Source organism: Streptomyces sp. NPDC014861 (assembly GCF_043081625.1).
Taxonomy (GTDB): domain Bacteria; phylum Actinomycetota; class Actinomycetes; order Streptomycetales; family Streptomycetaceae; genus Streptomyces.
This window is the reverse complement of sequence record NZ_JBIBWV010000004.1, coordinates 78997-192457: the sequence shown is the minus strand read 5'-3', so window position 1 is coordinate 192457 and position 113461 is coordinate 78997. Positions and strand designations below refer to the sequence as shown.

At 73.7% G+C, this 113461-nt stretch carries 100 protein-coding genes (1 of these 100 cut by a window edge); 61 read left to right on the top strand and 39 right to left on the bottom strand.

Annotation, left to right across the window (positions count from 1 at the left end; translation table 11 throughout):
• The 3 genes from ACF1BN_RS10395 to ACF1BN_RS10385 all read left to right on the top strand — a co-directional run.
• Positions 1 to 1231, top strand: partial view of a lytic transglycosylase gene (locus tag ACF1BN_RS10395; protein WP_392331178.1) — the 3' portion only. Its footprint begins 680 nt before the window's first position; only the last 1231 of its 1911 coding nucleotides appear in the window; its start codon lies beyond the left edge, outside the window; its stop codon occupies positions 1229 to 1231.
• Positions 1232 to 1425: 194 nt separating this feature from the next.
• Complete coding sequence (locus tag ACF1BN_RS10390) at positions 1426 to 1566, top strand: SPW_0924 family protein (RefSeq protein WP_392331177.1); 141 nt, start codon at positions 1426 to 1428, stop codon at positions 1564 to 1566.
• A 9-nt stretch (positions 1567 to 1575) separates the two neighbouring features.
• On the top strand, positions 1576 to 2571 hold the full coding sequence (locus tag ACF1BN_RS10385; protein ID WP_392331176.1) for a DUF3068 domain-containing protein: 996 nt from the start codon (positions 1576 to 1578) through the stop codon (positions 2569 to 2571).
• Here ACF1BN_RS10385 and hrpB read toward each other — a convergent pair.
• Together hrpB and ACF1BN_RS10375 are read right to left on the bottom strand one after the other, a co-directional pair.
• A complete protein-coding gene (gene hrpB, locus ACF1BN_RS10380; protein WP_392331175.1) occupies positions 2555 to 5113 on the bottom strand; it encodes an ATP-dependent helicase HrpB in 2559 nt (852 codons plus the stop codon). The two genes, ACF1BN_RS10385 and hrpB, sit on opposite strands and share 17 nt — an antisense overlap.
• 77 nt (positions 5114 to 5190) lie before the next feature.
• Positions 5191 to 6030 carry a class I SAM-dependent methyltransferase gene (locus ACF1BN_RS10375; protein ID WP_392331174.1) on the bottom strand — a complete coding sequence of 280 codons (840 nt, stop codon included), beginning with the start codon at positions 6028 to 6030 and terminating at the stop codon, positions 5191 to 5193.
• A gap of 344 nt (positions 6031 to 6374) precedes the next feature.
• Between ACF1BN_RS10375 and rpsA the strand changes: the two genes are divergently transcribed.
• The 4 genes from rpsA (at position 6375) to ACF1BN_RS10355 (ending at position 10068) form a co-directional block, all read left to right on the top strand.
• Positions 6375 to 7880, top strand: coding sequence for a 30S ribosomal protein S1 (gene rpsA / locus ACF1BN_RS10370; protein ID WP_392331173.1), 1506 nt, complete (start codon positions 6375 to 6377; stop codon positions 7878 to 7880).
• A 188-nt stretch (positions 7881 to 8068) separates the two neighbouring features.
• Positions 8069 to 9007: a PAC2 family protein gene (locus tag ACF1BN_RS10365; RefSeq protein ID WP_392331172.1), complete on the top strand. Its 939-nt coding sequence runs from the start codon at positions 8069 to 8071 to the stop codon at positions 9005 to 9007.
• Between the two features lie 31 nt (positions 9008 to 9038).
• Positions 9039 to 9644, top strand: a complete 606-nt coding sequence (coaE, locus tag ACF1BN_RS10360) for a dephospho-CoA kinase (RefSeq protein ID WP_392331171.1) — start codon at positions 9039 to 9041, stop codon at positions 9642 to 9644.
• Positions 9645 to 9699: 55 nt separating this feature from the next.
• Entirely contained in the window at positions 9700 to 10068 is a 369-nt protein-coding gene (locus ACF1BN_RS10355) for a tetratricopeptide repeat protein (protein ID WP_392331170.1), read from the top strand.
• A gap of 25 nt (positions 10069 to 10093) precedes the next feature.
• Here the strand turns inward: ACF1BN_RS10355 and ACF1BN_RS10350 are convergent, their stop codons facing one another.
• Positions 10094 to 10459 carry a DUF6343 family protein gene (locus ACF1BN_RS10350; protein ID WP_392331169.1) on the bottom strand — a complete coding sequence of 122 codons (366 nt, stop codon included), beginning with the start codon at positions 10457 to 10459 and terminating at the stop codon, positions 10094 to 10096.
• Positions 10460 to 10544: 85 nt separating this feature from the next.
• Positions 10545 to 10877 carry a hypothetical protein gene (locus ACF1BN_RS10345; RefSeq protein WP_392331168.1) on the bottom strand — a complete coding sequence of 111 codons (333 nt, stop codon included), beginning with the start codon at positions 10875 to 10877 and terminating at the stop codon, positions 10545 to 10547.
• A gap of 232 nt (positions 10878 to 11109) precedes the next feature.
• Between ACF1BN_RS10345 and ACF1BN_RS10340 the strand changes: the two genes are divergently transcribed.
• The 3 genes from ACF1BN_RS10340 to ACF1BN_RS10330 all read left to right on the top strand — a co-directional run bounded on the left by ACF1BN_RS10340 (position 11110) and on the right by ACF1BN_RS10330 (position 16180).
• Complete coding sequence (locus tag ACF1BN_RS10340; RefSeq protein WP_392331167.1) at positions 11110 to 13950, top strand: SNF2-related protein; 2841 nt, start codon at positions 11110 to 11112, stop codon at positions 13948 to 13950.
• Positions 13947 to 15227 carry an SWIM zinc finger family protein gene (locus tag ACF1BN_RS10335; RefSeq protein ID WP_392331166.1) on the top strand — a complete coding sequence of 427 codons (1281 nt, stop codon included), beginning with the start codon at positions 13947 to 13949 and terminating at the stop codon, positions 15225 to 15227. Before ACF1BN_RS10340 ends, ACF1BN_RS10335 begins: the two co-directional genes overlap by 4 nt.
• A gap of 137 nt (positions 15228 to 15364) precedes the next feature.
• On the top strand, positions 15365 to 16180 hold the full coding sequence (locus tag ACF1BN_RS10330) for a chaplin (RefSeq protein WP_392331165.1): 816 nt from the start codon (positions 15365 to 15367) through the stop codon (positions 16178 to 16180).
• 46 nt (positions 16181 to 16226) lie between these two features.
• Here ACF1BN_RS10330 and ACF1BN_RS10325 read toward each other — a convergent pair whose 3' ends face one another.
• The 3 genes from ACF1BN_RS10325 to ACF1BN_RS10315 all read right to left on the bottom strand — a co-directional run bounded on the left by ACF1BN_RS10325 (position 16227) and on the right by ACF1BN_RS10315 (position 18309).
• Positions 16227 to 16970, bottom strand: coding sequence for a DUF2293 domain-containing protein (locus ACF1BN_RS10325; RefSeq protein ID WP_392331164.1), 744 nt, complete (start codon positions 16968 to 16970; stop codon positions 16227 to 16229).
• A gap of 183 nt (positions 16971 to 17153) precedes the next feature.
• Positions 17154 to 17531, bottom strand: a complete 378-nt coding sequence (locus tag ACF1BN_RS10320; protein WP_392331163.1) for a MerR family transcriptional regulator — start codon at positions 17529 to 17531, stop codon at positions 17154 to 17156.
• Positions 17532 to 17544: 13 nt separating this feature from the next.
• The gene (locus ACF1BN_RS10315; RefSeq protein WP_392331162.1) at positions 17545 to 18309 is read right to left on the bottom strand and encodes an SDR family NAD(P)-dependent oxidoreductase; all 765 of its coding nucleotides are present in this window, start codon (positions 18307 to 18309) and stop codon (positions 17545 to 17547) included.
• Positions 18310 to 18380: 71 nt separating this feature from the next.
• Here ACF1BN_RS10315 and ACF1BN_RS10310 point away from each other — a divergent pair, with 71 nt between their 5' ends.
• On the top strand, positions 18381 to 19028 hold the full coding sequence (locus tag ACF1BN_RS10310; protein ID WP_392331161.1) for a uridine kinase: 648 nt from the start codon (positions 18381 to 18383) through the stop codon (positions 19026 to 19028).
• Here the strand turns inward: ACF1BN_RS10310 and ACF1BN_RS10305 are convergent.
• Entirely contained in the window at positions 19020 to 20021 is a 1002-nt protein-coding gene (locus ACF1BN_RS10305) for a carbohydrate kinase family protein (RefSeq protein ID WP_392331160.1), read from the bottom strand. The two genes, ACF1BN_RS10310 and ACF1BN_RS10305, sit on opposite strands and share 9 nt — an antisense overlap.
• Positions 19969 to 20889: a pseudouridine-5'-phosphate glycosidase gene (locus tag ACF1BN_RS10300; RefSeq protein ID WP_392331159.1), complete on the bottom strand. Its 921-nt coding sequence runs from the start codon at positions 20887 to 20889 to the stop codon at positions 19969 to 19971. Before ACF1BN_RS10300 ends, ACF1BN_RS10305 begins: the two co-directional genes overlap by 53 nt.
• Before the next feature lie 287 nt (positions 20890 to 21176).
• On the opposite strand from ACF1BN_RS10300, the gene ACF1BN_RS10295 reads away from it, so the two are divergent.
• The gene (locus ACF1BN_RS10295; RefSeq protein ID WP_392331158.1) at positions 21177 to 21536 is read left to right on the top strand and encodes a cupin domain-containing protein; all 360 of its coding nucleotides are present in this window, start codon (positions 21177 to 21179) and stop codon (positions 21534 to 21536) included.
• A 63-nt stretch (positions 21537 to 21599) separates the two neighbouring features.
• On the opposite strand, the gene ACF1BN_RS10290 is transcribed toward ACF1BN_RS10295, so the two are convergent.
• Together ACF1BN_RS10290 and ACF1BN_RS10285 are read right to left on the bottom strand one after the other, a co-directional pair.
• Positions 21600 to 22898, bottom strand: coding sequence for an MFS transporter (locus ACF1BN_RS10290; RefSeq protein ID WP_392331157.1), 1299 nt, complete (start codon positions 22896 to 22898; stop codon positions 21600 to 21602).
• A 198-nt stretch (positions 22899 to 23096) separates the two neighbouring features.
• Complete coding sequence (locus ACF1BN_RS10285) at positions 23097 to 23651, bottom strand: methylated-DNA--[protein]-cysteine S-methyltransferase (RefSeq protein WP_392331156.1); 555 nt, start codon at positions 23649 to 23651, stop codon at positions 23097 to 23099.
• A gap of 291 nt (positions 23652 to 23942) precedes the next feature.
• Between ACF1BN_RS10285 and ACF1BN_RS10280 the strand changes: the two genes are divergently transcribed.
• The 5 genes from ACF1BN_RS10280 (at position 23943) to ACF1BN_RS10260 (ending at position 31039) form a co-directional block, all read left to right on the top strand.
• A complete protein-coding gene (locus ACF1BN_RS10280; RefSeq protein ID WP_392331155.1) occupies positions 23943 to 24842 on the top strand; it encodes an MHYT domain-containing protein in 900 nt (299 codons plus the stop codon).
• A 61-nt stretch (positions 24843 to 24903) separates the two neighbouring features.
• Positions 24904 to 27051 (top strand): excinuclease ABC subunit UvrB, encoded by a 2148-nt coding sequence (gene uvrB / locus ACF1BN_RS10275; RefSeq protein WP_392331154.1) that lies wholly within the window; start codon positions 24904 to 24906, stop codon positions 27049 to 27051.
• A gap of 108 nt (positions 27052 to 27159) precedes the next feature.
• Positions 27160 to 27738 carry a TerD family protein gene (locus ACF1BN_RS10270; RefSeq protein WP_392331153.1) on the top strand — a complete coding sequence of 193 codons (579 nt, stop codon included), beginning with the start codon at positions 27160 to 27162 and terminating at the stop codon, positions 27736 to 27738.
• A gap of 132 nt (positions 27739 to 27870) precedes the next feature.
• The gene (locus tag ACF1BN_RS10265; protein ID WP_392331152.1) at positions 27871 to 29766 is read left to right on the top strand and encodes a TerD family protein; all 1896 of its coding nucleotides are present in this window, start codon (positions 27871 to 27873) and stop codon (positions 29764 to 29766) included.
• Positions 29767 to 30010: 244 nt separating this feature from the next.
• Positions 30011 to 31039, top strand: a complete 1029-nt coding sequence (locus ACF1BN_RS10260; protein ID WP_392331151.1) for a TerC family protein — start codon at positions 30011 to 30013, stop codon at positions 31037 to 31039.
• An 85-nt stretch (positions 31040 to 31124) separates the two neighbouring features.
• Here the strand turns inward: ACF1BN_RS10260 and ACF1BN_RS10255 are convergent, their stop codons facing one another.
• From ACF1BN_RS10255 to ACF1BN_RS10245, 3 genes are all read right to left on the bottom strand, one after another.
• Positions 31125 to 32411 carry an MFS transporter gene (locus tag ACF1BN_RS10255; RefSeq protein ID WP_392331454.1) on the bottom strand — a complete coding sequence of 429 codons (1287 nt, stop codon included), beginning with the start codon at positions 32409 to 32411 and terminating at the stop codon, positions 31125 to 31127.
• Between the two features lie 140 nt (positions 32412 to 32551).
• Positions 32552 to 33208: an MBL fold metallo-hydrolase gene (locus tag ACF1BN_RS10250; RefSeq protein ID WP_392331150.1), complete on the bottom strand. Its 657-nt coding sequence runs from the start codon at positions 33206 to 33208 to the stop codon at positions 32552 to 32554.
• A 119-nt stretch (positions 33209 to 33327) separates the two neighbouring features.
• A complete protein-coding gene (locus ACF1BN_RS10245; protein WP_392331149.1) occupies positions 33328 to 34017 on the bottom strand; it encodes a maleylpyruvate isomerase family mycothiol-dependent enzyme in 690 nt (229 codons plus the stop codon).
• Between the two features lie 209 nt (positions 34018 to 34226).
• Between ACF1BN_RS10245 and uvrA the strand changes: the two genes are divergently transcribed.
• Positions 34227 to 37289 (top strand): excinuclease ABC subunit UvrA, encoded by a 3063-nt coding sequence (uvrA, locus tag ACF1BN_RS10240; protein ID WP_392331148.1) that lies wholly within the window; start codon positions 34227 to 34229, stop codon positions 37287 to 37289.
• 285 nt (positions 37290 to 37574) lie between these two features.
• A complete protein-coding gene (locus ACF1BN_RS10235; RefSeq protein WP_392331147.1) occupies positions 37575 to 38012 on the top strand; it encodes a Rieske (2Fe-2S) protein in 438 nt (145 codons plus the stop codon).
• Between the two features lie 15 nt (positions 38013 to 38027).
• Here ACF1BN_RS10235 and ACF1BN_RS10230 read toward each other — a convergent pair whose 3' ends face one another.
• Positions 38028 to 38957 (bottom strand): hypothetical protein, encoded by a 930-nt coding sequence (locus tag ACF1BN_RS10230; RefSeq protein WP_392331146.1) that lies wholly within the window; start codon positions 38955 to 38957, stop codon positions 38028 to 38030.
• A 245-nt stretch (positions 38958 to 39202) separates the two neighbouring features.
• Between ACF1BN_RS10230 and ACF1BN_RS10225 the strand changes: the two genes are divergently transcribed.
• The 15 genes from ACF1BN_RS10225 (at position 39203) to ACF1BN_RS10155 (ending at position 57018) form a co-directional block, all read left to right on the top strand.
• On the top strand, positions 39203 to 39835 hold the full coding sequence (locus tag ACF1BN_RS10225; RefSeq protein ID WP_392331145.1) for a papain-like cysteine protease family protein: 633 nt from the start codon (positions 39203 to 39205) through the stop codon (positions 39833 to 39835).
• 2 nt (positions 39836 to 39837) lie between these two features.
• On the top strand, positions 39838 to 40689 hold the full coding sequence (locus ACF1BN_RS10220) for a hypothetical protein (protein ID WP_392331144.1): 852 nt from the start codon (positions 39838 to 39840) through the stop codon (positions 40687 to 40689).
• 155 nt (positions 40690 to 40844) lie between these two features.
• Entirely contained in the window at positions 40845 to 42827 is a 1983-nt protein-coding gene (gene uvrC / locus ACF1BN_RS10215; RefSeq protein ID WP_392331143.1) for an excinuclease ABC subunit UvrC, read from the top strand.
• The gene (rapZ, locus tag ACF1BN_RS10210) at positions 42824 to 43858 is read left to right on the top strand and encodes an RNase adapter RapZ (RefSeq protein ID WP_392331142.1); all 1035 of its coding nucleotides are present in this window, start codon (positions 42824 to 42826) and stop codon (positions 43856 to 43858) included. Before uvrC ends, rapZ begins: the two co-directional genes overlap by 4 nt.
• Positions 43855 to 44895, top strand: coding sequence for a uridine diphosphate-N-acetylglucosamine-binding protein YvcK (yvcK, locus tag ACF1BN_RS10205; RefSeq protein WP_392331141.1), 1041 nt, complete (start codon positions 43855 to 43857; stop codon positions 44893 to 44895). Before rapZ ends, yvcK begins: the two co-directional genes overlap by 4 nt.
• Complete coding sequence (gene whiA / locus ACF1BN_RS10200; protein WP_030746080.1) at positions 44886 to 45875, top strand: DNA-binding protein WhiA; 990 nt, start codon at positions 44886 to 44888, stop codon at positions 45873 to 45875. The genes yvcK and whiA overlap by 10 nt, the downstream gene beginning before the upstream one ends.
• 221 nt (positions 45876 to 46096) lie before the next feature.
• On the top strand, positions 46097 to 49051 hold the full coding sequence (locus tag ACF1BN_RS10195; protein WP_392331140.1) for a M14 family zinc carboxypeptidase: 2955 nt from the start codon (positions 46097 to 46099) through the stop codon (positions 49049 to 49051).
• 222 nt (positions 49052 to 49273) lie between these two features.
• Complete coding sequence (gene gap, locus ACF1BN_RS10190; RefSeq protein WP_392331139.1) at positions 49274 to 50284, top strand: type I glyceraldehyde-3-phosphate dehydrogenase; 1011 nt, start codon at positions 49274 to 49276, stop codon at positions 50282 to 50284.
• A 116-nt stretch (positions 50285 to 50400) separates the two neighbouring features.
• Complete coding sequence (locus tag ACF1BN_RS10185; RefSeq protein WP_392331138.1) at positions 50401 to 51612, top strand: phosphoglycerate kinase; 1212 nt, start codon at positions 50401 to 50403, stop codon at positions 51610 to 51612.
• Between the two features lie 7 nt (positions 51613 to 51619).
• On the top strand, positions 51620 to 52396 hold the full coding sequence (tpiA, locus tag ACF1BN_RS10180) for a triose-phosphate isomerase (protein ID WP_392331137.1): 777 nt from the start codon (positions 51620 to 51622) through the stop codon (positions 52394 to 52396).
• A 107-nt stretch (positions 52397 to 52503) separates the two neighbouring features.
• Entirely contained in the window at positions 52504 to 52734 is a 231-nt protein-coding gene (secG, locus tag ACF1BN_RS10175) for a preprotein translocase subunit SecG (RefSeq protein ID WP_017238647.1), read from the top strand.
• A 77-nt stretch (positions 52735 to 52811) separates the two neighbouring features.
• The gene (locus ACF1BN_RS10170; RefSeq protein WP_003957010.1) at positions 52812 to 53147 is read left to right on the top strand and encodes an RNA polymerase-binding protein RbpA; all 336 of its coding nucleotides are present in this window, start codon (positions 52812 to 52814) and stop codon (positions 53145 to 53147) included.
• A 155-nt stretch (positions 53148 to 53302) separates the two neighbouring features.
• Positions 53303 to 54967 (top strand): glucose-6-phosphate isomerase, encoded by a 1665-nt coding sequence (gene pgi / locus ACF1BN_RS10165; protein ID WP_392331136.1) that lies wholly within the window; start codon positions 53303 to 53305, stop codon positions 54965 to 54967.
• Positions 54968 to 54970: 3 nt separating this feature from the next.
• A complete protein-coding gene (locus ACF1BN_RS10160) occupies positions 54971 to 55471 on the top strand; it encodes a PH domain-containing protein (RefSeq protein WP_392331135.1) in 501 nt (166 codons plus the stop codon).
• On the top strand, positions 55468 to 57018 hold the full coding sequence (locus ACF1BN_RS10155) for a PH domain-containing protein (RefSeq protein ID WP_392331134.1): 1551 nt from the start codon (positions 55468 to 55470) through the stop codon (positions 57016 to 57018). Before ACF1BN_RS10160 ends, ACF1BN_RS10155 begins: the two co-directional genes overlap by 4 nt.
• Positions 57019 to 57057: 39 nt before the next feature.
• Here the strand turns inward: ACF1BN_RS10155 and pgl are convergent, their stop codons facing one another.
• The 5 genes from pgl to tkt are packed head-to-tail and all read right to left on the bottom strand — an operon-like array spanning position 57058 to position 63696.
• On the bottom strand, positions 57058 to 57834 hold the full coding sequence (gene pgl, locus ACF1BN_RS10150; RefSeq protein ID WP_392331133.1) for a 6-phosphogluconolactonase: 777 nt from the start codon (positions 57832 to 57834) through the stop codon (positions 57058 to 57060).
• Entirely contained in the window at positions 57831 to 58913 is a 1083-nt protein-coding gene (gene opcA / locus ACF1BN_RS10145) for a glucose-6-phosphate dehydrogenase assembly protein OpcA (protein ID WP_392331132.1), read from the bottom strand. Before opcA ends, pgl begins: the two co-directional genes overlap by 4 nt.
• Positions 58910 to 60442, bottom strand: a complete 1533-nt coding sequence (zwf, locus tag ACF1BN_RS10140) for a glucose-6-phosphate dehydrogenase (protein WP_376596003.1) — start codon at positions 60440 to 60442, stop codon at positions 58910 to 58912. The genes opcA and zwf overlap by 4 nt, the downstream gene beginning before the upstream one ends.
• 5 nt (positions 60443 to 60447) lie before the next feature.
• Complete coding sequence (tal, locus tag ACF1BN_RS10135) at positions 60448 to 61572, bottom strand: transaldolase (RefSeq protein WP_392331131.1); 1125 nt, start codon at positions 61570 to 61572, stop codon at positions 60448 to 60450.
• Between the two features lie 36 nt (positions 61573 to 61608).
• Positions 61609 to 63696, bottom strand: coding sequence for a transketolase (tkt, locus tag ACF1BN_RS10130; protein WP_392331130.1), 2088 nt, complete (start codon positions 63694 to 63696; stop codon positions 61609 to 61611).
• 342 nt (positions 63697 to 64038) lie between these two features.
• On the opposite strand from tkt, the gene ACF1BN_RS10125 reads away from it, so the two are divergent.
• From ACF1BN_RS10125 to ACF1BN_RS10115, 3 genes are all read left to right on the top strand, one after another.
• Complete coding sequence (locus ACF1BN_RS10125) at positions 64039 to 64992, top strand: heme o synthase (RefSeq protein WP_392331129.1); 954 nt, start codon at positions 64039 to 64041, stop codon at positions 64990 to 64992.
• An 89-nt stretch (positions 64993 to 65081) separates the two neighbouring features.
• Positions 65082 to 65426 (top strand): hypothetical protein, encoded by a 345-nt coding sequence (locus tag ACF1BN_RS10120; protein WP_392331128.1) that lies wholly within the window; start codon positions 65082 to 65084, stop codon positions 65424 to 65426.
• A 272-nt stretch (positions 65427 to 65698) separates the two neighbouring features.
• Positions 65699 to 66778, top strand: a complete 1080-nt coding sequence (locus ACF1BN_RS10115) for an amidohydrolase family protein (RefSeq protein WP_392331127.1) — start codon at positions 65699 to 65701, stop codon at positions 66776 to 66778.
• A 26-nt stretch (positions 66779 to 66804) separates the two neighbouring features.
• Here ACF1BN_RS10115 and ACF1BN_RS10110 read toward each other — a convergent pair whose 3' ends face one another.
• The 3 genes from ACF1BN_RS10110 to ACF1BN_RS10100 all read right to left on the bottom strand — a co-directional run bounded on the left by ACF1BN_RS10110 (position 66805) and on the right by ACF1BN_RS10100 (position 69668).
• Positions 66805 to 67794, bottom strand: coding sequence for a heme A synthase (locus tag ACF1BN_RS10110; protein WP_392331126.1), 990 nt, complete (start codon positions 67792 to 67794; stop codon positions 66805 to 66807).
• Positions 67795 to 67846: 52 nt separating this feature from the next.
• Positions 67847 to 68611 (bottom strand): ABC transporter permease, encoded by a 765-nt coding sequence (locus tag ACF1BN_RS10105; protein ID WP_392331125.1) that lies wholly within the window; start codon positions 68609 to 68611, stop codon positions 67847 to 67849.
• Positions 68612 to 68723: 112 nt separating this feature from the next.
• Positions 68724 to 69668 (bottom strand): ABC transporter ATP-binding protein, encoded by a 945-nt coding sequence (locus ACF1BN_RS10100; RefSeq protein ID WP_392331124.1) that lies wholly within the window; start codon positions 69666 to 69668, stop codon positions 68724 to 68726.
• Positions 69669 to 69838: 170 nt separating this feature from the next.
• Between ACF1BN_RS10100 and ACF1BN_RS10095 the strand changes: the two genes are divergently transcribed.
• From ACF1BN_RS10095 to ACF1BN_RS10060, 8 genes are all read left to right on the top strand, one after another.
• A complete protein-coding gene (locus tag ACF1BN_RS10095) occupies positions 69839 to 70576 on the top strand; it encodes a helix-turn-helix transcriptional regulator (RefSeq protein ID WP_392331123.1) in 738 nt (245 codons plus the stop codon).
• Entirely contained in the window at positions 70573 to 71988 is a 1416-nt protein-coding gene (gene sufB / locus ACF1BN_RS10090) for a Fe-S cluster assembly protein SufB (RefSeq protein WP_189850670.1), read from the top strand. The genes ACF1BN_RS10095 and sufB overlap by 4 nt, the downstream gene beginning before the upstream one ends.
• A 68-nt stretch (positions 71989 to 72056) precedes the next feature.
• Entirely contained in the window at positions 72057 to 73238 is a 1182-nt protein-coding gene (gene sufD / locus ACF1BN_RS10085) for a Fe-S cluster assembly protein SufD (protein WP_360312841.1), read from the top strand.
• Complete coding sequence (locus tag ACF1BN_RS10080) at positions 73238 to 73555, top strand: bifunctional 3-phenylpropionate/cinnamic acid dioxygenase ferredoxin subunit (RefSeq protein WP_030322524.1); 318 nt, start codon at positions 73238 to 73240, stop codon at positions 73553 to 73555. Before sufD ends, ACF1BN_RS10080 begins: the two co-directional genes overlap by 1 nt.
• A gap of 7 nt (positions 73556 to 73562) precedes the next feature.
• On the top strand, positions 73563 to 74327 hold the full coding sequence (gene sufC, locus ACF1BN_RS10075) for a Fe-S cluster assembly ATPase SufC (RefSeq protein WP_030492832.1): 765 nt from the start codon (positions 73563 to 73565) through the stop codon (positions 74325 to 74327).
• Complete coding sequence (locus ACF1BN_RS10070) at positions 74324 to 75592, top strand: cysteine desulfurase (protein WP_043219406.1); 1269 nt, start codon at positions 74324 to 74326, stop codon at positions 75590 to 75592. Before sufC ends, ACF1BN_RS10070 begins: the two co-directional genes overlap by 4 nt.
• A 12-nt stretch (positions 75593 to 75604) precedes the next feature.
• Positions 75605 to 76078, top strand: a complete 474-nt coding sequence (gene sufU / locus ACF1BN_RS10065; RefSeq protein ID WP_376595994.1) for a Fe-S cluster assembly sulfur transfer protein SufU — start codon at positions 75605 to 75607, stop codon at positions 76076 to 76078.
• Positions 76075 to 76413: a metal-sulfur cluster assembly factor gene (locus ACF1BN_RS10060; protein WP_376595993.1), complete on the top strand. Its 339-nt coding sequence runs from the start codon at positions 76075 to 76077 to the stop codon at positions 76411 to 76413. The genes sufU and ACF1BN_RS10060 overlap by 4 nt, the downstream gene beginning before the upstream one ends.
• A 58-nt stretch (positions 76414 to 76471) precedes the next feature.
• On the opposite strand, the gene ACF1BN_RS10055 is transcribed toward ACF1BN_RS10060, so the two are convergent.
• Positions 76472 to 77530 (bottom strand): oxidoreductase, encoded by a 1059-nt coding sequence (locus ACF1BN_RS10055; protein ID WP_392331122.1) that lies wholly within the window; start codon positions 77528 to 77530, stop codon positions 76472 to 76474.
• Between the two features lie 62 nt (positions 77531 to 77592).
• Between ACF1BN_RS10055 and ACF1BN_RS10050 the strand changes: the two genes are divergently transcribed.
• The 4 genes from ACF1BN_RS10050 (at position 77593) to ACF1BN_RS10035 (ending at position 80090) form a co-directional block, all read left to right on the top strand.
• Positions 77593 to 77913, top strand: a complete 321-nt coding sequence (locus ACF1BN_RS10050; protein ID WP_392331121.1) for a DMT family transporter — start codon at positions 77593 to 77595, stop codon at positions 77911 to 77913.
• The gene (locus ACF1BN_RS10045) at positions 77913 to 78509 is read left to right on the top strand and encodes a TetR/AcrR family transcriptional regulator (RefSeq protein ID WP_392331120.1); all 597 of its coding nucleotides are present in this window, start codon (positions 77913 to 77915) and stop codon (positions 78507 to 78509) included. The genes ACF1BN_RS10050 and ACF1BN_RS10045 overlap by 1 nt, the downstream gene beginning before the upstream one ends.
• Positions 78510 to 78553: 44 nt before the next feature.
• Positions 78554 to 79540: a 2,3,4,5-tetrahydropyridine-2,6-dicarboxylate N-succinyltransferase gene (gene dapD, locus ACF1BN_RS10040; RefSeq protein ID WP_392331119.1), complete on the top strand. Its 987-nt coding sequence runs from the start codon at positions 78554 to 78556 to the stop codon at positions 79538 to 79540.
• A gap of 331 nt (positions 79541 to 79871) precedes the next feature.
• Positions 79872 to 80090, top strand: a complete 219-nt coding sequence (locus ACF1BN_RS10035; RefSeq protein WP_392331118.1) for a hypothetical protein — start codon at positions 79872 to 79874, stop codon at positions 80088 to 80090.
• On the opposite strand, the gene dapA is transcribed toward ACF1BN_RS10035, so the two are convergent.
• Positions 80082 to 80963 (bottom strand): 4-hydroxy-tetrahydrodipicolinate synthase, encoded by an 882-nt coding sequence (gene dapA / locus ACF1BN_RS10030; protein ID WP_392331117.1) that lies wholly within the window; start codon positions 80961 to 80963, stop codon positions 80082 to 80084. The genes ACF1BN_RS10035 and dapA overlap by 9 nt on opposite strands.
• Before the next feature lie 37 nt (positions 80964 to 81000).
• Complete coding sequence (locus ACF1BN_RS10025) at positions 81001 to 81492, bottom strand: GNAT family N-acetyltransferase (protein ID WP_392331116.1); 492 nt, start codon at positions 81490 to 81492, stop codon at positions 81001 to 81003.
• A 93-nt stretch (positions 81493 to 81585) separates the two neighbouring features.
• Between ACF1BN_RS10025 and ACF1BN_RS10020 the strand changes: the two genes are divergently transcribed.
• Positions 81586 to 82299: an antibiotic biosynthesis monooxygenase gene (locus ACF1BN_RS10020; RefSeq protein WP_392331115.1), complete on the top strand. Its 714-nt coding sequence runs from the start codon at positions 81586 to 81588 to the stop codon at positions 82297 to 82299.
• A gap of 14 nt (positions 82300 to 82313) precedes the next feature.
• On the opposite strand, the gene ACF1BN_RS10015 is transcribed toward ACF1BN_RS10020, so the two are convergent.
• Positions 82314 to 84152: an endonuclease/exonuclease/phosphatase family protein gene (locus ACF1BN_RS10015; protein ID WP_392331114.1), complete on the bottom strand. Its 1839-nt coding sequence runs from the start codon at positions 84150 to 84152 to the stop codon at positions 82314 to 82316.
• A 240-nt stretch (positions 84153 to 84392) separates the two neighbouring features.
• Here ACF1BN_RS10015 and ACF1BN_RS10010 point away from each other — a divergent pair, with 240 nt between their 5' ends.
• The 4 genes from ACF1BN_RS10010 (at position 84393) to ACF1BN_RS09995 (ending at position 89335) form a co-directional block, all read left to right on the top strand.
• Positions 84393 to 85841 (top strand): hypothetical protein, encoded by a 1449-nt coding sequence (locus ACF1BN_RS10010; RefSeq protein WP_392331113.1) that lies wholly within the window; start codon positions 84393 to 84395, stop codon positions 85839 to 85841.
• A 147-nt stretch (positions 85842 to 85988) separates the two neighbouring features.
• The gene (locus ACF1BN_RS10005; protein ID WP_392331112.1) at positions 85989 to 87440 is read left to right on the top strand and encodes an alkaline phosphatase PhoX; all 1452 of its coding nucleotides are present in this window, start codon (positions 85989 to 85991) and stop codon (positions 87438 to 87440) included.
• A 112-nt stretch (positions 87441 to 87552) separates the two neighbouring features.
• Positions 87553 to 88248, top strand: coding sequence for a GntR family transcriptional regulator (locus ACF1BN_RS10000; protein WP_392331111.1), 696 nt, complete (start codon positions 87553 to 87555; stop codon positions 88246 to 88248).
• Positions 88249 to 88315: 67 nt separating this feature from the next.
• Positions 88316 to 89335, top strand: coding sequence for a 1-aminocyclopropane-1-carboxylate deaminase (locus ACF1BN_RS09995; RefSeq protein WP_392331110.1), 1020 nt, complete (start codon positions 88316 to 88318; stop codon positions 89333 to 89335).
• 21 nt (positions 89336 to 89356) lie between these two features.
• Here ACF1BN_RS09995 and ACF1BN_RS09990 read toward each other — a convergent pair whose 3' ends face one another.
• Both ACF1BN_RS09990 and ACF1BN_RS09985 read right to left on the bottom strand, forming a co-directional pair.
• The gene (locus ACF1BN_RS09990; RefSeq protein ID WP_392331109.1) at positions 89357 to 90607 is read right to left on the bottom strand and encodes a TerD family protein; all 1251 of its coding nucleotides are present in this window, start codon (positions 90605 to 90607) and stop codon (positions 89357 to 89359) included.
• Positions 90608 to 90643: 36 nt separating this feature from the next.
• Positions 90644 to 90883, bottom strand: coding sequence for a hypothetical protein (locus ACF1BN_RS09985; RefSeq protein ID WP_392331108.1), 240 nt, complete (start codon positions 90881 to 90883; stop codon positions 90644 to 90646).
• A 55-nt stretch (positions 90884 to 90938) separates the two neighbouring features.
• On the opposite strand from ACF1BN_RS09985, the gene ACF1BN_RS09980 reads away from it, so the two are divergent.
• The gene (locus ACF1BN_RS09980) at positions 90939 to 91913 is read left to right on the top strand and encodes an AraC family transcriptional regulator (RefSeq protein WP_392331107.1); all 975 of its coding nucleotides are present in this window, start codon (positions 90939 to 90941) and stop codon (positions 91911 to 91913) included.
• A gap of 273 nt (positions 91914 to 92186) precedes the next feature.
• Here the strand turns inward: ACF1BN_RS09980 and ACF1BN_RS09975 are convergent, their stop codons facing one another.
• Positions 92187 to 93020 carry an NAD-dependent epimerase/dehydratase family protein gene (locus ACF1BN_RS09975; protein WP_392331106.1) on the bottom strand — a complete coding sequence of 278 codons (834 nt, stop codon included), beginning with the start codon at positions 93018 to 93020 and terminating at the stop codon, positions 92187 to 92189.
• A 194-nt stretch (positions 93021 to 93214) separates the two neighbouring features.
• On the opposite strand from ACF1BN_RS09975, the gene ACF1BN_RS09970 reads away from it, so the two are divergent.
• On the top strand, positions 93215 to 94402 hold the full coding sequence (locus ACF1BN_RS09970; RefSeq protein WP_392331105.1) for a hypothetical protein: 1188 nt from the start codon (positions 93215 to 93217) through the stop codon (positions 94400 to 94402).
• A 13-nt stretch (positions 94403 to 94415) separates the two neighbouring features.
• Here the strand turns inward: ACF1BN_RS09970 and ACF1BN_RS09965 are convergent, their stop codons facing one another.
• From ACF1BN_RS09965 to ACF1BN_RS09935, 7 genes are all read right to left on the bottom strand, one after another.
• Positions 94416 to 95651 (bottom strand): amidohydrolase, encoded by a 1236-nt coding sequence (locus ACF1BN_RS09965; RefSeq protein WP_392331104.1) that lies wholly within the window; start codon positions 95649 to 95651, stop codon positions 94416 to 94418.
• Between the two features lie 49 nt (positions 95652 to 95700).
• Positions 95701 to 98487 (bottom strand): SpoIIE family protein phosphatase, encoded by a 2787-nt coding sequence (locus tag ACF1BN_RS09960; protein ID WP_392331103.1) that lies wholly within the window; start codon positions 98485 to 98487, stop codon positions 95701 to 95703.
• Positions 98484 to 100598, bottom strand: coding sequence for a SpoIIE family protein phosphatase (locus tag ACF1BN_RS09955; RefSeq protein ID WP_392331102.1), 2115 nt, complete (start codon positions 100596 to 100598; stop codon positions 98484 to 98486). Before ACF1BN_RS09955 ends, ACF1BN_RS09960 begins: the two co-directional genes overlap by 4 nt.
• 259 nt (positions 100599 to 100857) lie before the next feature.
• Entirely contained in the window at positions 100858 to 102051 is a 1194-nt protein-coding gene (locus ACF1BN_RS09950) for an MFS transporter (protein WP_392331101.1), read from the bottom strand.
• Positions 102052 to 102099: 48 nt separating this feature from the next.
• Positions 102100 to 102522: a hypothetical protein gene (locus ACF1BN_RS09945; RefSeq protein WP_392331100.1), complete on the bottom strand. Its 423-nt coding sequence runs from the start codon at positions 102520 to 102522 to the stop codon at positions 102100 to 102102.
• 122 nt (positions 102523 to 102644) lie between these two features.
• Positions 102645 to 104093 carry a peptidoglycan D,D-transpeptidase FtsI family protein gene (locus ACF1BN_RS09940; protein ID WP_392331099.1) on the bottom strand — a complete coding sequence of 483 codons (1449 nt, stop codon included), beginning with the start codon at positions 104091 to 104093 and terminating at the stop codon, positions 102645 to 102647.
• 143 nt (positions 104094 to 104236) lie between these two features.
• Positions 104237 to 105007, bottom strand: a complete 771-nt coding sequence (locus ACF1BN_RS09935; protein WP_392331098.1) for an IclR family transcriptional regulator — start codon at positions 105005 to 105007, stop codon at positions 104237 to 104239.
• A 163-nt stretch (positions 105008 to 105170) separates the two neighbouring features.
• Between ACF1BN_RS09935 and ACF1BN_RS09930 the strand changes: the two genes are divergently transcribed.
• Positions 105171 to 106664 (top strand): aldehyde dehydrogenase (NADP(+)), encoded by a 1494-nt coding sequence (locus ACF1BN_RS09930; RefSeq protein ID WP_392331097.1) that lies wholly within the window; start codon positions 105171 to 105173, stop codon positions 106662 to 106664.
• Between the two features lie 137 nt (positions 106665 to 106801).
• Here ACF1BN_RS09930 and ACF1BN_RS09925 read toward each other — a convergent pair whose 3' ends face one another.
• On the bottom strand, positions 106802 to 107806 hold the full coding sequence (locus tag ACF1BN_RS09925; RefSeq protein ID WP_392331096.1) for a zinc-dependent alcohol dehydrogenase family protein: 1005 nt from the start codon (positions 107804 to 107806) through the stop codon (positions 106802 to 106804).
• 100 nt (positions 107807 to 107906) lie between these two features.
• Between ACF1BN_RS09925 and ACF1BN_RS09920 the strand changes: the two genes are divergently transcribed.
• Positions 107907 to 108866 carry an AraC family transcriptional regulator gene (locus tag ACF1BN_RS09920; RefSeq protein WP_392331095.1) on the top strand — a complete coding sequence of 320 codons (960 nt, stop codon included), beginning with the start codon at positions 107907 to 107909 and terminating at the stop codon, positions 108864 to 108866.
• Here the strand turns inward: ACF1BN_RS09920 and ACF1BN_RS09915 are convergent.
• Complete coding sequence (locus ACF1BN_RS09915; RefSeq protein ID WP_392331094.1) at positions 108817 to 110190, bottom strand: MFS transporter; 1374 nt, start codon at positions 110188 to 110190, stop codon at positions 108817 to 108819. The two genes, ACF1BN_RS09920 and ACF1BN_RS09915, sit on opposite strands and share 50 nt — an antisense overlap.
• Positions 110191 to 110260: 70 nt before the next feature.
• Between ACF1BN_RS09915 and ACF1BN_RS09910 the strand changes: the two genes are divergently transcribed.
• The 3 genes from ACF1BN_RS09910 to ACF1BN_RS09900 all read left to right on the top strand — a co-directional run bounded on the left by ACF1BN_RS09910 (position 110261) and on the right by ACF1BN_RS09900 (position 113336).
• Complete coding sequence (locus ACF1BN_RS09910) at positions 110261 to 111331, top strand: GlxA family transcriptional regulator (RefSeq protein ID WP_392331093.1); 1071 nt, start codon at positions 110261 to 110263, stop codon at positions 111329 to 111331.
• Positions 111332 to 111446: 115 nt separating this feature from the next.
• Positions 111447 to 112163 (top strand): DsbA family oxidoreductase, encoded by a 717-nt coding sequence (locus tag ACF1BN_RS09905; RefSeq protein ID WP_392331092.1) that lies wholly within the window; start codon positions 111447 to 111449, stop codon positions 112161 to 112163.
• A 114-nt stretch (positions 112164 to 112277) separates the two neighbouring features.
• The gene (locus ACF1BN_RS09900; RefSeq protein WP_392331091.1) at positions 112278 to 113336 is read left to right on the top strand and encodes an aminotransferase class V-fold PLP-dependent enzyme; all 1059 of its coding nucleotides are present in this window, start codon (positions 112278 to 112280) and stop codon (positions 113334 to 113336) included.
• Positions 113337 to 113461 lie beyond the last annotated feature (125 nt).

The window sequence follows — 113461 nt, the reverse complement described above, 5'->3', positions numbered from 1 at the left end:
CCTGTGCGCCGGGGGCCGGAACCTCGCCATCAAGGCCGACCTCGACCGGGCGGTCCTCAGCTACAACCGCTCCACGGAGTACCTGACCACCGTCCTCTCCTGGTTCGAGTACTACGGGCGCGGCGCCCACACCGTCCCGGACGGCACCGGGGTGCTCCCGGTCGACCGCAGCGACGACCGGCCCCTTCCGTCGGAGACGACCCGCCCGACGACGCCCGCCTCGCCGAACCCGCCGGCCCCCGGCATCACTCCGCCGGCGGACAGGCCGACGCAGAAGCCCGCCGAGCCGCGCCCGACCCAGCCGCCGAAGCCGAGCGATCCGGCGAAGCCGACGAAGCCGTCGAAGCCGGCCGATCCGACGAAGCCGCCGACCACGGATCCGACGACCCGGCCGCCGGCCAAGCCCGTCGAGGTCCCCGCGACCGTCAGGGTCGCCCACCTCAGGGCCGGTACGGCGGTGCTGACCGCGGTCACCGAGAGTCCCTTCGCCGAAGCCGCCACGGTCACCGCCGTGGACGCCTCGGGCCGTCCGGTCGCCGGCGTCAGCGTCCGCTTCGCGCTCCCCGGCACCACCGACGCCCGCTTCCCCGCCGGCGCCACCACGGTCACCGTCACCTCGGACGCCAAGGGCGTCGCCAAGGCCCCCGCCCTCCGCGCAGGCGAGAAGGCGGAGCCCTTCACCATCCGCGCCACGGTCCCGGGCCGCTCCCTGCCGGCCGCCGAACTGAAGGCGACCGTCGAGGTCCGCAAGGCCGACGCCCTCGCCCGCGTCGGCGACACCGCCCTGACCGCCGAGACCGGCGCCGGCTACGCGCCGGTCACGGTCGAGGCCCGCCGCGGCGCCACGCTCGCCGCCGGCGTCAGCGTCACCGCGGTCGTCACCGACTCCGCCGACTCCACGCAGCAGAGCGCCGACGGCCCCTCCTTCGGCAAGGACGCCGCGGGCAACCCCGTCCGCACCAAGGTCCTGAAGACCGACGCCCAGGGCCGGCTGTCGATCAAGGACCTGGTGGCGGGCGCGAAGGGCGGCGACTACGTCCTCTGGCTCACCGCGCCCGGCGGCGGCACGGTGAAGCTGAAGCTCACCGTCACCGCCCCGGCCCCCACCACGCCGCCCGCCACCCCGGACCCGACCACGGACCCGAGCACGGCGCCGACGACCGACCCGTCGCCGACCGCCTCCGGCTCCGCGTCCGCCTCGACCACCGCGAGCCCGACCCCCACCGGCTGACCTGCCCCGCCCCGGCCGGCCTGCCCCGCCCCGGCCGGACCCGCCTCCACCGCGCCGCCCCCGCCGTCCCTCCCGGGACGCCGGGGGCGGCGCGCGTTTCGGTCCGCCCCGCCGCGAGCTGTTCTCATCTCACGGTCGCGTTGCTACGGTGCCTCCGCCCTGACGACCCATCAGATCACTGCCGGGAGGCCGACATGCGCGCCCTGGTCGCCGCAGCCATCGGACTCGTACCCGTCCTGCTCCTCGTCCTGCTCCTCTCCGTGGTCGACCTGCCGCCCGACGGCCCCACCTCGCCGAAACCCCTGCTCACCGCCGACCCCGGCCCGAAGAAGTAGGGAGCCCCCGTGCGCCGCCGAGCCAGCCTCGTCCTCCTCTCCTTCGCGGTGTTCCTCGCCGCCATGGCCCCCACCCTGCGCTGGTACGCCTTCCCCCGGCTGGCCAAGATCCCGCCGAACCAGTACCAGGAGGTCGTCCTGGAGGCCCGCCCCGCGACCCTCCTCGACTACGGGACCCTCAAGGCCCGCGAGGTCGAGAAGATCACGATCGTCCAGACCCTCAAGGGCAACGTGGAGGAGTCGAAGCGGATCGAGGCGGGCACCGACCGCGACGTCGTCGTCTGGGACGGCCTCTCCTACGTCATGGGGCCCGACGGCAAGATGGTGTCCAAGATCCCCGAGCGGTACGTCTTCGACGCCCACACCCAGGACCCCGTCAACGTGCCCGGCGAGATGGTCGACGGCGACCCGGTCACGCGCGAGGGCATCGAGTTCAAGTGGCCCTTCCTCACCGAGAAGCGCGACTACCTCTACTTCGACGCCCAGACCCGCACCTCGTCCCCCATCCACTACGTGGGGACCCGCACCTTCCGCGGCCTGGAGGTCTACTACTACGAGCAGACCATCCCCTGGACCGAGGTGCCCATGCCCAAGACCATGCCGGTCGAGGGCATCACCCCCGAGGTCATCGCGAGCATGGGCCTCACGCGCTGGTACACCACCAAGCGGATGTTCTGGGTCGAGCCCGTCACCGGGGCCCCCGTCAACGGCGAGGAGATCCACAAGGAGGAGCTCCGCGGCGCCAAGGCCCTGACCGGCTCCGACACCGTCACCGTCTTCGCCGGCCACGTGAAGATGCGCGAGGACTACGTCGTCGACACCGTCGAGCTGGTCTCCGCCAACCGCACCACCGTCCTCCTCCTCGTCTCCCGGCTGCCGTGGACCTTCGCCGTCCTCGCCCTCCTCCTGCTCGCCCTCGCGCTCTGGCTGGAGTCCCGGTCCCGCCGGCCCGTCCCCGCCTCCACCCCGAAGGCCGTCCCCGAGGCCGTCACCCCTCCCGTCTGAGCCGCGCGCTCGTGTGCCGGGTCGGCGCCGCGGCCGACGGATCCTCCGGCCACGGGTGCTTCGGGTACCGCCCCCGCAGCTCGGCCCGCACCGCCCGGTAGCCGTCCCGCCAGAACGAGGCCAGATCGGCGGTGACGGCCGCCGGACGCCCGGCGGGGGAGAGCAGGTGCACCAGCACCGGCACCCCCGCCACCGTCGGTGTCCGCGCGAGACCGAACATCTCCTGGAGCTTCACGGCCAGCACCGGCCGCCCCTCCCCGTACGCCACCCGGATCCGCGAACCGCTCGGCACCTCGATCCGCTCCGGCGCCAGCTCGTCGAGCCGCCCCGCCTCGCCCGACGCCCACGGCAGCAGCCGCCGCAACGCCTCACCGGCGTCGATCCGCCCCAGGTCCGCCCGCCGCCTCGCCCGCGACAGCTCCGGCTCCAGCCACTCCTCCGCCCGCTCCACCAGCGCCTCCTCCGTCACCTCCGGCCACGCCCCGCCGACCGCCCCGCGCAGGAACGCCAGCCGCTCACGCAGCTCCACCGCCTCCCGCCCCCACCGCAGCAGCCCCGTCCCCTCCTTCCGCAGGCCGTCGAGCAGCGCCTCCCGCACCAGCGCCGGATCCGCCCCCGCCCCCAGCGGGCGCACCGCCAGCTCCACCGCCCCCAGCCGCTCCACGGACCGCGCGACCACGTCGCCGTCCTCCCAGCGCACCTCCTCGCCCGCGCGCAGCAGATGCCCCGCCGCCCGCCGCGCAACGGCCTCGTCCACCACCGCCGCCAGGCGCACCCGCGCCGTCGCGTCCCGCGCCGTCCGGTCCGCCACCGCCACCGCCAGCCACGGCGCCGACCGCAGCCCCGACCCCTCCGCGAGCCGCGCCCCGCTCCCGGACACCATCAGGTGCCCGCCCTGCTCCCGGGCCCGCGCCACCCGCTCGGGGAACGCCAGCGCCGTCACCACCCCCGCCACCCGGTCGTCCCCGCCCCCGGCGGCCGCACCTGCATCCGCCCCCGCCCCCGCCGAGGCCGCCGCCCGCTCCAGCCGCCGCACCTCCGCCCGCCAGCGCGCCCCGTACGCGTCCCCGCCCCGGCGGGCCTCGCGCCAGGCGCCCGCAAGATCGTCCCCGTACTGCCGCGGCGGCTCCTCGCTCAGCAGCGCCACCACCTCCGCCGCCCGTCGCGTCCCCACCTCGGCCGCCCCGTCCAGCAGCGCCCGGCCGAGCCGCGGATGCAGACCGAGCCGGGCCATCCGCGCGCCCCGCCCGGTCGCCCTCCCGGCCTCGTCCACCGCGCCGATCGCCTCCAGCACCGAGCGGGCCGCCGCCAGCGCCCCGGCCGGCGGCGGGTCGAGCAGCGCCAGCCCCTCCGCCGTCGGATCGCCCCAGCACGCGGCCCGCAGCGCGAAGTCGGCCAGGTCCGCGATCCGGATCTCCGGCGCCGGGAACCGCGCCCGACCGCCCTCCTCCGCCTCCGACCAGCACCGGTACACCGTGCCCGGCGCCTCACGCCCCGACCGCCCCGCCCGCTGCGTCGCCGCCGCGGCCGACACCGGCACCGTCGCCAGCGACCCGAGACCGCGCGCGTGATCCATCCGCGGCTCCCGCGCCAGCCCCGCGTCCACCACGACCCGCACCCCGGGCACGGTGAGGCTCGACTCCGCCACCGATGTGGACAGCACCACCCGTCGCCGCCCACCCGGCCCCGCGCCCCGCAGCACCGCGTCCTGCACCTCCGCCGGAGCCCGCCCGTGCAGCTGGAGCACCTCCGCGTCCACCCCGTCGAGGAGCCCGGCCGTCCGCGCGATCTCCCCGGTGCCGGGCAGGAAGCAGAGGACGTCCCCCTCGTGCCGCGCCAGCGCCTCCCGGACCGTCCCCGCCACGTGCCGCAGCAGCGCGGGATCCACCCAGGTGCCGTGCGCCGGCCGGATCCCCGCGGGCGGTGGCGCGTGGCGCACCGCGAACCCGTGCCCCTCGCCCTCGCTCCGCACCACCGGCGCCTGCCCATCGCCCTCCTGCGAGGTCAGCAGCCGCGCCCACGCCTCCGCGTCGCTGGTCGCCGAGGCCGCGACGAGCCCCAGCTCCGGCCGCAGCGCGGCCCGTACGTCGACCAGGAACGCGAGGGCCGTGTCGGCGTCCAGATGCCGCTCGTGACACTCGTCGAGCAGCACCACGTCCACCCCCGCGAGCTCCGGGTCCCGCTGGAGCCGCTGGAGCAGGATGCCCGTCGTCACCACCTCGACCCGGGTCGAGGGACCGGCCCGCCGCTCCCCGCGCACCGCGAAGCCGACCGCGCCGGTCGCCCCGCCGACCTCCTGGCCCAGCAGCCACGCCATCCGCGCCGCCGCCGCCCGCACCGCCATCCGGCGCGGCTCGGCCACCAGCACTCGCCGCTGTGGTCCGTCGCCCACGAGCCCCGCGAGCGCCAGCGGCACCAGCGTGGTCTTGCCGGTGCCGGGCGGCGCGTGCAGCACCGCCGTGCCGCGCTCGGCGAGGACGGCCAGCAGCTCGGGGACGGCATGGCGGACGGGAAGCGGATCGAGTGCGTCGTGTCGGATCACGCACTCAGTCTCGTACGCGGAAGGAAAAGGGCGGGCCGCGTCATCCACAGGCCCGCCCATTAATAGGAAGAACGCGATCAGTCCTCGCGTACGCACAGGAAGATCGCCGTGCCCGGGATCAGGTTCCCCCGCAGCGGCGACCAGCCTCCCCACTCCTGGCTGTTCCACGCCGGCCACTCCGGCTCGACCAGGTCCACCAGCCGGAAACCGCCGGCCACCACGTCCCGCACCCGGTCGCCCAGCGTCCGGTGGTGCTCCACGTACACCGCCCGCCCCGCCTCGTCCTGCTCGACATAGGGGGTGCGGTCGAAGTACGAGGCGGCGACGGAGAGGCCCTCCGGCCCCGGCTCGTCGGGGAACGCCCAGCGGATCGGATGCGTCACCGAGAACACCCAGCGCCCGCCCGGTCGCAGCACCCGCCGCACCTCGCGGAAGACCCGCACCGGATCGGCCACGAAGGGCACCGCCCCGTAGGCGGAGCACGCCAGGTCGAAGGAGCCGTCGCGGAACGGCAGCGCCCCCGCGTCCGCCTCCACCAGCGGCACCTCGCCGCCGATCCGCAGCGCGTGCTGGAGCTGCCGGTGGGAGAGGTCGAGCGCCACCGGCCGGGCGCCCCGCGCCGCGAGCCACCGCGAGCACTGCGCCGCGCCCGCGCCGATCTCCAGGACGTCGAGCCCCTTCAGCTCCTCCGCCGGCCCCAGCAGTCCGGCCTCGGCCTCGTCCAGGCCCTCGGGACCCCACACGAACCGGTCGTCGCCGAGGAAGGCGCCGTGGTCGGTCTGGTACTCGTCGGCGTTCCGGTCCCACCATCCCCGGCTGGCCCGGCTGCTCTCCGCGTCCCCGGCGTCACGCCGGGTCGCCTCGGCGTCCTCCTCGTCCGAGGAGAGGGGATCTTCGTGTTCGTACTCTTGGTTCATCTCGCCCGCCGATGTAGTTTGCGCACAGGTGCCGCCCCTGGCGGCCCCCGCCGATGAGGCGCGGAGGGACACGATTCGTGCCGGGTTCGCGTGCTTCTGTCCCGGGTGCGCGCTTCGCGCATTGACCCTGTCCGGCCGCCCCCGTATGCTAAAGGTTGCGCTGCGGGCCTGCGCGCCTCAGACGGAGCAGGCCGCGCTCGCACCTGTTGCAGTCCCCTCGGTTTACGGGGCGCCTCCGGTCTTCGGAAGGCGCTTCATCAGCTGTCTGGCTTCTTCAGTGCGATACGGGCTCTCGGCGTAGCAGTACCTACGACTTTCTGTCCGTAACCGGAGCCCTTTCCCACATGACGAGCAGCACCGAGACCACCGCCACCACCCCGCAGGTTGCGGTCAACGACATCGGTAACGAGGAAGCCTTCCTCGCCGCGATCGACGAGACGATCAAGTACTTCAACGACGGCGACATCGTCGACGGCGTCATCGTGAAGGTCGACCGGGACGAGGTCCTGCTCGACATCGGTTACAAGACCGAAGGTGTTATCCCGAGCCGCGAGCTCTCGATCAAGCACGACGTCGACCCCAACGAGGTCGTCAAGGTCGGCGACGAGATCGAGGCCCTGGTTCTCCAGAAGGAGGACAAGGAAGGCCGCCTGATCCTCTCGAAGAAGCGTGCCCAGTACGAGCGCGCCTGGGGCACCATCGAGAAGATCAAGGAAGAGGACGGCATCGTCACCGGTACCGTCATCGAGGTCGTCAAGGGTGGTCTCATCCTCGACATCGGCCTCCGCGGCTTCCTCCCGGCCTCCCTGGTCGAGATGCGCCGTGTCCGCGACCTCCAGCCCTACGTGGGCAAGGAGCTCGAGGCGAAGATCATCGAGCTGGACAAGAACCGCAACAACGTGGTCCTGTCCCGCCGTGCCTGGCTGGAGCAGACCCAGTCCGAGGTCCGCCAGACCTTCCTCACGACCCTCCAGAAGGGTCAGGTCCGCTCCGGCGTCGTCTCCTCGATCGTCAACTTCGGTGCCTTCGTGGACCTGGGTGGCGTCGACGGTCTCGTCCACGTCTCCGAGCTGTCCTGGAAGCACATCGACCACCCCTCCGAGGTCGTCGAGGTCGGCCAGGAGGTCACCGTCGAGGTTCTCGACGTGGACATGGACCGCGAGCGTGTCTCCCTGTCGCTGAAGGCGACGCAGGAGGACCCGTGGCAGCAGTTCGCCCGCACGCACCAGATCGGCCAGGTCGTTCCCGGCAAGGTCACCAAGCTGGTTCCGTTCGGCGCGTTCGTCCGCGTGGACGAGGGCATCGAGGGTCTGGTCCACATCTCCGAGCTGGCCGAGCGCCACGTGGAGATCCCGGAGCAGGTCGTCCAGGTCAACGACGAGATCTTCGTCAAGGTCATCGACATCGACCTCGAGCGTCGCCGGATCTCGCTGTCCCTGAAGCAGGCCAACGAGTCCTTCGGTGCCGACCCGGCGTCGGTCGAGTTCGACCCGACCCTGTACGGCATGGCCGCGTCCTACGACGACCAGGGCAACTACATCTACCCCGAGGGCTTCGACCCCGAGACCAACGACTGGCTCGAGGGCTACGAGACCCAGCGCGAGGCGTGGGAGGCCCAGTACGCCGAGGCGCAGACGCGCTTCGAGCAGCACCAGGCCCAGGTCATCAAGTCCCGCGAGGCCGACGAGGCCGCCGCTGCCGAGGGCGCTGCCGCCCCGGCCGCCGGCAACGCCGGTGCGGGCATCTCGGGTGGCTCCTACTCCTCGGAGTCGGACGACAGCGCCGGCGCCCTGGCGTCGGACGAGGCCCTCGCCGCCCTCCGCGAGAAGCTCGCCGGCGGCCAGAGCTGAACAGGCTCACCGCTGAGCGGCGCTAGTCGCTAGCAGTACACCGGGGCCCGCTCCCTCCCGGGGGAGCGGGCCCCGGTCGCGTGTCCGGCCCCTGACCCGCGAGCCGGAGCCCTCCCGAACCTCCCCGTTCGGGAATGACCATGCGCCCAGGGGTGTTCCTCCTGAAGACGCGAGGAGGAGCGGTAACCGTGCTTGATCCCCAGGATTTGTACGAGTGGGACGCCAAGGGACTGGCCGTGGTCGACCTGGCCCTGGCCCAGGAGTCGACCGGACTGGTCATGCTGTACCACTTCGACGGCTACATCGACGCGGGGGAGGCCGGCGAGCAGATCGTCGAGGGAGTCCTCGACACCCTGCCGAACCAGGTCGTCGCCCGCTTCGACCACGACCGGCTGGTGGACTACCGCGCCCGGCGCCCCCTGCTGACCTTCAAGCGCGACCGCTGGGCCGGGTACGAGACGCCGACCATCGAGGTCCGCCTCGTGCAGGACGCCACCGGCGCCCCCTTCCTCGTCCTCTCGGGCCCCGAGCCGGACGTCGAGTGGGAGCGGTTCGCCGCCGCCGTCGCCCAGATCGTCGAACGGCTCGGCGTACGGCTCGCGGTCAACTTCCACGGCATCCCCATGGGCGTCCCGCACACCCGGCCCGTCGGCCTCACCCCGCACGGCAACCGCACCGACCTCATGCCCGGCCACCGCAGCCCCTTCGACGAGGCCCAGGTGCCCGGCAGCGCGGAGTCCCTCATCGAGTTCCGGCTCACCGAGGCGGGCTTCGACACCCTGGGCGTCGCCGCCCACGTCCCGCACTACGTGGCCCGCTCCCCCTACCCGGACGCGGCGCTCACCGCCCTGGAGGCCGTCACCGCCGCCACCGGGCTCGTCCTCCCGGGCGTCGCCCACACGCTGCGCACCGAGGCCCGCCGCACCCAGACCGAGATCGACCGCCAGGTCGGTCAGGGCGACGAGGAGCTGGTCGCCCTGGTCCAGGGCCTTGAGCACCAGTACGACGCGATGGCCGGCGCGGAGACCCGCGGCAGCCTGGTCGCCGAGCCCGTCGACCTGCCGTCCGCCGACGAGCTGGGCCGCGAGTTCGAGCGCTTCCTCGCCGAACGGGAGGGCGACTCCTAGCCCGGCGAGGCCTGGCCCTATGCTGCCGCCCATGCTGAAGGTGGGTCTGACCGGCGGAATCGGCGCCGGCAAGAGTGAGGTGTCGCGGCTGCTCGTCTCGTACGGGGCCGTACTGATCGACGCGGACCGGATCGCCCGCGAGGTCGTCGAACCCGGCACGCCGGGGCTCGCGGCCGTCGTGGACGCCTTCGGTGAGGGCGTCCTCACCGGCGACGGGGCGCTGGACCGGCCGAAGCTCGGCTCCATCGTCTTCGCCGACCCCGAGCGGCTGGCCGCGCTCAACGCGATCGTCCACCCGCTCGTCGGGTCCCGGTCGGCAGAGCTGGAGCGCGCTGCGGGCCCCGGGGACGTGGTGATCCACGACGTACCCCTGCTCACCGAGAACGGCCTCGCGCCCCTCTACGACCTCGTGGTCGTCGTGGACGCCTCGCCCGGGACCCAGCTCGACCGCCTCGTACGGCTCCGGGGCATGACCGAGGAGGAGGCCAGGGCCCGTATGGCCGCCCAGGCCACCCGCGCGGCCCGCCGGGAGATCGCCGACCTCCTGATCGACAACGACGGACCGCTCGACGCGCTGGAACCGCAGGTGCGGAAGGTCTGGGACGAACTGGCGCGACGCGCCGCGGAAACGGCCTAGCCCAGGGACACCCTGTCCGGTGTTCCGGCCCCGGAACGTGGGAAGGATGCTATTCATGGCCGAGAGAAATCCGGAGACGCACGTCATCGACTTCCGTGCCGCGGAGCAACTGCTGGCCGCACGGGACCCGCGTGGTGCCGTGAAACTGCTGGACTCGGTCATCGCCGACCACCCGGAGAACACCGCGGCCCGGCTCCTGCGGGCCCGGGCCTTCTTCGCCGCCGCCCAGCTGCGCCCCGCGCAGCTGGAGTTCGAGCTGGTCCTGGAGCGCGAGCCGGACAACGCCTTCGCCCACTTCGCGCTCGCCCGCACCTTCCAGCGCTCCGGTCAGGAGTCCCGGGCCACCCGGCACTTCCGGCTGGCCGCCGCGCTCGACCCCCGGCCCGAGTACGTCGAGGCCGCCGGTTTCGGCACCGAGGACTGACCGCCGGAGACCCGTCCTCGGCGGCTCAGCGGTCCCGCCCGTCGTCCTCGGGCTTCCGGGGCCACCCGGTGTCGTCCCCCGGCCCCGGAGGCCGTCCGCCGCGGTCGGCCTCGAAGGGGCTCCGCGGTCGTCCGTCGCCGTGGTCCGGCTCGTACGGCGGGACGTCCCGGCCCGGCTGCCAGTGCGGGCCCTGGCGCAGACGGCGCAGGACCGTCGTCATGTCCGCGGCGACGATCACGAGCAGCACCCCGCAGGCCACCGCCCAGCCGGGACGGCCGACCAGCACGAAGGCCACCGTGCCGAACACCGCCCACACCATCCCCCAGGCACTCAGCCAGAACCGCAGCCGCAGCGCGCTGCGCGCGGTGGCCGGCTCGCTACCGGTACGCATGACGGTGCCTTCTCCCGTCGGATCCCTCGGGCACTTCCAGCATGGACCCGTCCGGGGGCGAACGGAACGGCGCCGGCCCCGCGGCTCAGTGCACCAGGGAGTAGCTGCGCCAGGGCAGGGTGCCCGGGACGATGGAGTCGGCGCTGTTGGTGGGCAGGTAGATCGGCTCCTCGCCCCGGCAGTGCGGGGTCCGGTAGAGGATCAGGTCGATCAGCGTGCCGTTCTCCACCCGGGTCGCGCCCAGCGGGAGCCGGTGGCAGCCCTTCACCGGCGGGCTCATCACCCGCACCACCTTCTCCCCGCGCGTCTCGTACGTCACGGGGCCGACGGCGGTGCGGCCGAGGCCCGAGCAGCCCGCGACCGTGAGCGTGAGCAGCACGGCCCCGGTGGTGGTCGTGAGACGCCGGCGAACGGACATGGCGGAACCCCTTCGGTCGGGCGAGCGAGGCGGTCGGCGGCAGCCCCGGCGGCGTGAAAAGCCCTGGTCGTCGCCACCCTCCCGCCCCCGGAGGCCGCTGTCATCCGCTGTTGGGCCGGTCGGGGGACTCCGAGGTGCGGTCGTTGTCGTACCCCGCCCGTAAGGTCGTGGGTATCCGGCGTGGAAGCTCCCCGCCGGCCCGGCGGACCCGGGGGGAAGGGAGGGCTGCACCGTGACGGAGCGCTGGGTGGCCCGTGCCGCCGTCTTCCTGCCCGCCGCGCTTCCCCGCGACGGCCGGGTCGCCCTCTGGGCCCCGGACGGGGCGGCGCTGCCCGCGCCCGACGGCCTCGCCGGGGCGGAGTCCACCCGTGTCACCGTCGCCCGCAGGCACGGCTCCGGTGCCCGGGGCCGGGAGGTCCCGGCGGTCACCCTGCCCGTGGCGACCGCCCTGCCGCTGCTCGTCGCCGCCCGGCACAGCCCCGCCGCCCACCCCGCCACCGCCTGCTGGGGCGCGGCCGCCCTGCACGCCCTGCACCTGGTGTCCCGCGGCCGGCTGCTGCCCGGCCTCACCGCCGACGACCTGGACGCCTGGCGGGCCGGACCGCTCGACGCCGAGGACATCGCCCATCTGCGGGCCGTCGCCGCCGCCATGCCGTACGAGGCGCACGCGGTGCCCGTCGCCGGGTCGGGGCCGCTGGGTCTGCCCGATCCGGAGGCGCTGGTGCGGGCCTTCCTGGACGCGGTCGCCGACACCCTGCCGCGTACCCCCGCCGCCGTGCACGCGGTCGGCGCGCCCTTCGCGTCCGCCGCCCCGCAGCATCTGCCCGGGGCCCGCGCGTGGGCCGCCGAGGCCGCCGCGGGCATGGACGCCGGCGTGCGGATCTCGCTCCGCCTCGACCTCTCCGCCGCCGAGCTCTTCGACACCGCCGACGAGGCGGAGGGGGGCGCCGAGCGGCGCGCCGCGGCCGCCGTCCTCCAGGTGCACAGCCTCGTCGACCCGACCCTGGTCATCGACGCCGCGGCCCTGTGGGCGGGGGAGGGCGAGCACTTCGGCCCCCGCGCCCGCATCGACGCCCTCCTCGCGCTGCGCCGCGCCGCCCGGATCTGGCCACCGCTCGGCCGGCTCCTGGACCGGGACGCTCCCGACGTCCTCGCCGTCACCGAGTCCGAGCTGTACGAGCTGCTGGGCCCCGCCGCGGCCCGGCTCGCCGACGCCGGTGTGGCCCTGCACTGGCCGCGCGACCTCGCGCGCTCGCTCAGCGCCTCCGCCGTCGTCCGCCCGGCCCGCTCCGCCCCGGGCTCCGCCACCGACGGCACCAGCTTCTTCGACTCCACCGAACTGCTCCGCTTCGACTGGCAGCTCGCCCTGGACGGCGACCCGCTCACCCAGGGCGAGATGGACCTGCTGGCCGAGGCCCACCGGCCCGTCGTCCGGCTGCGCGACCGCTGGGTCGTCGTCGACCCCGACCTCGTCCGCAAGGCACGCAAGCGCGAACTGGGCCTGCTGGAGCCGGTGGACGCCCTCGCCGCCGCCCTCACCGGCAGCGCCGAGGTGGACGGCGAGACCGTCCCCGCCGTACCCGTCGGAGCCCTCGCCGTCCTGCGCGACCGGCTCCTCGCCGGCCCCGAGGCCGCCGCGCCCCCGCCGGGACTCACCGCCACCCTGCGGGACTACCAGCTCCGCGGTCTCGCCTGGCTGGACCTGATGACCTCGCTCGGGCTGGGCGGCTGCCTCGCCGACGACATGGGCCTCGGGAAGACCGTCACGGTCCTCGCCCTCCACCTGCGCCGGGCCCGCCGCGAGCCCACCCTCGTGGTCTGTCCCGCCTCGCTCCTGGGCAACTGGCAGCGGGAGGCGGCCAGATTCGCCCCCGACGTCCCCGTCCGCCGCTTCCACGGCACCGCGCGCGACCTCGGCGGTCTCGACGGCGGGATCGTCCTCACCACCTACGGCACCCTGCGCACCCGGGCCGCCCAACTCGCCGAGCGCACCTGGGGCATGGTCGTCGCCGACGAGGCGCAGCACGTGAAGAACCCCTTCTCCGCGACCGCCAGGGCGCTCCGCACCGTCCCCGCGCCCGCCCGGGTCGCCCTCACCGGCACGCCCGTGGAGAACAACCTCTCCGAGCTGTGGGCCATCCTCGACTGGACCACGCCCGGACTCCTCGGCCCGCTCAAGGCGTTCCGCGCCCGCCACGCCCGCGCCGCGGAGAACCACGAGGAGCTGGAGAACGAGGAGGCGGTGGAGCGGCTCGCCCGGCTCGTCCGCCCCTTCCTGCTGCGCCGCCGCAAGTCGGACCCGGGCATCGTCCCCGAGCTGCCGCCCAAGACGGAGTCCGACCACCCGGTGCCGCTCACCCGTGAGCAGGCCTCGCTGTACGAGGCGGTGGTCCGCGAGACCCTGGGGCTGATCGAGGCCGCGGAGGGGATGGCCCGGCGCGGTCTGGTGATGAAGCTGCTCACCTCGCTCAAGCAGATCTGCAACCACCCCGCCCAGTACCTCAAGGAGGAGGCCCAGGGCCGTGGCACCGCCCGTCTCGCGGGGCGTTCCGGCAAGCTCGCGCTCCTCGACGAACTCCTCGACACGATCCTGGCCGAGGACGGCTCCGTCCTCGTCTTCACCCAGTACGTGGCGATGGCCCGGCTCCTCGCCGACCACCTCGCCGCGCGGGGCATCGCCTGCCAACTCCTCCACGGCGGGACGCCCGTGGCCGAGCGGGAGCGGATGGTCGACCGCTTCCAGGCGGGCGAGGTGCCCGTCTTCCTGCTCTCGCTCAAGGCCGCCGGCACCGGCCTCAACCTCACCCGCGCCGGCCATGTCGTCCACTACGACCGCTGGTGGAACCCGGCGGTCGAGGACCAGGCCACCGACCGCGCCTACCGGATCGGCCAGACCCAGCCCGTGCAGGTCCACCGGCTCGTCACGGAGGGCACCGTCGAGGACCGCATCGCCGAACTGCTGCGCGCCAAGAAGGCGCTCGCCGACGCCGTCCTGGGCTCCGGCGAGGCCGCCTTCACCGAACTCACCGACCGCGAACTGGCCGATCTGGTCTCCCTGAGGAGGTCCGCGTGAACCGGCCCGGAGCCCGGACCGCCCGCCCGGCGCGCGGGGCGGGCCCCCGCCACGACGACCGCCGCCGCACCTTCCCGGCCGTCCCGCCCCGCGGTGCCTCCGACGGGAGCTTCGCCGCCACCTGGTGGGGCAACGCCTGGGTGGCCGCCCTGGAGCGCACCGCGCTCGATCAGGCCCGCCTCGGGCGCGGCCGGGCCTACGCGGAGCGCGGCAAGGTCGACGCGATCACCGTCACTCCCGGCCGGGTGGTCGCCTATGTGCACGGCAGCCGGATCCGCCCGTACCGCACGGAGATCCGGATGCGGACCCTGGGGGACGACGGCTGGGAGCTGTTCCTGGACCGGGCGGCCGCCCGGCCCGAGCACATGGCCGCCCTCCTCGACAAGGAGGTCCCGCACGCCTTGGAGGCCGTCGAGGGACTGCTGCCCGCCCCCGGCGACCTGCTGCCCGACTGCTCCTGCCCCGACGACGGCTTTCCCTGCAAGCACGCCGCCGCCCTCTGCTACCAGGCGGCCCGCCTCCTCGACGAGGACCCCTTCGTCCTCTTCCTGATGCGCGGCCGCGGCGAGGGGGAGCTCCTCGCCGAGCTCTCCCGGCGCAACGCGGTCCGGTCCGCCGCCGAGTCCGGCGCGACCGCGCCGGTGCTGCCCGCCGTGCCCGCCCGGGAGGTACTGGCCGCCACCGGGTCCGTGCCCCCGCTGCCCCCGCCGCTGCCGCTCCCGGACCGGCCCGGCCGTCCCGCGGTCTTCCCGCCGGATCCGCACGCCCCCGACCCGCTCGCGCTGGACCTGCTGGCCGGCGAGGCCGCCGCCCGCGCCCACGCGTTCCTCGCCACCGGACACGATCCGGTCGCCGGCCTCACCCCGTGGCAGGACGCGGTCCGGCTCGCCGCCGCCCACCCCGGCTCCGGGCTCACCGCCTCGACCCGCGCGCTCTACCGGGACCTGGCCGACGCGCTCGACCGGACGCCCACCGACCTCGCCCGGGCCGTCGCCGCCTGGCGCCAGGGCGGTGCGGCGGGGCTCGCGGTCCTGGAGGAGCCCTGGGACCCGCCCGCCGGTCCGTTCGACCGGGCCGGGCCCGCCCTCGCCGCCGCCGACTTCCCGGCGTTCCGGCCCTGGCGCAACCGGCTCTCCACCTCCTCGCTCCAACTCCGGCTGGGCCAGGACGGCCTGTGGTATCCGTACGAATCGGACCGCGACCGCGAGGACTGGTGGCCGCGCGGGATCCCCGACGCCGACCCGGTCGGCGCCCTCACCGAACTCCTGGGCCGCTGAAGGACGTCGGTGCGATCACTCGAACGGCGCCTCCCTCGTAGGAGTGAATCCCGTCGGCGGCCGGATCCGGCAATCGCGTTCGTCGCGTTTATTCCGGTACGGGCACTTGCCCGTGCAACTCCGGAAGGCAGGAAGCCATGAGGCAGATGCGCCGAAGTGGTCTGGCCACACTGATGGTCACGGGTGGTGCGCTCGCGCTGTCGGCGGGCGCCGCCCACGCGGACTCCGGTGCCGAGGGCGCCGCGGTCGGCTCGCCGGGAGTCATCTCCGGCAACACGATCCAGCTCCCGGTCCACGTGCCGGTCAACCTCTGCGGGAACACCGTCAACGTGATCGGGCTGCTCAACCCGGCCGCGGGCAACTCGTGCGCCAACACCTCGGCCCCGGCCGGGGAGTCCCGGGACGGCGGCCCCGGCCGCACCCACAAGGACGAGGCCATGACCCCCCGCGGCGGCGAGCAGACCGACACGCGTGGCGGCGGCTCCTCCGACGGCGGCGCGGTCAACGGCGGCGGCGCCACCGCCGAGAGCCACACCGAGGGCTCCCCGGGCGTGCTGTCCGGGAACGGCATCCAGCTCCCGATCGACCTGCCGGTCAACGTGGTCGGCAACTCGGTCAACGTGGTCGGCGTCGGCAACCCGGCCGTCGGGAACACCGGGGTCAACGCCCCGAGCACCCCCGAGGAGCCGCAGGTCGAGATCCCGACCCCGCGCCCGGAGACCCCGGTGCGCAACGTGCCGCCGAAGCCGGTCGCCGAGCAGGAGAAGCCGGAAGCCCCCGCCCCTGCCCCCGCTCCCGCCCCGGCCCCCGCGCCGCAGGGCGAGACCCGCACCGTGGCCCTGGCCGCGACCGGCAGCGAGAGCGTCGGCTACGCCGCCGCGGGCAGCGCCGCGCTCCTCCTCGGCGGCGCGCTGATGTACCGCCGCGCCCGCCGCGCGGCCGACCAGGTCTGACCCCGGACCTTCCCCGCCGGGGCCGGCTCCGCTGACGTCCGAGCCGTCAGCGGTCGGCCCGGCCCGGCGTCCCCTCCGCGCCCGTCGTGCCCGTCACGCCGGGCGCGTCCGCGTGCCCGCGCGCTCCGGTCCGCGGCGGGCGCCAGGACCGGAGCACCGTCTCGATCGCCGGGGCGACCGCGGTGCGGGCCCGGTGACGGGGGAGCCCGCTCATCAGCAACGAGTCGTACGGGGTGTCCAGGTGGCGTACGGAGGCGCGGACCGCGGCGGTCACGGCGCCCCGGTCGAGGGCGCGCCCGGCGGCCGTCCTGCCCACCCGGCCGCTGCCCTTCGCGGAGGCGTGGCCGGCGATCTCGGCCGCCCGCTCCGGCGGCATCGCGGGGAAGAGCCGCAGGATCTCCGCCCGCAGCGCCTCGGTGATCCCGGCGTCCCGCGCCGCGCGCCGCTCCGCGTCCCTGGCCCGCCGTCGGGCCCGCGCCTCGGCGTCGGCGAGGCAGGCGGCCTCGGCCTGGGCGAGGGCCGCCTCCTCGACGAGCAGCCCCTGCCGTTCGTAACGGGTGCGGCGCCGGTTGTGGCGCACCACCACCGCCCACAGGGCGCTGTGCTCGCGGGCGCGCCGGGTGAGCGCGGTGTCGCCCCGGCGCAGGAAGACCAGGTGGCCGAGGTCGGCGCAGTCCAGGCAGACCGGCCGGGCGTACTCGACGATCATGCGTTCCAGCGGGCCGCGCCGGCACTCCGAGCAGCGGCGGCGGCGCAGCGGCTCGACGACGACGGGGGCGACGAGGTCCATGGCCGCGGCCCTCAGCGGAGTCCGGTCCCGGCGGCGCCCGCGCGGGCACCGCACGTGGCGGTCGGTCTCCTGCTCGGCCGCCCGCTGGCGGGCGGGCCCGCCACCCCTGTCGGTGTCACGTCCATGACCGGTCGTCCCTCCCGAGGCCGTGCCGACCGTCCGATGATCCTTCGGACCGTCAGATCATGGCACTCCGGGGGCGGTCGCGTCACTGCCGGACCGGTCGGCGAGCGCCGCCGCCAGCCGCTCGCGGGCCGCCGTCTGCGCGGCGATCCGCGCGTCGAGCACCGCGAGCCGCTCGCGGGCGATCTCCAGGCCGCGGGCGGAGGGGCGCACCGACGGCAGATCGCCGTCGAGGCAGCTGCGGAAGGCCGACACGTCGTCGAGGGTGAGACCGGCGTCGAGGAGGTACCGGATGTTGGCGACGCGGACGACCGCGCCCTCCTCGTACAGGCGGTAGCCGTTGGCCGCGCGCTCCGAGGCGATCAGCCCCGCCTGCTCGTAGTGGCGCAGGGAGCGCGCCGACACGCCCGTCCTGCGGGCCAGTTCACCGATGCGCACCCGTCCAGTCGTATCACGCGACCAGCGCGCCCCCGTCGACGGGGAGCACCGTCCCGGTGCAGAAGGAGGCGTCGGGCGCGGCGAGGGCGGTGACCGCCCAGGCGACCTCCTCGGGCCGGCCGACCCGTCCGAGCGGGGTGTGCGCGACCTGCCAGTCCCGTACCGCCCGCCGCTGCTCCGGCGTCAGGCCCATGTGGTCGGCGATCGGCGTCTCGATCGCGCCGGGGGCGACCGCCACCACCCGGATCCCGGCGGGCGCGAGTTCGACCGCCCAGCAGCGGGTGAGGGTCTCCAGGGCGCTCTTGGTGGCCGGATAGACCGAGCTGCTGGGCCAGCCGCGCTGTCCGATCGTCGTGGTCACGTTCACGACCACGCCCCGGGAGGCGCGCAGAGCGGGCACGGCGGCCTGGGTGAGCAGCACGGGGGCGAGCAGATTGGTCTCCAGGAGGGGAGCGATCACCTCCCGGTCGAGGGTGCCGAGAGGGCCGCCGCCGGCGATCCCCGCGTTGTTGACCAGGACGTCGAGGCGGCCGTGGGTCGCGAGGACGTCCTGGACGATCTTCTCGGGGGAGCCCTCGGCGGTGAGATCGGCGGGGTACGGGCGGATCGCAGCGGGGGCCTCCGCGGCGGTCTCCCGCAGGGGCTCGGCCCGGCGGCCGACGGCGACGACGGTCGCGCCCTGCCGGGCGAAGGCCCGTGCGGTGGCCCGGCCGATGCCGGTGCCCGCGCCGGTGACGAGGACGACCCTGGGGGAGGCGGTGGTGCCGGTGGTGTTCATGGAGCCGATGGTGGAACCGTGACACCAGTGGCAAGGTCAAGTCCGCGGGTCCGCCGGGCAGAATGGGTGGGATGCGATACGAGGCGATCACCTGGGGCCGGATGGCCGGGCGGCTGGCGAGGCACGTGGACCGGCTGGCGCCCGGCGACGGCGGTGACCGGCTGAAGGTCGCCGTCGACGGGGCCCCGGCCGCCGGGGGCGAGGAGCTGGCCGGACTGCTCGCGGAACAGCTCCAGGACCGGGGGCGCCCGGTGCGCGTCGTCGGGACCGGGGGCTTCCTGCGGCCCGCGTCGCTGCGGTACGAGCACGGGAAGCGGGACCCCGACGCGTACCTCGACGGCTGGACCGACACCGGAGCGCTCTGGCGGGAGGTGTTCACCCCGCTGGAACCCGGCGGCGACGGGCGGATCCTGCCCGATCTGTGGGACCCGGTGAAGGACCGGGCGACCCGCACCCCCTATGTGACGCTGCCGCCCGGTGGTGTCCTGGTGGTGCACGGGCCGTTCCTCCTCGGGCACTGGTTCCCCTTCGACCTGCGCGTCCATCTGCGCCTGTCGCCGGCCGCGCTGGCCCGGCGCGCCGAGGAGTCCTGGACGCTGCCCGCCTTCGCCCGGTACGAGGCGGAGACCGACCCGGCCGGGAGCGCCGACGTCGTCGTCCGCGCCGACGATCCCCGGCACCCGGCCTGGACCGGGCTCGGGGCGCTCGACTCAGACTGACGGCGGCCGGCCGCCGACCAGGGTCACCGCCTCGGCTCCCGCCGCGCACCCCGCCGCGGCCGCTTCCGCCGGGTCCGCGCCCGCCAGCCGGGCGGCGAGGAACGCCCCCGTGAACGCGTCCCCGGCGCCCGTCGAGTCCACCCGCCGCGCGGGCGCCACCGGCGGGGCCGTCACCCGCGCGGTCACCAGCCCCTCCTCGGCGACCAGCGCGCCGGCCGCGCCCAGCGTCACCACGACCCGCGGTATGCGGCGGCTCAGCTCCCGGGCCGCCGCCTCCGCGTCGGCCGCGCCGGTGAGCAGCCGGGCCTCGTCGGCGTTGGGCAGGAGCAGGGAGACGCCGTCCACGGCGGCGAGGAACCGCTCGGGGCCCAGCTCGGCCAGGAAGCCCGCGGACGCCGGGTCCACGCTCACCGGTGTCCCGGCGGCCCGGGCGTCCCGCAGGGCGAGGAGGGCGGCCGCCCGGCTCGGCGGGGCGAAGAACAGGTAGCCGGAGAGGTGCAGCGCCGCCACGCCGTCCAGCAGCCCGGCCGACCAGTCCGCGGGGCAGAGGCGCAGCACGGCCCCGCCGTCCGTCAGGAAGGTGCGCTCCGCCGCCGCGTCGACCAGGGCGATCACCGTGCCCGTCGGGGCCTCCGGGTCGGGCACGAGGAGCGGCCGGACGCCCGCCTCGACCAGCGCCCGCTCGTGCCAGTCGGCCGAGTCCGTGCCGACCCGGGCGAGGAGTCGCACCTCGGGGTGGCCCGAGCGGGCCGCCCAGCAGGCGGCGTTGGCCCCCGCCCCGCCCGGCAGGGTGCGGATGGCCGCCGCCGTGTCCGTCGCCGGTGCGAGCGGGGCCCGGTGCCGGGCCACCACGTCCGTGACGACGTCCCCGACGACCAGCAGCGCTCCGGTCCGGTTCACCGGCCCGGCTCCCCGCGCCCCCGCGTCCTGGTCCGCCCCCTCACCGCTCGTCCGCGGCGTACGCCCCCGCGATCCGCGCCGCGAGCCGGACATTGCCCCGCACCGCCGCCAGGTTGGCCTCCAGGGAGGCGCCGTCCGTGTGCGTGGTCAGGTACTCCAGGAGGAAGGGTGTCACCGCCTGCCCGGTGATCCCCTTCTCCCGCAGTTCGGCGAGGCCCCCGGCGAGCACCCGGTCGTGCAGCTCCGGGTCCAGCTGCTCGGCCTCCGGCACCGGATTGGCCACGACCAGGGCCGCCCAGGGCCGGCCCAGCGCCTCCCGGGCCCTTATGACGGCGGCGACCTCCTCCGGGCTGCGCAGCGTCCAGTCGACGGGCTCCCCGGAGGAGCAGAGGTAGAAGCCGGGGAAGGTCTCGGTGCCGTATCCGGCGACCGTCACGCCCAGGGTCTCCAGCCGCTGGAGGGTGGCCGGCACGTCGAGGATCGACTTCACGCCCGCGCACACCACGGTGATGCCCACCTCGGCGAGCAGCCGCAGGTCGGCGGACTCGTCCTGGGTCTCGCGCCACTCGCGGTGCACCCCGCCGAGGCCGCCGGTGGCGAAGACGCGTATGCCCGCGCCGTCGGCGAGCCGGGCCGTCGCCGAGACCGTCGTCGCCCCGGAGGCGCCGGTGGCGAGCGCGGGCGCCAGATCCCGGTGGCCGAGCTTGCGCACCGAGGGGTCCTCCGCGATCCGGGTCAGCCCCGCCCGGTCGAGACCGATCCGCGCGACCCCGTCGAGCACGGCGATCGTCGCGGGCACGGCGCCGAGGTCCCGCACCGACTCCTCCAGCTCGACCGCCACCGCCAGGTTCCGCGGGCGCGGGAGGCCGTGGGCGATGATCGTCGATTCGAGGGCGACGACGGGCCGGCCCTCGCGGAGCGCGTCCCGTACCTCTTCGGACACCAGTGTGGTCGTGGTCATGGTCCATTTCTGGCGCGCCGGTCCGCCCCGCAAACACCCCTGGCGATCTCCCGCCACCCCCCTTTCGTACGAGGGTGCGAGTGGGGTACGGATTCGGTTTCCGGGCGTCCGACGGGCGGGGCCGATCCGCGCCGCACCCCGCCGGAGCGGCGGCCAAGGCCCTCCTGCGGAATCCGTCGCCGTCGGCGCATGAGAGGAACGTGCCTGGTCAGGGCGGTGAACGGAGGGAAGTGTTCCGCGGTCCCGCCGTCACGCGGCGCCCCGTGACCCGGCTACAGTCACCGCCCATGACGACACACGACCTCCCCTCCTTCGCCGTCCACATCCCCGACGCCGAGCTCGAAGCCGAGCCGCTCGACCCCGGTCAGATCGTGTCCGGAACCCCCGAGGTGACCGGCAAGGTGCTGTGGGAGTCCGCAGACGGCAAGCAGCTGCGCGGGATCTGGCAGATCACCCCCGGCGTCGTGACCGACACCGAGGCCAACGAGCTGTTCGTCGTCGTCAGCGGCCGGGCCACCGTCGCCGTCGAGGGCGGCGCCACGCTGGAGATCGGGCCCGGCGACGCCTGCGTCCTGCGCGAGGGCGACCGGACCACCTGGACCGTCCACGAGACGCTGCGCAAGGCGTACCACATCACCCTGCCCTGACCGGGGCGACCTCACCCCGCCCTGACCCGGGTACGCGGATCATGCCTGCCCCGGGCACGCGGATCAGGCCCTGCGGAGCACGCCCCGCAGGGCCAGGGCGGCCATCGGCAGCAGCAGGGCGGCGGCGAGGGCGTTGAGCGGCCCGTAGCCCACCTGGGAGACGACCACCCCGGCCGCCAGGCCGCCGAGGCCGGCCGCCGTGTTCATCACCGTGTCCGACAGGCCCTGGACGGCCGCGCGCGCCGCCTGCGGCACCGCGTCCGTCAGCAGCGCCGAGCCCGACACCAGCCCGGCCGACCAGCCGAGCCCCAGGACGAACAGACCGGCCGCGACCCGGGTGTGGCTCGCGCCCGCCGTGCCCGCGAGCAGGGCCGCGACCCCGAGGAGCCCGACCGCCAGGCCGATCACCGCGAGCCGGCCGAGCCGGTCGGCGAGCCATCCCATCACGGGCGAGAACGCGTACATGCCCGCGATGTGCACGCTGATGACGAGCCCGATCAGCTCGATACCGGCGCCGTGGTGGGTGAGCGCCACCGGTGTCATCGACATGATCGACACCATCACGGCGTGCGAGGCGGCCACCGTGACCAGCGCGATCCGCGCCTGCGGCGACTCCCGGACCGCGCGCAGCCCGGCCCGCAGCGACCGGTTCTCCGGAAGGTCGGCAGCGCCCTCGTCGTCGGCGGCCAGCGCCCGCGCCGTCAGCAGCGGGTCGGGCCGCAGCAGCACCGCCACCACCAGCGCCGACACCACGAACACCACGGCGGCCCACAGGAACGGCCCCGCCGCCACGGGTATGCCGAGGCCCGAGACGCTGCGCCCGGCCGGCGCCGCGATGTTCGGGCCGAGGACGGCGCCGATCGTGGTGGCCCACACCACCGTCGAGATGGCCCGCCCGCGCCGGTCCGGCTCCGCCAGGTCCGCGGCGGCGAACCGGGCCGCGAGATTGGCCGAGGAACCCGCGCCGAAGCCCACGAGTCCGATGAGCAGCACCGGGAAGCTGCCGACGACCGCGCCGAGCACCGCGACCCCCGCCCCGAGCGCGCCCAGCAGATACGCGAGCACCAGACCGGCCCGTCGCCCTCGCCGCGCCATCAGCGCCGCCAGCGGCATCGCGAGCAGCGCGGGCCCGGCGACCGTCGCCGTCGAGGCGAGCCCGGCCAGCGCGTCCGTACCGCTCACCTCGGTGGCGAGGACGGCGGCCAGTGCGACGCCGGTGGCGATCCCGAGGCCCCCGAGGATCTGGGTGGCGACCAGCACCGCCTGGACGCGGCGGCGCAGCTGCGGCAGGGCGGCGGGGGAGACGGCGGAGGCCGTCCCTCCGAGCGCGGGGGTGTCAGGGGCGTCGGGCGTTTTGGTCACTACCGGAGTGTGCCAGCCCCGGCATCCGAGGGGAACGCCCGGGGACGGGACCCTGGCGATCGGAGGAGGCCCGGAGAGGCCCCCGACAGCCGGGCCCGCCCAGCGCCCTGTGCCCGCCCCGCGCCCCGTAGCCCCAAGCCCGCCCCGTACCCCTGGGCCCGCCCGTACCCCCGCCCCGTACCCCCGCGCCCCCGCCCCTCAGAACAGCGGTTCCGGCAGCACCCCTTCGAGGGCCAGCAGTCTGCGCTTCGTCTCCAGGCCGCCGCCGAAGCCGCCGAGACCGCCCCCGCTCTCCACCACGCGGTGGCACGGCACCACGACCGGCAGCGGATTGGCGCCCATCGCCGCGCCCACGGCCTGAGCCGCCTCCGGCTGCCCCGCGCGCCGGGCCAGGTCCCCGTACCCGACCAGCGTCCCGTACGGGACGCCGTCGGCGAGTTCGCGCAGCACCCGGCGGTTGAAGCCGGTCGTCAGCGACCAGTCCAGCGGGAGGTCGAACGCGCGCAGCGCGCCCGCGAAGTACCGGTCCAGCTGCCGCAGCGGCTCCGCGAGCCGCCCCGTGGCGGACTCGACGACCGTCGCGCCCAGCTGCTGGGCCAGCCGCCCCGGCATCCGCTCCCGGCGCCCCTCGCCCGCGTGGAACTCGACCCGCACCAGCCCCCGCCCGGTGGCCGCCAGGAAGAGCGGGCCGACACCGCTCCCCACGACCGCCCATTCGACGGTCAGGTCCCGCGGTCCGTCCTCGATGTCCATGCCCTCACCGTACGGCCCGGCACCGACAGCCCCGGCCCCCGCGCGGGCGTGCACCCCGCTCACGGCGCCGCCGACGGCGCCCTCCGGCCAGAACGGCGGATCGGCGGCGATCCGGCGGCGCGACCGTCCCTGGAGGTCACGGACCGGTCTCGCTCAGGTCTCACGACCGGAAAATCCCCGGTCAGGTGCCCGCGAGCCCTCTCACGGGCCATAATCTCGCCCCGGTAGTACTACCCAGCGGTACCGACTGTTTTCGGACGTCCATGCGCCAGGGGTGGGAGGCACACGCTCATGCAGGGCACGGTCGACGGATTCAGCTACGGGATCGTCACGCCGGTGGCGGCCTTTCTCATGGCCTGCCTCGGCGGTGCCCTCGGGCTGAGATGCACGACCCGCTCGCTGCGCCACCAGGACTCCTTCAAGGCCGGCTGGCTCGCCCTCGGCTCCACCTCCATCGGCACCGGCATCTGGACCATGCACTTCATCGCCATGATGGGCTTCTCGGTCCAGCGGACGCCGATCGACTACGACCGGCCGATCACCTTCGCCAGTCTCGCCGTCGCCGTCGTCATGGTCGGTATCGGCATCTTCATCGTCGGCTACCGGGGCGCCACCGCGCTCACCCTCGTCACCGGCGGCACCATCACCGGCCTCGGCGTCGCCACCATGCACTACCTGGGCATGGCCGGGATGCGGCTGCCGGGCCGGATCGAGTACGACACCCTCACCGTCGCCCTCTCCGTGGTCATCGCCGTCGTCGCCGCCACCACCGCCCTCTGGGCGGCGGTATCCGTCCACGGCTTCCTCGCCAGCCTCGGGGCCAGCCTCGTCATGGGCGTCGCCGTCAGCGGCATGCACTACACGGCCATGGCGGCCGTCAGCGTCCACCTGCACGACACCACGGTCGCCGCCGGCACGGGCCCCGTCACCGGGTCGCTGCTGCTGCCGATGCTGATCGGCCCCGCCGTCTTCCTGATCCTCGCCGCCGTCGTGGTCATGTTCGACCCGCTGCTCGTCATGGGCGACCCCGACTGGCAGCGGAACCCCGTCCGCTCCGTGCACCGCCCCGGCGTCCCGGCCCCCCGGTACGTCCCCTCCCACGGCGCCCCCGCCGACTGGACCGCCCGCCCCGCCGGACGCGGCTCCCGCCGCTCCGCCCCGCGCGGCGGACACCGCTCCCAGGACTGGTGACGGAGGGCCGCCGCGCGGCGATCACCCCCCGACTGTCGGTGGCGGGTCGTACGGTGGTGGCATGCGGCCCGTTTCCAAGATCGAACGTTCGGTGGCGCCCTTCGAGGTCGTCTCCTCCTACCAGCCGAGCGGCGACCAGCCGGCGGCCATCGCCGAGCTGGACCGGCGCGTCCGCGCCGGCGAGAAGGACGTCGTCCTGCTCGGCGCCACCGGCACCGGCAAGTCGGCCACCACGGCCTGGATGATCGAGAAGCTCCAGCGCCCCACCCTGGTGATGGCGCCGAACAAGACCCTGGCCGCCCAGCTGGCGAACGAGTTCCGCGAGCTCCTGCCGAACAACGCCGTCGAGTACTTCGTCTCGTACTACGACTACTACCAGCCCGAGGCGTACGTCCCCCAGTCGGACACCTACATCGAGAAGGACTCCTCGATCAACGAGGAGGTCGAGCGGCTGCGCCACTCCGCCACCAACTCCCTGCTCACCCGCAGGGACGTGGTCGTGGTCGCCTCCGTCTCCTGCATCTACGGCCTCGGCACCCCGCAGGAGTACGTGGACCGCATGGTCCCGCTCAAGGTCGGCGAGGAGATCGACCGCGACCAGCTGCTCCGCCGCTTCGTCGACATCCAGTACACGCGCAACGACCTCGCCTTCACCCGGGGCACCTTCCGGGTCCGCGGCGACACCATCGAGATCTTCCCCGTGTACGAGGAGCTCGCCGTCCGCATCGAGATGTTCGGCGACGAGATCGAGGCGCTCTCCACCCTCCACCCGCTGACCGGCGAGATCATCAGCGACGACCAGCAGCTGTACGTCTTCCCCGCCAGCCACTACGTCGCCGGCCCCGAGCGCATGGAGCGGGCCGTCAACGACATCGAGCGCGAGCTCGACCAGCGCCTGAAGGAGCTGGAGAAGCAGGGCAAGATGCTGGAGGCCCAGCGGCTCCGCATGCGCACCACCTACGACATCGAGATGATGCGCCAGATCGGCTCCTGCTCCGGCATCGAGAACTACTCGATGCACTTCGACGGCCGCGAGCCCGGCTCCCCGCCCAACACCCTCCTCGACTACTTCCCGGAGGACTTCCTCCTCGTCATCGACGAGTCGCATGTCACCGTGCCGCAGATCGGCGCCATGTACGAGGGCGACGCCTCCCGCAAGCGGACCCTCGTCGACCACGGCTTCAGGCTCCCCTCGGCCCTCGACAACCGGCCGCTGAAGTGGGAGGAGTTCCAGGGGCGGATCGGCCAGACCGTCTACCTCTCCGCCACCCCCGGCACCTACGAGCTGTCCCGCTCCGACGGCTTCGTCGAGCAGATCATCCGCCCCACCGGCCTTGTCGACCCCGAGGTCGTCGTCAAGCCCACCGAGGGCCAGATCGACGACCTGGTCCACGAGATCCGGGTCCGCACCGAGCGGGACGAGCGGGTCCTCGTCACCACCCTCACCAAGAAGATGGCCGAGGACCTCACCGACTACTTCCTGGAGCTGGGCATCCAGGTCCGCTACCTCCACAGCGACGTCGACACCCTGCGCCGCATCGAGCTGCTGCGCGAACTGCGCGCCGGCGAGTACGACGTCCTCGTCGGCATCAACCTGCTCCGCGAGGGCCTCGACCTGCCCGAGGTCTCCCTCGTCGCCATCCTCGACGCCGACAAGCAGGGCTTCCTGCGCTCCGGGACCTCCCTCATCCAGACCATCGGCCGCGCCGCGCGGAACGTGTCGGGCCAGGTCCACATGTACGCCGACACCATCACCCCGGCGATGGCGCAGGCCATCGACGAGACCAACCGGCGCCGGGAGAAGCAGGTCGCCTACAACACGGAGCACGGGATCGACCCCCAGCCGCTCCGCAAGAAGATCAACGACATCGTCGCCACCATCGCGCGCGAGGAGGTCGACACCGAGCAACTGCTCGGCACCGGCTACCGGCAGGCCAAGGACGGCAAGGGCGCCAAGTCCCCGGTCCCCTCGCTCGCGGCGCACGGTCCGAAGGCGGGCAAGGCCGGAAAGGCGGCCGCCAAGGCCGGCTCGACGCTGGAGCTCGGCGACCGCCCCGCCGCCGAACTGGCCGGGGTCATCGAGGAGATGACGGAGCGGATGCGCGCCGCCGCCGCCGAGCTGCAGTTCGAGGTGGCCGCCAGGCTGCGCGACGAGGTCGCCGAACTGAAGAAGGAACTGCGCCAGATGAAGGAGGCGGGACTGGCGTGAACGGAGACGGCCCGGTGTGTTGCAAGACCGACACAAAACCGGGCCGCACCCGGCACGCTGTCAGTGCCCCTGCGTAGGGTGCTGCCACAACGACGAGAGGGGCAGCGCGTGACGGTCAACATGACCAAGGGGCAGGCCATCAGCCTGGAGAAGCAGGGCGGGGGCAGCCTCACCCAGGTACGGATGGGGCTCGGCTGGCAGGCCGCGCCGCGCCGGGGGCTCTTCGGTTCGCGCACCCGCGAGATCGACCTGGACGCCTCCGCCGTGCTCTTCGCCGAGAAGCAGCCGGTGGACGTGGTCTTCTTCCGTCACCTGGTCAGCGACGACGGCTCCGTCCGGCACACCGGTGACAACCTCGTGGGCGGTGTGGGCCAGGGCGGCGACGACGAGGCCATCCTCGTCGACCTCCAGCGGATCCCCGTCCACATCGACCAGATCGTCTTCACGGTGAACTCCTTCACCGGGCAGACCTTCCAGGAGGTGCAGAACGCCTTCTGCCGGCTCGTCGACGAGACGACCGGCCAGGAGCTCGCCCGCTACACCCTGGACGGCGGCGGCCAGTACACCGCGCAGATCATGGCGAAGGTGCACCGGGCCGGCGCCGGCTGGCAGATGACCGCCCTGGGCAGCCCGGCCAACGGCCGCACCTTCCAGGACCTGATGCCGTCGATCCTGCCGCACCTGTAGGGCGGACCGGCGGGCCCGGCACAGGGCCCGCCGCCGCGGCACCACCGCACCGCAGCTCCCGACGGGCACCGGCCCGCCGGGAGCTGTCCCGCATGACCGACCGAGAAATGCGCCGAGGGGAACAGAGTCGAGATGACGGCCGAGCTGGTCCGGGGGCAGAACCACCCCCTGCCCGACACCCGACTCGAACTCCGGGTGTCCGCGGGACACCCGGTCGTCGCCGGGGCCACCCTCGGCGACGAGCGGGGGCAGGTCCCCGGACCCGAGTGGATCGCCCACCCCGGCGCCCCGGTACGGCACGGGGTCGAGGTGCCCGCCGCGGCCGCCGCCGAACACCGCGTCGCCGTGGACCTGGCGGCCCTCCCGGACACCGTCCACCGGATCTCCCTGCTTCTCGCCCTGCCGCAGGGCGCGGGCGGCCCGGCCCGCTTCGGCACCGCCGCCGCACCCTTCGTGTGCGTCGCCGACCCGGCGGGCGCCGCCGTCGCCACCTACACCATCACCGGCCTCGACCGGGAGTCCGCCGTCGTCGCCGTGGAGCTGTACCGACGCCAGGGCGTCTGGAAGGTCCGCGCCGTCGGGCAGGGGTACGAGGGCGGGCTCGCCGACCTCCTCGCCGACCAGGGCGCCCCGGCCGCCGCCGACCTCGCCGCCGCCGTCCTGGCCGCCGTCGCTCCCGCCGTCGCCCCGGCGCAGGCCCTCCCCGAGACCGCCGCGGCCGACGTCGCCGTCACCGCGGCGACTCCCCCCTCCGGCTCCGCCTCCGAAGCCGCCGCCTCCACCACCATCAGCTACACCCACCCGAGCCGCCGGCCGGCCCCCGGACCCGCCGCGCCCGCCGCCTCCGGCCCCGGCGCCGTACCGCCTCCGCCGACCGTGCCGGCGCAGTCCCGCCCGGCGCCCGTCGCCGGGGACGCCACCGGCTGGACCATGGACGAACGGCTCTACAACCAGGTGTGGGGCATGTTCGAGGACATGGCCAGGACCGTCGCCGCCTACCGCAGCGCCCGCGACTTCGCCGACCACCGCCTCGACCGCGCGATCGACCAGGTCCTCGCCGACCCGAGCACCCGCGTCGGAGGAGCCGGCGACGCCGCCCGGGCCGAGGCCCGGGCCACGCACGAGGAGCTGATGAGCCGGGCCCAGGAGGTCCTCGACCGGGACCTCGCACAGCTCACCGCCGAGTCCGAGGTCGTCGAGCCCGCCCTGCCCGCCGCCTACGCCCGCTGGGACAACCCCGTCTGGCACGCCTACCGGACCCCGGAGGAGCCGCCCATGGCGGTCCGTCTCGGCGACCTCCACCTCCCCGAGCGGACCGGCCTGCGGATCCCCTTCCTCGTCCGCCTCCCGCTGGAGCGCGGGCTCTGGGTGGACTCGGGGCCCGGCCGCACCTCGGCGGCCGGACTGCTCGACGACACCGAACTGCGCCGGCTCGCCCTGGACAGCGCCGTCGCGCACACCGCCAGGCTGCTCGCCGCCCACCCCGCCGGCAGCCTCACCGTCCATGTCCTCGATCCCGCCGGCAGCGGGGCCGCGGCCTTCGCCCCGCTGGTCGAGACCGGCGTCCTGGCCGATCCCCCGGCCCGCGGAGCGGCCGGGGTCACCGCCGTCCTCGCCCAGCTCACCGAGCGGGTGGACCTGCTGCAGATGGCGGTACGCGGCGACGCGTCCGAGGACCTGCCGCCCGGCTTCGACCTGTCGCGCCGGCTGCTCGTCGTGCACGACTTCCCGCACGGCTTCGACGAGCGGGCCGTCACCCGGCTCCGCTACCTCGCCGACGAGGGGCCCTCCGTCGGCGTCCACCTGCTGATGGTCGCGGACCGGTCGGACGCCGACGCGTACGGCCCGGTGCTCGACCCGCTGTGGCGCTCGCTGCTCCGGCTCACTCCCGTGCCCGACGACCACCTCGCCGATCCCTGGGTGGGCCACGCCTGGACGTACGAGCCGCCGACGGTCCCGCCGGGCAGCGCGGTGCTCTGGCAGGTCCTCGGGCAGGTCGCGGAGGCCCGCCGGAGAAGCCTGGGCTGACCTGCGTTCTTGGGGCCCGCTTTACCTTTTTCTTTACCTTCTCTTGGGTCTTCGGGTACTCTCTTCCCAGCGGAGGGGAGTACTCCCCATGCGCGGCGTACCCGTCAATACGGACGGATCAAGGACATCCGGTCCCGGGGCGTCGGCCCGGCGGTCGCGTGAGCGGCCCCGGGTGGAAGAGACCTCCGGCAGCGACGACGCTGATCAGTAGCCGTACGAAGCCGGAGGCGCAGTGGACGTTTCTATGACCATCTGGGTGCTGACCATTCTTGGTCTGTGTGCCCTGATCGCGGTCGACTTCTTCATCGGGCGCAAGCCCCATGACGTGTCGGTCAAGGAAGCCGGGATCTGGACCGTCGTCTGGATCGTGCTCGCCGTGCTCTTCGGCGTCGGTGTCACGATCTGGGGCGGCGGACAGGCGGGCGGCGAGTTCTTCGCGGGCTTCATCACGGAGAAGTCGCTCAGCGTGGACAACCTCTTCGTGTTCATCCTGATCATGGCGAAGTTCGCCGTGCCGTCCCATCTGCAGCAGCGGGTCCTGCTCTTCGGCGTGCTCATCGCCCTGGTCCTGCGGGCGATCTTCATCGCGGCCGGTGCCGCGATCATCGCGAGCTTCTCGTGGGTCTTCTACATCTTCGGCGCCTTCCTCATCTACACCGCCTGGAAGCTCGTCAAGGAGGCCATGTCCGACGAGGACGAGGACGACTGGAACGAGAACCGCCTGCTGAAGTCCATCGAGAAGAAGTTCGGCGTCGCGGACCGCTACCACGGCACCAAGCTCTTCGTCGTGCAGCACGGCAAGAAGGTCATGACGCCGCTCTTCGTCGTCATGCTGGCCATCGGCATGACCGACGTGCTGTTCGCGATGGACTCGATCCCCGCGATCTTCGGCCTGACCCAGGACCCGTACATCGTCTTCACGGCCAACGCCTTCGCCCTGATGGGCCTGCGCCAGCTGTACTTCCTCATCGGCGGTCTGCTGAAGAAGCTGGTCCACCTCAGCTACGGCCTGTCGGTGATCCTCGGCTTCATCGGCGTGAAGCTGGTCCTGCACGCCCTGCACGAGTCCGGTGTGCACGTGCCGGAGATCTCCATCCCGGTCTCCCTCGGGGTCATCCTGGGCGTCCTGGTCATCACCACGATCACCAGCCTGATCGCCTCCAAGAAGCAGTCCGAGAAGGCCGCCCTGGAGGCGGCCGAGAAGGACGCGGCGACGGACGGTGCTCCGGACGCGACGAAGGACGACGCGGGGAAGACCGGCGTCGACGCCTGACCCTCCCGCACGAACGGCGACGGCCGGCCCGGGCATCCCGCCCGGGCCGGCCGTCGCCGTTCGCGTACCCCCGCGCCCGCAGGCCCTAGACGGGCACCTTCTCGGGCGTCCGGGCGGGGCTGCGCTCCGGGAGCGTCTCCGGCAGGAGGGCGAAGCAGCCGAGGCTCACCAGGGCCACCACCGTCAGGTAGGCGGCCACGCCCCAGGGAGGGCCGTCGCCGCCCTCGGAGAGCGTGGTGGCCACGATCGGCGTCAGCGCCCCGCCGAGCACGCCCGCGAGGTTGTAGCCCACCGCCGCGCCCGTGCAGCGCACCCGGGGCTCGTACAGCTCCGGCAGGTACGCGGCGACCACCGAGAACATCGTGATGAAGGCCAGCAGCGCCCCCAGGAAGCCCAGGAACATCAGCAGCGGCCGTCCGGTGTGCAGCAGCGCCACCAGCGGGAACATCCACAGCGCGGCCGCCGCGCAGCCGGCCAGGCAGAGCGGCCGGCGGCCCCAGCGGTCGCCCAGCAGTGCCAGGAACGGCGTGACGGCGCCCTTCACCGCCACCGCCGCCATCACGCAGACCAGCATCACCGCACTGCTCACCCCGAGCCGCTCGGTGCCGTACGCCAGGGCCCAGGTGGAGACCGTGTAGAAGATCGCGTACCCCACGGCGAGGGCCCCGGCGGTCAGCAGGACGAGCCGCCAGTGGTCGCGCGCCACCTCGGCGAGCGGGGCGCTCGCCCGCCGCCCGGACGCGGACAGCTCCTCGAACTGCGGGGTCTCGGCGAGCGAGGAGCGCAGCAGCAGCCCGGCGGCGGCGAGCAGGCCCGCCGCCCAGAACGGCACCCGCCAGCCCCAGGAGCGGAAGTCGGCGTCGCTCAGTCCCGCGGTGAGCGCCAGCATCACGCCGTTCGCGAGGAGGAAGCCGACCGCGGGGCCGATCTGCGGGAAGCTCGCCCACAGCGCCCGGCGGTGCGGCGGGGCGTGCTCGGCGGTCAGCAGGACGGCCCCGCCCCACTCGCCGCCGAGCCCGAGTCCCTGGAGGAAGCGGAGCACGAGCAGCAGCAGCGGAGCGGCGACGCCGATCGTGTCGTACGTGGGGACGCAGCCGACGGCGACCGTGGCGCAGCCGGTCAGCAGCAGGGAGGCGAGGAGCACGGGCCGGCGCCCGTGCCGGTCCCCGATGTGCCCGAAGAGGACCGAGCCCATGGGGCGGGAGAGGAAGCCGACGGCGAAGGTGCCGAAGGCGGCGAGGGTCCCGGCGAGCGGGGAGAAGGTCGGGAAGAAGAGCGGCCCGAGGACGAGGGCGGCGGCCGTCCCGTAGACGAAGAAGTCGAAGAACTCGATGGCGGTGCCGACGAGGGACGCGGCGGCGAGCCGGGGCATCGAGGGGGTGGGACGGGCCGCCGGGGGCGACGGAGCGTGACTGGGGTGCATGTGCCGCCAACTACCCGGCCACCGTCACGGTTACGGGGGCGTACGGGAGCGCCCCCGGCGGTACCGGGGGCGCTTCGGCGCCGGGCGGCTCACCAGCCGCGCTCGCGCCACTCCGGGAGGTGCGGGCGCTCGTCACCGAGCGTGGTGTCCTTGCCGTGGCCGGGATAGACCCAGGTCTCGTCCGGCAGCGCGGCGAAGAACTTGGTCTCGACGTCGTGCAGCAGGCTCGCGAAGGAGTCCGGGCCCTGCCAGGTCTTGCCGACCCCGCCGGGGAAGAGGCAGTCGCCGGGGAAGAGGTGCGGATGGCCGTGCGGGTCGTCGTAGATCAGCGCGATCGAGCCGGGGGTGTGGCCGACGATGTGGCGGGCGGTGAGCTCCACCTCGCCCACGCGGATCGTGTCGCCGTCCTCCACCAGGACGTCGGTGGCGATCGGGATGCCCTCGGCGTCGTACGCGCCCGCGTACGTGGTGGCGCCGGTGGCGGCGACCACCTCGCCCAGGGCCTGCCAGTGGTCGCCGTGCCGGTGGGTGGTGACGACGGAGGCGATGCCGTCGTCACCGATCAGCGTGAGCAGGGTCGCCGCCTCGGCGGCGGCGTCGATCAGCAGCTGCTGACCGGTGGCCCGGCAGCGCAGCAGGTACGCGTTGTTCTCCATCGGGCCGACCGCGACCTTGGAGATCATCAGGTCCTTGAGCTCGTGGACGTCGGCCGGACCGCCCACCCTCACCGCTCCGCTGTAGGTCATGGGCTCAGCCTAGCTCCGCCCGCCGACCGCGGTCCCGGGGAGGCGGCCGGGGCGGCCCCTTCCGGACTCCGTCGCCCTCCGGGGCCGCATCCTCCGGATCCCGTCGCCCCCGGGGCGGCCTAGAGCGGCGGGAGCTGGGGGAGCGGGCCGCCCTCGGTCTTGAGCGCCGAGCCGTCGCGGCGGCCGGCGAGCCAGCCGAGGAGCTCGGGTGCGGATCCGGAGACGCCCACGGAGGCGCCCTCGGCCCCGCCGCCGGTCGTCCACATCCGCCCGTCGTCGGCGCGGAGGCCCGTGGAGGGGACGGACGGGTGCCCGGCGAACCGCTCGGCGAGGAAGTCGATCTCACGCTGGACGAACTCCTCGGGGAGGTCCTCCAGCTCGTAGCCGCAGTCGAGGTCCACGTGGTGCAGGGCGACCTCCACCCAGCGGCGGAAGGGGATCCGGGAGGCGCTGTCGGTGACGCCGTTGCGCAGCTCGACGGTGCGGCTCCAGTCGGGGACGGCGGCCGCGGCGGCGCGGAAGCCCTCGGCCGTCCCGCGGAGGTCGGCGAGCTGGGCGTCGAGGGGGCGGGGGGCGTCGCGCTCGATGTCCGCCTCGCGCGTCTCGGCGCTCGCGTACATGGGCCGGCCCTCGAGGACGTTCACCAGGGCGTCGGCGTTCCGGGCCAGGTGGGCGAGGACGTGGCCACGCGTCCAGCCGGGAAGCCGTGACGGCTCGGCGACGCGGGCGTTGTCCCAGGAGGCGGCTTCGGTCAGCAGTCGCTCGGTCGCTTCGCGCAGGGAGGCGAGGTCGCGCTCGTGGTCGATCATGGCGCCGACCCTAGCGCCGACCACTCGATCGGGTGAAGCAGGCAGGCGAAGCCCGGAAATCGAATGTACGTGCTATAGGGTCGGTGACGGCAACCGACGACCGAGGAAGCATCCGGCATCCTTGGTTGTTGAGTGCTTCGGGTGCTCGGGCGGAACAGCCCAGGCGCACCCGCTCTCCATCCGCTCTCTCAAGAAAGGTGCGGACCGGCGTGGCCGACCGTCTCATCGTCCGTGGCGCGCGCGAGCACAACCTCAAGAACGTCTCGCTCGACCTCCCCCGTGACTCCCTCATCGTCTTCACCGGGCTCTCGGGATCGGGCAAGTCCTCCCTCGCGTTCGACACGATCTTCGCCGAGGGGCAGCGCCGGTACGTCGAGTCGCTCTCCTCGTACGCCCGGCAGTTCCTCGGCCAGATGGACAAGCCGGACGTGGACTTCATCGAGGGCCTCTCGCCCGCGGTCTCCATCGACCAGAAGTCGACCTCGCGCAACCCGCGCTCCACGGTCGGCACCATCACCGAGGTCTACGACTACCTCCGCCTGCTCTTCGCCCGCATCGGCAAGCCGCACTGTCCCGAGTGCCGCCGGCCGATCTCCCGCCAGTCGCCGCAGGCCATCGTCGACAAGGTCCTGGAGCTCCCCGAGGGAAGCCGCTTCCAGGTGCTGTCGCCGCTGGTGCGCGAGCGCAAGGGCGAGTTCGTCGACCTCTTCGCCGACCTCCAGACCAAGGGCTACAGCCGCGCCCGGGTGGACGGGACGACGATCCAGCTCAGCGAGCCGCCGACGCTCAAGAAGCAGGAGAAGCACACCATCGAGGTGGTCGTCGACCGCCTCACCGTGAAGGACGGCGCCAAGCGCCGTCTCACCGACTCCGTCGAGACCGCCCTCGGGCTCTCCGGCGGCATGGTCGTGCTCGACTTCGTGGACCTCGCGGAGGACGACCCCGAGCGCGAGAAGATGTACTCGGAGCACCTCTACTGCCCGTACGACGACCTCTCCTTCGAGGAGCTGGAGCCCCGCTCCTTCTCCTTCAACTCGCCCTTCGGCGCCTGCCCGGACTGCACCGGCATCGGCACCCGCATGGAGGTCGACCCCGAGCTGGTCGTCCCGGACGAGGAGAAGTCCCTCGACGAGGGCGCGATCCACCCGTGGTCCCACGGCCACACCAAGGAGTACTTCGGCCGGATGATCGACGGGCTCTCCCAGGCCCTCGGCTTCCGCACCGACATCCCCTACGCGGGGCTCCCGCAGCGGGCCAAGAAGGCCCTGATGCACGGCCACAAGACGCAGATCGAGGTCCGCTACCGGAACAGGTACGGGCGCGAGCGCGCGTGGACCAGCCCCGCCTTCGAGGGCGCGGTCTCCTTCGTGAAGCGGCGCCACAGCGAGGCGGAGAGCGACTCCAGCCGGGAGCGCTTCGAGGGCTACATGCGCGAGGTGCCCTGCCCCACCTGCCACGGCACCCGGCTCAAGCCGATCGTGCTCGCGGTCACCGTGATGGACCGGTCCATCGCCGAGGTCTCCGCCATGTCCATCAGCGACTGCGCCGAGTTCCTCTCCCGCCTGCGGCTCAACGCCCGCGACAAGCAGATCGCCGAGCGGGTCCTCAAGGAGGTCAACGAGCGGCTCCGCTTCCTCGTCGACGTCGGCCTCGACTACCTCTCGCTCAACCGTGCGGCCGGCACGCTCTCCGGCGGTGAGGCCCAGCGCATCCGGCTCGCCACCCAGATCGGCTCCGGCCTGGTCGGCGTGCTCTACGTCCTCGACGAGCCGTCCATCGGCCTCCACCAGCGTGACAACCACCGCCTGATCGAGACCCTGGTCCGCCTCCGCGACATGGGCAACACGCTCATCGTCGTCGAGCACGACGAGGACACCATCAAGGTCGCCGACTGGGTGGTGGACATCGGCCCCGGCGCCGGTGAGCACGGCGGCAAGGTCGTCCACTCCGGCACCTTGAAGGAGCTCCTGGCCAACGAGGAGTCGATGACCGGGCAGTACCTGTCCGGCCGCCGGGCCATCACCACCCCGGACGTCCGCCGGCCCCTCGACCCCGGCCGGATGCTCACCGTGCACGGCGCCCGGGAGAACAACCTGCGGGACATCGACGTCTCCTTCCCGCTCGGCGTCCTGACCGCCGTCACCGGTGTCTCCGGCTCCGGCAAGTCGACCCTGGTCAACGACATCCTCTACACCCACCTCGCGCGCGAGCTGAACGGCGCGAAGACGGTGCCCGGGCGCCACACGCGCGTGGAGGGCGACGACCTCGTCGACAAGGTCGTGCACGTCGACCAGTCGCCGATCGGCCGCACCCCGCGCTCCAACCCGGCGACGTACACCGGCGTCTTCGACCACGTCCGCAAGCTCTTCGCGGAGACGATGGAGGCGAAGGTCAGGGGCTATCTGCCCGGCCGCTTCTCCTTCAACGTCAAGGGCGGCCGCTGCGAGAACTGCTCCGGCGACGGCACCATCAAGATCGAGATGAACTTCCTCCCGGACGTGTACGTGCCGTGCGAGGTCTGTCACGGGGCCCGGTACAACCGGGAGACCCTGGAGGTCCACTACAAGGGCAAGTCCATCGCCGAGGTGCTGGACATGCCGATCGAGGAGGCCCTGGGCTTCTTCGAGGCCGTCCCCACGATCGCCCGCCACCTGCGGACGCTCAACGAGGTCGGACTCGGCTACGTCCGGCTCGGGCAGTCGGCGCCGACGCTGTCCGGCGGCGAGGCGCAGCGCGTCAAGCTCGCCTCCGAGCTCCAGAAGCGCTCGACCGGCCGCACGGTCTACGTGCTGGACGAGCCGACCACCGGTCTCCACTTCGAGGACATCTCGAAGCTGATCACGGTGCTGTCGGGCCTGGTCGACAAGGGCAATTCGGTGATCGTCATCGAGCACAACCTCGACGTCATCAAGACCGCCGACTGGATCATCGACATGGGCCCCGAGGGCGGCAGCGGCGGCGGCATGGTCGTCGCCGAGGGCACCCCCGAGGAGGTCGCCTCGGAGCCGGCCAGCCACACCGGCAAGTTCCTCCGCGAGATCCTCGGCGCCGACCGGATCAGCGACGCGGGCGTGCCCGCGCCGCGCGGGACGGCGAGGAAGGCGGCGGCCAAGAAGACCGCGGCGAAGAAGGCCCCGGCCAGGAGGACCGCCGCGAAGAAGGCGGCCGAGGCGGCGGAGGCGGCGCCCGCGAAGGCGGCGAAGACCGCCAAGACGGCCAAGACCGCCAAGACCGCGAAGAAGGCGACGGCCACCCGCGCCCGCAAGGCGTGACGCCCACCGGCCCGCCCCGCTCCCGCTCGCAGGGGACCGGGGCGGGCCGGCGTGGGTCGGAGGAGCTGGATGCGCGCCCCCGAGGGCGGGTGGTCGGGGGAGTCGGGGGTACGGCTCCGAGGGGCCTCGTGCCCGGGTTCGTGACGGCCCGGGGGCCGGCGTGCGGGGGCCGTCGGGGGTGGGCCCGCGGAGAGCGGGCCTCTATCAGGGTCCCGGGTCGAAACCGGCCGAAAGGGCGCGGGTATCGTCGGGGGGACCACCCCGTCGCCGTCCCGTGGAGCGCTCATGTCCGGCCAGTCCACCCGCCGCACCGTCCTGAAGGGTGCCGCTCTCGCCGGTGCCGCCGGGCTGGGAGTCGCCGCCTGCTCCACCGAGTCCAAGCTGGGCCACGCCGGGGTGCCGACGCCCACCGCGCCGGTCCCCCTCGGCTCGCCGGACGAGGTCCCGGTCGGCGGCGCCAAGCTCTACCGCGAGCAGAAGCTCCTGGTGAGCTGCCCCGCCAAGGGCGAGTACAAGGCCTTCAGCGCCCAGTGCACCCACGCCGGCTGCGTCCTCGACAAGATCGAGGACAACGAGGGCAACTGCCCCTGCCACGGCAGCCGCTTCGACGTGACCACCGGCAAGGCCCTCAAGGGCCCCGCCACCGTCCCGCTCCCCGCCGTCGAGGTCCGCGTCGAGGGCGGCAGGCTGGTCGCCGGACCGAAGTCCGCGCCCACCGCCTGACCCGGCGCCGGGGCGTCAGTCCCAGTCCCAGTCGATCCCCAGGATCCCGGGACGCACCCCCTGCTCCACGAGGTGCACCGTGCGGTGCCGGCCGCCGAGCGTCAGCTCCGTACGGCCACCGCGCGGCGCGCCCGCCGACGCCTGGGCGAAGCGCCGGCACCGTACCGGCAGCGCCGCCTCGTCGAAGGCGACCTGGAGCACGTACTGGCCGCCCGCGAAGCTGAAGCCGCGCACGTACTCGCCGCTCGGACCGGCCGTCCCGTCCTCGAAGCCGTACGAGAAGAGATGCGTGTCGCCGGCCCGCAGCCGCGCGTCGAAGAGCAGCTCGGCCACGAGCACCCCCGTCTCCGCGTGCCACCGCACCCGCCCCGTACGGCAGTTCTCCACCGCCCGCACGCGCACGCGGGACGGATCGCAGCCGGGGTCGCCGTGGTGGATCGCGAGGTAGCGGTCCACGCCGTCCCGGTGCGCGCGCACCACGTGCTGGGACGCGCGCCCCACCAGCTCCCTGGCCGGCCCGACGCGTACCCGCTCGTGGTGGCCGACCGTGTGCAGCCCGCCGTCGGCCGGTGACTCCAGCTCCGCGAACAGCTCCTCCACCGCCCCCGACGCCTCCACCAGCGAGCGGTACGAGCGGCCGGCCGGCCGCTCCACGCCCTCCCGGGCCGCCGCGTCCTCCGTCAGCAGCCGCAGCAGCGAGTTCCCCGGCAGCTGGAGCACCTCCTCCAGGGCCCGGACCGCCTTCAGCGACTCCGGCCGCTGCGGCCTGCGGGCGCCCTGCTGCCAGTAGCTCAGCGAGGTCACCCCGACCTTCACGCCCCGGTGGGCGAGATGGTGCTGGACGCGCTGGAGCGGCAGCCCGCGCACGGCCAGCGCGGTGCGCAGGGCCAGGTGGAAGGGGCCGGTGTGCAGCAGCTGCACCAGATCGGCCTCGGTGTGGCTCACACGGGCTCCTCGGTGAACGTTCACGCCCGGAGCGCGGACCGGCGCGGCCCGGGCGGCGGGCGGGCTGGTGGGCGGCGGCCGCGCGTTCACACCCGCGCCACACCGTTCACAGCCCGATGTCACCCCGCATTGAAGCGTGTTGACCCGCTCCCGACAACGACCGATGCTCCAAGCGGTGTCCGGACGCCACCCCCACCCCCCACGCACCCCCCACCATCCCCACCCCCGCACTGGGAGGAACCCCCATGCGCAGACGACTCCAGAACGGGAGGAGGGGCCTCGTGGCGTTCGCCGCCGCCGCGCTCCTCCTCGTCCCCACCGCGGCCTCGGCGTCCGCCGCGCCGGCCCCCGCCGACACCACCGCGGCCACCCCGGCCGCCGCGCCCGCCGCGGTCCTCGCCTCCAAGCGCCTGAACATCACCATGCAGGCCCAGCAGAAGACCAACTGGTGCTGGGCGGCCGGCGGCAACACCATCGCCACCTGGTTCGGCCGCGGCTACAGCCAGAACCAGTTCTGCAACGCAGCCTTCCAGCGGCAGCAGGGCTACGACTGCCCCAACTGGCAGGCCACCCTCGCCAACGTCCAGACCGGCCTCTCCTGGGCGGGCATCCGCCCCGGCTCGTACGTCGACGGCTGGCTGCGCTACGCCACCGTGCAGACCGAGATCAACGCCGACCGGCCGATCGAGACCCGCATCCAGTGGTCCAGCGGCGGCGGGCACATGCACGTGGTGTACGGCTACGACGACGCCAACAGCTGGGTGTACTGGGGAGACCCGTGGGTTTCCAGCGATCGCTACAACTGGGCCTCCCACGCGTGGTACGTCAACAACGCCTCCTTCTCCTGGACCCACTCCCTCTACCGGATCGGGGCGTGATCATGACCACCACGGCACTCGCGACCGGGGCCGCCGCGCTCCTCGCCCTCGGCCTCGCGGCCCCCGCCGCCGCGGCCGCCCCCGGCACCGACCCGCTGCCGGCCGCGCCGACCGCCGAGCAGGCCGCCGCGGCGCCGGAGACGCTGGCCACCCTGGGCCGCTTCTTCGCCCGCGACGGGGCGCTCGCCCGCACCGCCGCGGAGCCCCGGATATCCGGCGCGTCCGTCCCGGTGCGGATCCTCGCCGCGGACTTCGTCGCCGGCACGGCGGGCGCGCCCGTGGCCCGCGAGGAGTACCGGGCCAGCCTCGCCGTCGCCGCCGACGGGCAGAAGGCGGCCCTGTGGACGGTGAAGCGCCCGGACGGCTGGCAGGTGGTGAACATCGCCACCGGCGACGACGAGATCCGGTACGCGCGCGAAGGCGCCCGGAGACTCCCCGGCGGCCTCGTCTTCCGCGAACCGCAGATCGACGCCTGGTTCGTCCAGAAGGGCGCGAAGGTGCTGCCGCTGGACGAGGACGCGGTGACGGCCGTCGGGAAGAACGGGACGACCCTCACCGCCTACCGCGACCGGGTCACGCGCGCGTACGCCGACAAGCTCCCCGGCTCCGCCTACGCGCGCAAGGGCGCGGCGGGCGGCTACGCCCCCGAGGCGCCGGTCCCCGCGCCCGCAGGGGCCCCGGCACCGGCCCCCGGGCCCCGCTCGCCGGCCACGGCCGCGGAGGCCCGCCACCAGCCGGCCGCGGCCACCGCCGCCTCCACGATCGCCGCCCTCGGCGCCGTGGTCGCCCTCGCCCTGACCGCCGCCGCGGCCCTCCGCCGCCGCGCGACCGCCCGCCGCGCCCAGGGCTTCTGACCCCGGCCCGGAACCCCTCCCGCCCGGCCCACGAGGCCGCCCGCCGGCACCGGCGGCCCGGGACGCCCACGAGGCGGCCCGGGCCGTCGGGCGGGGCGCCCGGAACCCCCGTGCGCCCGTCCTCCGTGTCGGTCCCCGCCAGTAGGGTGGGGGCCATGGCCGACCCCTCCAGCTACCGCCCCAAGCCGGGTCAGATCCCGGACTCGCCGGGTGTCTACAAGTTCCGGGACGAGCACCGGCGGGTGATCTACGTCGGGAAGGCGAAGTCGCTGAAGCAGCGGCTGGCCAACTACTTCCAGCCGATCGTGAGCCTCCACCCGCGGACCGCCACCATGGTGACCACGGCCGCCTCCGTGGAGTGGACGGTGGTCTCGACCGAGGTCGAGGCGCTCCAGCTGGAGTACACCTGGATCAAGGAGTACGACCCCCGGTTCAACGTCAAGTACCGGGACGACAAGAGCTACCCCTACCTCGCGGTCACGCTCAACGAGGAGTTCCCGCGCGTCCAGGTCATGCGCGGCCACAAGAAGAAGGGCGTCCGGTACTTCGGGCCGTACGCGCACGCGTGGGCGATCCGCGAGACCGTCGACCTGATGCTGCGGGTCTTCCCCGTGCGGACCTGCTCGGCCGGCGTGTTCCGGAACGCCGCCTCGGCCGGCCGGCCCTGCCTCCTCGGCTACATCGGCAAGTGCTCGGCCCCCTGCGTCGGCCGGGTCGCTCCCGAGGAGCACCGGGAACTGGCCGACGAGTTCTGCGACTTCATGGCTGGCCGCACCGGCACCTACATCCGCCGCCTGGAGAAGCAGATGATGGTGGCGGCGGAGGACATGGAGTACGAGAGGGCGGCCCGGCTCCGCGACGACATAGAGGCGCTGCGCCGCGCCATGGAGAAGAGCGCCGTCGTCCTCGCCGACGCCACCGACGCCGACCTCATCGCCCTCGCCGAGGACGAGCTGGAGGCCGCCGTCCAGATCTTCCACGTCCGCGGCGGACGCGTCCGCGGCCAGCGCGGCTGGGTCACCGACAAGGTCGAGGCCGTCTCCACCGCCGGCCTCGTCGAGCACGCCCTCCAGCAGCTCTACGGCGAGGAGAGCGGCGACGCCGTCCCCAAGGAGGTCCTGGTCCCGGCGCTGCCCGACGACGCCGAGGCCGTCACCCAGTGGCTGACCGGCCGCCGCGGGTCCAACGTCTCCCTGCGCATCCCGCAGCGCGGCGACAAGAAGGACCTGATGGCGACCGTCGCCCGCAACGCCCAGCAGGCCCTCGTCCTCCACAAGACCAAGCGCGCCAGCGACCTCACCACCCGCTCCCGCGCCCTGGAGGAGATCGCCGAGGCCCTGGACCTGGAGTCGGCGCCGCTGCGCATCGAGTGCTTCGACATCTCCCACCTCCAGGGCGAGGACGTCGTCGCCTCCATGGTCGTCTTCGAGGACGGGCTGCCCCGCAAGAGCGAGTACCGCCGCTTCCAGATCAAGGGCTTCGAGGGCCAGGACGACGTCCGCTCCATGCACGAGGTCATCGGCCGCCGCTTCCGCCGCTACCTCGCCGAGAAGGAGAGGACGGGGGAGTGGGGCGAGGAGGGCGAGGTCGCGGTGGACGAGGCCGGCGACGACGGCAGGCCCAAGCGCTTCGCCTACCCGCCGCAGCTCGTCGTCGTCGACGGCGGACAGCCCCAGGTCGCCGCGGCCCGCCGCGCGCTCGACGAGCTCGGCATCGACGACGTCGCCGTCTGCGGCCTCGCCAAGCGCCTGGAGGAGGTCTGGCTGCCCGGCGACGACGACCCCGTGGTCCTGCCCCGCTCCAGCGAGGGCCTGTACCTCCTCCAGCGGGTCCGTGACACGGCTCACGATTTCGCCATCCGCTACCAGCGCTCCAAGCGGACCAAACGGCTCCGGAGCAGCCCCCTGGACGCCGTCCCCGGCCTCGGCGACACGCGCAAACAGGCGCTGATCAAGCATTTCGGCTCGGTGAAGCGGCTGAAGCAGGCGACAATCGAGCAGATCTGTGAGGTCCCCGGCTTCGGCCGGAAGACCGCGGAGGCGGTCGCCGTGGCCCTGGCGCAGGCGGCCCCCGCCGCACCCGCCGTGAACACGGCCACAGGAGAGATCATGGAAGACGACGGGGGCACCACCGCATGACCGACCGCCACCCCGGCGACGGGCACCGACAGCAGGACGCACACGGTCCTGACGACACGCACCACCCGCGCGACGGGCACCACGAGCACGACGGGCACCACCGAGAAGACGGAGCAGGACACGTGAGTACGGGCACGAAGGAGACCGCGGGCGACAACGGCGCCGAGGCGGCCATCCCCGAGCTGGTGATCATCTCCGGCATGTCCGGAGCCGGCCGGTCCACCGCGGCGAAGTGTCTGGAGGACCTCGGCTGGTTCGTCGTGGACAACCTGCCGCCCGCGCTGATCCCCACGATGGTGGAGCTCGGCGCCCGCTCCCAGGGCAACGTCGCCAGGATCGCCGTCGTCGTCGACGTCCGCGGCCGGCAGTTCTTCGACGCGCTCCGGGAGTCCCTCGCCGACCTCGACGCCAAGCAGGTCACCCGCCGGATCGTCTTCCTGGAGTCCTCCGACGAGGCCCTCGTCCGCCGCTTCGAGTCGGTCCGCCGCCCCCACCCCCTCCAGGGCGACGGCCGCATCGTCGACGGCATCGCCGCCGAGCGCGACCTGCTGCGCGAGCTGCGCGGCGACGCCGACCTGGTCATCGACACCTCCAGCCTCAACGTCCACGAGCTGCGCGCCAAGATGGACGCCCAGTTCGCCGGCGAGGAGGAGCCCGAGCTGCGGGCCACCGTCATGTCCTTCGGCTTCAAGTACGGCCTGCCGGTCGACGCCGACCTCGTCGTCGACATGCGCTTCCTGCCCAACCCGCACTGGGTCCCCGAGCTGCGCCCCTACACCGGCCTGAACGAGGAGGTGGCGAACTACGTCTACAACCAGCCCGGCGCCAAGGAGTTCCTGGACCGCTACACCGAGCTGCTCCAGCTGATCGCCGCCGGCTACCGCCGCGAGGGCAAGCGGTACGTCACCATCGCCGTCGGCTGCACCGGCGGCAAGCACCGCTCCGTCGCCACCGCCGAGAAGCTCGCCGCCCGCATCGCCGCCGAGGGCGTCGAGACCGTGGTCGTCCACCGCGACATGGGGCGCGAGTGAAGCCGTACCGCCGGCGCTCCTCCTCCACGCTCTCGGTGCGGCGGACGCTCCGCAGGCGCGGCGCCCAGCCGAAGGTCGTCGCCCTCGGCGGCGGCATGGGCCTCTCCGCCTCCCTCGCCGCGCTGCGGCGGATCACCGGCGACCTGACGGCCGTCGTCACCGTCGCCGACGACGGCGGCTCCAGCGGCCGGCTCCGGGAGGAGCTGGGCGTGCTGCCCCCGGGCGACCTGCGCAAGGCGCTCGCCGCGCTCTGCGGCGACGACGACTGGGGCCAGACCTGGGCCCGGGTCATCCAGCACCGCTTCCGGTCCAAGGGCGAGATGGGCGGCCACGCCGTCGGCAACCTGCTGATCGTCGCCCTCTGGGAGCAGCTCGGCGGCGATCCCGTGCAGGCCCTCGACCTGGTCGGCCGGCTGCTCGGCGCCCAGGGCCGGGTGCTGCCCATGTCCGCCGTGCCGCTGGAGCTCCAGGCCCTGGTCAAGGGGCACGACCCGGAGCGCCCGGAGGACGTGGACACGGTCCGCGGCCAGGCCACCGTGGCGCTCACCCCGGGCGAGGTGCAGTCCGTGCACCTGGTGCCGCACGACCCGCCGGCCGTGCCGGAGGCCGTCGCCGCGGTCCTCGACGCGGACTGGGTCGTCCTCGGCCCGGGCTCCTGGTTCTCCTCCGTGATCCCGCACCTGCTCGTGCCCGAACTGCTCGACGCGCTGGTCGAGACGAAGGCCCGCAAGGTGCTCTCGCTGAACCTCGCGCCCCAGCCCGGAGAAACAGAGGGCTTCTCCCCGCAGCGTCATTTGGAGGTTTTGGGACGACACGCCCCTAAACTCGCCCTGGACGTGGTGCTGGCCGAGGAGGCCGCCGTGCCCGACGTGTCAGCCAGGGAACCCCTCGTCGACGCCGCCAAGCGGCTCGGCGCCGCGCTGGAGCTGGCGCCGGTGGCCCGGGCCGACGGCTCTCCGAAGCACGACCCGGAGCGCCTGGCCGCCGCGTACGACCGTATTTTTCGGATGCATGGAAGGATCGGCCCATGGCGATGACGGCAGCGGTGAAGGACGAGATCTCCCGGCTTCCCGTCACCCGGACCTGCTGCAGGAAGTCGGAGGTCTCCTCGATCCTGCGGTTCGCGGGCGGTCTGCACCTGGTCAGCGGCCGGATCGTGATCGAGGCGGAGCTCGACACGGCGATGGCGGCCCGGCGGCTGAAGCGGGACATCCTGGAGATCTTCGGGCACAGCTCGGAACTGATCGTGATGGCCCCCGGCGGGCTGCGGCGCGGCTCCCGCTTCGTCGTGCGCGTGGTGGCCGGCGGCGACCAGCTGGCCCGGCAGACCGGCCTGGTCGACGGCCGGGGCCGGCCCATCCGGGGCCTTCCCCCGCAGGTCGTCTCCGGGGCCACCTGTGACGCCGAGGCGGCCTGGCGGGGCGCCTTCCTCGCCCACGGCTCGCTCACCGAGCCCGGCCGCTCCTCCTCCCTGGAGGTCACCTGCCCGGGCCCCGAGGCCGCGCTCGCCCTGGTCGGCGCCGCCCGCCGGCTCTCCATCGCCGCGAAGGCCCGCGAGGTCCGCGGCGTGGACCGGGTCGTCGTCCGGGACGGTGACGCCATCGGCGCCCTGCTCACCCGGCTCGGCGCGCACGAGTCGGTGCTGGCCTGGGAGGAGCGGCGGATGCGCCGCGAGGTCCGCGCCACCGCCAACCGGCTGGCCAACTTCGACGACGCCAACCTGCGCCGCTCGGCCCGCGCCGCCGTCGCGGCCGGCGCCCGGGTGCAGCGCGCCCTGGAGATCCTGGGCGAGGAGGTGCCGGAGCACCTCGCCGCGGCCGGCCGGCTGCGCATGGAGCACAAGCAGGCGTCCCTGGAGGAGCTGGGCGCGCTCGCCGACCCGCCGCTCACCAAGGACGCGGTGGCCGGCCGGATCCGCCGGCTGCTCGCCATGGCCGACAAGCGGGCGCAGGACCTGGGCATCCCCGGCACCGAGTCGAACCTGACGGAGGAGCTGGACGAGAGCCTGGTCGGCTGAGTCCGGCACCCGGTCCGCACGGCCCCCGCCCCACTCGGGACGGGGGCCGTCCGCGTACCACCGGAGGCGTGAACTCCGGCGCGACCGAACACTTCTGACGCCCCATCGGCATTCGTGTGGCACACGCCTCCCACCGCGAGGCGCCCTTGACAGGCCCATGGGCGCCCATGAGCCTGGCATCCGTTCTTCTTCGTGACGGATCACATCGAGGGGGGCTCACAATGAGACGAAGGGCGCGCGCGATCCTCGCCGCCGCTTCACTGCTGATCGCCGGGCTCGCGGCGGCACCCGCCGCCGGAGCGCGGCCGGTCGACCCGGAGGGCGGCGACGCCCTCTCCGTATGGCGGGCCACGGTCACCAAGGAGCAGGTACCGCTCCTCCTGGAGGCCGGCACCGACGGGCACGAACTGACCGAGCAGGTGCCCGAGCGCGGCACCGTCACCGTCGAGCTGTACCTCACCGAGGCGCAGGCAGGGGCACTGCGCGACCAGGGCGTCCCGGTCGCCGAGCACGATCCGGGACCGGCCGCCGCCCAGCGGTCGGCCGCCGCCGGTGACGGCGTCTTCCGCCCCTACGGCGGCCCCGGCGGCCTCAAGGCGGAGCTCCTCGCCACCGCCGCCGCCCACCCCGGCCTCACCAAGGTCGTCTCGATCGGCAAGACCCTCAAGGGCCAGGACATCCTCGCCGTCAAGGTCAGCAAGGGCGCCCGCACGGCGAAGGACGGCAGCAGGCCGGCCACGCTGTACCTCTCCAACCAGCACGCCCGCGAGTGGATCACCCCGGAGATGACGCGGCGGCTGTTCCACCACTACCTCGACAACTACGGCACCGACGAGCGGATCACCCGCATCGTCGACACCACCGAGGTGTGGTTCGTGCTCTCCGCCAACCCCGACGGCTACGACTTCACCCACGCCGACCCGGCCAACCGCCAGTGGCGCAAGAACCTCCGTGACAACGACGGCGACGGCACCGTCGGCGCCGCCGACGGCGTCGACCTCAACCGGAACTTCGCCTACAAGTGGGGCTACGACGACGAGGGTTCGTCCCCCGACCCGGCCGACGAGACGTTCCGCGGCAAGGGCCCCATGTCCGAGCCGGAGACCCGCGCCCTCGACGCCTTCCAGAAGCGCATCGGCTTCTCGTACGGCATCAACTACCACTCCGCCGCCCAGCTCCTGCTGTACGGAGTCGGCTGGCAGGTCGCCACCGACACCCCCGACGACACCCCGCTGAAGGCGCTCGCCGGGACCCCGGAGAAGTCCGCCGTCCCCGGCTACCGGCCGCAGGTCTCCTCCGAGCTGTACATCACCAACGGCGAGGCCGACGGACACGCCGCCAACGTCAACGGCATGCAGATGTTCACCCCGGAGATGTCCACCTGCGCCACCGCCTCCCGGGTCGACCCGGACGACGCCTGGGAGGCCGGCGACTGCGCCTCCGTCTTCACCTTCCCCGACGACGAGAAGCTGATCCAGGCCGAGTTCGCCAAGAACATCCCCTTCGCGCTCGCCGTCGCCGAGTCCGCCGCGCGCCCCGACGACCCGGTCTCCCCGGTCGGCGCCCCGGCCCCGGCCCTCACCCCCGACACCTTCGCCACCTCCTACGCCGCCGCCGGCGAGGAGCAGCAGGTCGCCGTCACCGCCCGCAAGTCGCTGCGCGCCAAGACCCTCCACTACCGGATCAACGGCGGACGCACCCACCGCTCCGGGGTCGAGGCGTGGGACGGCGGCGAGACCTACGGCGGCGAGGACAACCTGTACTACGACCAGTACCGGGGCGAGGTGCGGGGCGCCCGGCCCGGCGACTCCGTCGAGGTCTGGTTCACCGCCCGCGGCCGCGACGGCAGGACCACCGCCACCACCCCCTTCACCTACGAGGTCGCCGACCGCGCCCGCGGTGACGTCCTCGTCCTCGCCGAGGAGGGCGGGACGAGCGCCGCACGGCACACCGGCACGTACGTGAGGGCGCTCGCCGCGACCGGCCGCGGGGCGGCCGTCTGGGACGTCGCCACCCAGGGCACCCCGCACGCCCTCGGCGCCCTCTCCCACTTCCGCACCGTCGTCTGGTACACCGGCGCCGAGCGCCCCACCGGGGCCGTCCAGCTCGCCGTCCGCTCCTACCTCAACGAGGGCGGCAAGCTGGTCAACGCCGGCGAGAAGACCGGCGGGCTCACCCGGGTCGGCCGGGCCGAGACCAACGACTTCGCCCAGTACTGGCTCGGCGCCTACCACCGCGCCGGGCTGAACGGCCCGTCCTCCTTCGCCGGAGCCGGCCGCCTCGCGGGACCGCCGACCGGGCTCGGCGCCGCCGAGGGCAACCCGCTCGACCACGCCGGCGCCTACACCGTCACCTCCGACACCCTCGACCCGAAGCGGTTCCCGCAGTTCGCCTCCAGCGCCCCGGCCGGCGACTACCCGGGCCTGCGCACCCCCTTCGAACCGGCCGAGGGCAGCACCTTCGCCGCCGTCCGGCACGCCGACGACGCCTGGGCCCGGCTCACCCGGACCGTCGACCTCACCGGCACCGCCGCCGCCGACGGCCCCCGGCTCGACTTCCAGGTCAGCCACGACACCGAGCCCGGCTACGACAACCTCGTCGTCGAGGCCCGGACCGCGGGCCAGGACGACTGGACCACCCTGCCCGACCGCAACGGCGGCACCTCGGCCGAACCGCCCGCCGACTGCGGCGAGGGCTACTACCTGAAGCTCCACCCCGCCCTCGGCCGCTACCTCGCCCTCGGCGAGGACGGCTGCGCGCCCACCGGCACCACCGGCGCCTGGAACGCCTTCACCGGCCCCTCCAACGGCTGGCGGCAGGCCTCCGTCGACCTCTCCGCCTACGCGGGCAAGCAGGTCGAGCTCTCCCTCTCCTACGTCTCCGACCCCGGCACCGGCGAGACCGGCGCCTTCGTCGACGACGTCCGGCTCGTCACCGCGGCCGGCACCGAGCGAGAGGGCTTCGAGAGCTCCTTCGGCGCCTGGACCGTGCCCGGCGCCCCGGCCGGCAGCCCCGGCAACACCGCCGACTGGACCCGCTCGCCGGCCCTGTTCCACTCCGTCGCCGCCGTCACCACCCGTGACACCGTCCTCCTCGGCTTCGGCCTGGAGCACGTCGGCTCCGCGGCCGAACGGCAGCGGCTGCTCACCCGAGCCCTCACCGCGCTCCGCCGCTGACGGAGAGTAGTGGGGCCGAAGGTCCCAAGACGGCCCGTACCCGTTGAGAGGTACGGGCCGTCCGGCATTTCCCGGGGACTTTTCGGGCGCGGACGGCCGCCCTCGATGTCACTCGGGGGCGCGCGTGGAGGTAGGGTCGGAAGCGGTCAGGGACATCCCGAAAAAATCAAGAGCTAGCCGGTGTGACATATCACCCGGCATTCCTAACGAGGAGATCGGTTCGTGACGATCCGCGTAGGCATCAACGGCTTCGGCCGTATCGGTCGCAACTACTTCCGCGCGCTCCTTGAGCAGGGTGCCGACATCGAGGTCGTGGCCGTCAACGACCTGGGCGACACCGCGACCACGGCCCACCTGCTGAAGTACGACACCATCCTGGGCCGCCTCAAGGCCGAGGTGTCCCACACCGCCGACACCATCACCGTCGACGGCCACACCATCAAGGTGCTGTCCGAGCGCGATCCCTCCGACATCCCGTGGGGCGAGCTCGGCGTCGACATCGTCATCGAGTCCACCGGCATCTTCACCAAGCGCGAGGACGCGGCCAAGCACCTCGCCGGCGGCGCCAGGAAGGTCCTCATCTCGGCTCCGGCCAAGGACGAGGACATCACCATCGTGATGGGCGTCAACCAGGAGAAGTACGACCCGGCGAAGCACGACGTCATCTCCAACGCGTCCTGCACCACCAACTGCGTCGCCCCGATGGCCAAGGTCCTCGACGAGAACTTCGGCATCGTCCGCGGCCTGATGACCACGGTGCACGCCTACACCAACGACCAGCGCATCCTGGACTTCCCGCACAAGGACCTGCGCCGCGCCCGCGCCGCCGCGGAGAACATCATCCCGACCACGACCGGTGCCGCGAAGGCCACCGCCCTGGTCCTCCCGCAGCTCAAGGGCAAGCTGGACGGCATCGCCATGCGCGTCCCGGTCCCCACCGGCTCCGCCACCGACCTGGTCGTCACCCTGGACCGCGAGGTCACCAAGGACGAGGTCAACGCCGCCTTCAAGAAGGCGTCCGAGGACGGCCCGCTCAAGGGCATCCTCTTCTACACCGAGGACCCGATCGTCTCCTCGGACATCGTCAGCGACCCGGCGTCGTGCACCTTCGACTCCTCCCTGACCATGGTCCAGGACGGCAACAGCGTCAAGATCCTCGGCTGGTACGACAACGAGTGGGGCTACTCGAACCGTCTCGTCGATCTCACCACCTTCGTCGGCGACCAGCTCTGAGGTACTAGGGTTCAGCAGGGCAGGCTTTCGATGTGGCAGGGCTCGAGCAGCGCGACGATGCGCTGCGCGGGCCCTGTGTCGTGTGCTCCACCGCGTACCAAGGAGTCAGTGAACAGATGAAGACGATCGACGAGCTTCTCGGCGAGGGCGTCGAGGGCAGGCGGGTGTTCGTCCGCGCCGATCTCAACGTGCCGCTCGACGGCACCACCATCACCGACGACGGGCGCATCCGCGCCGTCGTCCCCACGGTCAAGGCGCTCGCCGACGCCGGCGCCCGGGTCGTGGTCGCCTCCCACCTGGGCCGCCCCAAGGGCGCCCCGGACCCGGCGTTCTCCCTCGCCCCCGCCGCCGCCCGGCTCGGGGAACTGCTCGGCGCCGAGGTGGCCTTCGCCACCGACACCGTCGGCGAGTCCGCGCAGGCCACCGTCGCGGGCCTGGCCGACGGCCGGGTGGCCGTCATCGAGAACCTGCGCTTCAACGCCGGCGAGACCTCGAAGGACGACGCCGAGCGCGACGCCTTCGCCGGGCAGCTGGCCGCCCTCGCCGACCTGTACGTCGGCGACGGCTTCGGAGCCGTCCACCGCAAGCACGCCTCGGTGTACGACCTCCCGGGCAAGCTGCCGCACGCGGCCGGCTACCTGATCGCCACCGAGGTCGGCGTCCTGAAGAAGCTCACCGAGGACGTCCAGCGGCCGTACGTGGTCGTCCTCGGCGGTGCGAAGGTCTCCGACAAGCTCGGCGTGATCGACCACCTCCTGGAGAAGGCCGACCGCATCCTCATCGGCGGTGGCATGGCCTACACCTTCCTCAAGGCCCAGGGCCACGAGGTCGGCATCTCCCTCCTCCAGGAGGACCAGATCCCGGCCGTCAAGGACTACCTGAAGCGGGCCGCGGACAAGGGCGTGGAGTTCGTCCTCCCCGTCGACGTCCTGATCTCGACCGAGTTCCCGGACCTCAGGACGAAGGCCCCGGCGAACCCCACCACGGTCGCCGCGGACGCCATCCCGGCCGACCAGGAGGGCCTGGACATCGGTCCGGAGACCCGCAAGCTGTACGCCTCGAAGCTCGCCGACGCGGCCACCGTCTTCTGGAACGGTCCGATGGGCGTCTTCGAGCACCCCGACTACGCCGAGGGCACCAAGGCCGTCGCCCAGGCGCTCGTCGACTCCCCGGCGTTCTCCGTCGTCGGCGGTGGTGACTCCGCCGCCGCGGTCCGCATCCTGGGCTTCGACGAGAACGCGTTCGGACACATCTCGACCGGTGGCGGCGCCTCCCTCGAATACCTCGAGGGCAAGAAGCTCCCCGGCCTCGTCGCACTGGAGGACTGACCCCCTTATGACCACCCGCACCCCGCTGATGGCGGGCAACTGGAAGATGAACCTCAACCACCTGGAGGCCATCGCCCACGTCCAGAAGCTCGCCTTCACGCTCACCGACAAGGACTACGACGCCGTCGACGTCGCCGTCCTCGTCCCCTTCACCGACCTGCGCTCCGTGCAGACCCTGATCGACGGCGACAAGCTCAAGATCAAGTACGGCGCCCAGGACCTGTCGGCCCACGAGTCCGGCGCCTACACCGGTGAGATCTCCGGCGCCATGCTCGCCAAGCTGAACACCGGCTTCGTCGCCGTCGGCCACTCCGAGCGCCGCCAGTACCACGCCGAGTCGGACGAGCTGTGCAACGCCAAGGTGAAGGCCGCCTTCGCCCACGGCATCACCCCGATCCTCTGCGTCGGCGAGGAGCTGGACGTGCGCGAGGCCGGCAACGCCGTCCCGCACACCCTCGCCCAGGTCGAGGGCGGCCTGAAGGACGTCCCGGCCGAGCAGGCCGAGACGGTCGTCGTCGCGTACGAGCCGGTCTGGGCCATCGGCACCGGCAAGGTCTGCGGCGCCGACGACGCCCAGGAGGTCTGCGGGGCGATCCGCGGCAAGCTCGCCGAGCTGTACTCGCAGGACGTCGCCGACAAGATCCGCATCCAGTACGGCGGCTCCGTCAAGGGCTCCAACGTCGCCGAGATCATGGCGCAGCCCGACATCGACGGCGCCCTGGTCGGCGGTGCCTCGCTGGACGCGGACGAGTTCGTCAAGATCGTCCGCTTCCGCGACCAGTGACGATGTAGAGCGGCGGAGGCGATCCGTCGTACTCTTGCGGGGGTCGGGCCGGTGTGCCCGGCCCCCGTCCCTTTTCAAGCTCCGAGGAAGTTGGTCCAGCCGTGGTTATGGGGTTCTCGATCGCCCTGATCGTCTTCAGCGGCCTGCTGATGCTGCTGGTGCTGATGCACAAGGGGAAGGGCGGCGGCCTCTCCGACATGTTCGGTGGCGGCATGCAGTCCTCCGTCGGCGGCTCCTCGGTCGCCGAGCGCAACCTCGACCGGATCACGGTCGTGGTCGGACTGCTCTGGTTCGCCTGCATTGTGGTGCTTGGTCTGCTCATGAAGCTGGACGGGTAACTCCGCACACTGGACGCGCGTTGGGCCTTCCGTAGACTGGGGCATCAGCGAGCACCATCACGCAGGGAGTTACGACCGTGGCAAGTGGCAACGCGATCCGGGGAAGCCGGGTCGGAGCGGGGCCGATGGGGGAGGCCGAGCGGGGCGAGTCGGCACCGCGCCTCCGCATCTCCTTCTGGTGCTCGAACGGGCACGAGACCCAGCCGAGTTTCGCGAGCGACGCGCAGGTCCCGGACACCTGGGACTGCCCCCGCTGCGGTTTCCCGGCCGGCCAGGACCGGGACAACCCGCCGGACCCGCCGCGCACCGAGCCGTACAAGACCCACCTCGCCTACGTCCGTGAGCGGCGCAGCGACGCCGACGGCGAGGCCATCCTCGCCGAGGCGCTCGCCAAGCTCCGGGGCGAGATCTGAACGACAACTGAACATCGGTGGAAAGGGCTCCGCCCGTGAACTCGGTTCGCGGGCGGGGCCCTTCGTCGTGTCCGGTGCCGGTGGCACGGATCGCCCCGTTCGATCAACTAGGTTGGAGGAGCAGCGGGGCAGACACGTACGAGAAGAAGTGGGCGATGTCCGAAATGACCACTGAAGGACGCATCAGGCTCAACCGGCTGCCCGAGTGGGCGGCCCTCGGCAAGCACCGGGAGCAGCTGGGCGGCACCCATCTGCGCGAGCTGTTCGCGGCCGACCCGGAGCGCGGCACCGGCTACACCCTGCGGGTCGGCGACCTCCACCTGGACTACTCCAAGCACCTCGTGACCGACGAGACCCTGGAGCTGCTGCGCGAGCTGGCCGCCGCCACCGACGTCGCCGGGCTCCGCGACGCCATGTTCCGCGGCGAGAAGATCAACACCACCGAGGACCGGGCCGTCCTCCACACCGCGCTGCGCGCGCCCCGCGGGGCCGTGATCGAGGTCGACGGCGAGAACGTCGTCCCGAAGGTCCACGCCGTCCTCGACAAGATGGCCGGCTTCGCCGACAAGGTCCGCTCCGGCGCCTGGACCGGCCACACCGGCAAGCCGGTCAAGAACATCGTCAACATCGGCATCGGCGGCTCCGACCTCGGCCCCGCCATGGCCTACGAGGTCCTGCGCGCCTACACCCGGCGGGATCTGACGCTCCGTTTCGTCTCCAACGTCGACGGCGCCGACCTCCACGAGGCCGTCCGCGACCTCGACCCGGCCGAGACGCTCTTCGTCGTCGCCTCGAAGACCTTCACCACCATCGAGACGGTCACCAACGCGACCTCCGCCCGCGACTGGCTCCTCGGCGGACTCGGGGCCGGCCAGGAGGCCGTCGCCAAGCACTTCGTGGCCCTGTCCACGAATGCCGAGAAGGTCCAGGACTTCGGCATCGACACGGCCAACATGTTCGAGTTCTGGGACTGGGTCGGCGGCCGCTACTCGTACGACTCCGCCATCGGCCTCTCCCTGATGATCGCCATCGGACCGGACCACTTCCGCGAGATGCTCGACGGTTTCCACCTCGTCGACGAGCACTTCCGCACCGCCCCCGCGGAGGAGAACGCGCCGCTCCTGCTCGGCCTCCTCGGCGTCTGGTACGGCGGCTTCTTCGACGCCCAGTCGCACGCCGTCCTGCCCTACTCCCACTACCTGTCGAAGTTCACCGCCTACCTCCAGCAGCTCGACATGGAGTCCAACGGCAAGTCCGTGGACCGCCAGGGCGAGCCGGTCGACTGGCAGACCGGCCCGGTCGTCTGGGGCACCCCCGGCACCAACGGCCAGCACGCCTACTACCAGTTGATCCACCAGGGCACCAAGCTGATCCCCGCCGACTTCATCGGCTTCGCGAAGCCGGTCGGCGACCTGCCGCCCGGCCTCGTCGCCCAGCACGACCTGCTGATGGCCAACTTCTTCGCCCAGACCCAGGCCCTCGCCTTCGGCAAGACGCCCGAGGAGGTACGCGCCGAGGGCGTGCCGGAGGAGCTGGTCCCGCACAAGACCTTCCGGGGCGACCACCCCACCACCACGATCCTCGCCGACTCCCTCACCCCCTCGGTCCTCGGCCAGCTGGTGGCGCTCTACGAGCACAAGGTCTTCGTCCAGGGCGCCGTCTGGAACATCGACTCCTTCGACCAGTGGGGCGTCGAGCTCGGCAAGGTCCTCGCCAAGCGGATCGAACCCGTCCTGACCGGCGAGGCGACCGCCGAGGGGCTCGACAGCTCCACCGCGGCCCTCGTCAGCGCCTACCGCGCCCTGCGCGACCGGACCTGACCGATGGCGGGGGAGAGCGTGATACGGCTGCGGCCGCCCAGGAACGCCGTGGACCGCAGGGCCGTCGGCTGGTGGCGCGTCCAGTGCCTCATCGGCACCGCCGTCCCGGTCGTGGTGCTCGGCGTCCTCGGGCTCCTGATCGAACCGGCCCGGTTCTGGCTGCTTCTCCCGGCCGCCGCGCTGGCCGCGGTCGGACTGGCCTGCACCGCGTTCTTCCCCGCCTGGTGGTACCGGGTGCACCGCTGGGAGGTCACCGACGAGGCGGTGTACACGCGCACCGGCGCCCTGTGGCAGGAGTGGCGGATCGCCCCCATGTCACGGATCCAGACCGTCGACACCGTACGCGGCCCGCTGGAGCAGCTCTTCGGGCTCGCCACGGTCACCGTCACCACCGCCTCGTCCAAGGGCGCGCTCCGCGTCGAGGGACTCGACCACGAACTCGCGGCGGAGCTCGCCGAGCGGCTGACCAGGATCACCCAGGCGACCCCCGGGGACGCCACGTGACCCCCGGCGACGAGGGGGAGTGGCGGCGCCTCGACCGGCGTACCTCCCTCGTCACCGCCGCCGTCCTCTGCGGCGTCGCGGCCGGCGCCGGGGTCCCCGTCACCGCGGGTCTCGCCGGCTCCCGGCCCCTCTGGCAGGCGCTCGCCTGGGTCCTCGCCGGCGCCGTCCTGCTGATCGGCGGCGGCACCGCCGCCGAACACGTCCGCCTCCGCCACACCCGCTACCGGATCGGCGGCGACCAGATCGAGCTCCACTCCGGCCTGCTGCTCCTCAAGCGGCGCACCCTGGCCCGGGAGCGGATCCGCAGCGTCGACCTCACCGCCAACCCGCTCCAGCGGGTCCTGGGCCTGGTCAAGGTCCGCATCGGCACCGGCGAGTCCACCGGCGGCGGCGAGTCCACCCTGGAACTCGAATTCGTCACCCGGGCCGAGGGCGAACGGCTCCGCCGCGAACTCCTCACCCGCGCCGCCTCCCCCGAGGCGGCCCCCGACCAGGACGGCACCCTCGCCGTCCTCGACCCCCGCTGGATCCGCTACGCCCCCGTCTCCTTCGTCACCGGCCTGCTCGGCGGCGCCGCCGCAGGAGCGGTCATGCAGGTCAGCGAGTGGTTCGGCGTCCAGTCCGAGGTCATCGTCTGGATAGGGGACCGCTTCCAGGACGTCTCCCTGCCGTGGATGATCGTCTCCCTCGCCCTCCTCGCCGCCCTGGCCGGCGCGCTCGGTTCGCTCGGGCTCTGGGTCGAGATGTGGTGGAACCACCGGCTCGAACGCGAACCCGGCGGCACCCTCCGGGTCCGCCGCGGTCTGCTCAGCACCCGCTCGGTCACCCTGGAGGAGGAGCGGGTGCGCGGGGTCGAGCTCGTCGAACCCCTCGGCGTCCGCCTCGTCGGCGCCGCACGCGTCGACGCGGTCGCCGGCGGCCTCGCCGAGGACGACGAGAAGCACACCGACCTCAAGACGCTGCTCCCGGCCGCGCCCCGGGCCGTCGCCGCCCGGATCGCCGCCGAGGTCCTGCGCGACCCGGCCGACCCGTTCGCCGTCCCCCTCACCCCGCACCCGCCCGCCGCCCGCGGCCGCAGGGTGCGCTGGGCCCTCACCGCCGTACTGCTCCCCGCCGCCGTCCTCGCCCTGCTCGGCGCGCTCCTCACCCCGGCCCTGCTGTACGTCGCGGCCGGGTGGACCGTGGTGCTCACGCCGCTCGCGGTCGCCCTCGCCCTGGACGCGTACCGCTCGCTCGGACACGCTCTCGGCGGCGGGTACCTGGTGACCCGCTCGGGCACGGGACGGCGGGCCACGGTCGCCCTCCAGCGGTCCGGGATCATCGGCTGGACGGTCAAGCAGTCGTACTTCCAGCGGCGCGCCGGCCTCCTCACGCTCACCGCCACCACGGCGGCGGGCGAGCGCGCCTACGACGTCCTGGACGCGGACGGGAGCGAGGGGCTGGCCTTCGCCGCCGAGGCCGTACCGGGGCTCCTCGCGCCCTTCCTGGAGCCGGCCGAGCGGGCCGGCACGGCGAGGACGGCGGAGGCCCGGTCCACCGAGGGGTGAACCGGGCCTCCGCGGAATCCGCGTGACGATTTGTCAGGCCTAGGCCGGGGGATACAGGCTCCGCGGCAGCTCCGAGGCCGCCGCCGCGTCCATCAGCCACAGGGTGCGCGAGCGCCCGCGGGCGCCGGCCGCCGGGGCCTGCACCTCGCCGGCGCCGGAGAGCGCGAGGGCCGCGGCCTTCGCCTTGTCCTCACCGGCCGCGAGCAGCCAGACCTCCTTCGCCGCCCGGATCGCCGGGAGGGTCAGGGAGATCCGGGTGGGCGGCGGCTTGGGCGCGCCGTGCACGCCGACGACCGTCCGCTCGGTCTCCCGGACCGCGGGCAGCTCCGGGAAGAGCGAGGCCACGTGGGTGTCCGGTCCGACGCCCAGCATCAGCACGTCGAAGGCGGGCACCCCGCCCCGCTCGGTCGGGCCGGCCGCGGCGGCCAGCTCGGCCGCGTATCCCGCGGCGGCGGCGTCGGCGTCGTCCCCGTAGGGGCCGTCCGAGGCCGGCATGGCGTGCACCCGGGCCGGGTCCAGCGGGACCCGGTCCAGGAGCGCCTCGCGGGCCTGGGTGACGTTCCGCTCGGGGTCGCCCTCGGGCAGGAACCGCTCGTCGCCCCACCACAGGTCGAGCCGCGACCAGTCGATCGCGTCCCGGGCGGGGGCGGTGCCGAGCGCGGCGAGCAGCCCGTTGCCGTTGCGGCCGCCCGTCAGCACGACCGAGGCGGAGCCCCGGGAGGACTGGGCGTCCACGATCCGGGTGATCAGCCGGGCCGCCGCGGCCTCGGCCATCAGCTCCTTGTCCCGGTGGACCACCAGCTGCGGAGTGCTCACTTGGCCGCCGCCTTCTTCGCCGGGGCCTTCTTGGCGGGTGCCTTCTTCGCCGGCTCGGCGCCGGATCCGGCGGACTCCGGCTCGGCGGGCTCCTCCGGCTCGGCGGGGGCCTCCGCGGCGGGCTCCTCCGGCGCGGGGGCGGTGACGCCCGCCTCGTCGTCGAGCCGCTCCAGACCGAACTTGAGCGACGCCGCGTAGGTGTCGTCCGGGTCGAGCCGGCGCAGCTCCTCGGCGATCAGCTCGGCCGTCTCGCGGCGCTTGAGCGCCACCGCGCGGTCGGGCTGGCCCTCTATGGAGAGCGTCGCGAGCGAGCCGTCGGGCCGGTCGAGGACGATCGGTCCCGCGCTCGTCTCCAGCCGCACCGAGGTGAGGCCGGGGCCGGCGGAGGTGGAGCGCCGTACCGGCACCTTCAGCCGCTCGGCCAGCCACATCGCGAGCAGTTCGACGCTCGGGTTGAACTCCTCGCCCTCCACGTCGGCCGAGGTCACCTCGCAGTGGACCTGGTCGAGCGCGGCGGCCAGCATCGAGCGCCACGGGGTGATCCGGGTCCACGAGAGGTCCGTGTCGCCGGGGGTGTAGGTGTCCGCGCGCGCGGTCAGCTCCTGGATGGGCTGCTCGGCGGCGTACGTGTCGGTCACCCGGCGCTGGGCGAGGGCGCCCAGCGGGTCGTTCGCCGGGTCGGTCGGCGCGTTCACCGGCCACCAGACGACGACGGGGGCGTCCGGGAGGAGCAGCGGCAGCACCACCGACTGGGCGTGGTCGACGACCTCGCCGTACAGCCGGAGGACGACCGTCTCCCCGGAGCCGGCGTCGGCGCCGAGGCGGACCTCGGCGTCGAGCCGGGTGTTGGCCCGGTCCCGCGGCGAGCGCGAGACCCGCTTGATGACCACGAGGGTCCGCGAGGGGTGCTCGCGGGACGCCTCGTTGGCCGCCTTCAGCGCGTCGTAGGCGTTCTCCTCGTCGGTGACGATGACGAGGGTGAGCACCATGCCGACGGCCGGGGTGCCGATCGCCCGCCGCCCGAGCACCAGCGCCTTGTTGATCTTGGAGGACGTGGTGTCCGTCAGGTCGGTCTTCATGGCCGGCGCCAGCTCCTGCCGTCTCGTGCGAGCATCTCGTCCGCCTCGACCGGACCCCAGGTCCCGGACTCGTACTGGGCCGGCTTGCCGTGCGCGTCCCAGTACTGCTCGATCGGGTCGAGGATCTTCCAGGACAGCTCGACCTCCTCCACGCGCGGGAAGAGGTTGGAGTCGCCGAGGAGGACGTCCAGGATGAGCCGCTCGTACGCCTCGGGGCTGGACTCGGTGAAGGACTCGCCGTAGGCGAAGTCCATCGACACGTCCCGGATCTCCATCTGGGTGCCGGGCACCTTGGAGCCGAAGCGGACGGTGACGCCCTCGTCCGGCTGGACCCGGATGACGATGGCGTTGCGGCCCAGCTCCTCCGTCGACGTGTGGTCGAAGGGGGAGTGCGGGGCGCGCTGGAAGACCACCGCGATCTCGGTGACCCGGCGGCCGAGCCGCTTGCCGGTGCGCAGGTAGAAGGGGACGCCCGCCCAGCGGCGGTTGTCGATCTCCAGCTTGACCGCCGCGTAGGTGTCGGTCTTCGACTGGGGGTCGATGCCCTCTTCCTGGAGGTAGCCGACGGCCTTCGCGCCGCCCTGCCAGCCCGCGCCGTACTGGCCGCGGACGGTGGTCTTCGCCAGGTCCTTGGGGAGCCGGACGGCGCCCAGCACCTTGGTCTTCTCCGCGGCGAGCGCGTCGGCGTCGAAGGAGGCGGGCTCCTCCATCGCGGTCAGCGCGAGCAGCTGGAGGAGGTGGTTCTGGATGACGTCACGGGCGGCGCCGATGCCGTCGTAGTAGCCGGCGCGGCCGCCGATGCCGATGTCCTCGGCCATGGTGATCTGCACGTGGTCGACGTACGACCGGTTCCAGATCGGCTCGAAGAGGGTGTTGGCGAAGCGGAGCGCCAGGATGTTCTGGACGGTCTCCTTGCCGAGGTAGTGGTCGATGCGGAAGACCGCCTCGGGCGGGAAGACCTCGTGGACGACCTCGTTGAGCTCCTTGGCGGAGGTCAGGTCGTGGCCGAAGGGCTTCTCGATGACGGCGCGGCGCCAGGAGCCGTTCTTCTGGTCGGCCAGGCCGTGCTTCTTCAGCTGCTGGACGACCAGCGGGAAGAACTTCGGCGGCACGGACAGGTAGAAGGCGAAGTTGCCGCCGGTGCCCTGCGCCTTGTCCAGCTCCTGGATGGTGTCCTTCAGCTGCTCGAAGGCCTCGTCGCTGTCGAAGTCGCCCTGGACGAACCGCATGCCCTGGATGAGCTGCTGCCAGACCTCCTCGCGGAAGGGGGTGCGGGCGTGCTGCTTGACGGCGTCGTGGACCTCCTGCGCGAAGTCCTCGTCCTGCCACTCCCGGCGGGCGAAGCCGACGAGCGAGAAGCCCGGCGGCAGCAGGCCGCGGTTGGCCAGGTCGTAGACGGCGGGCATCAGCTTCTTACGGGACAAATCGCCCGTGACGCCGAAGATGACCAGGCCCGACGGCCCCGCGATGCGCGGGAGCCGTCGGTCTGCGGCGTCACGGAGCGGGTTGGCTCCGTCGACGGTGCTCAAGGTGGTCAGGCCTCCGAAGGGACGCGGCGCGCGAGCTCCGCCTCGGTCGAGCTGAGCAGGTCGTTCCAGGACGCCTCGAACTTCTCGACGCCCTCGTCCTCCAGGAGCTGGACCACGTCGTCGTAGCTGATGCCCAGCTCGGCGACGGCCGCCAGGACCTCGCGGGAGGAGTCGTACGTGCCGCGGATGGTGTCGCCGTCGACCTCGCCGTGGTCGGCGGTGGCCTCCAGGGTCGCCTCCGGCATGGTGTTGACGGTGCCCGGGGCGACGAGGTCCACCACGTAGAGGGTGTCCTTGTACGCCGGGTCCTTGACGCCGGTCGAGGCCCACAGCGGACGCTGCTTGTTGGCCTGCGCCTTGTCGAGGGCCGCCCAGCGCTCCGAGGAGTCCGAGAAGACCTCCTCGTACGCCTCGTAGGCCAGGCGCGCGTTGGCCAGCGCCGACTTGCCCTTGAGGGCCTTGGCCCCGTCGGTGCCGATGCCGTCCAGGCGCTTGTCGATCTCGGTGTCCACGCGGGAGACGAAGAAGGACGCCACCGAGTGGATCTTCGCCAGGTCGAGGCCGCGCTCGCGGGCCTTCTCCAGGCCCGCCAGGTAGGCGTCCATCACCGCGCGGTAGCGCTCCAGCGAGAAGATCAGCGTCACGTTCACGCTGATGCCGAGGCCGATGACCTCGGTGATCGCCGGCAGGCCGGCCTCGGTGGCCGGGATCTTGATGAGCGTGTTCGGCCGGTCCACCAGCCAGGCCAGCTGCTTGGCCTCGGCGATCGTCGCGACCGTCTCGTGGGCGAGCCGCGGGTCGACCTCGATGGAGACCCGGCCGTCCTGGCCGTCCGTCGCGTCGAAGACCGGGCGCAGGATGTCGGCGGCGTCGCGGACGTCCGCCGTCGTGATCATGCGGATGGCCTCGTCCACGGTCACCTTGCGGGCGGCCAGGTCGGCGAGCTGCTGCTCGTAACCGTCACCCGAGGTGATCGCCTTCTGGAAGATCGACGGGTTGGTGGTCACACCGACCACGTGCGACTGGTCGATCAGCTCGGCCAGGTTGCCGGAGGTGATCCGCCGGCGGGACAGGTCGTCCAGCCAGATCGCGACGCCTTCGTCGGAGAGGCGCTTGAGAGCGTCTGTCATGAGAGTTGCATCTCCAAAAAGTCGTACGTATCCGCGTCAGCGCGCGGCGGCGGCGATCGATTCCCGGGCGGCGGTGGCCACGGCCTCCGGCGTGAAACCGAACTCACGGAAGAGGACCTTGGCGTCGGCCGAGGCGCCGAAGTGCTCCAGCGAGACGATCCGGCCGGCGTCACCGACGTACTTGTGCCAGGTCAGGCCGACGCCGGCCTCCACCGCGACACGCGCCTTCACCGACGGCGGGAGGACGGAGTCCTTGTACGCCTGGTCCTGCTCCTCGAACCACTCCACGGACGGCATCGAGACCACGCGGGTCGGGACGCCCTCGGCCTGGAGCTGCTCCCGGGCCTCGACGGCCAGGTGTACCTCGGAGCCGGTCGCGACGATGACGACCTGAGCCTCGCCGCCCTCGGCGTCGAACAGCACGTAGCCGCCCTTGGCCGCGTCCTCGTTCGGCGCGTAGGTCGGCACGCCCTGGCGGGTCAGCGCCAGTCCGTGGGGCGCGCCCTTCAGGTACTCCCGGGTGTGCCGCTTCATGATCTCGCGCCAGGCGATCGCCGTCTCGTTGGCGTCGGCGGGCCGGACCACGTTGAGGCCCGGGATCGCGCGCAGCGCGGCCAGGTGCTCCACCGGCTGGTGGGTCGGGCCGTCCTCGCCGAGACCGATCGAGTCGTGCGTCCACACGTAGGTCACCGGCAGGTGCATCAGGGCCGACAGGCGCACCGCATTGCGCATGTAGTCCGAGAAGACCAGGAAGGTGCCGCCGTAGATGCGGGTGTTGCCGTGCAGCGCGATGCCGTTCATCTCCGCGGCCATGGCGTGCTCGCGGATGCCGAAGTGGATCGTGCGGCCGTACGGGTTCGCCTCGGGCAGCGGGTTGCCCTCGGGGAGGAAGGAGGACGACTTGTCGATCGTCGTGTTGTTCGAGCCCGCGAGGTCGGCCGAGCCGCCCCACAGCTCAGGGACGATCTCGCCCAGCGCCTGGAGCACCTTGCCCGAGGCGGCACGGGTGGCGACGCTCTTGCCCGTCTCGAAGACCGGGAGCTTCTCCTCCCAGCCGGCCGGCAGCTCGTTCGCCTGGATCCGGTCGAACTCGGCGGCCCGCTCCGGGTTGGCCGTGCGCCACTCGGCGAGTCGCTTCTCCCAGGCGGCGCGGGCCTCGCGGCCGCGGTCGCCGAGCTCACGGGTGTGGCCGATGACCTCGTCGGCGACCTCGAAGCTCTGCTCCGGGTCGAAGCCCAGCACGCGCTTGGTGGCCGCGACCTCGTCGGCGCCGAGCGCCGAGCCGTGCGCGGCCTCGGTGTTCTGCGCGTTCGGCGCGGGCCACGCGATGATCGAGCGCATCGCGATGAAGGACGGGCGCTCGGTCTCGGCCTCGGCCGCGCGGATCGCCGCGTACAGACCGGCCGGGTCCAGGTCGCCGTTCGCCTGCGGCTCCACGCGCTGCACGTGCCAGCCGTACGCCTCGTACCGCTTCAGCGTGTCCTCGGAGACGGCGGTCTCGGTGTCGCCCTCGATCGAGATGTGGTTGTCGTCCCACAGCAGGATGAGGTTGCCGAGCTTCTGGTGGCCCGCGAGCGAGGACGCCTCGGCGGAGATGCCCTCCTGGAGGCAGCCGTCGCCGGCGATCGCGTAGACGCGGTGGTCGAAGGGGGAGGTGCCGGGGGCCGCCTCCGGGTCGAAGAGGCCGCGCTCGTAGCGGGCGGCCATCGCCATGCCCACCGCGTTCGCCACACCCTGGCCCAGCGGGCCCGTGGTGGTCTCGACGCCGGCCGTGTGGCCGTACTCGGGGTGGCCCGGGGTCTTCGAGCCCCAGGTGCGGAACGCCTTGAGGTCGTCCAGCTCCAGACCGAAGCCACCCAGGTACAGCTGGGTGTAGAGGGTCAGGGAGGAGTGGCCCGCGGAGAGCACGAACCGGTCGCGGCCGACCCACTCGGGGTCGGACGGGTCGTGGCGCATCACCTTCTGGAAGAGGGTGTACGCGGCCGGCGCGAGGCTCATCGCCGTACCGGGATGGCCGTTGCCGACCTTCTGTACGGCGTCCGCGGCCAGGATGCGGGCGGTGTCGACGGCCCGCTGGTCCAATTCGGTCCACTGGAGGTCTGTGGTGGTCGGCTTAGTGCTCACCCTGGGTCAGGGCTCCTCTCCACATGTCTGTAGCCGGTGACTGAGGGTGTACCGGCGCTGTCGAGCCTACCCCCGAAAAAGCCCCCTCTTTTCGTGTTCATGCCCCTCAAATGAGCGGACAGAGCAAGAGTGCCGGTGCCCGTGGTGCTTCGCCTCCCGAACGGCGCGCCGAAGGGTGTCCGCCCCTTGATACGGGGAGGGAGGCACGCCTACGAGTGAGGCCCGCCAACACGACCCCACCCCCGCGAAGATCGCTGTCTGGGCAACGTCTAGAGTGGCGTGGTACGCGCAAGTTTCACCCCGCCTCTCTGCGGGGACTTGCTGGGAATTTCTCTGTCAGGGGTGTGCGTGACGGCCGTCGAGTCCCGACCCGCAGGGGTCGTCTTGGCTACCGGCCCGGGGGGCCATCGGCCGTTCGGGGCCCGCGTCAAGGCATTCGTGGCGCTGACCAAGCCGCGGATCATCGAGCTGCTGCTCATCACCACCGTTCCGGTGATGTTCCTCGCCGAACAGGGCGTGCCCGACCTGTGGCTGGTGCTCGCCACCTGCTTCGGCGGCTACCTCTCGGCGGGCGGCGCCAACGCGCTCAACATGTACATCGACCGCGACATCGACGCGCTGATGGACCGCACGGCGCAGCGACCGCTGGTCACCGGCGTGGTCTCGCCGCGCGAGGGCCTGGTCTTCGGCCTCACCCTCGCCGTCGTCTCCACCCTCTGGTTCGGCCTGCTCGTCAACTGGCTCTCCGCCTGGCTCTCCCTCGGCGCGCTCCTCTTCTACGTCGTGATCTACACGATGCTCCTGAAGCGGCGCACCGCGCAGAACATCGTCTGGGGCGGCATCGCCGGCTGCATGCCCGTCCTCATCGGCTGGTCCTCGGTCACCGACTCGATGTCCTGGGCCGCCGTCATCCTCTTCATGGTCATCTTCTTCTGGACGCCGCCGCACTACTGGCCGCTGTCGATGAAGGTGAAGGACGACTACGCGCGCGTGGGCGTCCCCATGCTCCCCGTGGTCGCGTCCAACAAGGTCGTCGCCAAGCAGATCGTCCTCTACAGCTGGGTCATGGTCGCGGTCTCGCTGCTGCTCACCCCGCTGGGCTACACGGGCTGGTTCTACACGGCGGTCGCGCTGGCCACCGGCGGCTGGTGGCTCTGGGAGGCGCACGGCCTGCTGAACCGCGCCAAGGCGGAGGTCACCGGCGGGAAGCTCAAGGAGATGCGCCTCTTCCACTGGTCCATCACCTACGTGTCGCTGCTCTTCGTGGCGGTCGCGGTGGACCCCTTCCTCCGCTGAACCCTCCGGCTCCGACGGCCGGGTCGTGTGGGCTGTCCCACGCGGCCCGGCCGTCGTCAGTCGATCTACCGCTCGGTAGCATCCTTTCCATGGCAGACACCACGGAAGACACCACGGCCGTCTCCCCGCGCGCCGAGCGCAAGGCGGCCAAGCTGGCCAAGGAGATCCGCGCCTTCGGCAAGGAGCACGGCGGCGCCGAGGGCCAGCTCGCCCACATCGGCCAGGCCGGCACCCGGATCGTCCTCGTCGGCGAGGACGGCGGCTGGGGCGACCTGGTGGCCCCCACCTATGCGATCGCCCGGCAGGCCGCCGAGAAGGCCGGACTGACCCTGCACGACGAGTTCGACGGCGAGTTCGCCGCCAAGGTCGTCACCGGCCCGTACGAGTGGACCCGGATGGCCGGCATCCAGCTCGGCGGCCCCGCCAACGCCTGATCCCGCGACCGCGCCGGCCGCCCGCCGCGACCGGTGGCCGGGACCGGCCGCCGCCGCGCGGTGCCGCACGGCGTCCCCGGCCGCACGGCGCCGGCGGATGCGCCGCCGGCCGATGGCGCCGAGCGCGGACCCTCGGCTCTCCATAGCCGGCTTCGGTCACCGGCCCTCCGACGCCGCTCGCCGCTCGCCGTCATCGGTGGGAGGCAACAACCTCGTGCCGGGCTCACCCGTTAGGACGTGTGGAGACACGCCCACACAGGGAGCCCCCCGAGATGATCGACACGCCGCGCCTGGTGGACCAGCACTGCCACGGGGTGCTCCGGACGGAGCTGGGCCTCGGCACCTTCGAGGCCCACCTCGGCCCGGCAGCCGTCCTGCCCGCCTCCGGCACCACCTTCTTCGACACCCAGACGGGCTTCGCCGTACGCCGCTGGTGCCCGCCGCTGCTCGGCCTCGACGCGCACTGCCCGCCCGCCCGCTACCTCGCCCGCCGCCGCGAGCTCGGCGTCGCCGAGACCGGCCGCCGGCTGCTGCGGGGCGCCGGCATCGCCACCTACCTCGTGGACACCGGCCTCCCCGGCGAGCTCACCGGGCCCGCCGAGCTCGCCGACGCCGGCGGGGCCCGTGCCCATGAGATCGTCCGCCTCGAACCCCTCGCCGAGCAGGTAGCCGACACCTCGGGAACGGTCGACGCCTTCCTCGCCAACCTCACCGAGGCCGTCCAGGGCGCCGCCGTGCACTCGGTCGCCTTCTCCTCCGCCTCCGCCGCCCGCTGCGGCCTCGCGGCCGTCGCGGACCCCCCGGGCCGCGCCGAGGTCCGCCGGGCCGCCGGGCGCTGGCTCGCCGACCGGCCCGCCGGCGGGCCCCTCGACTCGCCGTCGCTGCTGCGCCACCTGCTGTGGATCGCGGTCGGCGCGGGCCGGCCGCTCCAGCTGCACACCGGGGACCGGGACCCGGGCGGCCTGGCCGGCTTCGCCGCCGCCACCGCGGGCCTCGGCGCCGACCTCGTCCTGCTGCACGGCGCTCCGCACCACCGCACGGCCGCCGGGATGGCGGGGGCCTTCCCGCACGTCTACGCCGACCTCGGCGCCGCCCTGGCGCACACCGGGGCCCGCGCGGCGGACGTCCTCGCCGAGGTCCTGGAGCTGGCCCCGTTCGGCAAGCTGCTCTACTCCAGCGGGGCCCGCGGGCTGCCCGAACTGCACGTGGTCGCCGCCAGCGCCTTCCGGACCGCCCTCGGCAGGGTCCTGGGCGCCTGGGTCATGGACGGCGCCTGGTCCCGTACGGACGCGCAGCGGGTCGCCTCGATGCTGGCCGCGGACAACGCGACGCGGGTCTACCGGCTCGGGTGAGCCGGTGGACCCGCGTCGGGGGTACGTCAGGCCTGCGCCGGCACCGGCTCGGCCTGGGCCGGGATGTCCGCCGTCGGCAGCGGACGCTCGCGCAGGCTCAGGGCCAGGCGGACGACGGCGATCCACATCAGCGAGGAGCCGAGCATGTGGACGGCCACCAGGAGCTCCGGGACGCCGGTGAAGTACTGCACGTAGCCGATGCCGCCCTGGAGCAGCAGCACGATCAGCAGCTCGCGGGCGCGGGCGCGGATGTCGTCGGGGGCGTCGACCACGCGCAGGACCAGCCACATCGCGACGGCGAGGGCGCAGACGATCCAGGCGGCGATGGCGTGCAGGTGGGCGGCGGCCGTCCAGTCCCACGGCATGCGGGGCACGTCGCTGCTGTCGCCCGCGTGCTTGCCCGCGCCGGTCACCGTGGTGCCGAGCGCGATGAGCAGACCCGAGGCGATGGTGATCGCCCACGACAGCTTCCGCACCGGCCCGGGCACGCGCGGGCGGGCGGGCGTGTCGCCCTCGCCGGTCCGGTGCCAGGTGATCAGGGCGACCGTCAGCAGCGCGTTCGCGGCCAGGAAGTGGCCGGCCACGGTCCACGGGTTGAGGCCCATCCAGACGGTGATGCCGCCGAGGACGGCGTTGCTCATCACGATCCAGAACTGAGCCCAGCCCCACCGGGTGAGGTTCCTGCGCCACGGCTTGGTCGACCGGGCGGCGATGATCGCCCAGCCGACGGCGGCGGACAGGACGTACGTCAGCATCCGGTTGCCGAACTCGATCAGGCCGCGGTAGCCCTGTTCGGGCGTCACGATGAGGCTGTCGTCCGTGCACTTGGGCCACGTGTCGCAGCCGAGACCGGAACCGGTCAGCCGGACCGCGCCGCCCGTGACGATGATGAGCACGCTCATCACGACGGCGGAGAGCGCGGCGCGCCGGAGGATCCGGGGGGACGGCGTCCAGCGCTGGGCGATGAAGGCGAGGGGGGTCTGCACGGGCCCTATCGTAGGCGGGGGCTTGTGCACGCTTTCACGAGGGGTGCCTTGTCGGGAAACGTCACCCTCTGAGGGGGCTCCGCTACTCCCAGCGGAAGAGCCGTGCCGCCGCGCCGAGCCCCAGGACCGCCCAGACGGCGAGGATCCCGGCGTCGGCCCACGGCATGCCCGCGCCGCCCTGGAGGACGTCCCTGAGGCCGTCCGAGAGGGCGGCGATCGGCAGCAGCGCCAGGACGTCGCCGGCCGCGCCGAACTTCTCCAGCGGGACGATCACCCCGCCGCCGACCAGGAGCAGGAGGAAGACCAGGTTGGCGGCGGCGAGGGTGGCCTCGGCCTTGAGGGTGCCGGCCATGAGCAGTCCGAGCCCGGAGAAGGCGGCGGTGCCGAGGACCAGCAGGAGCAGCACGGAGAGCGGGCCGCCCTGCGGCGACCAGCCCAGGCCGAGCGCGATGGCGGTCAGCAGGGCGATCTGGAGGACCTCGGTGACCAGCACGGAGAGCGTCTTCGCGGTCATCAGGGCCCAGCGGGGCAGTGGGGAGGCGCCGAGCCGCTTCAGGACGCCGTAGCGGCGCTCGAAGCCGGTGGCGATGGCCTGGCCGGTGAAGGCGGTGGACATCACGGCGAGCGCGAGGACGCCCGGGGTGAGGAAGTCGACGGCCTCGCCCGCGCCCGTGTCGACGACGTCCACCGTCGAGAAGAGCACGAGGAGGAGGGAGGGGATGATCACCGTGAGGAGGAGCTGCTCGCCGTTGCGGAGCAGCATCCGCGTCTCCAGGGCGGTCTGGGCCGCGATCATCCGCCCGACCGGGGCGGCCCCCGGCTTCGGGGAGTAGGTGCCTGCGCTCACGACCGGAGCTCCTTGCCCGTCGGTCCCAGACTGTGCTTTCCCGGGGGACACTGCGTCCGATCGCGGCTGCGCCGCGGGCCGGACCCCCGGCAGATCTCGGTCTTGCCCGCCTTCATGACCTCAGCTCCTTGCCGGTCAGTTCCAGGAATACGTCTTCGAGGGTGTGGCGCTCGACCGAGATGCGGTCGGGCATGACGCCGTGCTGGGCGCACCAGGTGGTGACCGTGGCGAGCAGCTGGGGATCGACGGTGCCGGTGATGCGGTACGAGCCCGGCAGCGGCTCGGCGGCCTCGCTGCCGTCCGGGAGCGCCTTGAGCAGGGAGCCGAGGTCGAGGCCGGGGCGGCCGGTGAAGCGGAGGGTGTTCTCGGCGCCGCCGCGGCAGAGCTGCTCGGGGCTGCCTTGGGCGGCGACCCGGCCGGCGTCGACGATGGCGACGTCGTCGGCCAGCTCCTCGGCCTCCTGCATGAAGTGGGTGGTGAGCACGGTGGTGACGCCGTCGGCGCGCAGCTCGCGGACGAGGTCCCAGGTGGCGCGGCGGGCCTGCGGGTCGAGGCCCGCGGTGGGCTCGTCGAGGAAGACGAGTTCGGGGCGGCCGACGACGGCCATGGCGAGGGCGAGCCGCTGCTGCTGGCCGCCGGAGAGCCGCCGATAGCTCGTCCGGCCGCAGGAGCCGAGGCCGAGCCGCTCGATCAGGGCGTCGACGTCGAGCGGGTGGGCGTGCAGCCGGGCCATGTGGCGGAGCATCTCGTCGGCGCGGGCGCCCGAGTAGACGCCGCCGGACTGGAGCATCACGCCGACGCGGGGGCGCAGGGCGGCGGCGTCGGCGACCGGGTCGAGGCCGAGGACGCGGACGGTGCCGGCGTCCGGCCGCCGGTAGCCCTCGCAGGTCTCGATGGTCGTGGTCTTGCCGGCTCCGTTGGGGCCGAGGACCGCGGTGACGGTGCCGGTCCGCACGTCGAGGTCGAGGCCGTCGACGGCGGTCCTGGTGCCGTACCGCTTGACCAGGCCGCGGACGCGGACGGCGGTGTCGGCGGTGCCGTCGGGCTCGTTTCGCATGCCGGGAAGTCTAGGAGAGGTGCTGGTGGGCGGGTCGGCCCGGGGGCTCGATTCATCCCACGAATGATCGTTTCCGCAGGTCAGGTAAGCCTTACCTGAGTGACGCACGCCATCACCGCCACTTCCGGTGCCGCTTGTCACTGCCTGATTAATTACGCAACAATGGCGTTGTGAAAAACCTTGGCGCGGCTCCGGTGGAGGAACTCGCGACCCGAGAGCGGTCCACACGCAACCGGGTCGCGCGGTCCATCCTGGATCACGGGCCGTCCACCGTCGCCGACCTCGCGGAGCGGGTGGGCCTCACCCAGGCGGCCGTACGCCGTCACCTCGACGCGCTCGTCGCCGAGCAGGTCGTCGAGGCCCGCGAGAAGCGCGTCTACGGCGCCCGCACCCGGGGCCGCCCCGCCAAGGTCTTCGCCCTCACCGACTGCGGCCGGGACGCCTTCGACCAGTCGTACGACTCCCTCGCCGTCGAGGCGCTCCGCTGGATCGAGCGGACCGCCGGCGGGGGGGCCGCGGGAGAGGCGGCCGTCGCCGCCTTCGCCCGGGACCGCTTCGAGTCCCAGGCCGAGTCCTACCGCGAGGCCGTCGAATCGGTCGAGCCGGAGCGACGGGCCGAGGCGCTTGCCAAGGCCCTGACGGCGGACGGGTACGCTGCCACTGCGCGCAACGCGCCGGTCGGCGAGCAGCTCTGCCAGCACCACTGCCCGGTCGCCCACGTCGCCGAGCAGTACCCCCAGCTGTGCGAGGCGGAAACGGAGATCTTCTCCCGCCTCCTGGGAACGCACGTCCAGCGCCTGGCCACCATCGCCCACGGTGACGGCGTCTGCACCACGTTCATCCCGCACAGCGCTCCACAGACCAACGAATCAGCATCTGCCAGCACGGCCGGGAGGAACCCCGCATGACCACCGAGATCAGCCACCCCGAGCTCGAGGGCCTGGGTCGGTACGAGTACGGCTGGGCCGACTCGGACGCGGCCGGCGCCACTGCCAAGCGCGGTCTGGGCGAGGAAGTCGTCCGCGACATCTCCTCGAAGAAGAACGAGCCCGAGTGGATGCTGAAGCTGCGTCTCAAGGGTCTGCGCCTCTTCGACAAGAAGCCCATGCCGACCTGGGGCTCCGACCTCGGCGGCATCGACTTCGACAACATCAAGTACTTCGTGCGGTCCACCGAGAAGCAGGCTGCCTCCTGGGAGGAGCTGCCGGAGGACATCAAGAACACGTACGACAAGCTCGGCATCCCGGAGGCGGAGAAGCAGCGCCTCGTCGCCGGTGTCGCGGCCCAGTACGAGTCCGAGGTCGTCTACCACCAGATCCGCGAGGACCTGGAGGAGCAGGGCGTCATCTTCGTCGACACCGACACCGCGCTGAAGGAGCACGAGGAGCTCTTCAAGGAGTACTTCGGCACCGTCATCCCGGTCGGCGACAACAAGTTCGCCTCGCTGAACACGGCCGTGTGGTCCGGCGGATCGTTCATCTACGTGCCGAAGGGCGTGCACGTCGAGATCCCGCTCCAGGCCTACTTCCGCATCAACACGGAGAACATGGGCCAGTTCGAGCGGACGCTGATCATCGTCGACGAGGACGCCTACGTCCACTACGTCGAGGGCTGCACCGCCCCGATCTACTCCTCCGACTCGCTGCACTCCGCGGTCGTCGAGATCATCGTGAAGAAGGGCGGCCGCTGCCGCTACACGACCATCCAGAACTGGTCGAACAACGTCTACAACCTGGTGACCAAGCGCGCCGTCGCCTACGAGGGCGCCACCATGGAGTGGGTCGACGGCAACATCGGCTCCAAGGTCACCATGAAGTACCCGGCCGTCTACCTGATGGGCGAGCACGCCAAGGGCGAGACCCTGTCCATCGCCTTCGCGGGCGAGGGCCAGCACCAGGACGCCGGCGCCAAGATGGTCCACATGGCCCCGAACACCTCGTCGTCCATCGTCTCCAAGTCGGTGGCGCGCGGCGGCGGCCGCACCTCCTACCGCGGCCTCATCGAGATCGGCGAGGGCGCCCCCGGCGCCAAGTCCAACGTCCTCTGCGACGCGCTGCTCGTCGACACGATCTCCCGCTCCGACACGTACCCCTACGTGGACGTGCGCGAGGACGACGTGACCATGGGCCACGAGGCCACCGTCTCCAAGGTCTCCGAGGACCAGCTCTTCTACCTGATGCAGCGCGGTCTCACCGAGCAGGAGGCCATGGCGATGATCGTGCGCGGCTTCGTCGAGCCGATCGCCAAGGAGCTGCCCATGGAGTACGCGCTGGAGCTGAACCGGCTGATCGAGCTGCAGATGGAAGGCGCGGTCGGCTAGTACCGCCACCGCCCCGCCCGTACCGCAGCGACTGATTCTTTACGCAGGAAGAGAGCAACACGACAGCCATGGCTGAGGCTCAGAACATCCCCGCGGGCTCCACCACCGCGGGCTCGATCGCGGTGGCCGCCGAGTCCACCGTCGCCACCCGCATGAGCGCCCCGCCGTCCTTCGACGTCGCGGACTTCCCGATCCCGCACGGCCGCGAGGAGGAGTGGCGCTTCACCCCGCTCGCCCGCCTCCGCGGTCTGCACGACGGCACCGCCGTCGCCACCGGCGAGGGCGTCCGGGTCGAGATCGAGGCCCCCGAGGGCGTCACCGTGGAGACCGTCGGCCGCGACGACGAGCGCCTCGGCAAGGCCGGCAAGCCCGTCGACCGCGTCGCCGCCCAGGCGTACTCCTCCTTCGAGAAGGCCTCGGTCGTGACCGTCGCCAAGGAGGCCGTCCTCGCCGAGCCGATCCGGATCGCCGTGCACGGCCAGGGCGGCACCGCCTTCGGCCACCAGGTGATCGAGCTCGGAGCCTTCGCCGAGGCCGTCGTCGTCATCGACCACACCGGTGACGCGGTGCTCGCCGCCAACGTCGACTTCGTGCTCGGCGACGGCGCCAAGCTCACCGTCGTCTCCGTGCAGGACTGGGAGAAGGACGCCGTCCACGTCGCGCAGCACAACGCGCTGCTCGGCCGGGACGCCTCCTTCAAGTCGGTCGTCGTCACCTTCGGCGGTGACGTCGTCCGCCTCCACCCGCGCGTCAGCTACGCCGCCCCCGGCGGCACGGCCGAGCTCTTCGGCCTGTACTTCACCGACGCCGGCCAGCACCAGGAGCACCGCCTCCTGGTCGACCACAACACCCCGCACTGCACCTCGAACGTCGCCTACAAGGGCGCGCTCCAGGGCCAGGACGCGCACGCGGTCTGGATCGGCGACGTCCTCATCCAGGCCGCCGCCGAGGGCACCGACACCTACGAGCTCAACCGGAACCTCGTCCTCACCGACGGCGCCCGGGTCGACTCCGTGCCGAACCTGGAGATCGAGACCGGCGAGATCGCCGGCGCCGGCCACGCCTCCGCCACCGGCCGCTTCGACGACGAGCAGCTCTTCTACCTGATGGCCCGCGGCATCCCGGAGACCGAGGCCCGCCGCCTCGTCGTCCGCGGCTTCTTCGCCGAGCTGGTCCAGCAGATCGGTCTCCCGGACGTCGAGGAGCGCCTGATCGCCAAGGTCGAGGCCGAGCTGGAGGCCTCCGTCTGATGGCCTTCGTCCGAGTCTGCGCACTGAGCGAGCTGGAGGCCGACACCCCGAAGCGGGTCGAGGTCGACGGCACGCCGGTGTCGGTCGTCCACACCGAGGGCGAGGTGTTCGCGATCAACGACATCTGCTCGCACGCGAACGTCTCCCTCTCGGAGGGCGAGGTCGAGGACTGCGCCATCGAGTGCTGGCTGCACGGTTCCAGCTTCGACCTCCGCACCGGCAAGCCGTCCGGCCTTCCCGCGACGCGCCCCGTCCCCGTGTACCCCGTAAAGATCGAAGGGGACGATGTGCTCGTCTCCGTCACCCAGGAGTCCTGAGTCACCCATGGCAACGCTCGAAATCCACGACCTGCACGTCTCCGTCGAGGCGGAGAACGGCCCCCGCGAGATCCTCAAGGGCGTCGACCTGACCATCAAGCAGGGTGAGACCCACGCGGTCATGGGCCCCAACGGCTCCGGCAAGTCGACCCTGGCGTACTCCCTGGCGGGCCACCCCAAGTACACGATCACCGGCGGCACCGTCACCCTCGACGGTGAGGACGTCCTGGAGATGTCCGTCGACGAGCGCGCCCGCGCCGGCGTCTTCCTCGCCATGCAGTACCCGGTCGAGGTCCCCGGCGTCTCGGTCTCCAACTTCCTGCGCACCTCCGCCACCGCCATCCGCGGCGAGGCCCCCAAGCTCCGCACCTGGGTCAAGGAGGTCAAGGAGGCCATGGAGAAGCTCTCCATGGACCCGGCCTTCGCCGAGCGCAACGTGAACGAGGGCTTCTCCGGCGGCGAGAAGAAGCGCCACGAGATCCTCCAGCTCGAACTGCTCAAGCCGAAGATCGCGATCCTCGACGAGACCGACTCCGGCCTCGACGTCGACGCCCTGCGCATCGTCTCCGAGGGCGTCAACCGCGTCCGCGAGACGGGCGAGGTCGGCACCCTGCTCATCACCCACTACACGCGCATCCTGCGCTACATCAAGCCCGACTTCGTGCACGTGTTCGCGAACGGCCGCATCGTCGAGTCCGGCGGTGCCGAGCTCGCCGACCAGCTGGAGAACGAGGGCTACGACAAGTACGTGAAGGGTGGCGCATCCGCGTGACTTCCGCCCATCAGGGGCTGACCGGCCTCCTCGACACCGAGGCGATCCGCAAGGACTTCCCGCTCCTGGATCGCACGGTCCACGACGGCAAGAAGATCGTGTACCTGGACTCCGCGGCCACCTCGCAGAAGCCGCGGCAGGTCCTCGACGCGCTCAACGCCTACTACGAGCGGCACAACGCCAACGTCCACCGCGGCGTCTACACGGTCGCCGAGGAGGCCACCGCGCTGTACGAGGGCGCCCGCGACAAGGTCGCCGCCTTCATCAACGCGCCGAGCCGCAACGAGGTGATCTTCACCAAGAACGCCTCCGAGTCGCTCAACCTCGTGGCCAACATGCTGGGCTGGGCCGAGGACCCCTACCGGGTGGACCACGAGACCGAGATCGCCATCACGGAGATGGAGCACCACTCCAACATCGTCCCGTGGCAGCTGCTCTCGCAGCGCACCGGCGCGAAGCTGAAGTGGTTCGGCCTCACCGACGACGGCCGCCTCGACCTGTCGAACATCGAAGAGGTCATCACGGAGAAGACGAAGATCGTCTCCTTCACGCTGGTCTCGAACCTGCTCGGCACCCAGAACCCGGTCGAGACCATCGTCCGGCGCGCACAGGAGGTCGGTGCGCTCGTCTGCATCGACGCCTCGCAGGCGGCCCCGCACCAGGTCCTGGACGTGCAGGCGCTCCAGGCCGACTTCGTGGCCTTCACCGGCCACAAGATGTGCGGCCCGACCGGCATCGGCGTGCTGTGGGGACGGCAGGAGCTCCTGGAGGACCTGCCGCCCTTCCTCGGCGGCGGCGAGATGATCGAGACCGTCTCGATGCACTCCTCCACCTACGCGCCGGCCCCGCACAAGTTCGAGGCGGGTACGCCCCCGATCGCCCAGGCCGTCGGCCTCGGCGCGGCCGTGGACTACCTGTCGGCGATCGGCATGGAGAACATCGCGCGCCACGAGCACGCGATCACCGAGTACGCCGTCCGCCGCCTCCAGGAGGTGCCGGACCTGCGGATCATCGGCCCCACCACGGCCGAGGACCGCGGCGCGGCGATCTCCTTCACGCTCGGCGACATCCACCCGCACGACGTGGGCCAGGTCCTCGACGAGCAGGGCATCGCGGTCCGGGTCGGCCACCACTGCGCGCGGCCGGTCTGCCTGCGGTACGGAATTCCTGCGACCACGCGGGCGTCGTTCTACCTGTACTCCACTCCGGCCGAGGTCGACGCCCTGGTCGAGGGTCTGGAGCACGTCCGTAACTTCTTCGGATAGGGCGGCTGAGCTGTGAAGCTGGATTCGATGTACCAGGACGTCATCCTGGACCACTACAAGCACCCGCACGGGCGGGGCTTGCGGGACGGCGACGCCGAGGTGCACCACGTCAACCCGACGTGCGGCGACGAGATCACGCTCCGCGTGAAGTACGACGGCGAGCGGATCGAGGACGTGTCGTACGAGGGTCAGGGCTGCTCCATCAGCCAGGCCTCGGCCTCCGTCCTCAACGAGCTGCTCGTCGGCAAGGAACTGGCCGAGGCGCAGAAGATCCAGGGCACCTTCCTGGAGCTGATGCAGTCCAAGGGCCAGATCGAGCCGGACGACGCCATGGAGGAGATCCTGGAGGACGCCGTCGCGTTCGCCGGCGTCTCCAAGTACCCCGCCCGGGTGAAGTGCGCGCTGCTCAGCTGGATGGCGTGGAAGGACGCGACCGCCCAGGCCCTGGGCGGAGACGACCAGAAGTCTGTGAGGAAGTCGGCATGACCGAGAACATCGAGGCCACGATGAAGCCGGCCTCCGAGGAAGAAGTCCGCGAGGCGCTGTACGACGTCGTCGACCCCGAGCTGGGCATCGACGTCGTCAACCTGGGCCTGATCTACGGGATCCACATCGACGACGCGAACATCGCGACGCTCGACATGACGCTGACCTCGGCGGCCTGTCCGCTGACCGACGTCATCGAGGACCAGGCCCGCGCGGCCACCGACGGCATCGTCAACGAGCTGCGGATCAACTGGGTCTGGATGCCCCCGTGGGGTCCGGACAAGATCACCGACGACGGCCGCGAGCAGCTCCGCGCGCTCGGCTTCAACGTCTGATCGACGACGGTACGAGAGGAGGCCCCCGGCATCGCGCCGGGGGCCTCCTCTCGTCCGGTCAGGCGGTGGGCCCGGCCGCCCGGGCCAGGGCCGGGGCCAGGTTCTCCCGGCGGATGCGCTGGTCCACGTAGAGGAGGCCGGACGTCAGCGGCTGGAGGGGCCCGAGGACGGCCTGGGCCAGCAGCTGGAGCAGGACCGAGGCGAGCGCGGTCGTGCCGGCGGCCGCGAAGACGGTGCCGGGGGTGGCGTGCTGGGCGAGCGGCACGGCGAGGAAGGATCCCTGGGTGAGGAGGGAGGCCGACATCTGCACCAGGCACGTGACGCCGCCGACGATGACCAGCATCACCAGCGTGTAGCCGAAGATCCGCCACCAGGAGCCGCGGACCAGCTGTGCCGAACGGCGCAGGGCGGTCAGGGCGCCGGCCGACTCGACGACGGCGGCCGTCGGGGCGAGGCTGAACCGCACCCAGATCCAGAGGGCGAGCGGCGTCGTGGCGCAGCCGAGGAGGAGGGCGAGCAGGCCGGTGACCGCCCATCCGGCGCCGCCGTCGTCGCCGAGGCTCGCGAGCATGGCGCCCACCAGGAGGAAGAGGCCGACCAGGAGGAGCAGCCCGGGCACGAGGCCGGCCAGCGCGGGCACGGCGACCGAACCGAGCACCGGTCCCAGCCGGGACCACGCCCCGCGCCACACCGTGCCGAAGCCGGCCCGGCGTCCGAGCACCGCCTCCCGCACGACGACCGCGACGGCCGCGTGCACCAGCCCCATCGCCAGCAGCAGCCCCAGCGAGAGGACCAGCCAGAGGGCGCCGAGGCCGAGGGAGAGCGGCGTCAGGTCCGAGAGGCCGGGGTCCGCGGAGGCGGGCGTCTCCCCCATGGCGGCCCACGAGTCGGAGAGGGCGGCCCAGGCGGCCGTGCCGAGACCGGCGACCAGCGCGGCGGCGGCCGCGTAGGCGGCCAGGGTGATGCCGAGCAGTTCCTTCCAGTGGCGGCGGTAGGCGCCGAAGGCGCCCGACAGGACGTGGTTCAGGTCGAGCGGTGCCAGGGGTATCACGCCGGGCTTCGGGGGCGGCGGGGCGAACGGGTGGCCGTACCCGTGGGGCCCGGGGGCATAGGTCATGCGCACACCGTAGCGGGCAGTGTTATGTACACCCGTACGCAAGCATGTGTACTCTCGTACACATGGGTTACGGACTGCTCGCCGGGGCCATCGCGGCCGAGATCATCGCCACCACCTCCATGAAGTACAGCGAGGGCTTCAGCCGCCTCTGGCCCTCGATCCTCACCGCCACCGGGTACGTCATCGCCTTCGCGCTGCTCGCCCAGGCCCTCAAGACACTCCAGGTCGGCACCGCCTACGCGATCTGGTCGGGCGTCGGCACGGCCGCCGTCGCCGGCATCGGGATCCTCTTCCTCGGCGAGACCCTGAGCCTCGCCAAGATCGCCGGGATCGTCCTCATCGTCGCCGGGGTCGCCGTGCTCAACCTGGGCGGGGCGCACTGATGGCCCGCGCCCGCCGCTACGACCCCGAGCGCCGGGAGAGGATCGTGGACGCCGCCCTCCGGGTGGTCCGGCGGGACGGGATCGGGGGGCTGAGCCACCGGTCGGTCGCCGCCGAGGCCGACGTGCCGCTCGGCTCCACCACGTACCACTTCGCCTCCCTCGACGAACTCCTCGTCGCCGCCCTGCGGAAGCTCAACACGAGCTGGGCCGGCGAACTGCGCGGAGCGACGCTGCGGGCGGGGGAGGAGCTGCCCGCCGGGATCGCCCGGCTGCTCGGCGGGTGGCTCGGAGCCGACCGCGGCCAGGTGGAGCTGGAGTACGAGATCTACCTCGCCGCGCTGCGCCGCCCCGCGCTCCGCCCCGTCGCGGCCGAATGGGCCGAGGAGGTCGTCACCGCCCTCGCCCCGCACACCGGACCGGCCACCGCCCGCGCCCTGAGCGCCCTCATCGACGGCATCGGCCTCCAGACGCTGCTCACCGACTCGCCGTACGACGAGGCGTACACACGCGAGATGATCACCCGGATCCTGAACGAAGGCCCGAAGGAGCCGGTCCGGGACTCGTCGGAAGCTCCGGACCACCCGACCGGCACCTGAGACCGGTTGGCCCGCGCGGGGGCCCGAACGTTAGGTTTTCCGTCATGACCACCACTGCTCCTCGCACCACCGGCGCCGTCGCCGCCGGCCTCGCCACCATCGCCGGTGACGGCACCGTCCTCGACACCTGGTTCCCCGCCCCCGAGCTCACCGACGAGCCCGGCCCGGCCGGCACCGCGCGGCTCTCCCCGGACGAGGCGGTGAACGCCCTCGGCGAGGGCGCCGCCAAGGCCCTCGGCGTGGACGCCCGCCGCGGCGTCGAGGTGGTCGCCGTCCGCACCGTCATCGCCTCGCTCGACGAGAAGCCGCTCGACGCCCACGACGCCTACCTCCGCCTCCACCTGCTGAGCCACCGCCTGGTGAAGCCGCACGGCCAGAGCCTGGACGGCGTCTTCGGCCTGCTCGCCAACGTCGCCTGGACCTCGCTCGGCCCCGTCGCCGTCGACGACATCGAGAAGGTGCGGCTCAACGCCCGCGCCGAGGGCCTGCACCTCCAGGTGACCTCGATCGACAAGTTCCCCCGCATGACCGACTACGTCGTGCCCGCCGGTGTCCGCATCGCCGACGCCGACCGGGTCCGCCTCGGCGCCCACCTCGCCGCCGGCACCACCGTCATGCACGAGGGCTTCGTCAACTTCAACGCCGGCACCCTCGGCACCTCCATGGTCGAGGGCCGCATCTCCGCCGGCGTGGTCGTCGGCGACGGCTCCGACATCGGCGGCGGCGCCTCCACCATGGGCACCCTCTCCGGCGGCGGCAACGTCGTCATCGCCATCGGCGAGCGCTGCCTCGTCGGCGCCGAGGCGGGCGTCGGCATCGCGCTGGGCGACGAGTGCGTCGTCGAGGCCGGTCTCTACGTCACCGCCGGCACCCGGGTCACCATGCCCGACGGCCAGGTGGTCAAGGCGCGCGACCTCTCCGGCGCCTCGAACATCCTCTTCCGCCGCAACTCGGTCACCGGCGCCGTCGAGGCCCGCCCGAACAACGCGGTCTGGGGCGGCCTCAACGACATCCTGCACAGCCACAACTGACGGCCCGGCCGCGGGGCCCGCCCCCCCCCCCCGCCCGGGGGGGGGGCGGGCCCCCCCCCCGGCCCCCCCCCCCCGGGGCCCCCCCCCCCCCGGGGGGCGGGGGGGGGGGCCCCCCCCCCGCCCCCCCCCCCGGGCCCCCCCCCGCCCCCCCCCCGCCCCCCCCCCCGGGGGGGGGGGGGGCCCCGGCCGCTCCCCGTGTCCACCCGCCGAGGGCGCCGTCCCGCGTCCTTCGTGCGGTCTCATCCGCCCGCTCCCGGCAACCCTTCCGGTCACGGAGCGTTGTCACTACGGAGCGAGGTGCTCCGACCGGAGACGAGGCGAGGAGCTGGACATGAGGACGAAGCCGATGGTCGCGGGGGTGCTCACCGCGGCGGCGGTGCTGCTGTCGGCGGGGGCCGCCCGGGCGGACGAGACGCACACGCACAACGGGCCGACCGTGACCAACGGTCCCAGCCTCAGCCTGCACACCGGACAGATCGACGACCCGCTGGAGGACGTGCTGGAGCACGCGGCGATCCTCGGGCGGACCTCCACCGTCGACTCAGGCTGAGACCAGCTCCCGAAGGAGCGCGCGCAGCTCGTCGGCCGTCTCCCGGCCGGCGGGTTGCAGCGGTTCCCTGACCGTGCCGCCGAGCAGCGCCTTCACGGTGACCGTGCCCGGCAGGCCCGCGGCCATCATCCGCTCGACGAGGGGGAGCGTGCGGGCGTGCAGCCGGGCCGCCAGGGCGGTGTCGCCCGCGTCGTACGCGTCGAGGGGGGCGGCCATCTGGCGCGGGGCCACGTTGGCGACCGTGCTCACACAGCCGGCGCCGCCGACCGCGTACAGCGGCAGGTTCAGCTCCTCGCAGCCGGAGTAGAGGGCGAGCGGGGTCTCGGCGATCAGCCGGGCCGCGGCGAGCAGGTCGTACGAGCAGTCCTTGACGGCCGTGATCCGCGGGTGCTCGGCGAGCCGGCGCATGGTGCCGGGCTCGACGCGGGTGCCGGTGCGGCCGGGGATGTCGTAGACCATCACCGGGAGCCCGGTGCCGTCCGCGACCTTCAGGAAGTGGGCCGCGACCGCGTCCTGCGGCGGGCGGCTGTAGTACGGGGTGACGACGAGCAGTCCGTCGGCCCCGGCCGCCTCCGCCTGCCGGGCCAGCTCCACGGTGTGCCGGGTGTCGGCCGTGCCGACGCCGGCGACCAGGGCCGGTGCCGGGCCGACCGCCTCCCGGACCGCCCGGACCAGCGCCGTCTTCTCGGCGTCCGACGTGGTCGGGGACTCTCCGGTGGTGCCGTTGAGGACCAGTCCGTCGCAGCCCTCGCCGACCAGCCGGGCGGCCAGCTTCCCGGCCGCGTCGAGGTCGAGGGCGCCGGAGTCGGTGAAGGGGGTGACCATCGCGCAGAGGCTGCGGCCGAACGGGCGGGGCGTTCCTGGAGTGCTCATGGGGGAAGTCTGGGCGGACGTCATCGTTCAGGTCCACTTAGATCTGCTTGGGCGGAACGTTCAGATCGGGTGAAAGGACCTCGGGTCGGAGGGCGAGCTTGAACCCCTCGTGGCTGCGGGCGTACCCCAGCGAGGCGTAGAAGCGGTGGGCGTCGCCGCGTCCCTTGCCGCTGGTCAGCTGGACGAGGGCGCAGCCGCGCGCCCGGGCGCGGTCCGCGGCCAGTCCCATCAGCAGACGGCCCAGGCCGCCGCCCCGCCGGTCGGCCCGGATCCGGACCGCCTCGATCAGGGCCCGCTCGGCGCCGCCCCTGCCGAGACCCGGGATGTAGGTGGCCTGGAGGCAGCCGAGGACGAGGCCGTCGTCCACCAGGACCAGCATCTCGTTGCGCGGGTCGGCCTCGATGGCGGCGAAGGCCCGTTCGTACGCCTCGGTGACGGGGACCGAGGCGGGGTCCACCACCCGGTCCTCGTCGGCGAGCAGGGCGAGGACGGCGGGGAGTTCGGCGCGGACGGCGGGGCGAAGGATCATGGCGCGCAGTCTTCCACGGCGGACCCCCTTGACCTCGACCAAGGTTGAGGGTGGAGGGTCGAACCGTCCGCACCGAGCAGGAGGAGACACCCCATGAACGCCGTCGCACACCCCGACGCCCGCCCCGACCTGCACCGCCCAGGGGTCGGCGCGGTCCTCGTCAGCACCTGGCGGGTCGGCACCCCCGAGCGCCAGCGCGCGGCCGTCGAGGCCATCCGGAAGGCGTGGGAGAGCCGCGCGTGGCCGGACCTCGGTCTGCTCTCGTACAGCGTCCTCGCCGGGACCGACGGGGACACGCTGCTGCACTACTCGCAGTGGACCGGGCAGGAGGCGTACGAGGACTTCGTCCGCACCTACCGCGACGACCGGAACGCCGAGATCGACGCCGCCGTGCCCGGCATCGAGCGGGTGGAGCTCCGCCGCTACGGGCCGATCCACCGCTCCACGCCCCAAAGCGCCCTGGACGCGGAGCGGCGGCCCGGGGTCGTCGTCATCGTCGAGGCGGACTTCGACCCCTCCGACGCGGGGCGCCGGGAGGAGTGGGTGGACCGCGTGTTCGACGCCCTGGACGAGGACGTGGTGACGCGGCCCGCGCCGGGCGGTGTCAGCGGCCACTTCCACCTCTCCACCGACGGCGGCCGGGTCCTCGACTACGCGGAGTGGGAGAGCGCGCGGGCGCATGAGGAGTGGCCGGCGGACGACGCCCCGCTGAGCGGGGCGTGGACGCGGGTGCACCACCACCCGGCGCTCGCCGGTGGCCGGGTGCGCAGGTACGCGCCCGCGCTCAGCCTGAGCGCGGGCGCGTAGCGGGGCCTGCCGGACTACGGGCGGAAGCGCAGGACCTGCGGGTCGTGGTCGCTGTTCTGGTCCGCGAACTCGGCGTTGATGTGCACGCTGTCGTACTCGAAGCGGTGCACGCCGGGGCTGGTCAGGATCTGGTCGAGGACCTGGCTGTTGCCCTGGTAGACGTACGAGTAGCGCTCGGAGCGGGGCAGCGACTCCACGGCGGGGTGGAGCACGCCGCCGTCGGTCAGCGCCTCGGTGGTCGCCGAGAACTCGAAGTCGTTGATGTCGCCGACGACCAGGACGTCCGCCTGCTTGTCGAGGGCCGTGATCTCCTTCACGAAGCCGTTGACGGCCTGCGCCTGGAGGAGGCGCTTGGCCTCGGAGGAACGGTTCGGCGGCTGGTGGTGGGAGACGATCGACTCGTCGCCGCCCTTCGAGCCGAAGTGGTTGGCGATGACGAAGACCGTGCGGCCGCGGAAGCTGAACTCACCCGCCAGCGGCTTGCGGCTGGCCTCCCAGGCGGTGTTCGCCGGGTCGATCCGGCCGGGGGAGAGGGTGAGGGCGGCGCGGCCCTTCGAGCCGGTGACGCCGGTCGCGGTGGTCGCGTCGCCGCCCGCGCGGTCCACGAAGGAGACCCGCTCGGGGTTGAAGAGGAAGACCTGACGGATGTTGCCGCCGGGCTCGCCGCCGTCCTTGTTGTTCTCCGGGTCGATCGAGCGCCACGCGTACGCCGGGCCGCCCGCCGCCACGATCGCGTCCGTGAACTTCTTCAGCGTCTGCTCGGCCGAGACGGTGCCGTCGTTCTTGGCGCCGTTGTCGTCCTGGATCTCCTCCAGGGCCAGGACGTCCGGCGCGGCGAGGTTCTCGACGACCGCCTTCGCGAGCGCGTCGAACTTCTCCTGCGGGTCGGTCGGGTCGAGGTTCTCCACGTTGTACGTGGCCACGGCCAGCTCGTTCTTGTGCTGCTTCCGCGTGACCTCGCGCTCCAGGCCGAGGTCCACGACCTTGCCGAGGGTGCGGGCGGTCAGGGTGTAGCCGCCGAACTGGTTGAAGTCGAGCGGGCCCTCGGTCGAACCGACCAGCCAGTCACCCACGTTCGCCTTCGGGAACGGCCGCTCGGCGAGCGGGATCAGCGACTGGATCTGGAGCCGGCCGGTGTTCTGGGACTCGTACGAGCCGTAGACCGTGCCGCCGCGCCAGTTGCGGTTCTCCCACGGCTTCACCGTGACCCACAGCTCGGAGTACGGGTCGGTGGCGCCGACCACCCGGGAGGAGGAGACGCGGACGTTGGTGCCCTCCAGCGACTCGTAGTAGTCCAGGGCGTACGTGTCGGGCTCCAGCGGCAGGCCGTTGATCGAGCCGCCGTTCGCCGGGTCGCCCTCGGGGGCGTACGCGTCCGGCACCGACCAGGGCGCGATGGTGACCGGGGCGGGCAGCGCGTTGCCCTGCGAGACCACGGTGACCTTCGGGCGGGAGAGCTGGGTCAGCGACTGGTTGCCGGAGTTCACGCCGCCGGGGACGTACTCGGTGACCGTGCCGTCGACGCTGACCGCGTCGCCGACCGCCACCGTCGGGACGGAGCTCGTGAAGACGAACAGGCCCTCGCTGGTGGCCGGGTCGCCGTCGCCCCGCGGGTCCTGCATCCAGAAGCCGCGCGAGGAGCCGTAGCCGCGGACGCCGGTGACGACGCCCGTCACCCCGGTGACCTGCTTGCCGACCAGCGGAGAGACCCGGGTGGTGCCCTGGACGTCGTGGATGCGGACCGCGGCGGTGTCCTCGGCCGCGGCGCTCTGCGAGCCGGCGAGCAGTCCGGCCGCGAGCGCGGCCGCGACCACCGCGGAGACGGCGGCGGTTCTCGGTATGGAGGAAGGCATCAGGAGGCTCCGAGGGTGCTTGGAGGAACGGCAGAGAGATCTACGCGCGTCAATCTCTTGTGAGAGCGCCCCACTTGTCAAGGGTCGACGGGTGTACGAAGGCTGACGGCTCCATGAACCCGCGGACGGCCTCCCGGATGCGTCTACGCTGAGGACGCCGGCCCGCCGGCCGCCACCGGTCCGACGCCGGACCGCACCCCGTCCCCACCGATCCACGCACGCGTCGAGGAGATCCCCCACATGGCTGCGGAGCACCCCACCCTTCCCCCCGTTCGGCTGCCCTCGGACGCGGAGCTGGCTCGGGAAGCCCTGGCCGCCCCCCTCCTTTCCCACGCCGTCCGCCTCGCCCGCTGGGCCGGACCCGACACCCGGGTCGGCGCGGGCGGCGAACTCGCCGACGAGCAGCTGCCGGACGCCGCCGCGGTCCTCGGCCTCGGCGACGACGAGGACGCCGAGTACTGGGCCGGCGACGCCTGGCGGCTCGCCGTCGACACCGGCCTGGTCGACGTCGAGGACGGCGCCGACGACGACACCCCCGGCACCGCCGCCGCCGGCGAGAACCTCGCCGTCGTCACCGGCGGCGCGCCCCGGGAGGTGCTCGGCGTCTGGCTCGACGCCTTCGACGCCGTCTTCGCCGACGCCGTCGCCCCCGTCCTCGACGACCTGGAGCCGCTGCTCGACGAGGACGGCGGCCTCGACCTCGACACCCTCGACTGGGACCCCGAGGCGGAGGCCGACTTCCTGGAGGGCGTCCTCGGCAACCTCTACCTGCTGACCGTCAGCGAGGGCGGCCCCGGCGAAGGGCCCGTACCGCTGCCCGCGCTCGCCGCCTCCATGGTCGTCCCCGACGACATGGGCGAGCCCACCGACGACGTCCTGGAGCAGGTCTCCGACGCGATGATGCGGCTCGACGAGCAGTTCCGGCTCCTGGAGCCGATCGGCCTCGTCGAGTACCAGCCCGTCGACGAGGCCCTGATGGCCGAGGAGGGCGAGGAGCCCGCGCCGTCCGCCGACGACGAGGACGTCTCCCGCTACGGCATGGTCCGGCTCACCCCGCTCGGCCTCTACGGCGTCCGCACCCGCATGCTGGAGGCCGGCGTCGACGCCCCCGCCGTCGGCGACCTCGCGGAGAAGGACGCCGACGCCCTCCTCGCCGGCCTGACCGGCTACCCCGAGTCCGCCGCCCGCGCCGAGACCGAGGCCTGGCTCGCCGGCCGCGAGCCGGTGCCCGCCGCCGCCGAACTCCTCGCCGCCGCCCGCGGCTCCGACCCCGAGTCCCCGCTCCGCCGTCTCCACTGCCAGCAGGCCCTCGCCCTCGTCGGCGCCGACGCCGAACCGGTGGTCCGCGCCGTCCTCGACGACCCCGAGCTCGGCGGCCTCGCCCGCGTCTGGCTCGTCGAGCGCGGCGCCTCCGACGTGCCCGCGCCGCCGGAGTCCATGATCTTCTGGCTCGCCGTGGACACCATCGCCGCCCAGCTCGACGCCGGCGGCGACCTCGCCGAACTCCAGGAACTCGTCGAGGGTCTGACGAGCCGTTACGCCGGCTTCCTGGAGACCGCCTGGCGGGTCGAGCACCCCGCCACCGCCGACGTCCTCGACGCCATGGGCCGGCTCCACCCCGACAAGACGGCCGCCAAGGAGGCCCGCAAGGCCGCCTTCAAGGCCCGCTCCCGCGCCGGCTCCGCCTGACCCCGTCCCACGACGGTCGCGGAGCGCTTTTCCCGGACCCGGGGAAGCCGCTCCGCGACCGTTCCCGCGCCGTTCAGCCGCCGTTCCCGCGGGCGCGCGATGGTGTCCGCGACATCCGGCCCTCAGCTTGGGGAGAGTCCGCACACCATGGCGCTCAACCGCAGAGAGTTCACCCAGAAGTCCACCGTCGCCGGTCTCGCCCTCACCGGCGCCGTCGGGGTCCTCGCCACCGCCCCCGAGGCCCTCGCGAGCGACGAGCGCGCCCACGGCGGCCCCGGCCGCGACGACGACCACGACGACGACCGCGGTCACGGACACTGCCACGACCGCCTCGGCTACGGCCCGCTGGTCGCCGACCCCGACGGCGTCCTCGCCCTCCCCGAGGGCTTCGCCTACCGCGTCGTCACCCGCGCCGGCGTCACCCGCCTGGAGAGCGGCGAGTTCACCCCCTCCAACCACGACGGCGCCGCCACCTTCGCGGGACCGCGCGGCACCACGTACATCGTGTACAACCACGAGCTCAAGGGCGCCCGCTCCCAGTGGGCCCACCCCGTCCCGCTCACCGAGGGCCTCGTCTACGACCCGGCCGCGGCCGGCGGCTGCACGGTCGTCGAGGTGCGGCGCGACGGCACCACCGCCGAGTGGGTCGGCGTCTCCGGCACCTCCACCAACTGCGCCGGCGGGCGCACCGCCTGGGGCACCTGGCTGACCTGCGAGGAGAACTCCGACCTCGCCGGAAAGAACGGCATGACCAAGGACCACGGGTACGTCTTCGAGGTGGACCCCCGCGACCACCGGGCCAACCTCGGCCCCAAGCCCCTCAAGTTCTTCGGCCGCTACGACCACGAGGCCGTCGTCGTCGACCCCGGGCGGGGCCACGCCTACCTCACCGAGGACGCCTCCAACCCCAACGGCCTCCTCTTCCGCTGGGTCCCCCCGCGCGGCTTCGAGCACGGCCGGGGCCGGTACCGCCCGCTCGCCGACGACGCCGGCGTCCTCCAGGCCGCCCGCTGCATCGACTCCGGCGGCCGGTTCGTCGACGACCTCTCCCGCGCCACCCGCATCGGCACCGTCTACGGCGTCGACTGGGCGGACGTCCCCGACCGCGACGCCCGCACCACGCCCGTGCGCAAGCAGTTCGCCGAAGGCGGGGTCACCCGCGCCCGGAAGCTGGAGGGCATGTGGTGGGGCGACGGCGGCGCCTACGTCGTCTCCTCGTACGCCCGGGACGAGAGCCCCGGCGCCGCCCACGACGGCCAGGTCTGGTTCTACGACCCCAAGCGCCGCACCCTCACCCTCAAGGTGCTGCTCGGCGTCAACACCGCGCCGGACCAGGACGGGGCCTACGACGGCCCGGACAACATCACCGTCTCCCCGTACGGCGGGCTCGTCCTCGCCGAGGACGGCGAGGGCGTCTCGCACCTCTTCGGCGCCACCGACTCGGGCCGCACCTATCCGATCGCGCGCAACGACCTCAACGACAGCGAGTTCACCGGCGTCGTCTTCTCACCCGACGGCGACACCCTCTACGCCAGCATCCAGAACCCGGGCATCATGGTCGCGATCACCGGCCCCTGGCGCCGCCAGCCCCGCCGCTGACCCCGGGCTTTCCGGGGAACCTGTGAGGAATCCCGTCGGGTTCGCGACGGGTTCCCGCCAGGTTCCAAGATCCTCTGTCGGCCCCATGGACTGACATCTAACCTGTCAGTCCATGGAAGACGTTCTGATGCCCGTGGGCCGGACCCTGTTGCGCGACCGGGCCTACGAGTCGCTGCGCGAGGCGATCGTGCGCGGCGACCTCGCCCCCGGTGCTCTCCTCAAGGACGCCGACCTCGCCGACCGGCTCGGACTCTCCCGCGCCCCCGTCCGCGACGCCCTCGCCCGGCTCACCGTCGAAGGCCTCGTCGAGACCAAGCCGCAGAGCTACACCCGGGTCACCCGGCCGGTCAGCCGGATCGTCCGGGACGCCGCCTCCGTCGTCCGGGTGATGCACGAACTCGCCGCCCGCACCGCCGTGCCGCTGCTCGGCCCCGAGGCGATCCGCGCCATGCGCCAGGCCAACGAGCGCTTCGCCGCCGCCGTCCGCGCCTCCGACGTCGAGGCCGCCCTCGACGCCGACGACGAACTGCACCAGGTCCTCGTCGGCGCCAGCGGCAACCACGCGGCCGCCGCCACGATCGACCGCTACACCCCGCTGATCCGCCGGGTCGAGCGCCGGCTCTTCGGCGACGCCGACAGTTGTGCCTCCGTGGAGCTCCACGCCCGCCTCATCGACGCCTGCGCCGCCGGGGACGCGGACGAGGCCGTCCGGATCACCAGCGAGATCTGGGCCGCGCTGGAACAGCTGGCCGACGACGCCACCGAGGTCGCCGAGGTCACGGGCATCCCCGCGCCCCCGGAGCCGTAGAGGACCCTCCGCCCCCGGAGCCGTAGAGGACCCTCCGCCCCCGCCCGCCACCCAGGGAGAGCCGCCCGTGCCGATCACCGACTTCGACCGCTATCCGCTCCTCTTCGGACCCTCCCCGGTCCACCCCCTCGAACGGCTCGGCCACCACCTCGGCGGCGCGACGCTCTGGGCCAAGCGGGAGGACTGCAACTCCGGGGTCGCGTACGGCGGGAACAAGACCCGCAAGCTGGAGTACCTGGTCGCGGACGCCCTCGCGCAGGGCTGCGACACCCTCGTCTCCATCGGCGGCGTGCAGTCCAACCACACCCGCCAGGTCGCCGCGGTCGCCGCCCGCGCCGGACTCCGCTGCGTCCTGGTGCAGGAGTCCTGGGTCGCATGGCCCGACGCCGTCTACGACAAGGTCGGCAACATCCTGATCAGCCGGCTCGCCGGCGCCGACGTGCGCCTGGTGCGGGCCGGCTTCGGGATCGGCTTCAAGGAGAGCTGGGAGCAGGCGCTGCGCGAGGTCGAGGAGGGCGGCGGAAAGCCGTACGCCATCCCGGCCGGCGCCTCCGACCACCCGCTCGGCGGGCTCGGCTTCGCGAACTGGGCCTACGAGGTGGCCGAGCAGGAGCGGGAGCTCGGCGTCTTCTTCGACACGGTGGTGGTCTGCTCGGTGACCGGCTCCACCCAGGCCGGCATGGTGGCCGGCTTCGCCGCCCTCGCCGAGGAGGGCGGCCGGCCGCGCCGGATCATCGGGATCGACGCCTCCGCGAAACCCGCGGAGACCCACGAGCAGATCACCCGGATCGCGCGGAGCACCGCCGCCCTCATCGACGTCGAGCGCGAACTCACCGCCGCCGACGTGGAGCTGGACGACCGCTACCACGCCGGCGTCTACGGCGTCCCGGACGAGGCCACCCTCGACGCGATGCGGCTCGCCGCCCGCACCGAGGGGATGGTCACCGACCCCGTCTACGAGGGGAAGTCGATGGCCGGCCTCATCGACCTGGTGGACCGCGGCGAGATCGGCCGCGACGCGACCGTGCTCTACGCCCACCTCGGCGGCCAGCCCGCCCTCAACGCCTACAGCGCGCTGTTCTCCTAGCGGGCCGGCCGGGTCGGTCGCTCAGAGCGCCTGGGCGGCCGGCTTCACCATGCCCCGGACCGTCCGGGACTTCACGAACTCGCCCATCGCGGTCATCTCCCACTCGCCGGAGAACTGCTTGATGAGCTTGGCCATCATCACGCCGGTCTGCGGCTCGGCCGAGGTCAGGTCGAAGCGCACCAGCTCCTCGCCGGTCGCCGCGTCCATCAGCCGGCAGTACGCCTTGGCGACCTCGGTGAACTTCTGCCCGGAGAAGGAGTTCACCGTGAAGACCAGGCCGGTGGCGTCGGCGGGCAGCCGGCCCAGGTCGACGGTGATGACCTCGTCGTCGCCCGCGCCCTCGCCCGTCAGATTGTCCCCGGAGTGCCGGACGGCACCGCCCAGGATGGTCAGCTTGCCGAAGTAGCAGCTGTCCAGGTGGTTGCGCTGGGGGCCGTACGCGATGACCGAGGCGTCCAGGTCGATGTCCTTGCCCCGGTAGGCGGGCTCCCAGCCCAGGCCCATCTTGACCTGGGAGAGCAGCGGCCGGCCGCCCTTGACCAGCGACACCGTCTGGTTCTTCTGGAGGTTGACCCGGCCCTTGTCGAGGTTGATCTTGCCGGTGGGCGCCGGGGCGGCGGGGGCGGCCGGGGCCGGGGCGGCGAGCCGGGGGTCCGCCGGGGGAGCCGGCGGCATCGGCGGGGGAGTGAAGGAGGGCAGGGTCTGCCCGGACTGCGCGGGCGGGGCCGGGGGGGCCGGGGCGACCGGGGCCGCGGGGGCGGCGGCGGGCTCCTCCTCCACCGAGACGCCGAAGTCGGTCGCGATGCCGGCGAGGCCGTTCGCGTATCCCTGGCCGACGGCGCGGACCTTCCAGGCGCCGTTGCGCTGGTAGATCTCGACGACCACCAGGGCCGTCTCGGTGGCCAGCTGCGGCGGGGTGAAGGTGGCGACGACCGCGCCGCTGTCGGCGTCGCGGACGGTCGCGGTGGGCTCGATGCCCTGGAAGGTCTGTCCTGCGGCGTCCGGGCTGGCCGTGACCACGATCCTCTCGATGCCGGCGGGCAGGCCGCCGGTGTCCACCAGGATCGCGTCCGGCGCGGAGCCGCCGCCGGAGCGGTAGGTGACGCCGGGGCCTGCGGGCTGGTTGTAGAAGATGAAGTCGTCGTCCGAGCGCACCTTGCCGTTGGCGCCGAGCAGCAGGCCCGAGACGTCGAGCCGCACGGGGGCGGCGACGTCCACCGCCACACGGGGGCCGGTGAGAGGGAGGTTCGAGCCGGGGGTCATTGCGGTCATGCCAGCCTCAACGATCCGGGTCGCTTTGCCGTTCCCTTACCCGCGACGGGTTGCGCCACCCTGGTTACGGGGGTGGTTCCGCGCCTGGCGCTCGTTGCCGAAACGGTACGCCCCGGTCCAGCGGGCCATCAGCAGCTGGAGGTCGCCGGACTCCGCCTCGGCGAGGAACTTCTCCGCCCTCGCCCCGCGCAGGACCCCGGCGGCCCGGCCGTGGTGGGTGAGGACGACGGAGCCGTCCTTGCGCTCTTCGTAGCTGAATCCCTGAGGTCGTGACATGGGGGCATCCTGCCCGTCCCCGGGCGGGTCGGTCATATGAATTATCTTTCGCATCGTGGGTGCTGTGGGCGGGAGCTCTTTTACGACCGGGGACGTCGACGAGGCGCGCCAGGAGATCGACGCGCGCTACTACGCGAGCCGGATGGACGTCGTGGACGAGCACCGGTCCTTCGAGGCCCGCTTCGACATCGTCGAGTTCGGGCCGCTCGTCATCGGCGACCTCAGCTGCGGGGCGGACGTCCGGATGAGCTTCGGCGAGCTCGGCGCCTACCACGTCAACGCCCCGCTCAGCGGCGGCATGGAGATGCGCCAGGGGCGCGGACCCGTCGTCCACGCCTCCGCCCGAGAGGCGCTGCTCCTCGACCCCGCGGGCGACACCTTCCTCGACCGCTGGAGCGGCGACGGGCGGATCCTCTCCGTCAAGGTCGGCGCGGCCGAGCTGCGCGACCGGCTGGAGAGCCTGCTGGGCCGGCCGCCGCAGGGCGGCCTCGCCTTCCGGCCCGGCCTCGACATCTCCCGGGGCCCCGGCCTCGGCTGGGTGCGGTTCGCCCGCAGGGTCGCGGCCGAGGCGCTCGCCGGGGACGGGCTCGCCCACCACGAGCTCGTCGCCCGCCCGCTCCAGGAGGCGCTGCTCAACGGCCTGCTGCTGGCCGCCGACCACCCCTGGCGGGACGAGCTCGCCCACCCGGCGGGGCCGCGCCGGCCGGCACCGGTGAAACGGGCCATGGACGCGGTGCGGGAGAGACCCGAGCACCCCTTCACCACCTCCGAACTCGCCGTCCACGCGCGTGTGAGCGTGCGCCGGCTCCAGGAGTCCTTCCGCGAGTACGTCGGGATGTCGCCGATGGCGTACGTCCGGGAGGTCCGGCTCGAACGGGTGCGGGAGGAGCTGCGGGCGGCGGAGCCGGACGAGGTGAGCGTGAGCGAGGTCGCCTGGCGCTGGGGCTTCGCGCACCAGGGCCGCTTCGCCGCCCGCTACCGCGAGAAGTTCGGCGAGTCGCCGTCCCGGACGCTGCGGACCGCGCCCTGAGGCTGTGGCCGACCGCGCATTCCGGACAGAGGCCGCGTTACGCGGCTCGCGGTGATCTTGGTGGCCGCATAGCGTGATGCGGGTCCGGCGCTGCCAGCGCGCGCCGTCGAACCGGGCCCGGCCGGCTCCCCCGTATCACCGGCCGGGCCCGCGGCGTTCCCCGAGGACCCCGCGCGTACGCGACGCCGCGCCCGGCCGGGATCCGGACCGCGGGGCGACGCCTCGCCGCCGTCCCCGCCGACGCCGAGGGCCACCGCCTCGGCGTGGCCCGGCCTAGAGCGCCCGCGCGCCGCCCGGGGACGTCGCCCGGCCGGGACGGGCGCGGACGACGGAGCCGCGGGTGAAGGGGCCGCCCAGGAGGGTGTCCTCGGGGGCGGGCGGGACGGGCGGGAGCTTCGCGGCGTAGTGCTCCGCGTCGTCGAGCGGTTCGTAGCCGAGGGCTCGCGCGCCGGAGAGGTCCCACCACGCGCGGGTGTTGGCGGAGGAGCCGTACACCACGGTGTGGCCGACGTCCGGCGCGGTGAGGGCGGCGTGCAGCAGCCGGGCGCAGTCGGCGGGGCTCAGCCAGAGGGAGAGCATCCGGACCGAGGTCGGCTCGGGGAAGCAGGAGCCGATGCGGATCGAGACGGTCTCGATGCCGTGCCGGTCCCAGTAGAGCTGGGCCAGGTCCTCGCCGAAGCACTTGGAGAGGCCGTAGTAGGAGTCGGGCCGGTGCGGGGTGGTGACCGGCACCAGGGGGTCCCCGGCACCGGGGCTGGGGGTGAAGCCGACGGCGTGGTTGCTGGAGGCGAAGACCACCCGGCGGACGCCCTCCTCGCGGGCCGCCTCGTACAGCCGGTGGAGGCCGGTGACGTTCGCCGCGACGATCGCGTCGAAGTCGGCCTCCACGGAGATGCCCGCGAGGTGCACGACGGCGTCCACGCCCCGCACCGCCTCCCGTACCGCCTCCCGGTCGGCGAGGTCCGCGACGATCGCGTCCGGCGCGTCCGGCACGGGGGCGACGTCGAGGAGGCGCAGCTCGTAGCCGTACGCCGGGAGCAGTCCCCGCATGAGGGTGCCGACACCGCCGGCGGCACCGGTGAGCAGGAGGGTGCGAGGTGCGGGCATCGGCGGTACTCCTCGGCCGGAGAGCGTCATTCATGGACGTGGACACGCTAGGGAGGGGGCGAGAGGGCGTCAAGACGTGTCCCCACCGGGCTCCTTCTCCTTGACCGGGAGGTTCCGACGCGGTTAGCGTGCGAGCATCGTTCATGGATGTGAACGGTTGTGGAGTCGTGTGACACGTACCTCCGGGAGCGCCCGTGACCACCCCCGCCCGCCCCCGTACGGGAGCCTTCCTCTACCCCTGGGACGTCGACGGCGACCCCGCCGCCCCGGAGCTCCTCGCCGGGCTCGGCGTCCAGCAGGTCACCCTCGCCGCCGCGTACCACTCCACCCGGGCGCTCAGCCCCCGCCATCCGGAGCGCCGGGTCGTCACCGCCGGGCACGCCGCCGTGCTCTACCCGCCGGACCCGGACCGCTGGGCCGGCCGCCGCCTCGCCCCCTGCCCGGCGGGCGACTGGGCCCCCGGCGACGCCTGGGCGCGCGCGGCCGGGGCCCTCGACGGCACCGGCCTCGCCGTGCACAGCTGGGTCGTCCTCGCCCACAACTCCCGGCTCGGCGCCGAGCATCCGGACACCTCCGTGGTCAACGCTCACGGCGACCGCTACCCGTGGGCGCCCTGCATCGCGCACCCCGAGGTCCGCGCGCTGCTCGTCGACCTCGCCGCCGAGGCCGCCGTCCGTCCCGGCGCGGCCGGCACCGAGCTGGAGTCCTGCGGCTGGTACGGCTACGCCCATCTGCACGCCCACGACAAGACCGGCGGCGTCCCGCTCGACGACCGGGCCCAGCTGCTGCTGTCGCTCTGCTTCTGCCCCCACTGCCGCTGGGGGTACGCGGACGGGGGCGCCGACCCGGACGCGCTGGCCGCCGCCGTCCGCGCGGCCCTCGCCCCCGTCTGGACCGGCACCGGGCCCGCCGGGGAGCTCGGCGACCTGGCCGCGCCCGTCCTCGCCTGGCGGGCCGGGACCGCCCGCGCCCTCCAGGAGGCCGCCGTCGCCGCCGTCCGGGCCGCCGCCCCGCCGGGCTTCCGGATCCTGCTGCACGCCGACCCGGACCCGTACCGCTGCGGGGCCGACGCCGGCACCGACCCCGGGCACGTCCTCGGCCTCGCCGACGGCGTGGTGGCCCGCCCCGGCCGACTGGCCGCCTTCGCCGCCCACCGGCCGCCCGGCTCCACCGTCGCCGCCAACCTGTCGGTCGTCACCGGCATGGGCGGCGCCCCCGGCCGCCTCGCCGAGGACGCCCGCAGCGCCCTCGCCGACGGCGCGACCGAACTCCGGCTCTACCACGCGGGCCTGGCCTCCGGGGCCGACCTGGCGGCGGTCCGCGCCGGCCTCGCGGAGCTGGCCGCGACCCGCCCGGAAGCCTCCCGCACCGCCCTCCCGTAGCGCCCGGAACCGCTCAGACCAGGCGCCCGTCCCGGGCCACCACCCGGCCCGCCCGGACCACCAGGTCGCGGCGCGGCAGGTCCACCACGACCTGCGGCAGGCACTCGCCCTCGACCAGCATGAAGTCGGCCGGGGAGCCGGGCCGCAGGTCGGCGGGCGGCAGGCCCATCAGTGCCGCGCCGCCGTCGGCGGCGAGGGCGAAGCAGGCCTCCAGCTCCTCGTCGAGACGGGCGTCGAGGGCCCAGCCGGCCAGCCAGGCGCGGTGCAGCATGTCGGCGTCGCCGTACGGGCTCCAGCTGTCGCGGACGCCGTCCGAACCGAGCCCGACCGTCACCCCGCGCTCGGCGAGCCGGCGGAAGGGCAGGATCGTCGTCTCGCCCAGCGCGACCGTGGTCAGCGCGACCCCGGACCCCGCGAGCAGGTCGGCGGTCTCGTCCAGCTCCCGGTCGGCGAGACCCGCCACCGCGAAGGCGTGCGCCACCGCCACCCTGCCGTGCAGCCCGGCCGCGCGGGTGCGGGCGGCGATGTCCCGGAGGACGGCCAGGCCCGGCTCGCCGCGGTCGTGCAGGTGGATGTCGAGGCCGAGGCCGTGTTTCTCGGCCAGCCCGAAGACCAGGCCCAGCTGGTCGCCGTCCCGGCCGTCGACGGCGTCGAAGCCGGTCGGGTCGATGCCGCCGACATGGCTGACCAGACCGCTCGCCGCCGCCTCCGCGAGCAGCTCCGCCGTGCCCGGGGCGCGGACGACGCCGTGCTGGGGGAAGGCGACCAGCTCGACGTCGACGATCCCGGCCAGCTTCGCGGCGGCCTCCGCGACGCCCTCGATCCCGGCCAGGCCGTAGGCCGGGGCCACGTCCGCGTGGGCCCGCAGGGCGCGGGTGCCCGCCGCCGCCGCGTGCGCCATCAGGCGCAGCGCCCGCTCGCCCACCGGGGTGGGCAGCGTCCGGGCCAGGTCCACGTCCCCGGCCACGAAGTCGGCGATGCCCCGGGCGGGGCGGCGGCGGTGCCAGGGCTCGCCCCAGGAGGTCTTGTCCGGGTGGATGTGGGCGTCGACCAGGGTCGGCAGGGCGAGCCGCCCGCCGCCGTCGACCCGCTCGACGGGTACGCCCTCGGGGAGCTCCGCGACGAGCACCCCGTCGACGGCGACCAGGTCGCCCGCGGGGCCGCCGAGGGGCCGTACGTCGTGGAAGAGGGTCGCGGTGCGGGGCGTGGGGCTCACGGGGGTCTCCTTCGGGCTCGGACGGGAACCCATTTGGTATACCATGTGTCGGCGGTAGTCCGGGGCCCGACCGCTCACCCCCTCACCAGGCCAGCTTCTCCAGCGCGTCCAGGTCGACCGTCGGTGCCGGGCCGGGACCGGCGACCTCCGGTCCCCCCTCCCCGCCGTCGGGCCCCACCCGCAGCTCCGCCCAGATCGTCTTCCCCCGCCGCCCGTACCGGGTGCCCCAGCGCTCCGCGAACCGCGCCACCAGGTACAGCCCCCGCCCGCCCTCGTCCGTCTCCGCCGCGTGCCGCAGGTGCGGCGAGGTCGAGCTGCCGTCCGACACCTCGCACACCAGCGTCCGGTCGTACAGCAGCCGCACCCGCACCGGATCCGCCCCGTACCGCACCGCGTTGGTCACCAGCTCGCTCAGGATCAGCTCCACCGCGTAGGCCGCCTCGTCGAGCCCCCACGCGCCGAGCTGGGCCGCCGCCGCGTTCCGCACCGGCGACACCGCCGCCGGGTCCCGCGCCACCTCCCACTCGGCGATCCGGTCCGCCGGAAGCCGCCGGGTCCGCGCCACCAGCAGCGCGATGTCGTCCCGGGGCGCCGGCGACAGCAGGTTCGCCAGCACGTCCGCACAGGTCTGCTCCGGGCTCCGGTCCGCCCGCTCCAGCGTCGTGCGCAGCAGCCGCAGCCCCGTCCCCACGTCCCGCCCGTGGTCCTCCAGGAGCCCGTCGGTGAACAGCACCAGCTTGCTGTCCTCCGGCAGCCGCAGCTCCGTCGACTCGAACGGCAGGTCACCGAGCCCGAGCCCGAGCGGCAGCCCCGGCGCCAGCGGCGGGAACTCCACCCGCCCGTCCGCGTGCACCACCGCGGGACCCGGATGACCCGCGCTCGCCACCGTGCACACTCCGGACGCCGGGTCGTAGATCGCGTACAGGCAGGTCGCGCCGGTGATGGTCTCCTCCCGCCGCCCCCGGCCGCCCTCGTCCGCCTCCGCCGCCGGCTCCCCCTCCTCGTCGATCCGCCCGGTCAGCTCGTCCAGATGCCCCAGGATCTCGTCCGGCGGCACGTCCAGCGTCGAGAAGTTGTGCACCGCGGTCCGCAGCCGCCCCATCGTCGCCGCCGCGTGCAGCCCGTGCCCCACCACGTCGCCCACCACCAGCGCCACCCGCGCCCCCGGCAGCGGGATCACGTCGAACCAGTCGCCGCCGACCCCCGCCTTCGCCGGCAGATAGCGGTACGCCACCTCCACCGCGCTCTGCTCGGGCAGCACCCGGGGCAGCAGGCTCCGCTGGAGCGTCACCGCCATCGCGTGCTCCCGGGTGAACCGGCGGGCGTTGTCGATCGCCACCGCGGCCCGCGCCGCCAGCTCCTCCGCGAACTCCAGGTCCTCCTCGCCGAACGGCCCCGCCGTGTCCGCCCGCCAGAAGTTCGCCATCCCCAGCACCACGTCCCGGGCCAGCAGCGGCACCGTGAGCAGCGAGTGCATCCCGTACGCCAGGGCCCCGGCCGCCCCCTCCGGGTCCTGCGCCCGCCAGCCGTCCGCCGCCGCCAGCTCCGCCTGCACCACCGCGTGCCCCTCGGACAGCGCCGTCGCCATCGGGGTGCTCGGCACATGGAAGCGGATCACCTCGCCGACCGGCTGGAGCGGCTGGTCCTCCCGGACCCCGCTCAGCGCCGCCCTGCGCATCTCCGACAGCGTCGAGTCCTGCGGCGGCTCCTCGCCCCGCAGCACCGGTTCGAGCAGCTCCACGGTCGCGAAGTCCGCGAACCGCGGCACCGCCACCTCCGCCAGCTCCTCCGCCGTCCGGACCACCTCCAGGGTCGTCCCGATCCGCACCCCCGCCTCGTACAGCAGCTGGAGCCTGCCCCGCGCCACCTCCGCCCGCCCGCTCAGCGCGGCCAGCTCGGTGGTGTCCCGCATGGTCATCACGCTGCCCTCGCCCGGGCCGCCGTCCCGGACGGTGGGGCGCACGCTCACCGCGAGCAGCAGGTCGCCCGCACGGTGGACCTCGTCGGTCGCGGTCCGGCCGGACTCCAGGAGCTCGACCGTCCGGGGATCGAGCCCCAGCTCCGCGACCGGCCGCCCGTCGGCGTCCGCCGCGAGGCCGAGCAGCCGCCGCGCCTCGTCGTTGGCGAGCAGCAGCCGATGGTCCGCGTCGACGATCAGCACCCCCTCGCGGACCGCGTGCAGCACCGCCTCGTGGTGCTCCTTCATCCGGGTCATCTCGGCCGGGCCCAGGCCGTGCGTCTGCCGCCGCAGCCGCCGCGACACCAGCGCCGCCCCGCCCACGGCGAGCAGCAGCGCGCCGCCGCCCGCGGCCAGCAGCACCACCAGCCGGCCCTGCACGACGTCGCTGATCGACTGCACCTCGATGCCGCTCGTCACCAGGCCGACGATCCGGCCGTCGTCGTCCACCACCGGCACCACGGCCCGCACCGCGTCGTTCGGCGCGCCCCGGAAGGTCTCCGTGTACGACTCGCCGTCCACCACGGCCCGGGAGAGGTCACCGGTCGCCCTCTGGCCGATCAGCCCGGTCTCGGAGTCCGTGTACCGCACGCCGTCCCGGCCCAGCACCGCGATGAAGTCCACCCCGGTCGCCACCCGCGTCCGCTCGGCCGCCTCCTGGAGCGCGGCCGTCGGATCGGGCGAGCTCAGCGCCTCGTCCACGCCGGGCGCCTTGGCGAAGGCCTCCGCCACCGCGAGCGACCGCACCCGGGCGTCCGTCAGCACGTCCTGCCGGGCCTGCTGGAAGGTGACCAGGACCGCCGCCACGATCACCAGGAGCGCGATCAGCGCCTCCAGGGCGAGGACCTGGCCGGCCAGGCTGCGCAGCCCGGAGCCGCGCCCCGGCGGCGGCCTGCGTCCGCGGGCCGTCATCGGGTGCTCCGGGCGATGAGCAGCGCCACGTCGTCCGCGGCGCCGGGGCGGCGCAGCTCGCGCAGCAGCCGGTCGCAGCTCTCCTCCAGGGACAGGCCCCGGGTGGCCTCGACGAGGGTCACGAGCAGGTCGAGCCGGTCGTCGATGGCGGTGTCGCGGGTCTCGATCAGCCCGTCGGTGAAGAGCACGAGCCGGTCGCCGGGGAGGAAGGGCACCCGCGCCGTCCGGAAGGTGCCGCCGCCGACGCCGAGCGGGACGCCGGTGGAGAGGGTGACCAGTTCGGCCGGGCCGTCCGCGGGGAGGCGGACGGGGGGCAGGTGGCCGGCGTTCGCGATCCGGCAGCGGCCCCGCCGCGGGTCGTGCACGGCGAACAGGCAGGTGGCGATGGAGTGCTCCAGGCCGACCGCGATCCGGTCGAGGTGCCGCAGCACCTGCGTGGGGGAGAGGTCGAGGTCCGCGAAGGCTCGGGTGGCGGTCCGCAGCCGGCCCATGGTCGCCGCCGCCTCGATGCCGCTGCCCATCACGTCCCCGACCACCAGGGCCGTCTTCTCGTCGGGCAGCGCGATCACGTCGTACCAGTCGCCGCCGACCTCGCTGGACGCCTGGGCCGGCTGGTAGCGGGCGGCGGCCTCCAGGCCGGGGCGGTCGGGCGGGGCGCCGGGCAGCAGGCTGCGCTGGAGGGTGACGGCCGCGTTCCGCACGTTCTGGTACCAGCGGGCGTTGTCGATGCCGACCGCGGCCCGGGCGGCCAGCTCCACCGCGAGCAGCACGTCCTCCGCGTCGAACGGCAGCGGGTTGTGCCGGTCCCGCTTCAGGTCGAGCGCGCCCAGCACCTCGCCGCGCGCGATCAGCGGCACCGCCAGGTACGAGTGCACCCCGGCCCGCGCCAGCTGCCCGGCGGCCTCCGGCCCGCGCGCGATCCGCGGCAGGTCCTCCGCCCCGACCCGGGAGACCAGCACCGGCCGTCCGGTCTGCACGCACCGGGTGACCAGCCGCTCGGCGCCGTAGAGCGCGACCGAGCCGGGCGGGTCGGCGGCCGCGAGCGCCTCCGTCTCGTGTCCGGCCCGCACGGCCAGCGCCCGGAAGAGCGCCGGGCCCTGCTCCGGGGCGTCCGGCCGGCGCAGCGTCAGCACCGAGTCGAGGACGTCGACGGCGGCGATGTCGGCGAGGGCCGGCACCACCACCGACGCCAGCTCCTCCGCGGTGCGCTCCACCTCCAGGGTGGTGCCGACCCGGGCGGAGGCGTCCGCGACCAGCGCGAGCCGCCGCCGGGACCGGTCGGCCGCCGCGTCGGCCCGGTGCCGCTCGGTCACGTCGACCACCCAGGCCGCCACCCCGAGCACCCGCCCCCCGGCCGCCTCCAGACGGTAGAAGGACACCGACCAGGCGTGCTCTCCGCCGTCCGGGTCGGCCGGGGTCTCGCCCATCGCCTGGACGTCCAGGAGCGGCTCGCCGGTCTCCAGGACCCGCCGGGCCGCCGCCTCCAGGGCCGCCGCGTCCACGCCCGGCAGCACCTCCGAGGGCCGCCTGCCCAGGTGGAGGGCGGCCGGCAGCCCGTTGAACCGTTCGAGCGCCGGGTTGACCAGGACGTACCGCAGTCCGGTGTCGAGGACCGCCAGGCCGAGCGGGGACTGGTCGACCAGCCGGTCGGAGAGGGCCAGCTCGGTCTCCACCCGGGCGACCGCGGACCGGTCGGCGACGATGCCGAGCGCGTACAGGTCGCCCACGTCGTCGGTGAGCCGCATGTTGCGGAACTCCAGCTGGCGGGTCGACCCGTCCTTGTGCCGTACGGGGAAGGTGCCCGCCCAGGTGGTGCCCCGGCCCAGGACCTCGCCGAAGAGGCGCATCGCCTCGGCCCGGTGCTCCTCGCCGACGATCAGCCGCGCCACGTACTGCCCGAGCGCCTCGTCGGCCCCGTAGCCGAAGAGGGCCTCAGCCTGCGGGCTCCACAGCACGATCCGCCCGGACGCGTCCACGACGACGGCCGCCACCCCGAGCACGTCGAGCAGGCCCCGGGTGCCGAAGGCCGTGCCGCCCGCCGGGCCTCCGGGCACGCCGCCGCGACCCTCCTCCGTCCCCGTGCCCGTCTCCGGGAAGGATCCGGCCGTCACATGCCCTCCTCCCGCACAGGCCCTGAGCCCGCCGCCCTTCCATGCTCCCCGGCCCCCCGCCCCCACGCACCACGAGGACGCCGGGGCCGGGGTCCGGGGGACTTCCGCCCGGCCCCGGCCCGGCGCCCGGCTGGACGCGGCCCGGCCGGGCGCGCGACCCGGCCTGGCACGCGGCTCGACCGGGGGGAGTGGCCCGACCGGCACGCGGCTCGAACGGCGGAGTGGCCCGACCGGGGGCGGCCCAGGGGGCGGGCCACCGCTACGCCGAAGCCCCGGCCTCCGCCTCGGCCTTCCCGCGCGCGCGTGCCCGGGGGCCCGCCGCCGAGACGGCGGCGCCGGCCAGCCCCGCGACCGCGAGCGCGGGCAGCAGCAGTCGGACGTCCACGGTCGTGACCAGGGCCGCGCCCAGCGCCAGGGCCAGCGCGTTCGGGACGAAGAGCAGCGTGTTCGCGGTCGCCGCGATCCGCCCGACCGCCTCCGCCGGGGCCTCGCGCTGGACCGCCGTCATCGCCGCGACGAGGACCCACGGCAGACCGAGGCCGATCACCGCGCTCGCCGCGAGGGCCGTCGCCTCGAACGGCAGCGCCCGCAGCCCGGCCGCCGCCGCGAAGAGCGCGAGCCCGGCGGCGGCGAGCAGCCGCTCCGGCATCCGGCGCAGCAGCGGCCCCGTGGTCAGCCCGGCCAGGACCGAACCGGCGCCCTGCACCGCGTAGAGCACGCCGGCGTACGCGGGCGGGCGGCCGAGCCCGTCCACCACCGCGTACACCGCCGCCCCGTTCACCCCGGCGAGCAGCATGGTGAACGCCCCGGTGGCGACCAGCGGCCGCAGCACCGGCGAGGCGGCGAGCAGCCGGACGCCCTCGGCGGTCTCCCGCCGCCACGCGCCCCGCTCCCGCGCGGTACGCGCCGGACGCTCCTCCCTGACCCGCATGGCGGCGAAGGCGCCCGCGGCCAGCACGAAGGTCGCCGCGTCCAGGAGGACGACGGGTCCACCGCCGTACCGGGCGAAGAGCCCCGCCGCGGCGAGCGGGGCGATCAGCTTCATCGACTCGTTGGCGGTCATCCGCCAGCCGTTGACCGAGCCCAGCCGCTCCTTGGCGGAGCCGGTCGCGAGGAGCGCCTGCTCGGCCGCTTCGTGGACGGCGCCCTGCGCCCCGTACAGCACGAGGACGGCGAAGAGCAGCCACACCCGGTCGGCCGAGGTCACCCAGAGCAGCAGCGGCAGCACCGCGGCCATCGAGAGGTCGAGGACGACCAGCAGCGGACGGCGGCGCACCCGGTCCGCGAGGGTGCCGAGCAGCGGCCCGAGCAGGGCCGGGGCCCAGAGGGCGAAGGCGGTGAGGGCCGCGAGCCCGTCCGAGCCCGTCAGCGACTTGACCCAGATCCCGGAGACCAGCCACATCGCCGTCGTCCCGAACCCGGACACGACCACACCTGTCAGATACCAGCGCATGGCCGAAGCGTGACGTCTGAGGTGGCCCGGGGGGATCGGGCACCTGCCCTATTCCGGGCGCGCGGTCCGCCGGCGCTCGTACCACAGCGCCGCCCCGGTGACCACGGCACCGAGTCCCTCCCACAGGCCCACCCCGAGGAAGCCGGCCGGGGCCCGCCCGCCGACCACCGCGAGGGTGAAGACCGCGCAGGTGAGGAGCCGGAAGGGGACCGTCCAGCGGAAGAAGGCCTTCCAGTCGGAGAGCGCGGCCAGCACGTAGTAGACGCCCATGTTGAGCGCCGCCATCGAGGAGGCGGTGAGGAAGACCAGGGTGTGGTCGCCGTCCGCCCGCCCGCCGTCGGGCACCGGCTCGAAGCCCATCACCGTGAGCAGGGCGTCCGGGGCGACCAGGCCCACCACCCCCAGGGCGGCGGCGAGCAGGCCGAAGACCGCGATGGTCCAGCCGGACAGCGAACGGGGCAGGCGGCGCACGACGGTCCTCCGCGGAGCAGGCGAGATCGACAGTTCGAAGGTGCGCCCTCCGTTCGGACGCACGAGCGTGCCCCTGCATATCGCGTGAGGGGCCGCGGGGGCCAATCCGGCCCCCGCGGACGTCACTTCAGCGCCGCCGCCATCATCTTCTGCGCCACCGGCGCAGCCAGGCCGTTGCCGCTGACCTCGGAGCGGGCCGCGCCCGAGTCCTCGATCATCACGGCCACCGCCACCTGCTTCCCGGTCGACGGGTCCTTCGCGTAGGAGGTGAACCAGGCGTACGGCGTCTTGCTGTTGTTCTCGCCGTGCTGGGCCGTGCCCGTCTTGCCGCCGACCTCCGCCCCGGGGACCGCGGCGTTGGTGCCGGTGCCCTTCTCCACCACGGTCACCATCGCGCTGCGCAGCTGCTCGGCGGTGCCGGAGGAGACGACCCGGGTGGCGTCGCCGTCGGCGTAGCTCCTCAGCGGGTCGCCGTCGGAGTCGACCACCTCGGAGACCATGTGCGGGGCGGCCAGCTGCCCGTCGTTGGCGATCACCGCCGAGACCATCGCCATCTGGAGCGGGGTGGCGGTGACGTCGAACTGACCGATGCCCGTGAGCGCGGTCTGCGCCGGGTCCATCCCGGACGGGTAGACGCTGGCGTAGGCCCGGACCGGCACGTCCAGCTCGTCCTCGTCGAAGCCGAACCTGTCCGCCATCGCCTTCACCTTCTCCTGCCCAAGGTCGGCCGCCATCTTGGCGAAGACGTTGTTGCAGGAGTACTGGAGCGCGGTGCGGATCGTGGCGTTCTCGCAGGGCGCGGAGGCGTTCTCGTTCTTCAGGACGGTCCGGGTGGTCGGCAGCGTGTACGGGTCGGGACTGGCCGTCCGCGCGTCGACGGAGGAGTACAGACCGTCCTCCAGGGCGGCGGCGGCGACCACCAGCTTGAAGGTGGAGCCCGGCGGCAGCGGCTGCCGCAGCGCCCGGTTGACCAGCGGCTTGTCCGGGTCCTCGGAGAGCCGCTGCCAGGCGTCGCCGTCCGTGGTGCCGGCGATGTCCGAGGGGTCGTAGGAGGGCGTGGAGACCATGGCGAGGATCCGGCCACTGGCCGGGTCGATGGCGACCGCCGCGCCCTTCTTGTCCCCGAGGGCCCGGTAGCCGGCCTTCTGCACGTCCGGGTCGATCGTGGTGATCACCGTGCCCGGCTCCTGCTGCTTGCGGGTGACCGCGTCCACCGGGTTCTTCAGCCGGTCGTCGGTGCCGTCCAGGATCCCGGAGTAGATGCCCTCCAGCTGGGTGGCGCCGTACGCCTGCGAGCTGAAGCCGGTGACCGCCGCGTACAGCTCGCCGTCCTTGTAGCTGCGCTCGTACGCGAGATCACCGCTCTCGGTGAGCTTCGAGCCGGTGACCGGCGAGCCGGCCACGACGATGTTCCCGAGCGGCTGCGCGTACTGCGCGATGGTCTTCCGCCGGTTCTTGCTGTCGTTCGCGAGCGCCTTGCCCTCGTACGCCTGCACCCAGGTGGCCCGGCCGAGGAGGGCGAGCACGAGGAGCAGCGCGAAGACCGAGGTGCGCCTGATCGTCTTGTTCATGGCACCAGGAGGGACGAACGGGGCGGCGCGCGGCGTTCCGGTCGCGGACCGATTCTCAGGAAACGTTCATGCGGCACGCATCCCCGGCCGGGCTGCGGGGGCGCCGCCGCCGGGACACGGCAGCCGGGCCCATGCGGCCCCGCTCACAGCCGGCGGGTGGCCAGCGTCAGCCGGTCGCGCGCGTCGAAGAGGGCGTCCTTGATCAGCTGCTCGTGGCCCGGGGTCAGCCGCGCGGCCGGCACCGAGCAGCTGAGCGCGTCCCGGGCCGGCTCCCGGTAGGGGATCGCCACCGCGAAGCAACGCAGCCCCAGGGTGTTCTCCTCCCGGTCCACCGCGAACCCCTGCTCGCGGACGGCCGCAAGCTCCTCGATCAGCCGCTCCCGGTCGGTGATCGTGTGCTCGGTCACCGCCGGCAGCTTCGCCGGGAGCAGCTCCCGCACCCGCGCGTCGTCGTGGGTGGCGAGCAGCGCCTTGCCCAGCGCGGTCGAGTGGGCGGGGAGCCGGCGGCCCACCCGGGTGAAGGGCCGCAGGTGGTGCTGGGACTGGCGGGTGGCCAGGTAGACCACGCTGGTGCCGTCGAGCCGGGCGAGGTGGACGGTCTCGGTGGTGTCGTCCGAGAGCCGGTCCAGGGTGACCCGGGACGCGGCCACGACCTCGTCGCCGTCGATGTACGAGGTCCCCACCAGCAGGGCCCGCACCCCGATGCCGTACCGCGTGCCGGTGGCGTCGGTCTCCACCCAGCCCAGCTCGACCAGGGTGCGCAGCAGCATGTAGAGGCTCGACTTGGGGTAGCCGACGGCCTCCTGGACCGTGGCCAGCGTGTGCATCCCGGGCCGCCCGGCGAAGAACTCCAGCAGCTCCACGGTCCGCACCGCGGACTTCACCTGCGCACCGCTCACGTCGGCACCCGTCATGACCCCGCCCCTCTCCCTGACTTCCGGACGACCTTGTGGGAACGCCCGTGACGTCAATAGAGTCCACCCCGGAAGCGTTCATGCACAAGAACAGCGTTCATCATAGTGAACAGCCCTGGTGGGCGGCGATGGTGAACGGTCGGAGCGGACAAGGGGTGGACCGGTGTCGGCAGCAGCAGTGTGGAGTGTGGACCCCCGGACGGGGAAGCGGCGCGAGCAGGTCGCGACGGAGGCCACAGCGGACGGCGTCGACCGCGCGGTCCGCGCCGCGCACGCCGCCCGCGGCTCCCTCGCCGACCGCACCGTCCGGGCGGCCTTCCTGAGGACCGCCGCCGACCTCCTCGACGCCGCCGCCGACGAGGTCGTCACCACCGCCGACGCCGAGACCGCCCTCGGCGCCCCCCGGCTCACCGGCGAGCTCGCGCGCACCACCGCCCAGCTGCGGGCCTTCGCCGACGTCGTCGACGAGGGGACCTTCCTCGACGTACGCGTGGACCTGCCCGACCCGTCGGCCGTGCCGCCCCGCCCCGACCTGCGCCGCTGGAAGATCCCGCTCGGCGTCGTCGCCGTCTACGCCGCCAGCAACTTCCCGCTCGCCTTCTCCGTCCCCGGCGGCGACACCGCCAGCGCCCTCGCGGCCGGCTGCCCCGTCGTCGTCAAGGCCCACCCCGACCACCCGGCCACCTCCGAACTGGCCGCGGGAGTGCTGCGCCGGGCCGCCGCCAAGAACGGCCTCCCCGAGGACGTCGTCGTGCTGCTGCACGGCTTCGACGCGGGCGTCGAACTGGTCCGCCACCCGCTGGTCGCGGCGGCCGGGTTCACCGGCTCGGTGCGCGGCGGCCGGGCGCTCTTCGACGCCGCCGCCGCCCGCCCCGCGCCGATCCCCTTCCACGGCGAGCTCGGCTCGCTCAACCCGGTCGTGGTCACCCCCGGCGCCGCCGCCGAGCGCGCCGAGGAACTCGGCGCCGGCCTGGCCGGGTCCATGACCCTGGGCGCGGGGCAGTTCTGCACCAAGCCCGGCTTCGTCCTCGTCCCGGCCGGAGCCGACGGCGACCGCTTCCTCGCCTCGCTCACCGAGGGCGTCGGACAGGCCGGCCCGGCCGTCCTGCTCGACCACCGGATGCGGGCCGCCTTCGTCGAGGGCGTCACCGAGCGGGCCGCCCTCGACGGCGTCGAGGCCCCCGTCGCCCCCGGCGCGGCCGACGAGCACACCGTCACCGCCGGCGTCCTCACCGTCGACGCGGCCCGGCTCGCCGACGGCGGCCACGCCCTCCTCCTGGAGGAGTGCTTCGGCCCGGTCACCGTCGTCGCCCGCTACAGCGACGCGGCGCAGATCACCGACGTCCTCGGCCGGCTGCCCGGCAACCTCACCGCCACCCTGCACTGCGCCGACGAGGACCCGGCCGCGCCCGGCCTGCTCGCCGCCCTCACCCCGCTCGCCGGCCGGATCCTCGTCGGCGGCTGGCCCACCGGCGTCGCGGTCGCCCCGGCCCAGCACCACGGCGGCCCCTACCCGGCCACCACCTCCGCCTCCACCTCGGTCGGCGCCACGGCGATCGAGCGCTGGCTCCGCCCCGTCACCTACCAGTCGACCCCGCAGCACCTCCTCCCGCCGGAACTGCGCGACGGCCACCCGCTCGGCCCGCCCCGCCGCTGACCGAAGGCCGGCCCCACCGGGGCCCGGCCTCCCGGGGGCCGCCTGGGCCCGGCCTCCCGGGGGCCGCCTGGGCCCGGCCTCCCGGGGGCCGCCTGGGCCCGGCCTCCCGGGGGCCGCCGGTGGGTGAGGGCCACCCCCTAGTGCCGCACCCGCACCACGATCTTCCCGGTGTGGGTGTTCGACTCCATCAGCCGGTGCGCGTCCGCGATCCGCTCCAGGCCGTCGAAGACCTCGGCCACCACCGGGGCCAGCGAGCCGTCCCGCAGCCCCGAACCGATGAAACCGGCCGCCAGCCGACGTCCTTCCTCGGTGCGGGCCAGCTCCCCGTTCGCGTACCCGTGGACGGTCTGCGGCCAGTTCCGGGACAGCTCCACCGGCCGCGGGTCGAGCCAGCCGTAGAGCACCGCCGTCCCGCCGGGGCGCAGCGCGTCCCCGAGCCGGGCGAACCCCGGCCCGCCGATCGCGTCGAAGACCAGATCCGCCCCCGCCCCGCCGGTGATCCGGCGCACCTCCGCGGCCAGGTCCTCCGTCTCCGTCGCCACCACGTGCGCCGCCCCCAGCGCCCGCACCGCCTTCCGCTTCGCCTCGCTCCGGGTCACGGCGATCGGCACCGCCCCGACCCGCAGCGCCGTCTGCACCGCGGCCGTGCCCACCCCGCTCGACGCGCCGGTGATCACCACGTGGTCGCCGGGCCGCAGCCCGCCGGTCACCACCATCCCGCCGTACGCGGTGAAGTACGTCAGCCAGACCGCCGCGCCCGTCACCGCGTCCACCCCGGCCGGCCGGGCCACCAGATACTCCTCGGGCAGCACCACCCGCTCCGCGTACACACCGAACGCGCCGAACTCGAAGTTGGCCGCCGCCAGCACCGGATCCCCGGGCGCGAAGGCCGTCACCCCCACGCCGACCGCCTCGACCGTGCCGGCCGCCTCGTAGCCGAGCCGTGAACCCGGCAGCCGCGCCGGGTAGTAGTAGGTACCCGCCCGGAACAGCGCCTCGGCGCGGTTGAGGCCGATCGCCTCGACCCGGACCAGCACCTCGCCGGGGCCCGGCGCCGGCAGCGGCACCTCCTCGACGGACAGCACCTCGGGGCCGCCGAGCTCGTGGAACAGGACCGCCCTCGTCGTCATGTGATCTCCCATGCCTCGACCGTAGGAGCCGCCCCGGAGACGATCCATGTCTCTTTCGCTCCTGGCCATGTCCGATCGTCTCGTCCATGCGCGGAGCGGTACGGTGCCGCGCATGGACGTACTGAGCGACGCCGTCGCCGTCATGCGCACCGGTCGCCCCCACTCCTCCCGCACGGTCCGCTCCGCCCCCTGGGGTTCGCGCTTCCCGCCGAGCGAGGGTGCCGGATTCCACGTCCTCCTCCAGGGCACCGCCTGGCTCCTGCCACCCGCCGGGGCCGACCCCGTCCGGCTCGGCACCGGCGACGTCGTCCTGCTCCCGCACGGCATCGGCCACGGCCTCGCCGACCGGCCCGGCACCCCGCTCACCGACGCCGTCCCCGCCCCCGACGGCTCCTGGCCGAACGACTCCGACCGGGGACCGGTCGGCCCGGCGGACACCCTGCTCCTGTGCGGCTCCTACCAGCTCGACCGGAACCGCGCCCACCCGCTCCTCACCGAGCTGCCGCCCTACGTCCACCTCCCCGCCCGGGTCGGCGCCCACCCACGGCTGCGCGCCGCCATCGACCTGCTGGGGGCCGAGCTCGCCGAGCCCCTGCCGGGGTCCGACGCACTCGTCCCCGCGCTCCTCGACACCCTGCTGATCCACCTCCTCCGCACCTGGTGGCTCGCCGAGCGGGCCGACCGCTCCACCGGCTGGTCCGCCGCGCTCGGCGATCCGGCCGTCACCCGCGCCCTGCGCGCCCTCCACGCCGACCCGGCGCGGAGCTGGACGGTCGAGGAGCTCGGGGCGCTCGGCGGGCTCTCCCGGGCCGCGTTCGCCCGCCGCTTCACCGCCCTGGTGGGCCGGGCCCCGCTCGCGTACCTCACCTGGTGGCGGATGATCACGGCCGGCCGGCTGCTGCGCTCCGGCGACCTGCCGCTGCGGGTGGTCGCCCAGCGGGCCGGCTACACCTCCGAGTTCGCCTTCGCCAAGGCGTTCAAGCGCCAGTACGGCACCGCCCCCGGCCGGTACCGGAAAGGCCTCACCGACCCGCCCGCGGCAGCCGGAGCGACGCCAGGGTCGTCAGGGTGAGCAGCCCCGCGCCGATCAGCAGACTCACCGGAAGCGCCAGGTCGAATCCCCTCGCCGCCAGCGAGCCGAAGACGGCGACGGCGAGCGCACCCGCCGTCTGCCGGGCGGCGTTGAGCACCCCCGCTGCCGTCCCCGCCCGCTCCGCCGGCACCGCCTCCATCAGGGCGGCGATCAGCGGCGGCAGCGAGAACCCGACCCCCAGCGACATCGGAACCAGCAACAGCGCCTGCACCGTCAGCGAGGTGTGCTCGTCCACGGCGAGCAGCGCCAGCAGACCCGACACCGCGACCGCCTGGCCGACCAGGGCGGGCAGCCGCGCCCCGTACCGCGCCGCCACCTTCGCGGAGAGGACGTTGACCACCGCGAGCAGCCCGGTCATCGGCAGGAACATCAGCCCCGCCATCAGTGCCGAGAGCCCGAGCCGCTGCTGGAAGAAGAGGCCGAAGACGAAGATCGTGCCGTAGAACGCCACGCTGTTCGCCGCACCCGCCGCCACCGCCACGGCGACGGTCCTGTTCCGGAACAGGTCCAGCGGCACCACCGGACTGCTCCGTCGCGCCTCGATCCGCAGGAAGGCGGCGAAGGCCGCCACGGCGACCGCGAGCGCGGCACCGCCCTCCGGGCCGCCCTCGATGGCCGCGAAGGTCAGCGCGCCGAGCGCCACGGCCGCCGTCACCTGGCCCGGCACGTCCATCGGCGCGGGCCGCCGCGCCGAGCCCGGCACCCGGACGAGCGGGACCAGCGCGAGCAGCCCGAGCGGAAGGTTGACGAAGAAGACGCCCCGCCAGCTCCACGCCGCCGTCAACGCCCCGCCCGCCACCGGCCCCAGGGCCACCGCGACCGTGCCGCCCGCCGCCCACAGCGCCACCGCCCGCGCCCGCCGCGCGGGATCCCCGTACGCCTCACGCACCAGCGCGAGAGAGGCCGGCAGCATCACCGCCGCCGCGACCCCCTGCACCGCGCGCGCCGCGAGCAGCCACCGAAGATCGGGGGCGAGCCCGCAGCCGGCCGAGGCCAGCGTGAAGACGACGGCCCCCGCGCCGAACGCCCGGCTCGCCCCGACCCGGTCGGCGAGAGCGCCGGTGGAGAGCAGCAGCGCCGCGAAGCAGAGCGTGTACGCGTCCACCACCCACTGGAGTCCCGCCATCCCCGTGCCCCACTCGGCGCCGATCGTCGGCAGGGCCACGTTGACGACCGAGGTGTCCAGGGTGATGAGGGCGAAGCCGAGCGTCGCGGCGACCAGCGCCGGACGGGGTGACGGCGGAGCCGCAGGCGGGGAGGCGGGCGGGGGGACGGATACGGGGTCGGTCTGCGTCGAAGCCATGAACCCACCCTGGTGACCCGCGGTCGCGTACAGTAGTGGCCCGAATGCCAGATGACCGGAGGTTCTGGCCATGCCCTCGCCCTCGCCGGCGCACCCGGCCCCCGGAGCCCTCGCGCCCCTCCCCGGCCCGGTCCCCGCGCGGACCGGACCGGCGGTCCGCCGGGTCGCCGTCATCGCCGCGCCCCCGGTCTCGATGTTCAACCTCGCCATCCCCGAGATGCTCTTCGGCAAGGTGGAGATCGACGGGGCGCCCGGCTACGAGACCGTCATCTGTGCTCCCGACCCCGGTCCGGTCGCCACCACCGGCGGCCTCGACCTGATCGTCCCGCGAGGTCTCGACGCCGTCGACGGGGCGGACACTGTCGTCCTCGCCGGCAGCGGGTCCTACACGGACCCCGATCCCCGCGTCATCGGGGCGCTGCGCCGTGCCGCGGCCGGGGGCGCCCGGATCGCCTCCATCTGCACCGGCGCCTTCGCGCTCGCCGAGGCCGGGCTCCTCGACGGCCGGGCCGCCACCACCTACTGGTCCTACCGCCGGCTGCTCGCCGACCGCCACCCCGCCGTGGACCTGCGCGGCGACGTCCTCTACGTCCAGGACGGCCCGGTCCTCACCTCGTCCGGCTACGCGGCCGGCATCGACCTCTGCCTGCACGTGATCCGCACCGACCACGGCGCCGCCGTCGCCAACACCGTGGCCCGGCTCGCCCTCGTCGCCCCGGTGCGCCCCGGCGGCCAGACCCAGTTCACGGACACGCCGCTGCCGCCCGAGCGGGGGGTCTCCTTCGCCGACACGCGCGCGTGGGTGATGGAGCACCTCGACGCGCCGCTCACCCTCACCGACCTCGCCCGGCACGCCGGGGTGTCCGTACGCACCCTCTCCCGCCGCTTCCGGGCGGAGACCGGCACGAGCCCTCTCCAGTGGCTGCTCCACCAGCGCGTCGAGCGGGCCAGGGAGCTCCTGGAGACGACCTCGCTCGGCATGGACGCCGTCGCGCGGGCGTGCGGCCTGGGTTCCGCCGACTCGCTGCGCCAGCACGTGCACCGCCGCACCGGTCTGACCCCGAGCGGCTACCGCGCGTCCTTCAGCCGGCTGGCCGGGAGGGCCGGCCGCTCCGGTCCGGGCGACGGCTCCGCTTCCTGAGCCGTTCTTCCCGTGTGCTCCGGATCACGTCCCGAGCGTAAACGGAATGCGATCGGGGTCGGACGGCGTTCGTACCGGTACGGACCGCCCGCCACCCCCCCCGGAGAAGGAACCCATGCGCGTAGAGATCTGGTCGGACATCGCCTGCCCCTGGTGCTACATCGGCAAGGCCCGTTTCGAGAAGGGCCTCGCCGCCTTCGCCCACCGCGACGACGTCGAGGTGGTGCACCGGTCCTTCGAGCTCGACCCGCACCGGGCCAAGGGCGACACCGGGCCCGTCCTGGAGATGCTGGCGAAGAAGTACGGCCGGACGCTGGACGAGGCGAAGGCCATGGAGGCGCACGTCGCGTCCAACGCGCACGCCGAGGGCCTGGAGTACCTGACCGACGGCCGCGACCACGGCAACACCTTCGACATCCACCGGCTGCTGCACCTCGCCAGGGAGCGCGGCCGGCAGAACGAACTCCTCGACCTCGCCTACCGGGCCAACTTCGCCGAGGAGCGGTCGGTCTTCGACGGAGAGACCCTGATCGCCCTCGCCGTGGAGGCCGGGCTCGACGAGACCGAGGCGCGGGCCGTCCTCGCCGACGACACCGCCTACGCCGACGCGGTCCGCGACGACGAGCGCGAGGCCGCCGAACTCGGCGCCAACGGCGTGCCGTTCTTCGTGCTCGACCGCTGCTACGGCGTCTCCGGCGGGCAGCCCGCCGAGGTCTTCACCCAGGCCCTGGAGCAGGCGTGGCAGGGCCGCGCCCTCCAGCCGGTCGGTGCCGCCACCCCGGACGCGGAGGCCTGCGGCCCGGACGGCTGCGAGGTCCCGCCGCGCGGCTGAGCGCCCGACGGCCGCCCCCCGCACCGCTCTGACCTGCACGGATAAGCGGCGCTTGGGGATCGTCCATGATCGGCGGGCATTGACGGGCGGTCGGGGGCGGCCCAGGCTGGGGCCATGGACTCCCTCGACCAGCCGCTCGGCGGCGCCGAGTTCGCCCCCAGGCGGACCTACCTGAACACCTCCGCCTGCGGCCTGCTGCCGCGCCGTACCGTCGAGGCGGTCACCCTCCTCGCCGAGGAGACCGCCGACGGGCGTGCCGACGGCGCCGGGAGCTTCGACCTCGTCGACGAGGCCCGCGCCGCCTACGCCCGGATCGCCGGGGTCGCGCCCGCTCGGGTGGCGGTGGGCAGCGCGGTCGCCGTGCACTGCGGCATGATCGCCCAGTCGATGCCGTCCGGCGCCGAGATCCTCTTCCCCGAGGGCGACTTCTCCTCCCTCATCACGCCCTTCACGATCCGCGGCGACCTGAAGACCCGGTTCGTGCCGCTGGAGCGGCTCGCCGAGTCCGTCCGCCCGGAGACCGCGCTCGTCGCCCTCTCCGCCGTGCAGTCGGCGGACGGGCGCACCGCCGACCTCGCCGCCGTCCGGGCCGCCGCCGCGGCGCACGGGGCCCGCACCCTGCTCGACGTCACCCAGTCCGCGGGCTGGCTGCCGCTGGCCGCGGGGGAGTGGGACTACACGGTCGCCGGCGCCTACAAGTACCTGCTCTGCCCGCGCGGCACCTCCTTCCTCACCGTCACGGAGGAGGCCCAGGACACCCTGCTGCCGATCCACGCGGGCTGGGTGACCGGCGAGGAGCTGTGGGTCAACAGCTACGGCCCGGTGCGCGAACTCGCCCGCTCCGCCCGCCGCTTCGACGAGCCGGCCGCCTTCCTCTCGTACCACGGCGCGGCCCGCTCGCTCGCGCTGCTGGAGGAGATCGGCATCGAGCGGATCGAGGCCCACGACAAGGGGCTCGCCGCCCGCTTCCGCGCCGGGCTGCTCTCCGCCGGGCACGAGCCGGTCATGGACGACTCCACGGTCGTCGCCGTGCCGGGCCTCGGCCACCGCGCGGACGCGCTCCGCGCCGCCGACGTCCTGCTGTCGTCCCGCGCCGGCAACCTGCGGGCCTCCTTCCATCTGTACAACACGGCGGCGGACGTCGACCGCGCCCTGGACGTCCTCGCCGGCTAGGGCCCGACCCCTCCGGGGCGGGCCGGATCGTGCGGAGTCGGGTCGGAGCGGGCCGGGTCGTGCCGAGTCGGGCCGGGTCGGGCCGGAGCGGGGGAGCGGCCCGTCGCTCGCCCGGAACGCTCGCC

What these genes read in the sequence shown, in the direction of transcription:
- pgi (WP_392331136.1), top strand. Translation starts at nt 53,303, where the DNA reads ATGTCCGAAATGACCACTGAAGGACGCATCAGGCTCAACCGGCTGCCC.
- sufD (WP_360312841.1), top strand. Translation starts at nt 72,057, where the DNA reads ATGGCTGAGGCTCAGAACATCCCCGCGGGCTCCACCACCGCGGGCTCG.
- rpsA (WP_392331173.1), top strand. Translation starts at nt 6,375, where the DNA reads ATGACGAGCAGCACCGAGACCACCGCCACCACCCCGCAGGTTGCGGTC.
- ACF1BN_RS10285 (WP_392331156.1), bottom strand. Translation starts at nt 23,651, where the DNA reads ATGGACATCGAGGACGGACCGCGGGACCTGACCGTCGAATGGGCGGTC.
- ACF1BN_RS09985 (WP_392331108.1), bottom strand. Translation starts at nt 90,883, where the DNA reads ATGTCACGACCTCAGGGATTCAGCTACGAAGAGCGCAAGGACGGCTCC.
- ACF1BN_RS10255 (WP_392331454.1), bottom strand. Translation starts at nt 32,411, where the DNA reads ATGCCCCGGCTCGCCGCCGCGTCCCTCGTCGGCACCGCCATCGAGTTC.
- ACF1BN_RS10265 (WP_392331152.1), top strand. Translation starts at nt 27,871, where the DNA reads ATGACGGCCGAGCTGGTCCGGGGGCAGAACCACCCCCTGCCCGACACC.
- rapZ (WP_392331142.1), top strand. Translation starts at nt 42,824, where the DNA reads ATGACCGACCGCCACCCCGGCGACGGGCACCGACAGCAGGACGCACAC.
- ACF1BN_RS10390 (WP_392331177.1), top strand. Translation starts at nt 1,426, where the DNA reads ATGCGCGCCCTGGTCGCCGCAGCCATCGGACTCGTACCCGTCCTGCTC.
- ACF1BN_RS10310 (WP_392331161.1), top strand. Translation starts at nt 18,381, where the DNA reads ATGCGATACGAGGCGATCACCTGGGGCCGGATGGCCGGGCGGCTGGCG.
- ACF1BN_RS10235 (WP_392331147.1), top strand. Translation starts at nt 37,575, where the DNA reads ATGTCCGGCCAGTCCACCCGCCGCACCGTCCTGAAGGGTGCCGCTCTC.
- ACF1BN_RS10315 (WP_392331162.1), bottom strand. Translation starts at nt 18,309, where the DNA reads ATGAACACCACCGGCACCACCGCCTCCCCCAGGGTCGTCCTCGTCACC.
- ACF1BN_RS09915 (WP_392331094.1), bottom strand. Translation starts at nt 110,190, where the DNA reads ATGGCTTCGACGCAGACCGACCCCGTATCCGTCCCCCCGCCCGCCTCC.
- ACF1BN_RS10020 (WP_392331115.1), top strand. Translation starts at nt 81,586, where the DNA reads ATGAACGCCGTCGCACACCCCGACGCCCGCCCCGACCTGCACCGCCCA.
- ACF1BN_RS09935 (WP_392331098.1), bottom strand. Translation starts at nt 105,007, where the DNA reads ATGACGGGTGCCGACGTGAGCGGTGCGCAGGTGAAGTCCGCGGTGCGG.
- ACF1BN_RS10035 (WP_392331118.1), top strand. Translation starts at nt 79,872, where the DNA reads ATGAGGACGAAGCCGATGGTCGCGGGGGTGCTCACCGCGGCGGCGGTG.
- dapA (WP_392331117.1), bottom strand. Translation starts at nt 80,963, where the DNA reads ATGAGCACTCCAGGAACGCCCCGCCCGTTCGGCCGCAGCCTCTGCGCG.
- secG (WP_017238647.1), top strand. Translation starts at nt 52,504, where the DNA reads ATGGGGTTCTCGATCGCCCTGATCGTCTTCAGCGGCCTGCTGATGCTG.
- ACF1BN_RS10355 (WP_392331170.1), top strand. Translation starts at nt 9,700, where the DNA reads ATGGCCGAGAGAAATCCGGAGACGCACGTCATCGACTTCCGTGCCGCG.
- ACF1BN_RS09900 (WP_392331091.1), top strand. Translation starts at nt 112,278, where the DNA reads ATGGACTCCCTCGACCAGCCGCTCGGCGGCGCCGAGTTCGCCCCCAGG.
- ACF1BN_RS10300 (WP_392331159.1), bottom strand. Translation starts at nt 20,889, where the DNA reads ATGACCACGACCACACTGGTGTCCGAAGAGGTACGGGACGCGCTCCGC.
- tal (WP_392331131.1), bottom strand. Translation starts at nt 61,572, where the DNA reads ATGACAGACGCTCTCAAGCGCCTCTCCGACGAAGGCGTCGCGATCTGG.
- ACF1BN_RS10375 (WP_392331174.1), bottom strand. Translation starts at nt 6,030, where the DNA reads ATGAACCAAGAGTACGAACACGAAGATCCCCTCTCCTCGGACGAGGAG.
- ACF1BN_RS10325 (WP_392331164.1), bottom strand. Translation starts at nt 16,970, where the DNA reads ATGGACCTCGTCGCCCCCGTCGTCGTCGAGCCGCTGCGCCGCCGCCGC.
- ACF1BN_RS10280 (WP_392331155.1), top strand. Translation starts at nt 23,943, where the DNA reads ATGCAGGGCACGGTCGACGGATTCAGCTACGGGATCGTCACGCCGGTG.
- coaE (WP_392331171.1), top strand. Translation starts at nt 9,039, where the DNA reads ATGCTGAAGGTGGGTCTGACCGGCGGAATCGGCGCCGGCAAGAGTGAG.
- ACF1BN_RS10185 (WP_392331138.1), top strand. Translation starts at nt 50,401, where the DNA reads ATGAAGACGATCGACGAGCTTCTCGGCGAGGGCGTCGAGGGCAGGCGG.
- ACF1BN_RS10350 (WP_392331169.1), bottom strand. Translation starts at nt 10,459, where the DNA reads ATGCGTACCGGTAGCGAGCCGGCCACCGCGCGCAGCGCGCTGCGGCTG.
- ACF1BN_RS10295 (WP_392331158.1), top strand. Translation starts at nt 21,177, where the DNA reads ATGACGACACACGACCTCCCCTCCTTCGCCGTCCACATCCCCGACGCC.
- ACF1BN_RS10045 (WP_392331120.1), top strand. Translation starts at nt 77,913, where the DNA reads ATGGCCCGCGCCCGCCGCTACGACCCCGAGCGCCGGGAGAGGATCGTG.
- ACF1BN_RS10305 (WP_392331160.1), bottom strand. Translation starts at nt 20,021, where the DNA reads ATGTCCGGCTCGCGGCGCGGATCGCGGGGGCGTACGCCGCGGACGAGC.
- ACF1BN_RS10245 (WP_392331149.1), bottom strand. Translation starts at nt 34,017, where the DNA reads ATGATCGACCACGAGCGCGACCTCGCCTCCCTGCGCGAAGCGACCGAG.
- whiA (WP_030746080.1), top strand. Translation starts at nt 44,886, where the DNA reads ATGGCGATGACGGCAGCGGTGAAGGACGAGATCTCCCGGCTTCCCGTC.
- ACF1BN_RS10195 (WP_392331140.1), top strand. Translation starts at nt 46,097, where the DNA reads ATGAGACGAAGGGCGCGCGCGATCCTCGCCGCCGCTTCACTGCTGATC.
- ACF1BN_RS10015 (WP_392331114.1), bottom strand. Translation starts at nt 84,152, where the DNA reads ATGCCTTCCTCCATACCGAGAACCGCCGCCGTCTCCGCGGTGGTCGCG.
- ACF1BN_RS10260 (WP_392331151.1), top strand. Translation starts at nt 30,011, where the DNA reads ATGACCATCTGGGTGCTGACCATTCTTGGTCTGTGTGCCCTGATCGCG.
- tpiA (WP_392331137.1), top strand. Translation starts at nt 51,620, where the DNA reads ATGACCACCCGCACCCCGCTGATGGCGGGCAACTGGAAGATGAACCTC.
- ACF1BN_RS10080 (WP_030322524.1), top strand. Translation starts at nt 73,238, where the DNA reads ATGGCCTTCGTCCGAGTCTGCGCACTGAGCGAGCTGGAGGCCGACACC.
- ACF1BN_RS10220 (WP_392331144.1), top strand. Translation starts at nt 39,838, where the DNA reads ATGACCACCACGGCACTCGCGACCGGGGCCGCCGCGCTCCTCGCCCTC.
- ACF1BN_RS10225 (WP_392331145.1), top strand. Translation starts at nt 39,203, where the DNA reads ATGCGCAGACGACTCCAGAACGGGAGGAGGGGCCTCGTGGCGTTCGCC.
- ACF1BN_RS10250 (WP_392331150.1), bottom strand. Translation starts at nt 33,208, where the DNA reads ATGACCTACAGCGGAGCGGTGAGGGTGGGCGGTCCGGCCGACGTCCAC.
- sufB (WP_189850670.1), top strand. Translation starts at nt 70,573, where the DNA reads ATGACCACCGAGATCAGCCACCCCGAGCTCGAGGGCCTGGGTCGGTAC.
- dapD (WP_392331119.1), top strand. Translation starts at nt 78,554, where the DNA reads ATGACCACCACTGCTCCTCGCACCACCGGCGCCGTCGCCGCCGGCCTC.
- ACF1BN_RS09940 (WP_392331099.1), bottom strand. Translation starts at nt 104,093, where the DNA reads ATGAACAAGACGATCAGGCGCACCTCGGTCTTCGCGCTGCTCCTCGTG.
- ACF1BN_RS09975 (WP_392331106.1), bottom strand. Translation starts at nt 93,020, where the DNA reads ATGCCCGCACCTCGCACCCTCCTGCTCACCGGTGCCGCCGGCGGTGTC.
- ACF1BN_RS10345 (WP_392331168.1), bottom strand. Translation starts at nt 10,877, where the DNA reads ATGTCCGTTCGCCGGCGTCTCACGACCACCACCGGGGCCGTGCTGCTC.
- ACF1BN_RS10160 (WP_392331135.1), top strand. Translation starts at nt 54,971, where the DNA reads ATGGCGGGGGAGAGCGTGATACGGCTGCGGCCGCCCAGGAACGCCGTG.
- ACF1BN_RS10025 (WP_392331116.1), bottom strand. Translation starts at nt 81,492, where the DNA reads ATGATCCTTCGCCCCGCCGTCCGCGCCGAACTCCCCGCCGTCCTCGCC.
- ACF1BN_RS10100 (WP_392331124.1), bottom strand. Translation starts at nt 69,668, where the DNA reads ATGCGAAACGAGCCCGACGGCACCGCCGACACCGCCGTCCGCGTCCGC.
- ACF1BN_RS10010 (WP_392331113.1), top strand. Translation starts at nt 84,393, where the DNA reads ATGGCTGCGGAGCACCCCACCCTTCCCCCCGTTCGGCTGCCCTCGGAC.
- ACF1BN_RS09960 (WP_392331103.1), bottom strand. Translation starts at nt 98,487, where the DNA reads ATGACGGCCCGCGGACGCAGGCCGCCGCCGGGGCGCGGCTCCGGGCTG.
- ACF1BN_RS09910 (WP_392331093.1), top strand. Translation starts at nt 110,261, where the DNA reads ATGCCCTCGCCCTCGCCGGCGCACCCGGCCCCCGGAGCCCTCGCGCCC.
- ACF1BN_RS09950 (WP_392331101.1), bottom strand. Translation starts at nt 102,051, where the DNA reads ATGCGCTGGTATCTGACAGGTGTGGTCGTGTCCGGGTTCGGGACGACG.
- ACF1BN_RS09920 (WP_392331095.1), top strand. Translation starts at nt 107,907, where the DNA reads ATGGACGTACTGAGCGACGCCGTCGCCGTCATGCGCACCGGTCGCCCC.
- ACF1BN_RS10005 (WP_392331112.1), top strand. Translation starts at nt 85,989, where the DNA reads ATGGCGCTCAACCGCAGAGAGTTCACCCAGAAGTCCACCGTCGCCGGT.
- ACF1BN_RS10000 (WP_392331111.1), top strand. Translation starts at nt 87,553, where the DNA reads ATGGAAGACGTTCTGATGCCCGTGGGCCGGACCCTGTTGCGCGACCGG.
- ACF1BN_RS10330 (WP_392331165.1), top strand. Translation starts at nt 15,365, where the DNA reads ATGAGGCAGATGCGCCGAAGTGGTCTGGCCACACTGATGGTCACGGGT.
- opcA (WP_392331132.1), bottom strand. Translation starts at nt 58,913, where the DNA reads ATGAAGACCGACCTGACGGACACCACGTCCTCCAAGATCAACAAGGCG.
- ACF1BN_RS10060 (WP_376595993.1), top strand. Translation starts at nt 76,075, where the DNA reads ATGACCGAGAACATCGAGGCCACGATGAAGCCGGCCTCCGAGGAAGAA.
- ACF1BN_RS09925 (WP_392331096.1), bottom strand. Translation starts at nt 107,806, where the DNA reads ATGGGAGATCACATGACGACGAGGGCGGTCCTGTTCCACGAGCTCGGC.
- uvrC (WP_392331143.1), top strand. Translation starts at nt 40,845, where the DNA reads ATGGCCGACCCCTCCAGCTACCGCCCCAAGCCGGGTCAGATCCCGGAC.
- ACF1BN_RS10050 (WP_392331121.1), top strand. Translation starts at nt 77,593, where the DNA reads ATGGGTTACGGACTGCTCGCCGGGGCCATCGCGGCCGAGATCATCGCC.
- ACF1BN_RS09990 (WP_392331109.1), bottom strand. Translation starts at nt 90,607, where the DNA reads ATGACCGCAATGACCCCCGGCTCGAACCTCCCTCTCACCGGCCCCCGT.
- ACF1BN_RS09965 (WP_392331104.1), bottom strand. Translation starts at nt 95,651, where the DNA reads ATGGGTTCCCGTCCGAGCCCGAAGGAGACCCCCGTGAGCCCCACGCCC.
- ACF1BN_RS10115 (WP_392331127.1), top strand. Translation starts at nt 65,699, where the DNA reads ATGATCGACACGCCGCGCCTGGTGGACCAGCACTGCCACGGGGTGCTC.
- sufC (WP_030492832.1), top strand. Translation starts at nt 73,563, where the DNA reads ATGGCAACGCTCGAAATCCACGACCTGCACGTCTCCGTCGAGGCGGAG.
- ACF1BN_RS09905 (WP_392331092.1), top strand. Translation starts at nt 111,447, where the DNA reads ATGCGCGTAGAGATCTGGTCGGACATCGCCTGCCCCTGGTGCTACATC.
- ACF1BN_RS10120 (WP_392331128.1), top strand. Translation starts at nt 65,082, where the DNA reads ATGGCAGACACCACGGAAGACACCACGGCCGTCTCCCCGCGCGCCGAG.
- uvrB (WP_392331154.1), top strand. Translation starts at nt 24,904, where the DNA reads ATGCGGCCCGTTTCCAAGATCGAACGTTCGGTGGCGCCCTTCGAGGTC.
- ACF1BN_RS10055 (WP_392331122.1), bottom strand. Translation starts at nt 77,530, where the DNA reads ATGACCTATGCCCCCGGGCCCCACGGGTACGGCCACCCGTTCGCCCCG.